This window comes from Burkholderia sp. Bp8998 (assembly GCF_003854235.1).
In the GTDB taxonomy this organism is placed as follows: domain Bacteria; phylum Pseudomonadota; class Gammaproteobacteria; order Burkholderiales; family Burkholderiaceae; genus Burkholderia.
The window spans coordinates 1-114656 of sequence record NZ_QTQF01000003.1; the positions used below are offsets into that span (position 1 = coordinate 1).

The 114656-nt window shown below is 67.4% G+C and carries 99 protein-coding genes and 3 pseudogenes (1 of these 102 running past the window's edge); 65 read left to right on the plus strand and 37 right to left on the minus strand.

What is annotated here, in order from left to right:
- On the minus strand, positions 1-1715 hold a 1715-nt coding region (locus DIE06_RS04995), incomplete at its 3' end, for a type VI secretion system Vgr family protein (protein ID WP_124660427.1).
- Positions 1716-1985: a PAAR domain-containing protein gene (locus DIE06_RS05000; protein WP_260433540.1), complete on the minus strand. Its 270-nt coding sequence runs from the start codon at positions 1983-1985 to the stop codon at positions 1716-1718.
- Between the two features lie 232 nt (positions 1986-2217).
- On the opposite strand from DIE06_RS05000, the gene DIE06_RS05005 reads away from it, so the two are divergent.
- The 8 genes from DIE06_RS05005 (at position 2218) to DIE06_RS05040 (ending at position 12398) form a co-directional block, all read left to right on the plus strand.
- Positions 2218-2721 carry a MarR family winged helix-turn-helix transcriptional regulator gene (locus DIE06_RS05005; protein ID WP_124660428.1) on the plus strand — a complete coding sequence of 168 codons (504 nt, stop codon included), beginning with the start codon at positions 2218-2220 and terminating at the stop codon, positions 2719-2721.
- A gap of 218 nt (positions 2722-2939) precedes the next feature.
- Complete coding sequence (locus DIE06_RS05010; protein ID WP_124660429.1) at positions 2940-3770, plus strand: p-hydroxycinnamoyl CoA hydratase/lyase; 831 nt, start codon at positions 2940-2942, stop codon at positions 3768-3770.
- A 59-nt stretch (positions 3771-3829) separates the two neighbouring features.
- Positions 3830-5278: an aldehyde dehydrogenase gene (locus DIE06_RS05015; protein ID WP_124660430.1), complete on the plus strand. Its 1449-nt coding sequence runs from the start codon at positions 3830-3832 to the stop codon at positions 5276-5278.
- The gene (locus DIE06_RS05020) at positions 5275-7182 is read left to right on the plus strand and encodes a feruloyl-CoA synthase (RefSeq protein ID WP_124660431.1); all 1908 of its coding nucleotides are present in this window, start codon (positions 5275-5277) and stop codon (positions 7180-7182) included. Before DIE06_RS05015 ends, DIE06_RS05020 begins: the two co-directional genes overlap by 4 nt.
- A 201-nt stretch (positions 7183-7383) precedes the next feature.
- Positions 7384-8589 (plus strand): 3-(3-hydroxy-phenyl)propionate transporter MhpT, encoded by a 1206-nt coding sequence (gene mhpT / locus DIE06_RS05025; RefSeq protein ID WP_124660432.1) that lies wholly within the window; start codon positions 7384-7386, stop codon positions 8587-8589.
- A gap of 67 nt (positions 8590-8656) precedes the next feature.
- Positions 8657-9796 (plus strand): porin, encoded by a 1140-nt coding sequence (locus DIE06_RS05030; protein WP_124660433.1) that lies wholly within the window; start codon positions 8657-8659, stop codon positions 9794-9796.
- Positions 9797-9824: 28 nt separating this feature from the next.
- Positions 9825-11549 (plus strand): tannase/feruloyl esterase family alpha/beta hydrolase, encoded by a 1725-nt coding sequence (locus DIE06_RS05035; RefSeq protein ID WP_124660434.1) that lies wholly within the window; start codon positions 9825-9827, stop codon positions 11547-11549.
- A gap of 231 nt (positions 11550-11780) precedes the next feature.
- Positions 11781-12398: a PolC-type DNA polymerase III gene (locus DIE06_RS05040; protein WP_124660435.1), complete on the plus strand. Its 618-nt coding sequence runs from the start codon at positions 11781-11783 to the stop codon at positions 12396-12398.
- Positions 12399-12417: 19 nt separating this feature from the next.
- On the opposite strand, the gene DIE06_RS05045 is transcribed toward DIE06_RS05040, so the two are convergent.
- Positions 12418-12894: an Lrp/AsnC family transcriptional regulator gene (locus DIE06_RS05045; RefSeq protein WP_124615318.1), complete on the minus strand. Its 477-nt coding sequence runs from the start codon at positions 12892-12894 to the stop codon at positions 12418-12420.
- A gap of 181 nt (positions 12895-13075) precedes the next feature.
- Here DIE06_RS05045 and DIE06_RS05050 point away from each other — a divergent pair, with 181 nt between their 5' ends.
- A complete protein-coding gene (locus tag DIE06_RS05050) occupies positions 13076-14344 on the plus strand; it encodes a diaminopropionate ammonia-lyase (protein WP_124660436.1) in 1269 nt (422 codons plus the stop codon).
- 38 nt (positions 14345-14382) lie between these two features.
- Positions 14383-15567 carry a M20 aminoacylase family protein gene (locus DIE06_RS05055; protein WP_124660437.1) on the plus strand — a complete coding sequence of 395 codons (1185 nt, stop codon included), beginning with the start codon at positions 14383-14385 and terminating at the stop codon, positions 15565-15567.
- A gap of 51 nt (positions 15568-15618) precedes the next feature.
- On the opposite strand, the gene DIE06_RS05060 is transcribed toward DIE06_RS05055, so the two are convergent.
- A complete protein-coding gene (locus DIE06_RS05060; protein WP_124660438.1) occupies positions 15619-16332 on the minus strand; it encodes a GntR family transcriptional regulator in 714 nt (237 codons plus the stop codon).
- A gap of 172 nt (positions 16333-16504) precedes the next feature.
- Here DIE06_RS05060 and DIE06_RS05065 point away from each other — a divergent pair, with 172 nt between their 5' ends.
- The 4 genes from DIE06_RS05065 (at position 16505) to DIE06_RS05080 (ending at position 21274) form a co-directional block, all read left to right on the plus strand.
- Entirely contained in the window at positions 16505-17803 is a 1299-nt protein-coding gene (locus tag DIE06_RS05065; protein ID WP_124660439.1) for an MFS transporter, read from the plus strand.
- Positions 17804-17854: 51 nt separating this feature from the next.
- Positions 17855-18583, plus strand: a complete 729-nt coding sequence (locus DIE06_RS05070) for an aspartate/glutamate racemase family protein (RefSeq protein WP_124660440.1) — start codon at positions 17855-17857, stop codon at positions 18581-18583.
- Between the two features lie 10 nt (positions 18584-18593).
- Complete coding sequence (gene hydA, locus DIE06_RS05075) at positions 18594-20009, plus strand: dihydropyrimidinase (protein WP_124660441.1); 1416 nt, start codon at positions 18594-18596, stop codon at positions 20007-20009.
- 68 nt (positions 20010-20077) lie between these two features.
- A complete protein-coding gene (locus tag DIE06_RS05080) occupies positions 20078-21274 on the plus strand; it encodes a serine hydrolase (RefSeq protein ID WP_124660442.1) in 1197 nt (398 codons plus the stop codon).
- Positions 21275-21332: 58 nt separating this feature from the next.
- Here DIE06_RS05080 and DIE06_RS05085 read toward each other — a convergent pair whose 3' ends face one another.
- Complete coding sequence (locus tag DIE06_RS05085) at positions 21333-22691, minus strand: aspartate aminotransferase family protein (RefSeq protein WP_124660443.1); 1359 nt, start codon at positions 22689-22691, stop codon at positions 21333-21335.
- A 300-nt stretch (positions 22692-22991) separates the two neighbouring features.
- On the opposite strand from DIE06_RS05085, the pseudogene DIE06_RS05090 reads away from it, so the two are divergent.
- Positions 22992-23225, plus strand: a pseudogene (locus tag DIE06_RS05090) (endopolygalacturonase); the annotation flags it as partial.
- 71 nt (positions 23226-23296) lie between these two features.
- On the opposite strand, the gene DIE06_RS05095 reads toward DIE06_RS05090, so the two are convergent.
- Both DIE06_RS05095 and DIE06_RS05100 read right to left on the minus strand, forming a co-directional pair.
- Positions 23297-23803, minus strand: a complete 507-nt coding sequence (locus DIE06_RS05095) for a GNAT family N-acetyltransferase (RefSeq protein ID WP_124660444.1) — start codon at positions 23801-23803, stop codon at positions 23297-23299.
- Between the two features lie 287 nt (positions 23804-24090).
- Positions 24091-24705, minus strand: a complete 615-nt coding sequence (locus DIE06_RS05100; protein ID WP_124660445.1) for a glycine zipper 2TM domain-containing protein — start codon at positions 24703-24705, stop codon at positions 24091-24093.
- A 469-nt stretch (positions 24706-25174) separates the two neighbouring features.
- On the opposite strand from DIE06_RS05100, the gene DIE06_RS05105 reads away from it, so the two are divergent.
- Together DIE06_RS05105 and DIE06_RS05110 are read left to right on the plus strand one after the other, a co-directional pair.
- Positions 25175-26374 (plus strand): amidohydrolase family protein, encoded by a 1200-nt coding sequence (locus tag DIE06_RS05105; RefSeq protein ID WP_124660446.1) that lies wholly within the window; start codon positions 25175-25177, stop codon positions 26372-26374.
- A gap of 70 nt (positions 26375-26444) precedes the next feature.
- Positions 26445-27629: an amidohydrolase family protein gene (locus DIE06_RS05110; protein WP_124660447.1), complete on the plus strand. Its 1185-nt coding sequence runs from the start codon at positions 26445-26447 to the stop codon at positions 27627-27629.
- 28 nt (positions 27630-27657) lie between these two features.
- Here the strand turns inward: DIE06_RS05110 and DIE06_RS05115 are convergent, their stop codons facing one another.
- Both DIE06_RS05115 and DIE06_RS05120 read right to left on the minus strand, forming a co-directional pair.
- Positions 27658-28524, minus strand: a complete 867-nt coding sequence (locus DIE06_RS05115) for a LysR family transcriptional regulator (protein WP_124660448.1) — start codon at positions 28522-28524, stop codon at positions 27658-27660.
- A gap of 230 nt (positions 28525-28754) precedes the next feature.
- On the minus strand, positions 28755-29234 hold the full coding sequence (locus DIE06_RS05120) for a helix-turn-helix domain-containing protein (RefSeq protein WP_124660449.1): 480 nt from the start codon (positions 29232-29234) through the stop codon (positions 28755-28757).
- A 460-nt stretch (positions 29235-29694) separates the two neighbouring features.
- Between DIE06_RS05120 and DIE06_RS05125 the strand changes: the two genes are divergently transcribed.
- Positions 29695-30498: an ABC transporter substrate-binding protein gene (locus DIE06_RS05125; protein WP_124660450.1), complete on the plus strand. Its 804-nt coding sequence runs from the start codon at positions 29695-29697 to the stop codon at positions 30496-30498.
- A 49-nt stretch (positions 30499-30547) separates the two neighbouring features.
- Positions 30548-31396, plus strand: coding sequence for a phytanoyl-CoA dioxygenase family protein (locus tag DIE06_RS05130; RefSeq protein WP_124660451.1), 849 nt, complete (start codon positions 30548-30550; stop codon positions 31394-31396).
- 100 nt (positions 31397-31496) lie between these two features.
- Here the strand turns inward: DIE06_RS05130 and hutC are convergent, their stop codons facing one another.
- Entirely contained in the window at positions 31497-32234 is a 738-nt protein-coding gene (hutC, locus tag DIE06_RS05135; RefSeq protein ID WP_124660452.1) for a histidine utilization repressor, read from the minus strand.
- 44 nt (positions 32235-32278) lie between these two features.
- Positions 32279-33043 (minus strand): SDR family oxidoreductase, encoded by a 765-nt coding sequence (locus DIE06_RS05140; protein WP_124660453.1) that lies wholly within the window; start codon positions 33041-33043, stop codon positions 32279-32281.
- A gap of 275 nt (positions 33044-33318) precedes the next feature.
- Between DIE06_RS05140 and DIE06_RS05145 the strand changes: the two genes are divergently transcribed.
- Complete coding sequence (locus DIE06_RS05145; protein ID WP_124660454.1) at positions 33319-34029, plus strand: YceH family protein; 711 nt, start codon at positions 33319-33321, stop codon at positions 34027-34029.
- Between the two features lie 85 nt (positions 34030-34114).
- Here the strand turns inward: DIE06_RS05145 and DIE06_RS05150 are convergent, their stop codons facing one another.
- Both DIE06_RS05150 and DIE06_RS05155 read right to left on the minus strand, forming a co-directional pair.
- Entirely contained in the window at positions 34115-34537 is a 423-nt protein-coding gene (locus DIE06_RS05150) for a hypothetical protein (protein ID WP_124660455.1), read from the minus strand.
- Positions 34538-34565: 28 nt separating this feature from the next.
- Positions 34566-35120: a hypothetical protein gene (locus DIE06_RS05155; RefSeq protein WP_124660456.1), complete on the minus strand. Its 555-nt coding sequence runs from the start codon at positions 35118-35120 to the stop codon at positions 34566-34568.
- A 238-nt stretch (positions 35121-35358) separates the two neighbouring features.
- Between DIE06_RS05155 and DIE06_RS05160 the strand changes: the two genes are divergently transcribed.
- Positions 35359-36489 carry a 3-deoxy-7-phosphoheptulonate synthase gene (locus DIE06_RS05160; RefSeq protein ID WP_124660457.1) on the plus strand — a complete coding sequence of 377 codons (1131 nt, stop codon included), beginning with the start codon at positions 35359-35361 and terminating at the stop codon, positions 36487-36489.
- A 390-nt stretch (positions 36490-36879) separates the two neighbouring features.
- Positions 36880-37308 carry a PRC-barrel domain-containing protein gene (locus DIE06_RS05165; RefSeq protein WP_124660458.1) on the plus strand — a complete coding sequence of 143 codons (429 nt, stop codon included), beginning with the start codon at positions 36880-36882 and terminating at the stop codon, positions 37306-37308.
- 145 nt (positions 37309-37453) lie between these two features.
- Here DIE06_RS05165 and DIE06_RS05175 read toward each other — a convergent pair.
- Together DIE06_RS05175 and DIE06_RS38895 are read right to left on the minus strand one after the other, a co-directional pair.
- A pseudogene (locus tag DIE06_RS05175) lies at positions 37454-37603 on the minus strand (sigma factor); the annotation flags it as partial.
- 170 nt (positions 37604-37773) lie between these two features.
- Positions 37774-38487, minus strand: a pseudogene (locus tag DIE06_RS38895) (GSU2403 family nucleotidyltransferase fold protein); the annotation flags it as partial.
- A 319-nt stretch (positions 38488-38806) separates the two neighbouring features.
- Here DIE06_RS38895 and DIE06_RS05185 point away from each other — a divergent pair.
- The 3 genes from DIE06_RS05185 (at position 38807) to trhA (ending at position 41937) form a co-directional block, all read left to right on the plus strand.
- Positions 38807-40885, plus strand: coding sequence for a carbon starvation CstA family protein (locus DIE06_RS05185; RefSeq protein WP_124660459.1), 2079 nt, complete (start codon positions 38807-38809; stop codon positions 40883-40885).
- Positions 40886-40897: 12 nt separating this feature from the next.
- Positions 40898-41104, plus strand: coding sequence for a YbdD/YjiX family protein (locus DIE06_RS05190; protein WP_027781714.1), 207 nt, complete (start codon positions 40898-40900; stop codon positions 41102-41104).
- A gap of 212 nt (positions 41105-41316) precedes the next feature.
- Entirely contained in the window at positions 41317-41937 is a 621-nt protein-coding gene (trhA, locus tag DIE06_RS05195) for a PAQR family membrane homeostasis protein TrhA (protein ID WP_124660460.1), read from the plus strand.
- A gap of 90 nt (positions 41938-42027) precedes the next feature.
- Here trhA and DIE06_RS05200 read toward each other — a convergent pair whose 3' ends face one another.
- The 4 genes from DIE06_RS05200 to ispH form a co-directional block, all read right to left on the minus strand.
- Positions 42028-42459: a nuclear transport factor 2 family protein gene (locus DIE06_RS05200; RefSeq protein ID WP_124660461.1), complete on the minus strand. Its 432-nt coding sequence runs from the start codon at positions 42457-42459 to the stop codon at positions 42028-42030.
- Between the two features lie 123 nt (positions 42460-42582).
- On the minus strand, positions 42583-42936 hold the full coding sequence (locus DIE06_RS05205) for a DOPA 4,5-dioxygenase family protein (protein WP_124660462.1): 354 nt from the start codon (positions 42934-42936) through the stop codon (positions 42583-42585).
- Between the two features lie 266 nt (positions 42937-43202).
- Complete coding sequence (gene hpnH, locus DIE06_RS05210; RefSeq protein ID WP_124615350.1) at positions 43203-44363, minus strand: adenosyl-hopene transferase HpnH; 1161 nt, start codon at positions 44361-44363, stop codon at positions 43203-43205.
- A 12-nt stretch (positions 44364-44375) separates the two neighbouring features.
- Positions 44376-45317, minus strand: a complete 942-nt coding sequence (ispH, locus tag DIE06_RS05215) for a 4-hydroxy-3-methylbut-2-enyl diphosphate reductase (RefSeq protein WP_124660463.1) — start codon at positions 45315-45317, stop codon at positions 44376-44378.
- Between the two features lie 432 nt (positions 45318-45749).
- Between ispH and DIE06_RS05225 the strand changes: the two genes are divergently transcribed.
- On the plus strand, positions 45750-46937 hold the full coding sequence (locus DIE06_RS05225) for a glycosyltransferase (RefSeq protein ID WP_124660464.1): 1188 nt from the start codon (positions 45750-45752) through the stop codon (positions 46935-46937).
- 111 nt (positions 46938-47048) lie between these two features.
- Here the strand turns inward: DIE06_RS05225 and DIE06_RS05230 are convergent, their stop codons facing one another.
- Together DIE06_RS05230 and hpnA are read right to left on the minus strand one after the other, a co-directional pair.
- Positions 47049-48458 (minus strand): phage tail protein, encoded by a 1410-nt coding sequence (locus DIE06_RS05230; RefSeq protein ID WP_124660465.1) that lies wholly within the window; start codon positions 48456-48458, stop codon positions 47049-47051.
- A 108-nt stretch (positions 48459-48566) separates the two neighbouring features.
- Positions 48567-49574 carry a hopanoid-associated sugar epimerase gene (gene hpnA / locus DIE06_RS05235; protein ID WP_124660466.1) on the minus strand — a complete coding sequence of 336 codons (1008 nt, stop codon included), beginning with the start codon at positions 49572-49574 and terminating at the stop codon, positions 48567-48569.
- Positions 49575-49778: 204 nt separating this feature from the next.
- Here hpnA and DIE06_RS05245 point away from each other — a divergent pair, with 204 nt between their 5' ends.
- The 3 genes from DIE06_RS05245 to DIE06_RS05255 all read left to right on the plus strand — a co-directional run bounded on the left by DIE06_RS05245 (position 49779) and on the right by DIE06_RS05255 (position 52499).
- The gene (locus tag DIE06_RS05245) at positions 49779-50075 is read left to right on the plus strand and encodes an acylphosphatase (RefSeq protein ID WP_098554284.1); all 297 of its coding nucleotides are present in this window, start codon (positions 49779-49781) and stop codon (positions 50073-50075) included.
- A gap of 12 nt (positions 50076-50087) precedes the next feature.
- Complete coding sequence (rarD, locus tag DIE06_RS05250; protein ID WP_124660467.1) at positions 50088-50987, plus strand: EamA family transporter RarD; 900 nt, start codon at positions 50088-50090, stop codon at positions 50985-50987.
- A 387-nt stretch (positions 50988-51374) separates the two neighbouring features.
- A complete protein-coding gene (locus DIE06_RS05255; protein ID WP_124660468.1) occupies positions 51375-52499 on the plus strand; it encodes an OpgC domain-containing protein in 1125 nt (374 codons plus the stop codon).
- Positions 52500-52554: 55 nt separating this feature from the next.
- On the opposite strand, the gene DIE06_RS05260 is transcribed toward DIE06_RS05255, so the two are convergent.
- Both DIE06_RS05260 and DIE06_RS05265 read right to left on the minus strand, forming a co-directional pair.
- Positions 52555-52761: a hypothetical protein gene (locus tag DIE06_RS05260; protein ID WP_124660469.1), complete on the minus strand. Its 207-nt coding sequence runs from the start codon at positions 52759-52761 to the stop codon at positions 52555-52557.
- A gap of 120 nt (positions 52762-52881) precedes the next feature.
- Positions 52882-54405, minus strand: a complete 1524-nt coding sequence (locus DIE06_RS05265) for a peptide MFS transporter (protein ID WP_124660470.1) — start codon at positions 54403-54405, stop codon at positions 52882-52884.
- Between the two features lie 499 nt (positions 54406-54904).
- On the opposite strand from DIE06_RS05265, the gene DIE06_RS05275 reads away from it, so the two are divergent.
- From DIE06_RS05275 to DIE06_RS05305, 7 genes are all read left to right on the plus strand, one after another.
- Positions 54905-55483 (plus strand): cupin domain-containing protein, encoded by a 579-nt coding sequence (locus tag DIE06_RS05275; RefSeq protein ID WP_124615358.1) that lies wholly within the window; start codon positions 54905-54907, stop codon positions 55481-55483.
- 177 nt (positions 55484-55660) lie between these two features.
- Complete coding sequence (locus DIE06_RS05280) at positions 55661-57274, plus strand: peptide ABC transporter substrate-binding protein (RefSeq protein ID WP_124660471.1); 1614 nt, start codon at positions 55661-55663, stop codon at positions 57272-57274.
- An 11-nt stretch (positions 57275-57285) separates the two neighbouring features.
- On the plus strand, positions 57286-58224 hold the full coding sequence (locus tag DIE06_RS05285) for an ABC transporter permease subunit (RefSeq protein ID WP_124660472.1): 939 nt from the start codon (positions 57286-57288) through the stop codon (positions 58222-58224).
- Positions 58225-58237: 13 nt separating this feature from the next.
- A complete protein-coding gene (locus DIE06_RS05290; protein ID WP_044844992.1) occupies positions 58238-59140 on the plus strand; it encodes an ABC transporter permease in 903 nt (300 codons plus the stop codon).
- Between the two features lie 107 nt (positions 59141-59247).
- Entirely contained in the window at positions 59248-60240 is a 993-nt protein-coding gene (locus tag DIE06_RS05295; RefSeq protein ID WP_124660473.1) for an ABC transporter ATP-binding protein, read from the plus strand.
- A complete protein-coding gene (locus tag DIE06_RS05300; RefSeq protein ID WP_185733346.1) occupies positions 60237-61271 on the plus strand; it encodes an ABC transporter ATP-binding protein in 1035 nt (344 codons plus the stop codon). Before DIE06_RS05295 ends, DIE06_RS05300 begins: the two co-directional genes overlap by 4 nt.
- A gap of 160 nt (positions 61272-61431) precedes the next feature.
- Entirely contained in the window at positions 61432-62904 is a 1473-nt protein-coding gene (locus DIE06_RS05305) for an OprD family porin (RefSeq protein ID WP_124660475.1), read from the plus strand.
- A gap of 67 nt (positions 62905-62971) precedes the next feature.
- Here the strand turns inward: DIE06_RS05305 and DIE06_RS05310 are convergent, their stop codons facing one another.
- Positions 62972-63964 (minus strand): DedA family protein/thiosulfate sulfurtransferase GlpE, encoded by a 993-nt coding sequence (locus DIE06_RS05310; RefSeq protein WP_124660476.1) that lies wholly within the window; start codon positions 63962-63964, stop codon positions 62972-62974.
- Positions 63965-64127: 163 nt separating this feature from the next.
- On the minus strand, positions 64128-64397 hold the full coding sequence (locus tag DIE06_RS05320; protein WP_124660478.1) for a hypothetical protein: 270 nt from the start codon (positions 64395-64397) through the stop codon (positions 64128-64130).
- Positions 64398-64638: 241 nt separating this feature from the next.
- On the opposite strand from DIE06_RS05320, the gene DIE06_RS05325 reads away from it, so the two are divergent.
- Positions 64639-65139: a GNAT family N-acetyltransferase gene (locus tag DIE06_RS05325; RefSeq protein ID WP_124660479.1), complete on the plus strand. Its 501-nt coding sequence runs from the start codon at positions 64639-64641 to the stop codon at positions 65137-65139.
- A gap of 530 nt (positions 65140-65669) precedes the next feature.
- On the plus strand, positions 65670-67265 hold the full coding sequence (locus DIE06_RS05335; protein WP_124660481.1) for a thioredoxin family protein: 1596 nt from the start codon (positions 65670-65672) through the stop codon (positions 67263-67265).
- Positions 67266-67313: 48 nt separating this feature from the next.
- On the opposite strand, the gene DIE06_RS05340 is transcribed toward DIE06_RS05335, so the two are convergent.
- Positions 67314-67562 carry a DUF4148 domain-containing protein gene (locus tag DIE06_RS05340; protein WP_124660482.1) on the minus strand — a complete coding sequence of 83 codons (249 nt, stop codon included), beginning with the start codon at positions 67560-67562 and terminating at the stop codon, positions 67314-67316.
- 179 nt (positions 67563-67741) lie between these two features.
- Positions 67742-69145: a GntP family permease gene (locus tag DIE06_RS05345; protein ID WP_124660483.1), complete on the minus strand. Its 1404-nt coding sequence runs from the start codon at positions 69143-69145 to the stop codon at positions 67742-67744.
- Between the two features lie 325 nt (positions 69146-69470).
- Here DIE06_RS05345 and DIE06_RS05350 point away from each other — a divergent pair, with 325 nt between their 5' ends.
- The 5 genes from DIE06_RS05350 (at position 69471) to DIE06_RS05370 (ending at position 75253) form a co-directional block, all read left to right on the plus strand.
- Entirely contained in the window at positions 69471-70976 is a 1506-nt protein-coding gene (locus DIE06_RS05350) for a sigma-54-dependent Fis family transcriptional regulator (RefSeq protein WP_124660484.1), read from the plus strand.
- Positions 70977-71042: 66 nt separating this feature from the next.
- A complete protein-coding gene (locus tag DIE06_RS05355; RefSeq protein ID WP_124660485.1) occupies positions 71043-71582 on the plus strand; it encodes a BON domain-containing protein in 540 nt (179 codons plus the stop codon).
- A gap of 61 nt (positions 71583-71643) precedes the next feature.
- A complete protein-coding gene (locus DIE06_RS05360; protein ID WP_185733347.1) occupies positions 71644-71928 on the plus strand; it encodes a hypothetical protein in 285 nt (94 codons plus the stop codon).
- 103 nt (positions 71929-72031) lie between these two features.
- Positions 72032-72328, plus strand: coding sequence for an H-NS family nucleoid-associated regulatory protein (locus DIE06_RS05365; protein WP_124660486.1), 297 nt, complete (start codon positions 72032-72034; stop codon positions 72326-72328).
- 570 nt (positions 72329-72898) lie between these two features.
- Positions 72899-75253, plus strand: a complete 2355-nt coding sequence (locus tag DIE06_RS05370) for a GNAT family N-acetyltransferase (RefSeq protein WP_124660487.1) — start codon at positions 72899-72901, stop codon at positions 75251-75253.
- Between the two features lie 673 nt (positions 75254-75926).
- On the opposite strand, the gene DIE06_RS05375 is transcribed toward DIE06_RS05370, so the two are convergent.
- Both DIE06_RS05375 and DIE06_RS05380 read right to left on the minus strand, forming a co-directional pair.
- The gene (locus tag DIE06_RS05375; protein ID WP_124660488.1) at positions 75927-76478 is read right to left on the minus strand and encodes a hypothetical protein; all 552 of its coding nucleotides are present in this window, start codon (positions 76476-76478) and stop codon (positions 75927-75929) included.
- A gap of 249 nt (positions 76479-76727) precedes the next feature.
- Positions 76728-77552, minus strand: coding sequence for an IclR family transcriptional regulator (locus DIE06_RS05380; RefSeq protein ID WP_185733348.1), 825 nt, complete (start codon positions 77550-77552; stop codon positions 76728-76730).
- A 655-nt stretch (positions 77553-78207) separates the two neighbouring features.
- On the opposite strand from DIE06_RS05380, the gene DIE06_RS05390 reads away from it, so the two are divergent.
- A complete protein-coding gene (locus tag DIE06_RS05390; protein ID WP_124660489.1) occupies positions 78208-79056 on the plus strand; it encodes an ureidoglycolate lyase in 849 nt (282 codons plus the stop codon).
- Between the two features lie 201 nt (positions 79057-79257).
- On the opposite strand, the gene DIE06_RS05395 is transcribed toward DIE06_RS05390, so the two are convergent.
- Entirely contained in the window at positions 79258-79641 is a 384-nt protein-coding gene (locus tag DIE06_RS05395; RefSeq protein ID WP_124660490.1) for a VOC family protein, read from the minus strand.
- A 255-nt stretch (positions 79642-79896) separates the two neighbouring features.
- Between DIE06_RS05395 and DIE06_RS05400 the strand changes: the two genes are divergently transcribed.
- On the plus strand, positions 79897-80544 hold the full coding sequence (locus DIE06_RS05400) for an ABATE domain-containing protein (RefSeq protein WP_124660491.1): 648 nt from the start codon (positions 79897-79899) through the stop codon (positions 80542-80544).
- Between the two features lie 51 nt (positions 80545-80595).
- On the opposite strand, the gene prpR is transcribed toward DIE06_RS05400, so the two are convergent.
- Complete coding sequence (gene prpR / locus DIE06_RS05405; RefSeq protein WP_124660492.1) at positions 80596-82578, minus strand: propionate catabolism operon regulatory protein PrpR; 1983 nt, start codon at positions 82576-82578, stop codon at positions 80596-80598.
- 170 nt (positions 82579-82748) lie between these two features.
- Between prpR and prpB the strand changes: the two genes are divergently transcribed.
- The 9 genes from prpB to DIE06_RS05450 all read left to right on the plus strand — a co-directional run bounded on the left by prpB (position 82749) and on the right by DIE06_RS05450 (position 92899).
- Positions 82749-83642: a methylisocitrate lyase gene (gene prpB / locus DIE06_RS05410; protein WP_044845010.1), complete on the plus strand. Its 894-nt coding sequence runs from the start codon at positions 82749-82751 to the stop codon at positions 83640-83642.
- Positions 83643-83756: 114 nt separating this feature from the next.
- Positions 83757-84929 carry a 2-methylcitrate synthase gene (prpC, locus tag DIE06_RS05415; RefSeq protein WP_124660493.1) on the plus strand — a complete coding sequence of 391 codons (1173 nt, stop codon included), beginning with the start codon at positions 83757-83759 and terminating at the stop codon, positions 84927-84929.
- Between the two features lie 83 nt (positions 84930-85012).
- Positions 85013-87607: a Fe/S-dependent 2-methylisocitrate dehydratase AcnD gene (gene acnD / locus DIE06_RS05420; protein ID WP_124660494.1), complete on the plus strand. Its 2595-nt coding sequence runs from the start codon at positions 85013-85015 to the stop codon at positions 87605-87607.
- 26 nt (positions 87608-87633) lie between these two features.
- A complete protein-coding gene (gene prpF / locus DIE06_RS05425; protein ID WP_124660495.1) occupies positions 87634-88824 on the plus strand; it encodes a 2-methylaconitate cis-trans isomerase PrpF in 1191 nt (396 codons plus the stop codon).
- 211 nt (positions 88825-89035) lie between these two features.
- Positions 89036-90085: a CaiB/BaiF CoA-transferase family protein gene (locus DIE06_RS05430; RefSeq protein ID WP_124660496.1), complete on the plus strand. Its 1050-nt coding sequence runs from the start codon at positions 89036-89038 to the stop codon at positions 90083-90085.
- A 267-nt stretch (positions 90086-90352) separates the two neighbouring features.
- Positions 90353-91030 carry a PAAR domain-containing protein gene (locus DIE06_RS05435; RefSeq protein WP_124660497.1) on the plus strand — a complete coding sequence of 226 codons (678 nt, stop codon included), beginning with the start codon at positions 90353-90355 and terminating at the stop codon, positions 91028-91030.
- A complete protein-coding gene (locus DIE06_RS05440) occupies positions 91027-91587 on the plus strand; it encodes a hypothetical protein (RefSeq protein ID WP_124660498.1) in 561 nt (186 codons plus the stop codon). The genes DIE06_RS05435 and DIE06_RS05440 overlap by 4 nt, the downstream gene beginning before the upstream one ends.
- Positions 91584-92198 (plus strand): hypothetical protein, encoded by a 615-nt coding sequence (locus DIE06_RS05445; protein WP_124660499.1) that lies wholly within the window; start codon positions 91584-91586, stop codon positions 92196-92198. The genes DIE06_RS05440 and DIE06_RS05445 overlap by 4 nt, the downstream gene beginning before the upstream one ends.
- Positions 92195-92899 (plus strand): hypothetical protein, encoded by a 705-nt coding sequence (locus tag DIE06_RS05450; protein WP_124660500.1) that lies wholly within the window; start codon positions 92195-92197, stop codon positions 92897-92899. The genes DIE06_RS05445 and DIE06_RS05450 overlap by 4 nt, the downstream gene beginning before the upstream one ends.
- A gap of 32 nt (positions 92900-92931) precedes the next feature.
- Here the strand turns inward: DIE06_RS05450 and DIE06_RS05455 are convergent, their stop codons facing one another.
- On the minus strand, positions 92932-93375 hold the full coding sequence (locus DIE06_RS05455; RefSeq protein ID WP_059467287.1) for a PaaI family thioesterase: 444 nt from the start codon (positions 93373-93375) through the stop codon (positions 92932-92934).
- Between the two features lie 259 nt (positions 93376-93634).
- On the opposite strand from DIE06_RS05455, the gene DIE06_RS05460 reads away from it, so the two are divergent.
- Positions 93635-95263, plus strand: coding sequence for a methyl-accepting chemotaxis protein (locus tag DIE06_RS05460; RefSeq protein WP_124660501.1), 1629 nt, complete (start codon positions 93635-93637; stop codon positions 95261-95263).
- Here DIE06_RS05460 and DIE06_RS05465 read toward each other — a convergent pair.
- Positions 95236-96345, minus strand: coding sequence for an AGE family epimerase/isomerase (locus DIE06_RS05465; RefSeq protein WP_124660502.1), 1110 nt, complete (start codon positions 96343-96345; stop codon positions 95236-95238). The two genes, DIE06_RS05460 and DIE06_RS05465, sit on opposite strands and share 28 nt — an antisense overlap.
- 253 nt (positions 96346-96598) lie before the next feature.
- Here DIE06_RS05465 and DIE06_RS05470 point away from each other — a divergent pair, with 253 nt between their 5' ends.
- The 3 genes from DIE06_RS05470 (at position 96599) to DIE06_RS05475 (ending at position 98978) form a co-directional block, all read left to right on the plus strand.
- Complete coding sequence (locus tag DIE06_RS05470; protein WP_124660503.1) at positions 96599-98017, plus strand: flagellar hook-length control protein FliK; 1419 nt, start codon at positions 96599-96601, stop codon at positions 98015-98017.
- 174 nt (positions 98018-98191) lie between these two features.
- Positions 98192-98347, plus strand: coding sequence for a hypothetical protein (locus tag DIE06_RS38160; RefSeq protein WP_185733349.1), 156 nt, complete (start codon positions 98192-98194; stop codon positions 98345-98347).
- Between the two features lie 151 nt (positions 98348-98498).
- On the plus strand, positions 98499-98978 hold the full coding sequence (locus tag DIE06_RS05475) for an N-acetyltransferase (RefSeq protein ID WP_124660504.1): 480 nt from the start codon (positions 98499-98501) through the stop codon (positions 98976-98978).
- Positions 98979-99433: 455 nt separating this feature from the next.
- Here the strand turns inward: DIE06_RS05475 and DIE06_RS38165 are convergent, their stop codons facing one another.
- The gene (locus DIE06_RS38165; protein WP_185733350.1) at positions 99434-99604 is read right to left on the minus strand and encodes a hypothetical protein; all 171 of its coding nucleotides are present in this window, start codon (positions 99602-99604) and stop codon (positions 99434-99436) included.
- A gap of 88 nt (positions 99605-99692) precedes the next feature.
- Here DIE06_RS38165 and DIE06_RS05485 point away from each other — a divergent pair, with 88 nt between their 5' ends.
- Entirely contained in the window at positions 99693-99929 is a 237-nt protein-coding gene (locus tag DIE06_RS05485) for a hypothetical protein (protein ID WP_124660505.1), read from the plus strand.
- Between the two features lie 128 nt (positions 99930-100057).
- Here DIE06_RS05485 and DIE06_RS05490 read toward each other — a convergent pair whose 3' ends face one another.
- Positions 100058-102886 (minus strand): heavy metal translocating P-type ATPase, encoded by a 2829-nt coding sequence (locus DIE06_RS05490; protein WP_124660506.1) that lies wholly within the window; start codon positions 102884-102886, stop codon positions 100058-100060.
- A gap of 381 nt (positions 102887-103267) precedes the next feature.
- Here DIE06_RS05490 and DIE06_RS05495 point away from each other — a divergent pair, with 381 nt between their 5' ends.
- Both DIE06_RS05495 and DIE06_RS05500 read left to right on the plus strand, forming a co-directional pair.
- Positions 103268-104707, plus strand: a complete 1440-nt coding sequence (locus DIE06_RS05495; RefSeq protein WP_124660507.1) for a DUF1254 domain-containing protein — start codon at positions 103268-103270, stop codon at positions 104705-104707.
- 152 nt (positions 104708-104859) lie between these two features.
- Positions 104860-108693 carry a DUF748 domain-containing protein gene (locus DIE06_RS05500; RefSeq protein ID WP_124660508.1) on the plus strand — a complete coding sequence of 1278 codons (3834 nt, stop codon included), beginning with the start codon at positions 104860-104862 and terminating at the stop codon, positions 108691-108693.
- A gap of 65 nt (positions 108694-108758) precedes the next feature.
- Here the strand turns inward: DIE06_RS05500 and DIE06_RS05505 are convergent, their stop codons facing one another.
- Entirely contained in the window at positions 108759-108980 is a 222-nt protein-coding gene (locus DIE06_RS05505; protein WP_124611411.1) for a hypothetical protein, read from the minus strand.
- A 250-nt stretch (positions 108981-109230) separates the two neighbouring features.
- Between DIE06_RS05505 and DIE06_RS05510 the strand changes: the two genes are divergently transcribed.
- Complete coding sequence (locus DIE06_RS05510) at positions 109231-110907, plus strand: alkaline phosphatase family protein (RefSeq protein WP_124660509.1); 1677 nt, start codon at positions 109231-109233, stop codon at positions 110905-110907.
- Between the two features lie 96 nt (positions 110908-111003).
- Here the strand turns inward: DIE06_RS05510 and DIE06_RS05515 are convergent, their stop codons facing one another.
- Positions 111004-111900 carry a LysR substrate-binding domain-containing protein gene (locus DIE06_RS05515; protein ID WP_124660510.1) on the minus strand — a complete coding sequence of 299 codons (897 nt, stop codon included), beginning with the start codon at positions 111898-111900 and terminating at the stop codon, positions 111004-111006.
- Between the two features lie 159 nt (positions 111901-112059).
- Here DIE06_RS05515 and DIE06_RS05520 point away from each other — a divergent pair, with 159 nt between their 5' ends.
- The 3 genes in view from DIE06_RS05520 to DIE06_RS05530 are tightly spaced (at most 26 nt apart) and all read left to right on the plus strand, a layout consistent with a single transcriptional unit that may run on beyond the window.
- Complete coding sequence (locus tag DIE06_RS05520) at positions 112060-112911, plus strand: ABC transporter permease (RefSeq protein ID WP_124660511.1); 852 nt, start codon at positions 112060-112062, stop codon at positions 112909-112911.
- 7 nt (positions 112912-112918) lie between these two features.
- A complete protein-coding gene (locus tag DIE06_RS05525; RefSeq protein ID WP_124660512.1) occupies positions 112919-113962 on the plus strand; it encodes an ABC transporter ATP-binding protein in 1044 nt (347 codons plus the stop codon).
- A gap of 26 nt (positions 113963-113988) precedes the next feature.
- Positions 113989-114656: the 5' portion of an extracellular solute-binding protein gene (locus DIE06_RS05530; RefSeq protein ID WP_124660513.1), read on the plus strand. 421 nt of this gene lie beyond the right edge of the window; 668 of the gene's 1089 nt are visible here — the first part of the coding sequence; it begins with the start codon at positions 113989-113991; the stop codon falls past the right edge of the window.

Here is a 114656-nt window from a genome sequence, read left to right on the forward strand (position 1 = left end):
CCTTTCTTCCGGGTGATGCGCCGAAGGTTGCCGAGACTCAGCATCGACGTGCCCGCGTCGCTGGCAATCTGCGTCTGGATTTGCTCCTGCGTATCGTCGATGGCCACATGGCCCGATGCGTTGCCGTGAAATTCCTTGCCGCGCAGCACCGACAGCGCCTGGTTGTGCGGCAGGTCCAGTGCGGGCTGGCGGAATGCGTTGACGGCACTGCCGATAATCACCGGCAAATCCGGGTCGCCGTAATAGTGCGACACGGCCACTTCATGACCGATGCGCGGGATGAACGTCGCGCCCATATCCACGCCTTGCCACGGCGACAGGACGCGCAGCCAGATACCCGAATGCTCATCGTGCCGGCCCTGCCGGTCCCACTGGAACTGCACCTTGACCCGACCATATTGGTCCGTCCAGACTTCCTGCTCGGCGGGACCGACGACGATAGCCTTCTCCGGTCCGCTCATGACGGGCTTGCGAACGCTGCGTTCCAGGCGGAACGGCTCGTTCGTCGGCAGCAGTTCGAACTGTGCGTCAATGCGATAGGTCTGCGCGCCGCCGGTCCGGCCCGCGACTTCCTCGATATCAAGCGCGCACGAAACAACGAGGTATTCACGGTTTGCCGCTTGCTGCGGATAGCCGGTCAACGTAAAGGTGTATCCGACCGTCAGACCGCGCAGATTCCCTTTCCCGTTCGCGCGCCGCCCCGCGCAACGCTGCGCCTCAAGTTGAACGTTTGCGAAGTGGTGCGATTCACGAGCAGGATCGTTCGGCTGGCCCGTCAGCCCTTGCGCGCCCGCGAGCGGCTGACTGTGATCGCCCCAACCGTAAATCTCGCCGTCGGCGCTCGCGGTCGGGCGAGGGTTTTCCGCCGTGGTCGCCAGATCGGCGCGCGGGCGTGTGTAGTCGTAGTCCGTGACGGTCACGCGTCCGGGCGTCAAGCGGCTGGTCACGGACAGCGCGTGAATGTGTTCCTCATCGATACGCTGACCATCGGGTGACAGATAGCGCAGCGTCTCGTAGGCCGCGCCGTGCGGCTGGTGGCCGCCTATCGTGTCGCACAAGACCAGACGGTGATGGCCGTCATCGTGCTCGAACCACCACCAGATTCCCCATTCTTCCCAGAGGCGTTGCAGGAACGCCCAGTCCGATTCAGACGCCTGCCGCTGCACGTCGCGTTTCGGATAGACGCCCCGGAATGCGCCCAGACGCTTATCGACGGGATAGGGATATTTCGAAAGCACCGCGTCGGTGATTTCAACGACGGTCATATCCTGAAACAGGCGGCAATCCTGCGTCAGTGTCGCGCGATAGAGCCACGGCCGCAGCTCCAGTTCGTACAGGATGGAGTCGCGATCCTGACCGGCAATCCGGGCCGCTTCGACCAGCCCGGTTATCTCGCGCGTACCCGCGCCGATGTTGCCAAGTCCGGCGGCGCCGGCCAGCCCCGGAATGAAACGCCCTTTGCCTTCGAGCTGGATCGACACCGTCACTTCGGTGCCGACCATCTTGTCCAGATCGAGATCGGCCGTGCGACTCGGCGAGAACGCATAGGCGTCGTCGGTTCGCAACGTGACGAGGTAGCGGCATGCATCGAGACGGCCAATGGTTTCGATGCCTTGCAATCGAACTGGAACAAAGACCGGCAGTGCATCCATGCCGTAGGTGGGTAACGCCGCGCCGGAGATGGACAGCGTGCGAGCCTGGGTAAAAATCTCCATTTACTCTGCCCCCGCCGTTCGCTGGCCGATGACGATTGCACCGCAACCGGTTTTGTCGCCGCGATATCCAACCAGCCGGCCACGGTGCGTGCGCGGGCCGCTTGCCGGCAGCGGAAAGATGCCGTCGCATTTCGGGCACGTCACGCCATGGCTGTCCAGTGCCACACCCACGCCGAGATGCTTGAGATCCCCGGCGGCTTCGGTGACGGTGCCGCCATGATCGGTGACGTCTCCCAGGCGAACCATTTCGCGATGTTGTGCGTTCTTCAACGGTGACTCGTGCGAGGAATGAAGACGCTCTTTTATCTCGCTCCGATGCGCGGTGCAATTTTCAAGATGGAAAACGATGGTTTTCGATAATTTGATTAGCATATCGATGGATGTCTTCGTACTTATACGAGTCAATCGTAAATAAGGCGCGCGTTGAGATCGATGTCACGGCGATGCAATTCACCCCCCGACCTGCTGGTAAGATGGCCCGCAATCCCATCCTGCCCGCGCCATGAGCTCCACCCCGACCAAGCCCGCGAATCCGAAGAACGCCGCGAAGCACGCCGCCCGTGCGACCGGCGACAAGCCGAAGCCGCGCGTGCAACAGCGCCTGACCTACGTGATCGGCGGCCTCGACCGCCTGCTGCGCCGGCATATGACCGACGCGCTCGCGCCGCTCGGCATCACGCTCGCGCAATACACGGCGCTGTCGGTGCTCGAGGCGCGCGGCGCGTCGTCGAACGCGCAACTGGCCGAGCGCTCGTGGATCACGCCGCAATCGGCAAACGAGGTGATGAGCGTGATGGCCGCCCGCGGCTTCGTTACGCGCGAAGCCGATCCCTCGCACGGCCGCATCATCCTGCTGAAGCTGACCGACGAAGGCGCGGCGATGCTGCGTGAATGCGAAGCCGTGCTGCGCCCGCTCGAGACGCGCATGCTCGGCGACATCTCCGCCGACGACGCCGCGCACGTGCAGCGCGCGCTCGAACTGTTCTCGCGCAACCTGCGCGGCTGACCCCTCCCGAACCTTCCCGGCGCGGGCCCGTGCGGCCCGCGTTCGCTGTGCCGGTCGCCTGACCGTTCCCCGATTCCGTCGTTTCCTCCGCCTTCCGCTCCGGGTTTACACCGGCGCGCGTGACGCTTGCAATATCAGGTAGCCTGATATTAAATGAAGCGGTCCGCAGCAGGAATGCTGCGCACCGAATCGCACAGGAACGAACGACAGGAACCGACATGAGCAAGTACGACAACCGCTGGCAGACCGTTGAAGTGAACGTGGAGGCCGGCATCGCGTGGGTGACGCTGAACCGGCCGGACAAGCGCAATGCAATGAGCCCGACGCTGAACCGGGAGATGCTGGAGGTCCTCGACGCGGTCGAATTCGACGACGAGGCGAAGGTGCTGGTGCTGACCGGCGCGGGCGCCGCGTGGACGGCCGGCATGGATCTGAAGGAATATTTCCGCGAGATCGATGGCGGCTCCGACGCGCTGCAGGAAAAGGTGCGCCGCGACGCATCGGAATGGCAGTGGCGCCGCCTGCGGATGTACAACAAGCCGACCATCGCGATGGTGAACGGCTGGTGTTTCGGCGGCGGGTTTTCGCCGCTCGTCGCATGCGACCTCGCGATCGCGGCGGACGAAGCGGTGTTCGGGCTGTCGGAGATCAACTGGGGCATCCCGCCGGGCAACCTCGTCAGCAAGGCGATGGCGGACACGGTCGGGCATCGCCGCGCGCTGCACTACATCATGACCGGCGACACGTTCACCGGCGTGGAAGCCGCGGACATGGGCCTCGTGAACAGCAGCGTGCCGCTCGCCGGGCTGCGCGACGCGACGATCGCGCTCGCCGCGCGGCTGATGGACAAGAACCCGGTCGTGCTGCGCGCGGCGAAACACGGCTTCAAGCGTTCGCGTGAACTCACGTGGGAGCAGTGCGAGGATTACCTGTATGCGAAGCTCGACCAGGCGCAGCTGCGCGATCCCGAGCGCGGCCGCGAGCAGGGGCTGAAGCAGTTCCTCGACGACAAGGCGATCAAGCCGGGCCTGCAGGCATACAAGCGCTGATACAAGCGCCGACGCAACCGCCAACGCAACCGCAAGAGACAGGCAAGGCAGGAGACGACATGACCGACAGACGGATGCTGATCGCCGGCGAGTGGTGCACCGCCCGCGACGGGCGAACCTTCGACCGATTCAACCCCGCGACGGGCGCGCTCGCGTCGCGCGCCCCGGCTGCCGGCGCGGCCGACGCCGATGCGGCGATCGACGCCGCGCATCGCGCGTTCCCCGCATGGGCGGCGCTCGCGCCGACCGAGCGGCGCCGCCGGCTGCTGAAGGCGGCCGACCTGATGGACGCGCGCATCGACGAGATCATCGCGACCGGCGTCGCCGAAACCGGCGCGACGCCCGGCTGGCTCGGCTTCAACGTGACGCTCGCGGCGAACATGCTGCGCGAGGCCGCGTCGATGACCACGCAGATCGACGGCGACGTGATTCCGTCCGACGTGCCCGGCAATCTCGCGCTCGCGATGCGCGTGCCGTGCGGCGTGGTGCTCGGCATCGCTCCGTGGAATGCGCCGGTGATCCTCGGCACGCGCGCGCTGGCGATGCCGCTCGCGTGCGGCAACACGGTCGTGCTGAAGGCGTCCGAAGCGTGCCCGGGCGTGCACGCGCTGATCGGCGCGGTGCTGGATGACGCCGGACTCGGCGCGGGCGTCGTCAACGTGATCACGCACGCGGCCGCCGACGCCCCCGAACTTGTCGAGCGGATGATCGCGCATCCGCACGTGAAGCGGATCAATTTCACCGGGTCGACGCATGTCGGGCGCATCATCGCGCGCCATGCGGCCGCGCACCTGAAACCCGTGCTGCTCGAACTCGGCGGCAAGGCGCCGGTGCTCGTGCTCGACGATGCCGATCTCGATGCGGCCGTCGATGCGATCGCATTCGGCGCGTTCTTCAACCAGGGGCAGATCTGCATGTCGACCGAGCGCGTGATCGCCGCGCGGCCGATCGCCGATGCGCTCGTCGAACGGCTGACCGAGAAGGCGCGCACGCTGGTCGCCGGCGATCCGCGCGCGGGTCATCCGCTCGGCACGATGGTCGATGCGGCGGCCGCCGCACGTGCCGCGTCGCTCGTCGAGGACGCACGTGCACACGGCGCGCGTTTGCCGCTCGGCTGCCGGATCGAGGGCGCGACGATGCAGCCGGCGATCGTCGACGGCGTGACGCGCGACATGCGGCTCTATCGCGAGGAATCGTTCGCGCCGGTGGTGGCGATCCTGCGCGCGGACAGCGACGACGAAGCGGTCGCGCTCGCGAACGACAGCGAGTTCGGGCTGTCGGCGAGCGTGTTCAGCCGCGATGTCGCACGGGCGATGACGATCGCGCGCCGGATCGAATCGGGGATCTGCCACATCAACGGGCCGACCGTGCACGACGAGGCGCAGATGCCGTTCGGCGGCACGAAGGCGAGCGGCTACGGCCGCTTCGGCAGCCGCGCGTCGATCGCCGAATTCACCGAGTTGCGCTGGATCACCGTGCAGACCACGCCGCGTCACTACCCGATATGAGCGAGGCAACGATGAATGCATCGAAGCCCGCGAGCGGGCCGGTAAACGACACGGACGGCGTGCGCTATCGTGCGGCGGCCGTCGCGGTCGGCGCGGCCGAGATTCGGCGCGCGGAGAACGGCACGTGGTACCTGCGATCGCGCGAATCGCTCGGCGACTACCCGACGCGCCTGACCGACTGCCTCGTGCGCGGCGCGCAAGCGCATCCCGACCGCGTGCTGGCCGCGCGGCGCGGCGCCGACGGCCGCTGGATCGAGATCACCTACGCGCAGATGCTCGACCGCGCCCGCGCGCTCGGCCAGGGCCTCATCGATCTCGGGCTGTCGGCCGAGCGTCCGCTCGCAGTGCTGTCCGGGAACGATCTCGAGCATCTGCAGCTGATGTTCGCGGCGATGCTGGCGGGCGTGCCGTATGCGCCGATCTCGCCCGCATACTCGCTGGTGTCGACCGACTACGGCAAGCTGCGTCACACGCTCGGCGTGCTCAAGCCGGGTGCGGTGTTCGTCGCCGAACGCGCGCCGTTCGCGCGTGCGCTCGACGCCACGTTGCCAGCCGATGCGGCGCTGATCGTCGCACGCGATGACGATGCCGATGCGGACGGCAAGGGCCGCGCGGTGCCGCTGTCGCGCTTGCTCGCCACCGTCCCGCGCACGATCGACGCGATCCACGCGGCGGTGGGCCCCGACCATCTCGCGAAGATCCTGTTCACGTCCGGTTCGACGAAGCAGCCGAAGGCCGTGCCGACCACGCACCGGATGCTGTGCAGCAACCAGCAGATGCTGCGCCAGACGATGCCCGAGCTGACGCGCGAACCGCCGGTGCTGGTCGACTGGCTGCCGTGGAATCACACGTTCGGCGGCAGTCACAACCTCGGCATCGCGCTGTACAACGGCGGCACGCTGTACATCGACGACGGCCGCCCGATGCCGGGCCGCTTCGACGAAACGGTGCGCAACCTGCGCGAGATCGCGCCGACGATCTATTTCAACGTGCCGAAGGGCTGGGAAGAACTGACGGCCGCGCTCGAACGCGATGCCGTGCTGCGCGACACGTTCTTCTCGCGCGTGAAGCTGTATTTCTTCGGCGGCGCGGGCCTGTCGCAGGCCGCTTGGGACCGGCTCGACCGCGTGACCCACGCGCATTGCGGCGAACGGATCCGGATCATGGCCGGCCTCGGGATGACGGAGGCGTCGCCGTCGTGCCTGTTCACGACGGGGCCTCTGATGCGTGCCGGCTATATCGGGCTGCCCGCGCCCGGCTGCGACGCGAAGCTGGTGCCGTGCGGCGGCAAGCTCGAACTGCGCTTCAAGGGGCCGAACGTGATGCGTGGCTACTGGCATGCGGACGTCGATCCGCGCGACGTGTTCGACGACGAAGGGTATTACCGCAGCGGCGACGCGGGCGTCTTTGCCGATCCGGAGCGCCCGGAACTCGGGCTGTTGTTCGACGGGCGGCTCACCGAGGACTTCAAGCTGAGCAGCGGCACGTTCGTGAGCGTCGGGCCGTTGCGCGCGAACGCGGTGTCGAGCGGCGCGCCGTACGTGCAGGACGTGGTCGTCACCGGGATCAATCGCGACGACATCGGGCTGCTGGTGTTTCCGCGCGTCGACGCGTGTCGTGCGCTGGCAGGGCTCGCCGCCGATGCATCCGTGGCCGACGTGCTGCGCGCGCCGGCCGTGCGTGCGGCGTTCGCGGCGTGGCTTGCCGCGCTGAACCGCAACGCGACCGGTGGGTCGACGTTCGTCGCGCGCATCCGGCTGATGGACACGCCGCCGTCGCTCGATCTCGGCGAAGCGACCGACAAGGGTTCGCTGAACCAGGCGGCCGTGCAGAAGCATCGCGCGGCGACGATCGACGCGCTGTACGACCCGGCGCGGCGCGATCCCGATGTGATTTACGCGTAAGTAGAAGCAAACCGAAGCAAGCAGGCATGACGACCGGCCGGCCACGATACCGGCAGGCATTCTTGCGGCCAGTGAATCAGGTTGCCTGATAAAGGCGACCGTTCGGACGACACCTCGCGCGCCGCTTCGCCACTGGCCGGCGACGGCGCGCGGCGGTCGTTGCAGGGCCGACCGACTACAAGACTTGGGACTGGAGACACGATGAACACTTACGTAGCCGAAAAACCCACGGTCGCGACCACGCTCGCGCTGTGTTTCGCGGTCGCACTTCTCGAGGGGCTCGACCTGCAGTCGGTCGGCGTCGCCGCGCCGCGCATGGCGCATGAATTCGGGCTCTCGGTTTCACAGATGGGGCTCGCGTTCAGCGCGGGCACCTTCGGCCTGCTGCCGGGCGCGATGCTCGGCGGTTGGCTGGCCGACCGGATCGGCCGCAAGCACGTGCTGATCGCGTCGGTCTGCCTGTTCGGGCTGCTGTCGATCGCGACCGCGCAGGTGTCGAGCTTCGCGATGCTGGTCGCCGTTCGCGCGCTGACCGGCCTCGGCCTCGGCGGTGCGATGCCGAACCTCATTGCGTTGTCGTCCGAAGCAGTCGACGCACGCTCGCGCAGCAGCGCGGTGGCCGTGATGTACTGCGGGATTCCGTTCGGCGGCGTGATCGCGTCGCTGATCGGCGTGCTGCTCGCCGGCGACGCCGAATGGCGGCACATCTTCTATGTCGGGGGCGTCGGGCCGCTGCTGCTCGCGCCGTTGCTGCTCGCACTGCTGCCCGAATCGCGTGTGTTCCTCGACGTCAGCGCGTCGGGCGCGGCGCGCCCGGGTGTCGCGCAGACGCTGTTCGGCGGCTCGCGCACCGGCACGACGCTGGCACTGTGGCTCAGCTACTTCTGCACGCTGATCGTGCTGTATTTCCTGCTGAACTGGCTGCCGTCGCTGATGGCCGCGAAGGGGCTCGCGCGCAGCCAGGCCGGGATCGTGCAGATCTTCTTCAACATCGGCAGCGGCCTCGGCGTGCTCGGCATCGGCATGTCGATGGACCGCTTGCGTCCGTCGCGCGTGGTCGGCGGCATGTATGCGGGGATCGTGCTGTCGCTTGCCGCGCTGGCGATCGCGCCCGGACTCCTGTGGCTGTCTGCCGCCGCGTTCGCGGCCGGGATGTTCGTCGTCGGCGGCCAGTCGGTGCTGTATGCGCTGGCCGCGATCTATTACCCGACCGCGATGCGCGGCACCGGCGTCGGCTCCGCCGTCGCCGTCGGCCGGCTCGGCTCGGTGGTCGGGCCGCTCGCCGCCGCCGAATTGCTCGCGATGGGCCGCAGCGCGCCGGTCGTGATCGGCGCGAGCATCCCCGTCACGCTCGTCGCGGCCGTCGCCGCGCTGGTGCTGATTCGCCGCCCGCAGGCGCACGACTGACCCATTTCTCTTTCAACCACGAGCGCCGGTAGAGCGCGATTACGACGCAGGTCTGGAGACGAACACCATGAAGCACACCAAAGCCTTGCTGGCGGCCGGCGCATGCGCGCTGGCCGCAACCGGCGCGCACGCACAGTCGAGCGTGACGCTGTACGGGATCATCGACACGGGCGTCGAGTTCGTGTCGCACGCGAACGCGGCCGGTGACCACGTCGTGCGCATGCCGGGCGTGACGGGCGAACTGCCGTCGCGCTGGGGGCTGCGCGGCGCCGAGGATCTCGGCGGCGGCTACCAGGCGGTGTTCACGCTCGAGAGCGGCTTCAACGTGCGCGGCGGCGATCTCGGCCAGGGCGGCCGGCTGTTCGGGCGGCAGGCGTTCGTCGGGCTGAAGGGCGGCTTCGGCACGCTCGCGTTCGGCCGCCAGTACACGATGACCTATCTCGCGCTGCAGGGGGCGGACATCATCGGCCCCGACATCTACGGCCTCGGCTCGTTCGACGCGTATGTGCCGAACGGCCGTACCGACAACGCGGTGACCTACGTCGGCACGTATCGCGGCGTGACGCTCGGCGCCGCGTATTCGTTCGGCCGTGACGGCGCGGGCACCGGCAACTCGCCGGGGCAGGGCACGTGCGCGGGGCAGGTGCCGGGCGACGCGACGCAATGCCGCGACTGGTCGGTGATGCTCAAGTACGACAGCGCGTACTTCGGTGCGGCGGCGTCGTACGAGGAGCAGCGTGGCGGCACGGGCGCTGCCGCGAACTTCTTCGACGGCATCGCGCCGGTCGCCTTCACGAGCAGCGGCGGCAAGGATACGCGCACGCACGTGAGCGCATATGCGCAGGCGGCCGGCGCGCGGATCGGCGCGGGCTGGATCGGGCGGCGCGTGTCGACCGGTTCGCCGGCCGCGCCGGGCGCGCATTCGGACCTGTTCTTCGTTGGTGCGTCGTATGCGGTGAAGCCCGATTTCGTCGTCGACGGCGAAGGCTACCGGATCGTCAACAGCGCGCACGACACGCGCGCGACGATGGCCACGCTGCGCGCGACCTATCTGCTGACGAAGCGCACGGCCGTCTACGCGCAGTCGTCGTATCTGTGGAACAGCGCGCATGCGCGCTACGCGGTCAGCGGCGGCGGGGCCGGCACGACACCCGGCGCAGGGATGGGGCAGCTCGGCGCGATGGTCGGCGTCCGGCACATGTTCTGATCGGGCAGCCTGACGAACGGGAGATATCTTGAACAGGAAATCTGCATTCCTCTGTATCGCGCCGCTGTCCGCCGCGGCCATGCTCGCCGGTTGTGGCGGCGACGATTCGGTCAACTCGGCGCCGACGCATATGAGCGCCGCGACGCCGGCCGCGATGGCGCAGACCTGCGACGCGCTCGCCGCGACGCTGTCGTATGCGAATACGTCGTTCACGTCAGTGACGACCGCGGCCGCGGGCGCACTGAAGGTGGCCGGCAAGCCGATCGCCGAGCACTGCGTGATCGAAGGGAAGATGAACGAGCGTGTGAGCGCGGTGGACGGCAAGACCTACGCGATCGGTTTCGAGATGCGCTTGCCGAAGGCGTGGAACGGCCGCTTCTTCTACCAGGCGAACGGCGGGCTCGACGGCAATATCGTGACCGCGACCGGCGAGATCGGCGGCGGCGGGCCGCTGACCGACGCGCTGAACATGGGCTTCGCGGTGATCAGCTCGGATGCCGGGCACGGCGCCGCACAGAACCCGCTGTTCGGCCTCGATCCGCAGGCGCGGCTCGACTACGGCTACGGCGCCGTCGACGCGCTCACGCCGATGGCGAAGCAGGTGATCCGGCTCGCATACGGGAAGACGCCCGACCGCAGCTATTTCGGCGGCTGCTCGAACGGCGGCCGTCACGCGATGGTCACGGCCGTGCGCAACGCGGGCGACTACGACGGGATCATCGCGGGCGACCCGGGCTTCCATCTGCCGAAGGCAGCGATCGGCGAGATGTACGGCGCGCAGCAGTTCGCGAAGATCGCGTCGGCGACCGGGACGAACGGGCTGCCGGACATCCGCAGCGGCTTCACCGACGCGGAACGCCGGTTCGTCGGTGCGAAGATTCTCGACAAGTGCGATGCGCTCGACGGCACGACGGACGGGATGGTGCAGGACGTCGCCGCGTGCCAGGCGCATTTCAGCGTGGAGACGGACATTCCGACCTGCGCGAACGGCACGCGCACCGGTTCCTGCCTGACGACCGCGCAGAAGGGGGCACTCGAGAACGTGTTCGCGGGCGCGCGCAACAGCGCGGGCACGGCGCTCTATGCGAGCTTTCCGTACGATCCGGGCGTTGCTGCCGGCGGCTGGGCCGCGTGGAAGCAGTCGAACTCGGTCACGCTCGACCCGGCCGCGATGGCGTTCACGTTCATGACGCCGCCGAAAACCGCCGCGACGCTCGCTAACCTCGCCGGCTTCGCGCTCGGCTTCGACATGGACAACGACGCGCCGGCGATCTTCGCGACGAACGGCGTGTACACGCAATCCGCGTGGTCGTTCATGACGCCGCCGGACGAGACCAACCTGTCCGCGCTGAAGTCGCGCGGTGCGAAGCTGCTCGTCTATCACGGCACCGGCGACCCGGTGTTCTCGTTCAACGACACGAGCGACTGGTACGGGCGGCTCGCGCAGGCGAACGGCGGCGACGCGTCGGGTTTCGCGCGCTTCTATCCGGTGCCGGGAATGAACCATTGCTCGGGCGGGCCGGCGGCCGACCAGTTCGACATGCTGACGCCGCTCGTCGCGTGGGTCGAGCAGGGGCAGGCGCCCACCGCGATCGTTGCCGCGGCGCGCGACACGACGAACGCGGTGCCGAACGCGGACGTGCCGACGTCGTGGGGGGCGGGACGCACGCGGCCGCTGTGCCCGTATCCGCAGGTCGCGCGCTACAACGGCTCGGGCGACGTGAATTCGGCGGCGAGCTTCAGTTGTCGGTGACGTAGAGAAAGGGAATGTACCGATGCGCGGAAGCATCGGTACATGCGTCGTCGTTCAGCGTCGGATGGGGCGAGCGTGCCTGTCCGTCCGGACGAAAACGGCGACGAGCCGCGCATGAGGCTCGAGTTTGCCGCCCGCCGCGGCATCCGGGGGATACACTGTGGCGCTTCTCGTCGGTGCGACGCGTCCCGACCGGCGTTCCGCGCCAGGTATCTTTCCTCTGATCCGACCATGCAAACCGTAGCGGTACTCGACTTCGAAACAACCGGGCTTTCTCCGAACATGGGGGACAGGGCGACCGAGATCGCCGTGATCCTTCTCCGCGACGGCGAGATCGTCGACCGCTATCAGAGCCTGATGAACGCGGGCCGCCGCATTCCGTCCGACGTCGTCGCCCTCACCGGGATCACGAACGAGATGATTGCATCGGCGCCGCCGGTGTCGACGGTCATGAAGGAAGCCGCCGCGTTCGTCGGCAGCCATCCCGTCGTCGCGCACAACGCCGGCTTCGACAAGCGGTTCTGGCAGGCCGAGCTCGGGATGCTCGGCATGGCGGCCGAGCATGCGTTCGCGTGCACGATGCTCGTCGCGCGGCGCATCTACCCGCACGCGCGGAGTCACCGGCTGTCGAGCCTGGCCGACATGCTGCGCTTGCCGCAGGCGGGCCGTGCTCACCGTGCGATGGTCGATGCGGAGATCGCGAGCCATCTGTGGTGCCGGTTGCAGCGCGACATCGGCGAGACTTACGGGGTGCGGCAGGTCGATCACGGGCTCATGTCGCGCTTGCAGACGACGAGCAAGGCCAAGGTCGCGACGTTTTTCGGGTCGCTGGCCGCCGACGGGCGCTGAGAGCGGCTGACGCCGGCCGTCATTCGCCGAGATCGACCGGCACCTCGAGCCCGACCTTCACGCGGCTCATGCTCACCAGCGTCTTGAACCGCTTCACGTTGTTGTTCGCGAAGAACAGCTCGCGCGTGAGCGCGTTGTACTGATCCATGTTGCGCACGGCCAGGATCAGCACGAAATCCCATTCCCCGGTCACGTAGTAGCACTGCTGGATCTGCGGGCAGCGCTCGAAGGTCCGCTTCATCGCGTCGAGCTGGTCGATCTGCTCGCTCTCGACCTCGACGTTCACGACGATCGTCAGCGGATGATCGACCTTCTCCGGCGCGACGACGGCGGTATAGCGCTCGATCACGCCGTCTTCCGCGAGCCGTCGCAGGCGGCGGTTCACGGCGGCGGTCGACAGGTTCACGCGGGCGCCGAGTTCGTTCTGCGGCGTGTTCGCGTCGCGCTGGACTTCCATCAGCAGCTTGCGATCGAACGCATCGAGTGGGGTGGGCATGATGGTGCGGCAGCCTCGAAAGAATGAGAAATTTTTGCGTCCGGACCGCCGATTTGGCGATTTTGTTGACCGGCCTGCGCAATATTATTTTTCGGACCGACGGCGAGCGCAACCCGTATGCGCCCGCACCGCATCCACCGACGGGCCGCCCGCGCGGCCCTTTTCCGGAGCCCTTCCCGCCATGCTGATCGCCAATCCCCGCGCGTCGCGCACCGACTATCCCGACACGCTGCACCGCGTGATGAACATCGCCGCGGCCGACGAGAGCGGCGCGTGGCTGTCGCACTGGCCGCTCGTCGGCGCCGCGCGCACGCCGTTGCGCGCGCTGCCGGACCTGGCCGCGCGGCTCGGCGTCGCGCGCGTCAGCGTGAAGGACGAGGCATGCCGCTCGCCGCTCGGCAGCTTCAAGGCGCTCGGCGCGCCGATCGCGCTGATGCGGCTCGTGAAGCGGCTATGCCGCAACGAGGAACTCGATCCGCAGGGGCTCGTCACGGGACGCTACGCGGCGTCGCTGGCCGACCTGACGGTGATCAGCGCAACCGACGGCAATCACGGCCGCGCGCTGGCCGCCGCCGCGCGCGCGATCGGCTGCCGCTGCGTGATCGTGCTGCATGCGCACGTCGACGCGGAACGCGAGCAGGCGATCGTCGCGCACGGCGCGCGGATCGTGCGGATCGCCGGCAACTACGACGAATCGGTCGTGCACGCCGCGCAGCTCGCGGACGCGAACGGCTGGCACGTGGTGTCGGATACGTCGTACGACGGCTACGAGGCGATTCCGCGCGACGTGATGCAGGGGTATGGCGTGATCGCGGCCGAAGCGCTCGCGCAGCAGGCAGCGGGCGATGATGCTGGCGGCAACGGCGGCAACGGCGGCAACGGCGGCCAGCCGTTCACGCACGTCTTCCTGCAGGGCGGTGTCGGCGGTCTTGCGGCCGGTGTCGCGAGTTATCTGTGGGAGCATGCTGGCGTGCGGCGGCCGCATTTCATCGTCGTCGAGCCGCGCCAGGCCGATTGCCTGTACCAGAGCGCGCTCGCCGGGCGCGCGACGAAGGCGACCGGCAGCGTCGATTCGGTGATGGCGGGGCTCGCGTGCGGCGAGGCGTCGCCGCTCGCATGGGATTTCCTCGAACCGTGCATCGACCACTTCATGCTGATCGACGACGATGACGCGGTGCAGGCGATGCGCGCGCTTGCCGCCGGCAGCGAACGCGACGTGCCGTTCGTGTCCGGCGAATCGGGCGCGGCGGGCATCGCCGGGCTGACCGTGCTGATGCGCGACCCGGCGCTGGCACGGCAGGCGGGGCTCGATGCGAACGCGCGCGTGCTGGCGATCAACACGGAAGGCGCGACCGCGCCGTCCGTCTACCAGCAGTGCGTCGGCGAGACCGCCGACGCGGTGCTGGCGCGCCAGCGCGACTGGCTGAACCGCGCGGCCGCGATGGCCTGAGCGGACCCAACGACATGACGATCGACGAGGCAAGCACCATGGACGCACTGGACGCAACGGCGGAAAGCACGCTGCAGGGACAACTGAAGACCTGGCGCCGGCATCTGCACCGGCACCCGGAGACGGGTTTCGAGGAAGTGAACACGTCGGACTACGTCGCGCGGATCCTGACGACGCTCGGGCTCGACGTGCATCGCGGGATCGGCGGCACGGGCCTCGTCGCGAACCTGACGGCCGGCACCGGCACGCGCGCGATCGGCATCCGCGCGGACATGGACGCACTGAACATCGCCGAGCACGCGCCGGGCCGCGAACATGCGTCGCGCACGCCGGGCAAGATGCACGCGTGCGGGCACGACGGCCACATGTCGATGGTGCTCGGCGCCGCGCAGCTGCTGGCCGAGCGCAAGGACTTCGACGGCACCGTGCGCTTCATCTTCCAGCCGGCCGAGGAGCATGGCCGCGGTGCGAAGGCGATGATGGCCGACGGCCTGTTCGAGCGCTTTCCGGTCGACGCGATCTTCGGCGCGCACAACATGCCGGGCATGCGCGCCGGCACGTTCTCGACGCGTGCGGGCGGCATCATGGCGAGCGAGGACAACTTCGTGATCCGGATCGACGGGCGCGGCACGCATGCGGCGCGCCCGCACATGGGCATCGATCCGATCGTGATCGGCTCGCAGATCGTGCTCGCGCTGCAGACGATCGTGTCGCGCAATCTCGATCCCGGCCTGCAGGCCGTGATTTCGTGTACGGAGTTCATCACCGACGGGCTGCGCAACGTGCTGCCGTCGACGGTGACGATCAAGGGCGACACGCGCAGCTATTCGCGCGACGTGCAGGCGCTGCTGGAAACGCGGATGCGCGAGATCAGCGAAGGGATCTGCCGCGCGCATGGCGCGACCTGCACGTTCGAGTACACGCACGAGTTCGCGCCGACGGTGAATTCCGCGGAATGGGTCGACACGGCCGTGCAGGCCGCCGCGCACGTCGCGGGCGCCGACGCGGTGAACGCCGACGTGCAGCCGATGATGATCTCGGAAGACTTCGGTGCGTTCCTGCAGGCGGTGCCGGGCAACTTCGTGTTCATCGGCAACGGCGAAGCGGCCGGACGCGGCGGCGTGCCGCTGCACAACGCGACGTACGATTTCAACGACGAGATCCTGCCGGTCGGCGCGCGTTATTTCGCGGAAGTGGCGCGGCGCGCGTTGAAGGCCGCGTAGCGCGCTGTCGGCAGGCCGCTACGCGGCCGGTTCGCTGATTCGGGCGAGCGGTTACCCTTCGGCCGCCCGCTTGCCCGGCGCGTCGGCCGTGCTGGTGCGATCGAGGATCGCCAGCACTTCGCGCGCGGTGTTCTCCGAATGGCTGCGCAGCACCTGCGGCAGCCGCGTATGGTCGGGATCGGCGAGCGCGGCCATGATCTCCTCGTGCTCATGCAGCGATTCGGCCCAGCGCAGCGTGTCCGTGTTCGCGGCGCCGCGCGCGCGGTGCACCTTCGACATCAGCGACGCATAGATGCCCGACAGCACGGGATTGCCGGCCGCGTCGACGATCATCTGGTGAATCTGCTGGTTCAGCCGGAAATACTCGACGCGCTTGCCGGCTTCGTGGCATTCGACCATCTTCCGGTGCTTCGCCTGCAGCGCGGCGAGCGTCGACGCGCCGATGCGCTGGCGCAGCAATTCGCCCGCCATCGCCTCGAGCCCGTGCAGCAGCTCGAACGTCGACACGAGATCGTCGATGTCGATCGACGCGACGCGATAGCCGATGTACTGGCGATGCGTGACCGCGCCTTCCGCAACGAGCACCTTCAGCGCTTCGCGCAGCGGCGTCTTCGACACGTCGAACGCGAGGCTCAGTTCCTTTTCGTCGATCCGCGCGCCGGGCGGCAGTTCGCCCTCGTCGATCATCACGCGCAGGCGCGCGGCGATCTCCGCGGCCATGCCGCGGGTGCGCAGAAGCAGGGGATTGCGGGGTGTCTGGCTCATGATGGTGCGAGCTTATCACGATATCGGGGCTTACCCTGCACCATCGTAGTTACAAAACAAATTCAATAAAACCAAGCGTTTACGCTAACGGTAATTATAAATTTCTAATCCTATACTCGGCTCAACGTTGCGCGACGTCCTGACCATCCTCGTTCACTCCTGGAGTCCGTCCATGTCTTCAACCTCCGGTGTCGCCGGCCTGACGGTCGGCAAATCCGCCGTCCGCTGGAAGATATTCGTCGTCATGCTGAGCCTCATCGCGATCAACTACGTCGATCGCGCGTCGCTGTCCGTCGCCATGCCTTACATCTCGCAGGAGTTCAAGATCGGGCCGGCGATGGAGGGTCTGATCCTTAGTTCGTTTTTCTGGACCTATGCGGTGATGCAGATCCCGGGCGGGATGCTGGCCGACCGGTTCAAGCCGCGGATCGTGATCGCGACGGCGACGGTGTTCTGGGGCTTTTTCCAGGCGATCGCCGCGCTGTGCACGAACGCGCCGTCGCTGCTGCTCACGCGCCTTGGCCTCGGCGCGTCCGAAGCGCCGATCTACCCGGCCGGTGGCAAGCTCAACGCGATCTGGATGACGCAGACCGAACGCGGCCGCGGCGCCACGCTGCTCGACGGCGGCGCGCCGCTCGGTGCGGCCCTGGGCGCGGTGCTGATCGCCGGCCTGATCGCGCTGCTCGGCTCGTGGCGGCTCGCGTTCGCGGTGGCCGGCGTCGGCACGGTGCTGGCCGGTTTCGTCGCGTGGTCCTACATCCGCAACACGCCGCGCGAGCATCCGGGCGTCAACGACCTCGAAGCCGACTACATCGAGGCATCGCACGCGAGCGACCTCGCGGCCGAGCCGGCCGGTGCGTCGGGCCGCTCGCGCGACTTCTTCAAGTACCGCTCGGTGTGGTGCATGTTCTTCGGCTGGATGTGCTTCAACAGCGTGTTCTACGGGCTGCTCACGTGGATGCCGAACTACCTGCACAAGGTGCACGGCTTCGACATCAAGCAGATGGGCGGCTCGACCTTCATCATCTTTTTCTGCGGCTTCATCGGCGAGCTGCTCGGCGGCTGGATCGCCGACAAGTGGAAGGCCGCGGGCGGCCGCCCGAACGTCGTGATGCGCACGCTGTTCGGCATCGCCGCGGTGATCGCGACCGTGTCGATCTTCTCCGTCGCGTATGTGAAGAGCCCGGTCGCGTGCGTCGCGCTGCTGTCGTCGACGCTGTTCTTCCTGCGCTGGTGCGGGCTGTACTGGTGCATCCCGTCGTCGCTCGGCACGCGCAACAAGATCGGCTTTCTCGGCGGCCTGATGAACCTCGGCGGCAACATCGGCGGCATTACCGTGCCGATCCTCGTCGGCGCGATCGTGCAGTTCACCGGCTCCTACTTCCTTGCGCTGATGGTGTTCGCGGCAGCCGGCGTCGGCCTGCTCGTGTGCTCCAGCGCGATCGACTACGAAAACAAGCTTCCGGTCTGACCGACCCTTTTCACTGCATCGACTGCATTCACTGGTAAAGAGAAATCCATCATGAAGAAACGTACCCTGCTCGGCATGCTCACCCCGTCGTCCAACACGTCGCTCGAACCGCTGACGAGCGCAATGGTCGCCGGCCTGCCGGGCGTGTCCGCGCACTTCGCGCGCTTCCCGGTCACCGAGATCTCGCTGACGGGCCAGGCGCTCGGCCAGTTCGACGACGACAAGATCATCCAGGCCGCGATGCTGCTCGCCGACGCGAAGGTCGACGTGATCGCGTGGAACGGCACGTCGTCCGGCTGGCTCGGCTTCGAGGCCGACGAGAGGCTGTGCCAGCGCATCACCGAAGCGACGGGGATTCCCGCCACGACCTCCGTGCTGGCGCTCAACGAGATCCTGAAGAAGACCCACGCGCACGAGTTCGGCCTCGTCACGCCGTACCTCGACGACGTGCAGACGCAGATCGTCGACAACTATCGCCGCTCGGGGCTGAACTGCATCGCCGAGCGTCACCTGAACCTGAAGGTCAATTTCTCGTTCTCCGAGGTGACGGGCGACCAGATCGGCGGGATGGTGCGCGAAGTCGCGAAGGCCGGCCCGCGTGCGATCTCGATCTTCTGCACGAACCTGAATGCCGCGCACCTGGTGCCCGCGCTCGAGGAAGAGACGGGGATTCCGATCTACGACACGATCTCGACCGTCGTATGGAAGTCGCTGCAGCTCGCCGACTACGACACGCGGCAGGTGAAGGGCTGGGGCCGTCTCTTCAGCGACGTGATCTGAGGCGCGCGCCATGTCGAACGATCTCGATTTCGTGATCCGTCACGCGGACGTCGTGACGGCGGCGGACCGGTTCTCGTGCGACATCGGCATCCGCGCGGGGCGCGTGGCCATGCTCGGCCACGGGCTGCCGCGCGCGCCGCGCGAGCTCGATGCGGCCGGGATGCTGGTGATGCCGGGCGGCGTCGATGCGCACTGCCATCTCGACCAGCCGATGCCCGACGGGCTGAAGATGGCGGACGACTTCCTGTCCGGCACGCGCTCCGCGCTGTGCGGCGGCACGACCACCGTGGTGCCGTTCGCCGCGCAGGCGAAGGGGCAGTCGCTGCAGGCGGCCGTCGACGACTATCACCGGCGCGCGGAAGGGCGCGCGCTGATCGACTACGGCTTTCACCTGATCGTCGCCGATCCGACGCCGCACGTGCTGGCCGAGGAACTGCCGCGGCTGATCGCGAACGGCTATACGTCGTTCAAGGTGTACATGACCTACGACGACCTGAAGCTGAACGACCGGCAGATGCTCGACGTGCTGTCGGTCGCGCGTGAGCATGGCGCGCTCGTGATGGTGCATGCGGAGAACTCGGACTGCATCGGCTGGCTGACCGAGCGGCTGCTCGGCGACGGCCACGTCGCGCCGCATTTCCACGCGCATGCGCGACCGGCCGTGGTCGAGCGCGAGGCGACGCATCGCGCGATCGCGTTCGCGGAGCTGGTCGACGTGCCGATCCTGATCGTGCACGTGTCGGGCGCCGAGGCGATCGAGCAGATCCGCTGGGGGCAGTCGCGCGGTTTGCCGATCCTGGCCGAAACCTGCCCGCAGTACCTGTACCTGACGGCGGCCGATCTCGGCCATGGCGGTCACGACGGCTACGAGGGCGCGAAGTGCGTATGCAGCCCGCCGCCGCGTGACCCGGCGAACCAGCAGGCCGTGTGGAAGGCATTGAAGCAGGGCGTGTTCTCGGTATTCTCGTCCGATCACGCGCCGTTCAACTACGACGATCCGTGCGGCAAGCATCCGGGCGGCCATGCCGTGTCGTTCGACCATATCCCGAACGGGATCCCTGGGCTCGAGACGCGCTTGCCGCTGCTGTTCGACGGCGTGCGCAAGGGGCACCTGTCGCTGCACCAGTTCGTCGAGCTGACGTCGCTGCGGCCCGCGAAGCTGTACGGGCTGTATCCGCGCAAGGGGACGATCGCGGTCGGTGCCGATGCGGATATCGTCGTGTGGGATCCGGACAAGCGCGTGCGGATCGCGAACGCGTCGCTGCATCATGCGGTCGACTACACGCCTTACGAAGGGATCGAGGTGACGGGCTGGCCGCGTCATTGCCTGTCACGCGGCGAGCTGCTCGTCGAGGATGGCCGGCTGCTCGCCGCCGAACCGGGGCGCGGGCAGTTCCTGCCGGCCGGCAAGCCGTGTCTCGACTGACTTCGCGTGATTCGAAGTGACGGCCCGCCGGAAACGGCGGGTGAGGGTTTCAACAGGAGCACATTCTGATGAGCGTTTCCCATGCAATGCGCGGCATCGCGGCCGCCGCGATCCTCGCCGGGTCGTGCGGTGGCCCGGCGCTGGCCGCGGGCGGCGCGCCGCAGGACCTGCCGAGCGTCGTGCCCGAATCGGTTGGCGTCGATTCGCGCAAGCTCGTCGACCTGTCGCGCTGGATCCGCGAGCAGAAGCTCGACGTGTACAGCCTGCTCGTCGTGAAGGACGGCAAGCTGATCTTCGAGCGCTACGGTGCGAACGCGTCGCGTGATTCGACTTTCGAGCTGTACTCGGTGACGAAGGCCGTGACGTCGCTCGTCGCCGGTATCCTGGTAGATCGCGGCGCCGTGCATCTCGACGAGCCGGTGGCAGCACGGCTCGCCGCGTGGCGACCCGACCTCGGCGGCGCGCTCGCGGACAAGCGCGGCATCGCGCTGAAGCACGTGCTGTCGATGTCGAGCGGCCTGCATTACGACTTCAGCCCGAAGGACGATCCGATCTACTACACCGCGCCGGATCGGCTGAAGCTCGCGGCGTCGGCTTCGCCGAAGGTCGCGCCCGGCACCGTGTTCGACTACACCGACGTGAACCCGATCCTCGCGTCGGCGATGTTGAGCGCGGCGGCCGGCGAACCCGTCGAGCGCTATGCGCAGACGCATCTGTTTGCCCCGCTGGACATGAAGCGCGCGGCGTGGGAGCGCGCGGACCGCACCGGGCTCGTGTCGGCCGGCTGGGGGCTGCGGCTGCGCGCGGTCGACATGGCGAAGATCGGCATGCTCGTGCTCGACGGCGGGCGCTGGCAGGGGCGGCAGGTCGTGCCGCAAGCGTGGATCGCGCAGATGACGGCGCCGCGCGTGTCGCCGCATTTCGGCTACTACTGGTGGATCAACAACATCGTCGACAGCGAGCCGGAATTCGACGCGATGGGCTTCAAGGGGCAATTCATCACGGTGCTGCCGAAGCGCAATACGGTGATCGTGATGACGGGCGTGCTGCCGGTGGACGGCGGGCTGCGCGATGCGGAGAACGTGAAGCTGTTCCGGCGGATGGTGAACGGCTACATCCTGCCGGCGCTCGATGGCGGCGCTGCGTCGGGGCAGGGTGCCGGCGGCGGCGATACGCGCGCGGCGCTGCGCGACGAGCTTGAAGTGAGTGCGCGCTCCGCAGGGGTGCCTGGCGCGCAGGTCGATCCGACCGATTTGCCGAAATAGCTTGGGTGCATGCTTCCGGCTCGCGCGTGCTGGCGAGCCGGACGTGCCGCTCGTCACATCACGCCAGTTCGCCCAGGCACGCGTCGAACTGCGCGACGAGCGTGTCGACGTCGTCGGCCGTCGTCTGCGGACACACGAGCATCATGTTGTGGAACGGCGTGATCAGCACGCCGCGGTTCAGCAGGTATAGATGCACGATGTGCTCGAGTTCGCTGTCGAGCTGTTCGCCCGCGATCGTGCCGTTGCGCGGCGGTGCGGGCGTGAACTGGAACTCGGTGCGCGCGCCGATGCGCGTCACGCACCACGGCAGCCCGTGTTTCGCGATCGCCCGCTCGAGCCCGGTGGCGAGCCGCGCGGCCAGCTCGAACATGTGCGTATACGCGGTGTCGGTCGCGACTTCGGCGAGCGTCGCGCGCATCGCATGCATCGCCAGCATGTTCGCGGTGAGCGTCGTGCCGATCCCGGAATGGCCGGGCGGCGCGTTCAGCTTCGCCTGCTTCGCGCGTTCGGCGAATTCGGCGCTGAAGCCGTACACCGCGCACGGCACGCCGCCCGCGATCGGCTTGCCGACCACCAGCGCGTCCGGTTCGAGACCGTGCGCGGCCGCATAGCCGCCCGGGCCACTGCTGATCGTGTGGGTTTCGTCGATCACGAGCAGCGTGCCGTAGCGGCGCGTCAGTTCGCGCGCGGCTTCCCAGAAGCCCGGCTCCGGCAGCACCATCCCGATGTTCGTCATTGCCGGCTCGGCGAGTACGCACGCGACGTCGCCGTCCTTCAGCGCCGCTTCGAGCGCGGCCAGATCGTTGAACTCGACGACGCGCGTGTTCGCGAGCAGGTCGTAGGACTGTCCGAGCAGGCTGTCGCGCTGCACCGGGCGGCCGTCGACGAGATCGACGAACACGTCGTCGACCGTGCCGTGATAGCAGCCGTTGAACACGACGATCGTGTTGCGGCCGGTGGCCGCGCGCGCCCAGCGCAGCACGAAGCGGTTCGCGTCGCTCGCGCTCAGCGCGAACTGCCAGACCGGCAGCCTGAAGCGGCGCGCGAGTTCGCGCGACACCCAGGCGGCGTCCTCGCTCGGCAGCATCGTCGTGTAGCCGCGCGTCGCCTGTTCGGCGAGCGCGCGCGCGACCGGCTCGGGCGCATGGCCGAACATCGCGCCCGTGTCGCCGAGGCAGAAGTCCGCGTAGCGGTGACCGTCGACGTCGGTGAAGGTCGCGCCGCGCGCTTCCTTCACGACCAGCGAGAACGGGGTCGACCAGTCCTGCATCCAGTGCAACGGCACACCGAACAGCAGGTGCTCGGCCGCTTCCGCGGACAACGCGCGGGAAATCGGCATGGCTTCGGTGAATGCACGGCGCTCGCGATCGAACAGCGCGCGGGCGCGGATGAGGTCGACTCCGTGGCGGGTCTGCAATTGAGGCTCCTGTGTCGATTTGAATGGACGGGTGAGGCCTCCGCGAGCTTGTCACATTCCATGCGCGCGGTCGATTCGGACCGGACCGTGTATCCGCCAGATATGAAATTTGTGCGCATAAAGATACGACAACGTACATCCGTGAGAGGTGATCAGAAAGTGAGTGTGCGCACACATACTGAGAAATTTGTCGGCAAAACAGGGTAAAAGACAGATACGTCCTCGGTTTCGATCGCATCTAGACTTCGCGATGTAGTACGACGGCGTATGAATGATGATCCGTCGCCCGGCGCACCTGGTATTGCGCAGGGGCCGGGCACGTTCGACTACAACGGCACGCCGCCGACGCCCGCCGAGCAGCCGATCTCCGGCGTGACGATCAGCAACTGCGACTTCGGTACGCCGGTCGCGTCGGGCACGCCGACGGTCACGTCGCCGGGGCCGATCTACGCGTTCAACGGGAACGCGATGACGCTGACGAACGTGACGATCGCCGGGCAGGCGGTCAATGCGACGATCACCGACAAGCGGTGAGGTGATGGAGGAGGAAAGCGTTCGCGTGCGGCCGATCGATGCACGCGAACGCGAGGCTGAATGCGAACGCGTTACGCCAGCGTCTTGACCATGTGGTGTTCGTCGTAGAAGCGGCCGTCGACGAACAGCGAGCGCGGTTCCGTGCCGAACCGGACGAACCCTTGCGACGCGTACAGCCGTTCCGCGGTGCCGTTGATCGCGTTCACGCACAGCATCAGTTGCCGGCATGCCCACGCCTGTGCCGCATGCGCGGTCGCGCTGTCGAGCAGCGATTGCGCGATGCCGCGCCCGCGATATGCGGGGTCGACGAACACGCCCCAGATCGTCGCCTTGTGCGCGACCTTGGCGCGCGCATCGCGCCGCACGCCCGTGATGCCGACGAGCGATGCGTCGTCGAATGCGCCGAACACGGCGCGCTCATGGGTCGCGGTGATGCGCGTCGCGAATTCGTCGACCGGGACACCGGCTTCTTCGTCGCGGGTCGGCAGGAACGAGGTCGGCGACGTGTCGACCGCGCGGAGGCGGACGGACTGGAATTGCGCCGCGTCGGCGGCATCGAGCAGGCGGATCGTGATCATCGGGGTGCGATTGTCGTTGGTTTGCCGAGCGGTCGGAATCTGCGGCGCGATGCGCGGCAGGGCATCGACAATGCTAAGCCGAAACGTGTTTGCTCGTGCGAGCGTCGACCGTGTGCGGAAGACGACGGTGAAGGACCGTACGCGACAAGCGTGCCGCGCTGCCTGAAGGAGACTGAAGGAAGGGGATGAAGCGATGCGCGCCCGCCGTCGCGCCGAAGCGGCGCACGGCGTGGAACGCGCGAAATCGTGGATACGCGCCCGATCAGCTCAGGCGCATGCGACCCGAATCAATACCGCGACAGCTGATTGCCGTTGATCTGCACACGATCGCCCGGGCGCAGGTCGCCCGGCGACTGCACGTCGAACGAGCGCGTCGAGCCGTCGCTGACCCGCACGTCGATCCGGTAGCTGCTCGGCGGTTGGGCCGCGCCCATCTGCTGGCCGATCTGGTTGCCGGCGACGGCACCGCCAAGCGCGCCGATCACGGTGGCGGCATCACGGCCGTGGCCGCGGCCGAACTGGTTGCCCACCAGGCCGCCGACCAGCGCACCGACGACGGTGCCGGCGACGCCCGACGTGCCGACCGAGCCGTTGACCGGCTGGATGTTCGCGACGGTGCCGTATTGCGTGCCGTAGCCGTTGCCGTACTGGCCGCCGTAAGGCTGCGGGTTGCCGTATTGGTCGTACTGCGGCGCCTGGCTCGGATACGCCGGCTGTTGCGGCTGCACGTAGCCGGGTTGCGAATACGCGGGCTGTGCATAGCCGGGCGTCGCGTATTGCTGCTGCGGATAGCCCGGTTGCGCGCCGTAGTAGCCCGGCGCGACACAGGCGGTCAGCGGAAGCGCCGCCACGGCGATGAGCGTGGCGAACAGGACGGTCTTCGTGGAAGGCATGCGCATCATGGTGTTTCCCTGCATCGGCAACGTGTTCGCCGACGAATTCCGGGACGGGTGGCGAACTCGGCGTGAGTATAAGGAAAGGGCGGATGCGCGTCCGGTGCGGCGGGGTAACAACGTGTAAAGTCTGTTGCCGCGCAAATCGCCGGCCCGGCGGGGCGCTGAAGCGGGCGCCGGCAACGGTGCGACGCGGCCTTCGGGCGCCCTCGTTCCGGTGACGCGGCGTGCGGTTCGACGTCGGCTTTTTCATCGTTTCCGCCGCGATCCCGCCCCGTCATCGCACCAGCTCCGGCCAGCATGCGCGCCGTACATCACGAAATCGAATGCGCGGCATCGCGACATTTAATTGGCCACTGGCCACCCCGTCCGATATCGTGACCGCATGCCCTGCAACGGTCGCACCGCGCCGGCCGCGGCTCCTTCCCCCTGTCCGCGTCGGCGTCGCGCAGCGACCGCCCGATACACACTCCGAGTCATGACCGATCGCTTCTTCACCCACGCCGTCGACGCCGGCGGCCAGCCCGTCAACCTCGTCGTCCATGATGGGCGCTTCGTCGCGATCGGCGCCGATTGCACCGCCGCGCCCGGCGCGGAAACGATCGACCTCGGCGGGCGCGTCGTGCTGCCCGGCTTCGTCGACGGCCACATTCATCTCGACAAGAGCTTCGTCGGCGACCGCTGGGTGCCGCATGAACCGGTCCGCTCGCTGCGCGAGCGGCTCGCGGTCGAGAAGCGCCAGCTCGCGGCTGCGCCGCCGATTGCCGCGCGCGCGAATGCGCTGATCGAGCAGGCCGCCGCGTTCGGTACGATCGCGATGCGCAGCCACGTCGACGTCGACGCGACGACGGGCCTGTCGCACCTGCAGGCCGTGATGGCCGTGCGGGAACAATGGCGCGGGATCGTCGACATCGAACTGGTCGCGTTTCCGCAGGCCGGCGTGGTGACGTGCCCGGGCACCGCCGCGATCCTCGATGCGGCCGTGCGCGAAGGCGCGGACGTGGTCGGCGGGATCGACCCGACGACGCTCGACGGCGACGCGGACGGCCAGCTCGATATCGTGTTCGGCATCGCCGAGAAGCGCGGTGCGAAGATCGACATCCACCTGCACGAACCGGGCGAGACCGGCATCGCGCAACTGCTGCGAATCGCGGCACGGACGCGCGCGGCGGGCCTCGGCGGCCGCGTGAACGTGAGCCATGCCTATGCGCTCGGCCAGGTCGATCATGGCGACGTCGAGCGTGCGGCCGCGGCACTCGCCAACGCCGGCGTGTCGATCCTGACCAACGCGCCGGGCGACTGCGCGTTTCCGCCGGTGCGGCAGCTGCGCGATGCCGGCGTGCACGTGTTCGCCGGCAACGACAACATTCGCGATGCGTGGTGGCCGTACGGCAACGGCGACATGCTGCAGCGCGCGATGATGGTCGGCTACCGCTCGGGCTTTCATACCGACGAAGCGCTCGGCATCGCGCTCGACATGGCGACGCACGCCGGCGCGCGCGCGATCGGCAAAGCCGACTACGGGATCGCGGTCGGCTGCGACGCAAGTTTCGTCGCGGTGCGTGCGCCCAATGCGGCGGCGGCCGTCGCCGGCGTGCCGGCCGAACGCTGGGTGTTCCGCCGCGGCGAAAGCGATACCGATGCGCCGTTTGCGCCGGCACCGCGCTTCGCGCGATAACGACCTGACCGCCGTGACGGTGCGTGCATCGTCACGGCCTTGCACTGACCGACCACACACCGGAACCGACATGACGAACCTGCTGATCCGCAACGTCCGCACGCACGCCGACGAGGCGCTCGACATCCTGATCGAAGGCGAGCGCATCGCGCGCGTCGGCCCGTCGCTCGACGCGCCCGCCGGCTGCGCGATCGAGGACGGCGCGGGCGCGCTCGCGCTGCCCGGCCTCGTCGAAGGCCATACGCACCTCGACAAGACCCACTGGGGGATGCCGTGGTATCGCAACGCGGTGGGGCCGCGCCTCGTCGACCGTATCGAGAACGAGCGCCACTACCGTGCGACGAGCGGCCATGACGCGGGCGCCGCGTCGCTCGCGCTGTCGCGCGCGTTCCTCGCGGCCGGCACGACGCGCATCCGCACGCACGTCGACGTCGACACCGAGGCCGGGCTGCGGCATCTGCACGGCGTGCTCGCGACGCGCGAGACGCTGCGCGGCCAGGTGGAAATCCAGATCGTCGCGTTTCCGCAGTCGGGCGTGCTCAAGCGGCCCGGCACCGCCGCGCTGCTGTCCGACGCGCTGCGCGCGGGCGCCGACCTGCTCGGCGGGCTCGACCCGTGCGCGATCGAAGGCGATCCGGTGGAAGCGGTGGACATGCTGTTCGGGATCGCCGAGCGCCACGGCCGCGGGCTCGATCTTCATCTGCACGAGCGCGGCTCGATGGGTGCGTATTCGCTCGACCTCATCTTGCAGCGCACGGCCGCGCTCGGCATGCAGGGCAAGGTCACGATCAGCCACGGCTTCTGCCTCGGCGATCTCGCGGAGCGCGAGCGCGACGCGCTGCTCGCGCGGATGGCCGAACTCGGCGTCGCGATCGTCACGACCGCGCCGGCGGCGGTGCCGGTGCCGTCGGTCGTCGCCTGCCGCGCGGCCGGCGTGACCGTGATCGGCGGCAACGACGGCGTGCGCGATACGTGGACGCCGTACGGTTCGCCCGACATGCTCGAACGCGCGATGCTGATCGGCATGCGCAACGATTTCCGCCGCGACGACGCGCTCGAAATCGCGCTCGACTGTGTGACGCACGGCGCGGCACGCGGTTGCGGCTTCGCCGACTACGGCCTGGAAGCGGGCAAGCGTGCGGACGTCGTGCTCGTCGATGCGCTGACGTTCGCCGAGGCCGTCGTCGCGCGGCCGACGCGGCGGCTCGTCGTGTCGTCGGGGAAGATCGTCGCGCGCGACGGCGCGCTGGTCTGAGACGAGCGCCGCAGCGCGCCGGCTGTGCTCATTCCCGCTCGTGTTCGAGCATCGCCGCGAGTGCTTTCGTCAATTCGCTGACCATCGGATCGGCCGTCGGCCGATGCAGGATCGCGATGTCCATGTTCTCGATCGGCGCGAAGCCGCCGTGCTCCTCGGTCAGCACCACGTGGTCGTCGGTCACCACGCGCGCGGGCAGCACACTGATGCCGAGGCCGTCCGCGACGGCCGCCTGGATGCCGCTCAGGCTCGACGTCGTGAAGCTGATCCGCCAGCGGCGGCCGCGTTCCTCGATCGCCTTGATCATGTCGTCGCGATAGAGCCCGCGCGGCGGAAACACGACGATCGGCACCGGGTCGAGCCCGATCGTCGGATGTTGCGCGCTGTCGATCCAGCGCAGCTTCTCCGGCCAGCGCGCCACCGCCTCGCGGCTGTCGCGCCGCTGCTTGATCAGCACGAGATCGAGTTCGCCGCGATCGTAGGCCGCGCAGATGTCGCGGCTCAGTCCGCACATCACCTCGAGCTTCACCTGCGGATGATCGCGCTTGAACGCGGCGAGCGCATGGGTCGTGCGGCCTGCCGCGAAATCGTCGGGCACGCCGAGCCGGATCGTCAGCGCGACGGTCGCGCCCGACAGCGCTTCCAGCATCTCGTCGTTCAGCGCGATCATGCGCCGCGCGTAGCTCAGCACCGTCACGCCCGCGTCGGTCGGCCGCACGTCGCGCGTGCCGCGATCGAGCAGGCGATGCCCGGCGATCTCCTCCAGCCGCCGCACCTTCTGGCTGACCGTCGACTGCGTCGAATGCAGACGCGCGGACGCGGTCGTGAAGCTGCCGCAGTCGGCGACCATCACGAGTGCGCGCAACAGGTCGAGGTCGAACAAAGGTCTATTCATTTCTGCACTTTTCCGGATTCGAGCATTTCATTTCCAAATGCGTGCGACGACTTTTAACATGGCCGGAACTTGCGGGCAATCGCGGTTTCGCCGGACCTGGCGCGGCTGTGCGGGCGCACATGCATGGAGGGCGCCGGATGTGGTTCAAACGGATGGCGATCGTCGGCTCGTTTGCGTTGACGACGCTTGTCACTGGCGGCGGGAAGGCGGTAGGTCAGCGCGGGCTGCGGTCAGATCCAAACTTTCCGATAGAGACGAAGCGCCTTCGACCAAGTCGCAAGGTGCGTCCAGATCGCGCGGAGCGGCGTGCCCGAGTGTGCTGCGGCTTCTTCGGCGGCCTTGACCACAACGGGCAGTGGCACTTCGTCGAGGATGACGGAAAACTGCGACTCGTATCCTGCCGGAATCCGGCCCGTGGTCAACGCGTCGGCCAGCAGTCGCTCAGTCAACTCGCCCTTGTAGTTGACGTTCGCGCTGACGACGGCCTTGTAGAGCCCGTTGTGATCCTTGCGCGGATGCGCCGTGATTTCGATGCCGAGTACGCCGAGCAGTCGGATCAGCTTGCTGATCCCGATGTCGTTGATCGTTCCGATTTCAAGCTGGTTCAAGGTCAGGGGCAACACGCCGGCGAGTTTTGCCAGTGGGTGCTGAGTCAGATCGAGTTCCGTCCTTCGATTGGCGACGGCCTGGCCGATTTCATAGAGCTGCATGTCGATTTCCTGACGCCGGGAGTGTCGAATGTAAGGCAGATCCTGCTCAGGCGATTCCCAATGCGGTATAGGCTGGAGCGACGATTTCGAAGATCCACTCGGTAGAGAGCCAGAGTATCTGTCGAATATCGACACACCCACTCTGTGGATATCTGGAAAAGCACACTCTCGACCGACTGTGCGCCTCATCGGGTAAACACCGGAAAATTCGGCAATTTAAGCTAAATCATCGTGTAACGATTGTTATCCCGTCCTTCCTGCGCGATTTCTCCCCTCAACTCCCCGCAATTCGCTCCACCGTCATTTCCCCCGCTTGCGCTCGAGAATTGAGCAGTCTAGACTGCATCGCAGTTTCATCGAAGTCCCCGTCTTTCGCGTACCGCGTCGGGCCTGCCCGCACGACGCTCCCCAACGGACGCCCGGCGCTTGCCCGCCACGTCGAGACCACAAGGACACAACCATGAACTGCACTGCAAAGCTCGTCGTTTCCGCGCTGGCGTTCGCGCCGCTCGTCTCGTTCGCGCAGGACACGGCAACGATCCGCTGGGGCATCGATCCCACCTATCCGCCGTTCGAGGCGAAGCAGCCCGACGGCTCGCTCGCCGGCTTCGACATCGACCTGCGCAATGCGATCTGCGAGCAGCTGCGCGCGAAATGCGTGTGGGTCGAGCAGGGCTTCGACGGGATGATTCCCGCGCTGCGCGCGCGCAAGTTCGACGTGATCATGTCCGCGATGACGGCCACCGACGAGCGGCTCAAGCAGATCGACTTCTCGAACAAGCTGTATGCGTCGCCGGGCGCGCTCGTCGCGCCGGCCGGCTCGACGCTGCTGCCGACGGCCGCATCACTCGCCGGCAAGCGCATCGGGATCGACCAGGGCACGACGCAGGAGGCGTACGCGAAGGCCGAATGGGCGACCAAGGGCGTGACGATCGTGTCGTACCAGAACCAGGACCAGGTGTATCAGGACCTGGTGAACGGCCGTCTCGACGCGACCTTCCAGGACAAGACGCAGGCCGGCTATTCGTTCCTGAAGACGCCGCGCGGCAAGGGCTACGCGTTTGCGGGCCCCGACGTGACCGACGTGCGCATCACCGGCTACGGCGTCGCGATGGGCGTGCGCAAGGGCGACGCCGACATGAAGAAGCGGCTGAACGACGCGATCGCCGCGATCCGCGCGAACGGTACGTACCAGAAGATCGCCGCGAAATACTTCGACTTCGACATCTACGGCGCGAAGCAGCAATTGACCGCCGCGCCGTGACCTCATGACCCCCCAACACCCCGTGATTCATCCCATCGACAGGCAAGCCATGACGAGTATCCAGGACCGCGTCGCGAAAGCCGTGACGCCCGAACTGATCGCCGCCTTCCGCGACGAGGGCGCGGTATGCATCAAGGGTATCTTCTCGCCCGACGAAGTGGCCGCGCTGCGTGCCGGCATCGACGCGAACCTCGCGCAGCCGAGCGAGCGAGCGAAGGTCGCGAGCCGGCCCGACGATCCGGGCTGGTTCTTCGAGGACTTCTGCAACTGGCGGCACAACGACGCATACCGCGACTTCATCGTGCGTTCGCCCGCACCATCGGTGGCCGCCGCGCTGATGGGCACGCAGACCGTGCGGCTGCATCACGACCACCTGCTCGTGAAGGAACCCGGCACGCGGCAGCGCACGCCGTGGCACCAGGACCAGCCGTACTACAACATCGAAGGCGACGACAACGTCAGCATGTGGATTCCGGTCGATCCGGTGCCGCTCGAATCGACGCTGGAATTCGTCGCGGGTTCGCACCAGGGGCCGTGGCTGATGCCGCGCACGTTCATGGACAAGGAGGCGAAGTGGTTCCCGGAAGGCAGCCTCGCCGACCTGCCCGACATCGAGGCCGACCGTTCCGCGTTCCCGATCCGCCATTGGGCGCTCGAGCCGGGCGACATGGTGTGCTTCCGGATGCTGACGCTGCATGCGTCGGGCGGGACGCAGAACCGACGGCGCGCGTTCTCGATCCGCTTCGTCGGCGACGATATCCGTCACGCGCCGCGCCGCTGGAAGACGTCGCCCGATTTCCCGGGGCTCGCGGACGAGCTGCCGGACGGCGCGCCGCTCGAGCATGCGCTGTTTCCGGTCGTGTGGTCGCGCGACGCGGGGCAGGTCGGGGCGATCTGAGCGGCTGACAGCGACGACGTCACGTGATGTCACGCGCGCGGCGGCCGTTTCGCGATGAAGCGGCCGCCGCGCGCGGTCGTTTTCGAACGTCGGGGACGGTTCAGGTCTGGTGACGGCCGGCGCCCGGCTTGAAGCGCGAGCCGAGCCGGTAGCGGTTGCCCGGATGCAGGAAGTGCACGAACGTGACGGGCAGCCCGTTCGTCCAGGTGCGGCGCGTGAGGGTGAGGCACGGCTCGTCGGCGCGCATGTCGAGCAGTCGCGCCTGTTCGCTGGTCGGCAGCGACGCGTCGACGACGTGCTCGATTTCCAGTTCGTAGTGCGACACGTTGTTGAACAGGTATTCGGACGGCGGCTCGACCTGGAAATCCTGATCGATGAAGTCGGGCGCGGCGGCCGGGTTCACGTAGCGATCCTCGAGCTGGATCGGGCGGCCGTTTTCCTCATGCACGCACACCACGTGAAAGACCGGCGTGTTGACCGCCAGCCCGAACGCGGCCGCGACGTCGAACGACGCGGGCTCGCGCGACTGGCTGAGCACGCGGCAGCGGTACTCGTGGCCGCGCGCGCGGATCTCGTCGCGGATGTGCGCGATCATCAGCAGGTTCGACTGCGGCTTCACCTCGGCGACGAAGGTGCCGACGCCCGCGATGCGCTTCAGCACGCCTTCCTCGGTCAGCTCGCGCAGCGCGCGGTTGACCGTCATGCGCGCGACGCCGAATTGCGCGGCGAGGTCGAGTTCGGACGGAATGCGGTCCCCCGGGCGCCAGTCGCCCGCATCGACGTTCTGGCGAACGAGCGCCTTGATTTGCTGGAACGGTGCGGTGGCCTTTGTGACCATCGGGGAATCCTTGGGGAAGAGCAACCGCGAAATTCTATCCCGGATCAGGTCGCGGGCAGTTCGCGAACGTCGGTCGTCGGCACCGAACCGAACGCGTCGCTCAGTGCATAGCCGATCAGCTGCCGCGCGGCGGCCTCGGGCGTCGACAGCGCGCCGCTCGCCTTCAGCTCGTCGAATTTCTCGCGCATCGGGAAGTTCGCTTCGCTGGTCGAGCGGATCGTCGCCTGCATGCCCGTATCGACGACGCCCGGCGCGACGCTGCAGATCCGCAGCGCGCGGTTCGCGTCGAGCGCGACGGCGCGTGCGTGATGATCGAGCGCGGCCTTGGTCGCGCAATAGACGCTCCAGCCCGCGTATGCGTTGCGCGCGGCGCCGCTCGACACGTGCAGGATCCGGCATTCGGTCGGGGCCGATACCGCCTGCACGAGCGCGGTCGACAACATCAGCGGTGCCGCGACGTTCAGGCCGACCGCGCGCGCGACGAGCGCCGGGTCCTGCGCGTCGAGCGGTCCGATCGGATCGACGATGCCCGCGTTGTTGAAGAGCAGCACGATCGACGCGCCGTCGACGAAGCGCCGCAGCGTGTCTCCGGCCAGCCAGGTCGCGATGGCCGATGTGTCCGACAGGTCGAGTTCGATTTCGGCGAAGCGGTCGCCGGCCTGTGCGGCGAGCGACGGATGACGGCTGCGCGACACGCCAAGCACGGCGATGCCTTCCTGCAGCAGTTGTTCGGCGAGCGATGCGCCGAGGCCGCGCGTGTGTCCGGTGACGATGGCGCGCACGTTCGGCGCTAAGGAGGATGCAGTCATGGCGGTGAATGAGTGAACGGATGAACCGTGTTGACGAGTGCGGCGTGCAGGCGCGGCGAGCGGGACGGGCGATGCGCGGCGTTGGCGTGGCGTGCGAAGGCGGCCCGCACGGCCCCGCGTGTCCGGTTGAACGCCTATCGTAGCGCCGGCCACCGCGACGCGCAAACGCGTGGCGCCGGGCCCCACGTCGCGAGCTATCATATGGCTCGCCCGTACGCGACGCCGGACGGGCCGCGACCGTTTCCCTTCACCTGCTGCACGCTGCGACGCTACCCATGAACACCACGCCGGATATGCCCACGCCACGCGCTCTGCGCGAACTCACGCCCCTCGAGGCCCGCATTCTCGGGGTGCTCGTCGAGAAGCAGCACACGGTGCCGGACACCTATCCGCTGTCGCTGAATGCGCTCACCGCCGGCTGCAACCAGAAAACCGCGCGCTCGCCGGTGATGAGCGTCAGCGACGACGAAGTCACGACCGCGCTCGACGGGCTCAAGCACCTGAGCCTCGTGATGGAAGGGAGCAGCAGCCGCGTGCCGCGTTTCGAGCACAACGTGAACCGCGTGCTCGGAATCCCGAGCCAGGCGATCGCGCTGCTGACCATCCTGCTGCTGCGCGGCCCGCAGACGGCCGCCGAACTGCGCCTGAACAGCGCCCGCCTGCACGGCTTCGCGGACATCTCGTCGGTCGAGGCGTTTCTCGACGAACTCGCGGCGCGTGCGCAACCGCTCGTCGTCCGGCTGCCGCGCGCGCCCGGTGCGCGCGAGAACCGCTGGATGCACCTGATGTGCGGCGAGGTGAACGTCGCCGACTACGCCGGTTCGGATACGGGGGGCGGTGCGGATTCCGTTCCGCCGTCCGAGTTCGAGGCGCTGAAGGCCGAGCAGAAGCGGCTTGCGGATGAAGTGACGCGGCTCAACGCACTCGTTCAGCGGATGGCGACCGAACTCGGGATCGACGTCGACGCGCCGGGCGACGCGGGCTGACGGGGCGCCTGAGCCAACTCGGTACCGGCGCGCCTGCGGGCGCGCCGGATGATGAACCCGCCTCGCGCCACGGCCCGAACCCGCGCTACCAGCGGCACCCCGTCTTCGCGGACGCGTCGACGTCCTGCGCCCACGCGAAATCGGTCGTCTTGCCGGTGCGCGTATTCGTGTACGTCATCGAATAGACGATCGCACCCTGGCTCATCATCTCGTACTCGCCGTTGATCCTGCCGCCGACCATTTCCCACCACGTCGTCGTGAACTGGTACGGGCGGCCTTCCGCGAGTTCTTCCTGATCCACGTGCTTGAGCAGCAGTGGAATCGCTGTCTTCGATTTCTCATAGCGGACGACACCGCCTTGCCACTTGGCGACATCGTCGTAATACGTGCGCAACTCGAAGCGCACGGGTTTGTCGCCGGTCGTCCTGAAGCACAGCACTTCCGTACTGACTTCCGCCGACGCGGGCAAGGCGATGCACAGCAGCAATGCGGCGAGCGCTTTTTTCATGATGGTGCGTGAGTGATGGAGGGGCGATTCAACCGATACTGATCCGCGTCGCCCCCGCATCGACGAGCCGGAACAGCAGATCTTCGACGGCCGCGCCCGGTGCCGAACCGAGATCCGCGTTGATGCGCCATCCCTGTTCCGTGCGCGCCGGTTCCGACAGATAGTGCACGATGCCGTGCAGGCCGTCTTCGGCCGGCACGCCTTCGTCGTCGGCGTCGAACCACGCGAAGAACCAGGTCTTGAACGCGTCGGTGGCGGCGGCCTCGTCGAGACCGTCGGCTTCGATCGTCGCCCAGTCCCACACGAACGGCCGGATCGACACGGCCGCTGTTTCAAGTTCGAACGCGAACGGCTCGAAATCCAGTTGCGCGGTCGAATCGACCATTGCCGGCTGGCCGGCCGCTTCACCTTCGGTGTGAACGATGTCGGCGCGGCACGGCAGCGCGAGCGGGCCTTCGGTGGCCAGCGTGCCGTCGGCTTTCCGGTAGGCCGGTTCGACGACCGCCGCCGGTTGCGCTGCCGCTTGCGCGAGCAGGTCGACGTAGGGCTGGCGGATGGCGCTGAGCAATTCGGATACGGTCATCTTGGCGGGTCGGGTCAAGTTGCGAACGATCAATCACGGACGGAGGGTGCGTCGTGCCGTCTGCGTCGAACGAGGGGCCGCATCGGCAGCGGACAGTCACGATCGTACGGCACCGCGGTGACACGCGACCACTCGGCCGAATGGCCGGCAGCTCGGATCGCGTCGCGCCTCGCTGCCGCCTTGCGCGAGTGCCATAATCGAGCCTGCACATCATTCGAGACGTCCCCGGAGAATCCCCATGCAGAACCTCGACAATCCTTCCCACGATCGCGAGGTAGGCAGCGCCGACGCGACGCAGGACACCACGCGCATCGACGACGTCCGCATCGGCGCCGTGCGTCCGCTGATCTCGCCCGCGTTGCTGCAGGACGAACTGCCGGTGCCGGCCGCCACCCAGACGCTCGTCGAGGACACGCGCCGCGCGATCGGCGACATCCTGCATGGCCGCGACGACCGGCTGCTGCTCGTCGTCGGCCCGTGCTCGATCCACGACCACGACCAGGCGCTCGAGTACGCCCGTCGCCTGAAGGCCGCCGCCGATGCGCTGAAGGACGACCTGCTGATCACGATGCGCGTGTACTTCGAGAAGCCGCGCACGACGGTCGGCTGGAAAGGCTACATCAACGATCCGCGCCTGGACGGCAGCTTCCGCATCAACGAAGGGCTGCGCGCCGCGCGGCAACTGCTGCTCGACATCAACGCGCTCGGCCTGCCGGCATCGACCGAATTTCTCGACCTGCTGAGCCCGCAGTACATCGCGGATCTGATCGCGTGGGGGGCGATCGGCGCGCGCACGACCGAGAGCCAGAGCCATCGTCAGCTCGCGTCGGGGCTGAGCTGCCCGATCGGCTTCAAGAACGGCACCGACGGCGGCGTGCAGGTCGCGTCGGACGCGATCGTCGCCGCACGCGCGAGCCATGCGTTCATGGGGATGACGAAGATGGGGATGGCCGCGATCTTCGAGACGCGCGGCAACGACGATGCGCACGTGATCCTGCGCGGCGGCAAGAACGGGCCGAACTACGACGCCGAGCACGTCGAGGCAAGCTGTGCGGTGCTGCGCAAGAGCGGATTGCGCGAGCAGGTGATGGTCGATTGCTCGCACGCGAACTCGAACAAGTCGCATGAGCGGCAGATCGAGGTTGCCCAGGATCTCGCGCGGCAGCTGGGGCAGGGCGAACACCGGATCGTCGGCGTGATGGTGGAGAGTCACCTCGAAGCCGGCAGGCAGGATCTGAAGCCGGGCGTGCCGCTGCAGTACGGCGTGTCGATCACCGATGCGTGCCTGAGCTGGTCGCAGACGGAGCCGGTGCTCGACGTGCTCGCGGAGGCGGTGCGGCATCGCAGGGTGTATTCGCGGAATGCGTGATGCGGTGTGATTGCATGGCGGAGTGGCGTCCGCCGCGTAGTTCGATGCGCCGATGAATACCGGCTGCCTGTCTGCCATGTTCTCCTGATCGACTGCCGTGGCGCCGTTGTTTCGCGCCGTGCACACCGTCCATCCACACGATCGCTGATCTTCATCAGGCCTGTCCCGCCTGCCACGTCGCACGCTGAACGCACGATCCGGCGAATGCCGCTACCATGAATGCCGTGTTGCACTGCGGCCCGGCCATGCCGGCCCGTCATGCACACCTGCAGGGGCGGCGCCGCCGGCCGTCATGCGACCGCCGAAGCGCGGGGCGCTCACCGATCAGCCGTTGCGCCCGCGCGGCTTCGTTCCCGGAATCAACAACAACCGAACCGGAGTGCAACGCACATGAAGTTCTACAAGACCCTCATCGCAGCAACCGTCCTCGCATCGAGCGTCAGCGCGCATGCGCAGATCGCCGGCGCGCAGCCGCTCAGCGTGACCATCGAGCAATCGCAGGCACTGCTCGAAGGCTGGAGCGTGAAGAAGAGCGTGCTCGGCAAGGCCGTGTACAACGACGCGAACCAGAAGATCGGCACGGTGCGCGACCTGATCGTCGCGCCGGACGGCTCGGTGTCGGCGGCGATCGTGTCGGCAGGCGGTTTCCTCGGCGTGGCCGCGCATGACGTCGCGGTGCCCATCGCGTCGCTCGACGTGCGCAACGGCAACATCTACCTGCCGGGCGCGACGAAGGAGGCGCTGAAGGCCACGCCGGCATTCCAGTATGCGAAGGTGCCGTCGCCGCCGAAGCCGAAGAAGCTCGACGACAAGCACTGATCTGCGTCACCCGTGCGGTGCTCGCCGCGCGACGCAGCGGGCGCCGTTTATCGTTCCGGCCCACCCTCCGGGGGCGCGAGCGCCACGACCTGGCTGATGCCTTCGTGTGCCATCTTCGTGTACGTACGGACTGAGGCGCTCTGTACTCGACGTTCTCGATGTCGTCGCGGGCCGCGCCGTGCCAACGCAGCCACGCGTCCTGCACGATGTCCTCGGCGTCCGCGACGAAGCCGAGCAACCGGTACGTGATCTTCTGCAATCGCGGGCGGAGGGCGTGGCTTGGACGGGTTCTAATTCTTGAGGCCGGTCTCGAGTTCGATCAGCGCTTCGCCGTGCGCCGGTCCCAGAAGCTGGTGCGCTTCCGGCAGTACGCGGCGAACAAGCGCGCGATGATCTTGGCAGAGCGGCGCATGCATCTTCGATGTCGCCAGTACGGTGTTCCCCGAGCATCGCGAGCAATACACACGCTTGCTGCACGTCCTTGCCGGATTTGACCAGCATGCTGGTTCGCAGCCTCGACACCAGCAGTTTGTGAATGGCGAATCTGGCCGGCGATGGCACTCGCACGGGCACGGCGCCGTGACGCGAAATCAAGGTGGCCATTTGCGACTCGCCAAGCAAGTAGGCCAGATAAGGCAAACCGGTCGCGTGCGCGTTCAATTCCGGGATGGGGACGATCGGAAAGTTGTCGTCTTTTGACGGAACGAGCAGGTCGACATGAAACCGTGTAGCGCCCGCCTGCTTGAAGGACGTCGACGGCGCACCTCGCGTCATTGGCGGAACCTCGACGAAATTGATGCCGGTTTCCTTCAGGATGGTGAGTAGTCCGCCGGTCGGAACATTATCCAGGGCAAGCAGATGCCCTCGTGCGAGGCCGATGTCTTCCGTTTCGTATGAGATGGTTTTAATGCCGACGCTATTGAGCAATATGGCATAGGCGTGAGAGCCGATCAGGACCGCGCCCGCCTGGAATAGCCCATGATTGAACAGGACGCCCATTGTGGCAAAGGTCTTATTGTCCGCGATCTGAAACCCGAGTTTGGCGAGTTCTCGAATGCGCGCAATCAGGCCTTTGCTGACTTCAATCCGTTCGCGAACGGCCTGCACGCGGGCTTCAACCGAAGGATCACCTAGCGGTCCGCCAAGACTCTCTTCCTGTTTCTTGCCTTCGGGCCCCATATATTGCCGCTTCCCGCTTTCAGTAGTATTCAAAAAAATACTGAAATGACTGTGCCCAACGAACCTTCCGCTGGAGAGGGGGGCGAGATTGTACCGACCGGCACAACGGCGGCCAAAGTTGGCTCCGGCACCGTTCCGCTCTACGTAATTCTACGTAGATCGTCATACGTAGTTGTCCGCTTGTAAGCCTCCCCCGTCGCGCGGAATACTACGGCCCATCGCCGCGGCTTCCACGAGACGCGGCACGACGCATCGACGTCACGCGGGTTCGGCGCCTCGCCGGATCCACTCAAAACCACATTGGAGACCAGGAGACGCCATGAATCGGGCTTCCAGCACCCTGCTCTGGATCGCGGTCGCGCTGCTCGGCGCGTTCGCATTCGGCACGATCGCACTCGCGCACGGCGAACGCGTCAGTGCGCTCTGGATCGTGATCGCCGCAGTCTGCGTGTATCTGATCGCGTATCGCTTCTACAGCCGTTTCATCGCCAGCAAGGTCATGCAGCTCGACGGGCTGCGGATGACGCCGGCGGTCAAGTACAACGACGGCCTCGACTACGTGCCGACCAACAAGTACGTGCTGTTCGGCCATCACTTCGCCGCGATCGCCGGCGCCGGGCCGCTCGTCGGCCCCGTGCTCGCCGCGCAGATGGGCTACACGCCCGGCATGCTGTGGATCCTGGCCGGCGTCGTGTTCGCCGGCGCGGTGCAGGACTTCATCGTGCTGTTCATCTCGACGCGCCGCGACGGCCGCTCGCTCGGCGATCTCGTCAAGATGGAGCTCGGCACGGTGCCCGGCGTGATCGCGCTGTTCGGCGCGTTCCTGATCATGGTGATCATCCTCGCGGTGCTCGCGCTGATCGTCGTGAAGGCGCTGACGAATTCGCCGTGGGGCACGTTCACCGTCGCCGCGACGATTCCGATCGCGTTGTTCATGGGCGTCTACACGCGCTACATCCGTCCGGGCCGCATCGGCGAAGTGTCGATCATCGGCTTCGTGCTGCTGATGGCGTCGATCGCGTTCGGCCAGACCGTGCACGATTCGCCGGCGCTCGCCGCGTGGTTCACCTTCAGCGGCACGCAGCTCACGTGGATCCTGATCGGCTACGGCTTCGTCGCTTCGGTGCTGCCGGTGTGGCTGCTGCTCGCGCCGCGCGACTACCTGTCGACGTTCCTGAAGATCGGCACGATCCTCGGCCTCGCGATCGGCATCCTGGTCGTCGCACCGGAACTGAAGATGCCCGCGCTGACGAAGTTCGTCGACGGCACCGGCCCGGTGTGGTCGGGCAACCTGTTCCCGTTCCTGTTCATCACGATCGCGTGCGGCGCCGTGTCGGGCTTCCACGCGCTGATCTCGTCGGGCACGACGCCGAAGCTGATCGACAACGAAACCAACGCGCGCTTCATCGGGTACGGCGCGATGCTGATGGAATCGTTCGTCGCGATCATGGCGCTGGTCGCCGCATGCGTGATCGAGCCGGGCATCTACTTCGCGATGAACGCGCCGGCCGCCGTGCTCGGCTCGACGCCGGAAGCCGTCGCGAACACCGTCACGCAATGGGGCTTCGTGCTGACGCCCGACATGCTGACGCAGACCGCGAAGGCCGTCGGCGAAACCACGATCATCGCGCGCGCGGGCGGCGCGCCGACGCTGGCCGTCGGCATGGCGCACATCCTGCACCAGGTGATCGGCGGCGAAGCGATGATGGCGTTCTGGTATCACTTCGCGATCCTGTTCGAGGCGCTGTTCATCCTGACCGCCGTCGACGCCGGCACGCGCGCGGGCCGCTTCATGCTGCAGGACCTCCTCGGCACGTTCCACCCGGCGCTCAAGCGCACCGAGTCGCTGCCCGCGAACCTGGTCGCCACCGCGCTGTGCGTGGCCGCGTGGGGCTACTTCCTGTACCAGGGCGTGGTCGATCCACTCGGCGGCATCAACACGCTGTGGCCGCTGTTCGGCATCTCGAACCAGATGCTGGCCGCGATCGCGCTGGTGCTCGGCACCGTCGTGCTGTTCAAGATGAAGCGCGAGCGCTACGCATGGGTGACGATCGTGCCGACCGCATGGCTGCTGATCTGCACGCTGACGGCCGGCTGGCAGAAGATCTTCGACGCGAACCCGAAGGTCAGCTTCCTCGCGCACGCCGCGAAGCTGCAGGCCGCGGTGGACGAAGGCAAGGTGCTCGCGCCGGCGAAGTCGATCGCGCAGATGCAGCGGATCATCTTCAACGACTACATCGATGCGGCGCTCGCCGGCCTGTTCATCTTCGTCGTCGTGGCGATCGCGGTGTACGGGCTGCTCGCCGTGCTGCGCGCGCGCCGCGAGTCGAGGCCCACCGTGCGCGAGACGCCGTACGAGCCAATGCCGGCCGCGCAGGCGTTGGGTAGCGGACGTTAAGGGGAGGCCGCGATGTTCACCGATCTTGGCAGCGACCTGCGCAGCGCGGGGCGTTACCTCGGGCAGGCGTTGCGGCTGATGGTCGGCCTGCCCGACTACGACACCTACGTCGCGCACATGCGCGAAACCCATCCGGACCGCGAGCCGATGACGTATGAGGAATTCTTCCGCGAACGTCAGAACGCACGGTACGGATCGGGGGCGGGGAAGTGTTGCTGAACCTGACCAGTTCAGCCTGACGACAAGGTTGTCCGGTGACGGACCAGGAGGCGCCGCGAAGCAATTCGCGGCGCTTTTTTCCTGGCGGGCCCGCGGCGTGCTTGCGGATCACCATCGCCGCGGCGTTTGACCTCGTTCAGCGCGGCTCGATCCGCCGGCCGGTATCATATGACCTGCTTTTTTTCCGAAGAATCCGCGCAGGAGAACCCGTCGTGCATGTCGGTGAGCGTTTCAACAGCATTTCCCATCTCGTCGGCGCGGTGTTGTCGGTGGCAGGGCTGGTCGCGCTGGTGACGATGGGCGCGCTCGACCGCGATCCTTACAAGATCGTGAGCTTCAGCGTGTACGGCGCGATGCTGATCCTGCTTTATGCGATCTCGACCGCCTATCACAGCGTGCGCAACCCGCGGCTGAAGGCGATCCTGCAGAAGTGCGACCATTCGGCGATCTATCTGCTGATCGCGGGCAGCTACACGCCGTTTACGCTCGTCACGCTGCGCGGCCCGTGGGGCTGGTCGCTGTTCGGTGTGAGCTGGGGGCTCGCGGCCTTCGGGATCGCGCAGGAACTCACGCTCGGACGGCGCACGCGCATCGTCTCGATGGTGCTGTACGTGCTGATGGGCTGGCTTGCGCTCGTCGCGATCCGCCCGCTGATCCATGCGCTGCCGCCGGTGGGCGCCGTGTGGCTCGTGGCCGGCGGCGTCATCTACAGCGCGGGGATCTACTTCTTCATCAACGACGAGCGCATCCGCCACGGGCACGGTATCTGGCACCTTTTCGTGCTGGCCGGCAGCCTGTGCCAGTTCGTCAGTGTCGCGATGTATGTGGCGTGAGCGGCGCGGGGTGGCGGCGAATGAGTGGCCGCATCGGGTGGCCGTGCAAGCCGGAACCGGCGTGCCGCGCGTTGTTCGCGGTCGTCGGCATCAGGGGCGACCAGCCGCTGGCGTGACGTCCCGCAGCGCCATGAACCCGACCCACCCCCAGTAGACGCGATGATGCGCGATCAACCCGTCGCGCAGATCCATCACCTCGACGAGATCGACCTGATCGCCTTCCGGCGTCTCGCGCGGATATTCCCACGTGAGTTGCTGACCGTTCGAAAAGAACAGCCCGGTTCGGTACCAGCGCCCGAGCTTGTTGCCCGGATTACCCAGCCCGGCCGCGAAGAATTCGCCGATCGCGGCCTTGCCGTGCAGCACGCCCGAGCCGTGGTCGGGCAGCGTGACGACGATCAGCGGCGTTTCGAGGATCGCGTCGTCCGCGTACAGCGACATCAGCGCGTCGAGGTCGCGTGCGACGACGGCGGCGTGCCAGTCGCGATGGATGCGTTGCGCATCGGTGTCGGCGTGGGGCATGGCGGGTTCCGGCAAGCGTGGGTGACGTCACCACTGTATCGACGCCACGCTGCCGGACGTTTCAGCCCAAACCGAAACGTGGATGTCGCGTATGCCGGACGCGACCGCGTACCGCCGTCTGCGTCAGCCCCCCAGCGCGCCGAGGTTCAGTTCATGCGACTGGCCGATCCACACCGCGCTGTCGCGATGGTCGCGCAGTTCGTCGTTCGTGTTCGGATGCAGGAAGATGTCGAGCGCGCCGTGATTCAGCACGAGCCACGGCACGAGAGTGTCGAAGTGCGCGGCGCCGAACGCGATCTGGTACGACCAGGCCGGATGCGGGCCGACGAGGCGTTCGTGAAAGCGGCCGAGTTCGATGATCGTGCCGAACCGCTCTTCGACGACGAGGCGAAACGCCCAGGCCGCGTCGCGGCTCGCGGCGTCGAAGTAGACGTGTGCGTGCCAACTGTCGATGGCGGTGGTGTCGATGGCAGCCATGGCGGAGCTTGAGAAATGAATGGGGAAGCGATGAGAGCCGAGACTGACGGCCGATGCCCGATTATCGCGCGTCCGTGTCGGACACGTCTTGTCGCGGAACAACCATCCGGAGGCGGCATTCGCATGCGCATGCCGCTGCATGCCCGGACGCGCACCGTGCCTGTTGACGACGTCCGACAAAACAAAAGCGCCACGGAGCGAACTCCGTGGCGCTTCTTCGAGGCCGGCCGATGCGGAGGCGCGAACCTCCGCACAGCGACACGCGCTTAAGCCGCCGTTGCCGGCTTCGCCGGCTTCTGCAGCTTGCCCTTGCCGGCGCGCTGGATTTCCTCGAGCTTGATCTCGACGTGGCGCGAGAACACGTACTCGGCCGGGCGCTGCTTCGCGATCGAGATGTCCGGTGCGAACGGGCCGTCGGTCTTGATGCCCTTCTTGCTCACGCGCAGCGCCTTCAGCGGATGCGCGATCGTGTCCATCACGGCGGTGGCTTCGAAGCCGCAGTGGACCATGCAGTCCGCGCACTTCTCGTAGTTGCCGACGCCGTAGTTGTCCCAGTTCGTGTCTTCCATCAGTTCCTTGAAGGTCTTCACGTAACCTTCGCCGACCAGGTAGCACGGCTTCTGCCAGCCGAACACGGTACGCGCCGGGTTGCCCCACGGCGTGCACTTGTACGTCTGGTTGCCGGCCAGGAAGTCGAGGAACAGCGACGACTGGCTGAACGACCAGCGCTTGCCGCCTTCACCGCGCTTCAGGATTTCGCGGAACAGGTTCTTCGTCTTGTCGCGGTTCAGGAAGTGCTGCTGATCCGGTGCGCGCTCGTACGCATAGCCCGGCGACACGGTGATGCCGTCGACGCCGATCGGCCCCAGCGTGTCGAAGAACTTCGCGACGCGCTCGGGGATCGCATCGTTGAACAGCGTGCAGTTGATGTTCACGCGGAAGCCGCGGCGCTTCGCTTCCTTGATGGCCGCGACCGCCTTGTCGTACACGCCTTCCTGCGACACGGAATGGTCGTGCATGTCCTTGTCGCCGTCGAGGTGGACCGACCAGACGAAGTACGGATTCGGCTGGTAGTCGTCCATCTTCTTTTCCATCAGGAGCGCGTTCGTGCACAGGTACACGAATTTCTTGCGCTTCATGATGCCCTTGACGATCTCCGGCATCTCCTTGTGGAGCAGCGGCTCGCCGCCGGCGATCGACACGATGGGTGCGCCGCACTCGTCGACGGCTTCCAGGCATTCCTCGACGGACAGGCGCTGGTTCAGGATCGGGTCCGGATAGTCGATCTTGCCGCAGCCGTTACACGCGAGGTTGCAGCGGAACAGCGGCTCGAGCATCAGCGCGAGCGGATAGCGTTTGTTGCCGGACAGGTGTTGGCGCATGATGTATGCGCCGACGCGGACTTGCTGGAGCAGCGGAATAGACAAGAGTTGTCCTCCTTAAACTTCGCGGGCGACAGCTTGCGTAAGCTTCGCCGGCAACTTGAATTCGACTTTTTCCTCACGGCCCGTCATCGTCGTGACATCGACGGGCCCCAGCGCGCGCAGCGCGCCGATTACATCCTCAACCATTTCCTCGGGTGCCGACGCGCCGGCGGTCAGGCCGACCGTCTGCACGCCCGCGAACCATTCGGCCTTCACTTCCGAGCCGTCGGCGACGAGATAGCTCGGTACACCGCTTTCGGTGCCGATCTCGCGCAGGCGGTTCGAGTTCGAGCTGTTCGTCGCACCGACGACCAGCAGCACGTCGACCTGGCCGCTCAGCTCGCGCACGGCGGCCTGGCGGTTTTGCGTCGCGTAGCAGATGTCGCGCGTGTCCGGGCCGACGATGTCGGTGAACCGGCGCTGCAGCGCTTCGATGATGCCGCGCGTGTCGTCGACCGACAGCGTCGTCTGCGTGACGTACGCGACCGGCGTGTCGACCGGCAGCGTCAGCGTATCGACTTCGGCCTCGCTCTGCACGAGGATCACCTCGGCCGGAATCTGGCCGATCGTGCCCTCGACTTCCGGATGGCCCGCATGGCCGATCAGGATCAGCCGGCGGCCCGCCGCGACGTACTGGCGGCCCTGCACGTGCACTTTCGTGACGAGCGGGCAGGTGGCGTCCAGCACGTCGAGCCCGCGCGTTTCAGCGTCGCGTTCGACCGTTTGGGCGACCCCGTGCGCGCTGAAGATCGCCACGGCGCCGTGCGGCACCTCGTCGAGCTCCTCAACGAATCGCGCCCCTTTATCACGCAGGTTTTCGACGACATGCCGGTTATGCACGATCTCATGACGCACATAGACCGGCGCGCCGTGCTGTTGCAGCGCGCGATCGACGATCTCGATCGCACGGACAACCCCCGCACAAAAGCCGCGGGGCTGGGCAAGGATGACTCGCATAAGTGAGCGAACTCCGACGACAGACGCCGGGGTTCGAGGAGCTGGCACTGCTCGCTCGCCCCGGCTTGATGTTATGAAGGCAGGAACGAACCGGCCAGGCCAGGCCCCGGAACCCCGAATTAGTCGCGCATTTTAACCCTATCGGGCCGTCCTTGCTCTGGTGCTGTATCGACCGTGGTGCATCCGCCGCAGAGCCGCGTCGGCGCTCGCGTGCGCGGAACCCGGTAAACTGCGCGGTTTCGCGGGCAGCCTGTCCGGCCGCCCGGCGTCGCGCTCATTTCAAGGCCATTCGATGACCGTCGATTCTTACGCGTATTGCCCTGCCGCTCGTGCGGTCATGGGTGTTTTTACTCCGACCCTTATTGTGATCGAACGATCCGGCGCCGCGGGCGGCCGGGCCGCTCGCGCCGGCATCCGCGAGGAGGCGTGCCGATGATGCTGGCGATTACGTTCCTGGTGTCCGGCCTGTCGCTGCTGATCTGGATCGTGCTGCTCGTCGCGCGCGGCGGCTTCTGGCGCGCGCGGCCCGCGCGGGCCCTGCCGCCGGAGGCGCGCGGCGCGGCGGCCGAGGCCGGCTGGCCGGCCGTCGTCGCGGTCGTGCCGGCGCGCAACGAGGTCGACGTGATCGCCCGCGCGGCGACGTCGCTGCTCGAGCAGGACTATCCGGGCGACTTTCATCTGATCATTGTCGACGACCACAGCGACGACGGCACGGCCGACGCGGCCCGCGCGGCCGCGCTCGCGATCAATCGCGCCGACCGGCTCACGGTGCTGGCCGCGAAGCCGCTGCCGGCCGGCTGGTCGGGCAAGGTGTGGGCGCAGTCGCAAGGCATCGCCGCGGTGCGCACGCTCGGCCTGCCGGCCGACTACCTGCTGCTGACGGATGCCGACATCGGCCATCCGCCCGACGCCGTCGCCCAGCTCGTCACGCGCGCGCAGGCCGAACAGCGCGATCTCGTGTCGCTGATGGTGCGGCTGCGTTGCGATTCGTTCTGGGAAAAGGCGCTGATCCCGGCGTTCGTGTTCTTCTTCGCGAAGCTCTATCCGTTCTCGTGGATCAACAATCCGCGCAACCGGACGGCCGGCGCCGCGGGCGGCTGCATGCTGGTCAAGCGCAGCGCGCTCGAGGAAGCCGGCGGCATCGAATCGATCCGCGGCGCGCTGATCGACGACTGCAGCCTCGCCGCGCAGATCAAGCATCGCGGCAGCGGCCGGCATCCGATCCGGCTCGATCTGGCCGACCGCAGCGTGTCGCTGCGTCCGTACGACGGCTGGCGCGACATCTGGAACATGATCGCGCGCACCGCGTTCACGCAGCTCCATTATTCGCCGCTGTTGCTCGCCGGCACCCTGCTCGGGATGACGATCATCTATCTCGTGCCGCCCGTGGCCGCGCTGGTCTACGGCGCGCGCGCGTGGCCGGCGTGGCTCGCCTGGGCGTCGATGTGCACCGCGTATGCGCCGATGCTGCGCTACTACCGGCGCTCGCCGCTGTGGGCACCCGTGCTGCCGCTCGTCGCGCTGTTCTACGTCGGCGCGACCTTCGTGTCCGCGTGGCGCTACTGGCGCGGCAAGGGCGGCCAGTGGAAGGCGCGCGTGCAGGCGCCGGTGGAGCGCTGAACCGAACGACGCCGGCGCATGCCGGCCGTCACGCCGGACCCCGGAAATGCAAACAGCCCGATCGGTGCGAAACCGGTCGGGCTGTTTCGTTTGCGGTGCGGCCGCGCGTGCTTATCGCTGGGTCAGCATCATGTACATCTGGATCACGACGTCCGGCGAGAACGTGAACGGCACCCAGCCGTAGCCGGTGTGGCGCGCGACCAGCAGGCGGTCGCCGTTCGACTGCTTCTGCACGGCCATCATCGGGTTCTTCGTCGTCACGAAACGCCAGCCGGCCGGGATACCCGGCGGCGGTTCCGGCTGCATCGACGCGCGCGCGTGCGCGAGTTCCTCGATCAGCTGGCCCAGTTGTTCCGGGTGCAGCGTGATCGACTGGCCGTTGACGGTCAGCGTCAGTTCATTCTGCGACGGGCGCGCGACGTGCAGCGTCGCCTTGTCCGCGGGGACGTCCGCTGCGTCGACGGGGGCGACTTCGATCGCGGCGTCGGCGGCGTTCGTCGCGACGACGGCGGTGGTCGCGTCGGCCGGCGCTGCAACGACTTCATCCGCGACAACCGGCGCGGCTGCGTCCGCTACCGGCTCGACGGTGGGCTCAACAGCCGGTTCGATGACTTCAGCCGCGGCGGCCGGCTCGGTTGCCATCGCGGCCGCATGCGTCGCGGCGTCCTTCACGACCGCTTCGACCAGCGCTTCCGCGTCGGCGATCGCCTTTGCGTGACGCTCGGCGGCCGCTTCGGCCTGTGCGATCGCTTCGGCATGGCGTTGCGCGATGGCCTCGGCCTCGGCAGTCGCCTCCGCGTGACGTCGCGCGGCCGCGTCGGCTTGCGCGATCGCCTCGGTGTGACGCTGCGTGACGGCTTGGGCTTCGGCGGTCGCATCGGCGTGGCGCTGCGCGGCGGCTTCCGCTTCCGCGATCGCCTGCGCGTGACGCTGCGCGAGTGCCTCGGCCTCGGCGATCGCGGCCGCGTGGCGCTGCGTCGCGGCCTCGGCTTCGGCGGCCGCTTCCGCATGGCGCTTCGCGGCGGCTTCGGCCTCCATGGTGGCAGCTGCATGACGCTGCGCGGCCGCATCCGCTTCGGTCGCGGCGGCGTGATGACGCTGCGCGGCGGCCTCGGCTTCGGCGATCGCCGCCGCATGGCGCTGCGACGCGGCTTCGGCATCCGCGTGACGCTGCGCGAGCGCTTCGGTCAGCGCGGTGGCTTCGGTGTGCCGCTGGACGGCGGCTTCTGCCTGCGCGGCGGCTTCGGTGTGGCGTTGGGCGGCGGCTTCGGCCGCGGCTATGGCGTCGGCGTGGCGCTGCTGCGCGGCATCGGCGTCGGCGGCTGCGGCCGTATGGCGCTGCGCGGCGGCCCGTGCTTCTGTTTCCGCGACGGCGTGACGTTCGGCGGCGGCCTGGGCTTCCGCCGCGGCGGCGCGCGCGAACGCTTCCGCGCTGCGGGCCGCCTGCTGCGCGGCGTGGTGATCGTGGAGGAGCTGATCGACGCCCGCGTTGAGCGAATCGATCTGTTCGTTCAGGTTCATGCGTGTCTTCTCTGCGTAAGACCCGCGATTTTAACCGCTGCGCCGGCGCCGGTCCGTCGGCGACGTGTAACAAAGTGCGCAATGCGGCGTGAAACACGCCGCTTTGTGTTACTTCAGGTAGCCCGCCGAGCCGAACCAGTCGAGCGCGTCGCGCAGTCCTTCGCGGTACGGACGCGCGCGGTAGCCGAGTTCGCGCTCGGCCTTCGCCGACGTGAAATACATCTTGTTCTTCGACATCCGCAGCCCGTCGACGGTCACGAACGGCTCCTTCTTCGTGAACTTCGCGACGGCCTCCGCACCGACCGCGAGCGGGTAGAGCGGCCAGCGCGGCAGCGCGATCGTCGGCGCCTTGCGGCCCGTCATCTGCGCGATGTCGGCCAGCATCTGCTGCAGCGGCAGGTTCTCGCCGCCGAGGATGTAGCGCTCGCCGATCCGGCCGCGCTCGAGCGCGAGGAAGTGGCCGTGCGCCACGTCGTCGACGTGCACCAGGTTCAGGCCGGTATCGACGAACGCGGGAATCTTGCCGAGCGCGGCCTCGACGATGATGCGGCCGGTCGGCGTCGGCTTCACGTCGCGCGGGCCGATCGGCGTCGACGGGTTGACGATCACCGCCGGCAGCCCTTCGTCGGCGATCATCCGCTCGACCGCGCGCTCGGCCAGCACCTTGCTGCGCTTGTACACGCCGATCGCCTGCTCGGCGGTCAGCGGCCGGTTCTCGTCGGACGGGTCGCCGGCGCTCGTCACCTTCAGCGTCGCGACGCTGCTCGTGTAGACGATCCGCTCGACGCCCTCGGCGCGCGCGGCGCGCATCGTCGCGACCGCGCCTTCGAGGTTCGCGCGCTCGATCTCGTCCGGATCCGGCGCCCACAGCCGGTAGTCGGCCGCCACGTGCAGCAGGTAGCGCACGCCGCGCAGCGCGGCGCGCATCGACGTCTCGTCGCGCATGTCGCCGGTGACGATCTCGGCGTCGAGATCCGCGAGGTTCGTGCGCGGGCTGGTCGGGCGCACCAGCACGCGTACCGCATAGCCTTTCTGCTGCGCGATGCGTGCGACGGCCGAGCCGACGAAACCGGACGCGCCGGTGACGAGAACGAGATCGCGGGAGGTATCAGTCATGCGTTTCCTTCGGGGCCGCGCGCGGGCGGCGCGGCGGTTGTGCGTCGGCGAGATTGTACGTGGTCGGCGCGCACCGCGACGCGAGCGCCGCGCGGCGGCCGAGCCGGGCTGCTGCGGCGGCGGATGGCGAGGCCGCCGGGCCCGTGTGCGATGCGGCCGACGCGACTACAATGCCGGGCTTGAATGCAACGGGAGGGCGACGCAATGAGCCGCAATGAACTGGACGAACGGATCGAGACCTACTATGTGCGGGTGCGCGGCGTCGTGCAGGGTGTCGGTTTCCGTCACGCGACGGTGCGCGAGGCGCACGCGCTGAAGCTGCGCGGCTGGGTCGCGAATCTCGAGGACGGCAGTGTCGAGGCGATGATCCAGGGCCCCGGCGCGCAGATCGACCGGATGCTCGCGTGGCTGCGCCACGGGCCGCCGTCGGCGCGCGTGACCGAAGTCACGTTCGAGGAGCGTCAGGTCGAAAGGCGTTTCGAGCGCTTCCAGCAGCAGTAAGGCGAAAACAACATGACGGGGTATCCGGAGGCCGGGCGCGGCATCGCGCTGTCGGTGATGGCGTCGACGCTGTTCGCGCTGATGTCCGCTTACGCGAAACTGCTTGCGCCGCTCACCGGGCTCGACATCTTCGCGTGGCGCATCCTGTGGACCGCACCGGGCGCGCTCGCGCTGATCGCGCTGCGCGGCCGCTGGCCGGCGCTCGTCGAGCTCGTGCGGCGCAGCGTGCGCGACTGGCGCCTGCTGATCGCGCTGCCGGCGAGCGCGGCGCTGCTCGGCCTGCAGCTGTGGCTGTTCCTGTGGGCACCGCTGCACGGGCGCATGCTCGAGGTGTCGCTCGGCTATTTCCTGCTGCCGCTGACGATGGTGCTCGTCGGCCGCTTCTACTATCACGAACGGCTCGACCCGCTGCAATGGGCGGCAGTCGCGTGCGCGGCGCTCGGCGTCGCGCACGAGGTGTGGGCGACGCGCGCGTTCGCGTGGCCGACGCTCGTCGTCGCGCTCGGCTATCCGCCGTATTTCGTGCTGCGCCGCCGGATCAACGCCGATTCGCTGGCCGCGTTCGCGTGCGAGATCGTGCTGCTGTGCCCGGTCGCGCTCGCGATGGTGTCGGCGAGCCCGACGCCGGTCGCCAGCCATCCGCTGCTGTGGGCCGCGCTGCTGCCGGGGCTCGGCGTGCTCAGCACGCTCGCGCTCGCGAGCTACCTGAAGGCGAGCCGGATGCTGCCGATGGCGCTGTTCGGGATCCTCGGCTACGTCGAGCCAGTGCTGCTCGTCGCGGTGTCGCTGCTGCTGCTCGGCGAGACGCTGAGCGTCGCGCAGCTCGCGACCTATGGGCCGATCTGGGTCGCCGTCGCGCTGACCGCGTGGCACAGCGCGATGCTGATGCGGCGCTTGCCCGTGCGCGGCTGAGCGTCGTTGGTCGGCGGCGCGACGGCGGCAACGAAACTGCCGCGCATCGCGCATTCGTTGCGTCGAATCCCGCGATGCTGGCATCGAACTGGCATCGCGCTGACATCCGGCTGGCCGCGTCGCCAGCTTCGTATCGCCGATGTCACGCCTGTAATCGAACAGAAGATTCCGTTGCACTTTGTTACTTAGGGTATCCCCCGACCGGCCGCTAGACTGACCTGACCGTCTTCTCTTCGTATGCGGCTTTTCCATGAACGGTCATCTCGGTGCCGGGCCGGCCGGGCCGGCGCGATACGAGCATACGCGTATCGCCGCTGACCAGGCTCACCTTCTCCCTGCCGCATCCTCCACCGGTGCGCACCGCGCCGTCGTCGCGCAGGTGCGGCCATGTCGTTGAGCATGCCGGCCGCCGCCACGGCGCCGCCGGCGCGCGGCGGCCGCTTGATCGAAGTCGACTTCTTCCGCGGAATCGTGCTGTTGATGATCGTCGTCGATCACATCGGCGCGAGCGTGCTGTCGCGCGTGACGCTCCACGCCTTCGCGCTGTGCGACGCGGCCGAGGTGTTCGTGTTCCTCGGCGGCTTCGCGACCGCGAGCGCGTACGGCGCGATCGCCGACCGGCACGGCGCGCGCGCCGCGCAGCGGCGGTTCGTGCGTCGCGCGATGCAGATCTATCGCGCGTTTCTCGCGACGTCGACGCTGATGCTCGTCGTGTCCGCCGTGCTCGACCATTACGGGATCGACGCGCCGAACCTCGCGCTCGACGACGTCAGCGTGATGCTTGCGTCGCCGCTCACGGGTCTCGCCGAGCTGCTCACGTTCCAGCGCCAGCCGTATCTCGCGTCGGTGCTGCCGATGTACGTGCTGTTCGCGCTCGCGTCGCCGGTGATCGTGCCGTTCGCGCGCCGCCATCCGTGGCTGCTCGTCGCGTCCAGCGCGGCGTCGTGGCTCGCGGCCGGCTGGCTCGGCCCCGAGCTGCTGGACACCGATTCGTTCCGCTGGAGCTTCAACCCGTTTGCGTGGCAGCTGATGTTCGTCGCCGGCGTGCTCGCGCGCTGCCAGCCCGTGTACCGGCACATCGCGCTCGGGCACTGGAGCACCGCGGCGACCGGCGTCGCATGCGCGATCGTGCTCGGTTGCGCGAGCTACAAGCTGTTCTCGGGGCTGCCGGTGCCGGAAGGCGTGCTCAAGCGCGATCTCGCGCTGCCGCGCGTCGTGAGCTTCGCGGCGATCGCGTGGCTGATGGCCGACTGCGTGCGCTACGGCTGGATCGCGCGCATCGCGCAGGCCGTGCAGCCCGTCGTCGCGGTCGGCAGGCGTGGCCTGATCTGCTTCGTCGCGGGCGCGGCGATCTCGCTCGTGATCGATTCGCTGCTGCATCCGGTCGCGAACGGCGCCGAGCTGCGGCATCTCGGCGTGGGCCTCGCGGCCGACGCATGCGCGGTCGGGCTGATGATGGCCGTGGCGGGTTCGGGAACGTGGTTCGCGCGCTGGCGTGGCGCGGCCGCGTGAGCGGTGCGGGAAAACGCGCAGGCGGCACGCAACGTGCCGCGCGGCGTCGATGACGTCAGTGAGATGAGCCGATGCGGGAGCGGGGGGCGGCGGTCGCGTCGTCGGATTCGGCGTCGTCGCGTTCGTCGGACTCCGGATCGTCCTGCTGCGCGAGCACCGCGTCGGCTTCGGCCGCGGCCCGGGCGGCGCGCAATGCGGTGCAGCGCTGCGCGTGCCGGATGTCCGACAGCATCCTCAAGAGCCGAGTCGTTTTGCTTTTCATGATCTTCTCCCGCCGGTGCGCATCGCGATGGAGCGGATGCGCCGTTGCAACCAGTGTAGGACGTGCTGGCCGCGCCGGCGGGAGAATGTGGCGTACATGCCGCACGCCGAGGGATAGTACTTACTGGGCCGAGGCCATCGCCTGCGCCTGCACCGCTTCTTCCTCGCGGCGCTCTTCCGCGCAGCGCTGATGCTGGCGCGACAGGCGGTTCATCATCGGCAGCAGCAGGAGGGCGAGCAGCATGCCGATCGCGGCGAGCCAGCCGAGCTTCTCGAACAGCGACAGGTAGAGCGGCAGCGATTCGGTGGCCGGCAGGTCGTGCGACGGCATCTGCGCGAAGTTCGCGACGACGCTGCCGAGATACTGCGACACACCCGTCGCGACGAAATACGCGCCCATCATGAAGCCGCTCATGCGCGCCGGCACGTAGCGGGCGATCATCGCGAGGCCGAGGCCGCTCACCAGCAGTTCGCCGAGCGAGTAGAGGCCGTAGCCCCACACCATGAACCACGACGACACGCGACCGTCCACCGCGTAGCGGCCGCTGATCGTGAACACCAGGTAGCCGGCGGCCACCGCGCCGAAGCCGAACGCATACTTCGCGGCGACCGGCAGGTCGCGGCCGCTCTTCGAGAACGCGTTGTAGATCCACACGAGCACCGGGCTCAGCATCATGATCCAGATCGGGTTCAGCGCCTGGAACTGCGCGGCGCTCCACGTGAACAGCGTCGTGCCGAACAGGATGAAGCGCGGATCGACGTTGCGCAGCGCGAACAGCGTCAGCGACGTCGACATCTGCACGTAGAAGATGAAGAACAGGATCACCTGGCCGATCAGCACGAGCGCCGCGATCAGGCCCGCGCGCTCCGAACGCTCCGACTTCGCGATCATGTACGCGAAGATCGCGAGGATCGCGAAGGCGGCCGTCCACACGCTCGCGACCGCGAGCTGCTTGTGCTGCAGCACGTACAGCGTGATCAGCGCGAGCGCCACGCCGCCTGCCGCCACGCCGCCGAGGCGCTTCCAGCGGATCGGTTCGTCGTCGGGCTGCGAGCCGATGTGCGCGAGCGTGCGGTGCATCAGCATGAAGTTCAGGATCGCGAGCAGCATGCCGGCGCAGCAGACCGCGAACGCGGTGTGCCAGCCCCAGTGATCCTTGATCCACGGCGTCGCGAGCATCGACACGGTCGAGCCGATGTTGACCGCCATGTAGTAGATCGTGAACGCGCTGTCGATGCGCGCGTCGTCGCCTTCGTAGATGCGGCGCACGAGGTTCGCCGCGTTGGCCTTGAACAGGCCGTTGCCGACGACGATCACGCCGAGCGATGCGTACATGTACGCCAGCGCGTCGTTCGGGACCGCCAGCATCAGGTAGCCGGCGCACAGCACGGCCGCGCCGATGATCATCGTGCGACGGGCGCCGAGCACCTTGTCGCCGATCCAGCCGCCGATCGACGGGGACGCGTAGACGAGCGCGGTGAACGCACCCCAGGTCAGGTTCGCATGGCTGTCGGTGAAACCGAGCCGGTCGACCATGAAGAGGACCAGGAGCGCGGCCATGCCGTAGTAGCCGAAGCGCTCCCACATTTCGATGAGGAAGACCGTCGTAAACGATCGGGTCTGTGAAACAGGTGCGTGCATCATCAATCTCGTTTGAAACGGACGGCGCGGATCGCGCGTCGCCTTGGGAGTCGAACTGGCGCCGGAGCACGGTGGCCGGGTAGGCTTTGCGTCGGCGATGGAGCAGTCGGGCGGTTAGCCCGGGCCGGGGGCGGACTCCGCCACATAAGGCGGAGCGCGGCCCCGACCGGCGCGCGAGTGGTAACGTTTGCCGGTCCGGTGCGTCAGGTCCGCGCCACTCAGGGAAACTCCCGATATGGCAGCAGCTTTCAGGAACATTCGTCTCATCATCTATTTGTAAACTTTGCCGCCCGGCCTCCGAAGATTCCCGGAGAGCCGCTTGCAGCTTGCCTGTGAAGCCGGCGAGTCTGGCAAGATAGCGCGTCGTTTCGCTCGCTTCGGGCCCTGTTTAGTGCACCGGGCTCAACGCCGAAGACGTATGCGAACCCGAAGATTAAGCTATCTCGAATTAACTTAGTTACTTTCCATCAAACATTTTTTGACGACCACTTTTCGGCCTGCTATGGTTCCCCCCACTGAAAACTCGCGATCGGCAGACGCTGTCGCACTCGGCAGCAAGATTCGCGCGTTGCGCCAACGACTCAAGCGCACGCTCGACGACACCGCTACCGCCGCGGGGATTTCGAAGCCGTTTCTGTCTCAAGTCGAACGCGGGCTCGCGTCGCCGTCGCTGACGTCGCTGGCCGGTATCGCACAGGCGCTCGGCGTGACGGTGCAGTACTTCGTGGATACGCCGAGCGAGGAACGCTCGGTCTGCAGAGGCGAGCAGTTGCGCTTCTTCGGATTCGCCGATTCGGCGAACCTGTTCGCGAGGCTGACCAACGTGACCGAAGGGCGTCAGCTCGAGGCGATCCTCGTGCGGATGCCGCCGGGGCAGAAACGGTCGGAGGTGACGACACATGCAGGAGAGGAGTTCCTGTATGTGATTGAAGGGGAAGTGTCGCTGACGCTGGAAGGCAAGACGTTCGTCCTGCAGGCCGGCGACAGTTCGCACTATCAGTCGACGGTCCCGCACAGCTGGGTCAACACCGCGAAGGTCGAGTCGGTGGTGGTCTGGGTCGGTACGCCGCGGCTGTTCTAACGCACGGGTATTCCTTCGTTTCCACGACGGAATGCCTGTCGAAAGAAACGTAAGGAATACTAAGATGCAATACGAGAATCACGGGCCTCCTCAATCGCTGCACCCGTCAGCGTCTCACGCGTAACCGCGGCATCCGCCGCGCATCGCTCACCGAACAACCTTCTCAAGACTGCCACGATGAAATCCTTGCATGCCATGTCGGCCGTGCTGGCCGCGCTCGCCCTGACGACACCCGCCGCCCACGCCGTGACCGTTCCGTCGAACGTCGCGCTCGCTCCTCAACAGGACCTGACGCGTCAGGTGCCTGCCGAAGTCGAATCGCTCGACCCGGCGCACATCGAATCGTGGACCGGCAACACGATCGGCCTCGACCTGTTCGAGGGGCTTGCCCGCATCGATGCGGCCGGTCAGGTCGTGCCGGGCGTCGCGCAATCGTGGGAGCGCAAGACGCCGCAGACGTGGATCTTCAAGCTGCGCCACGATGCGAAGTGGAGCAACGGCCAGCCGGTGACCGCCGCCGATTTCGTCTATGCATGGCAGCGCCTCGTCGATCCGAAGACGGGCTCGAAGTACACGATCCTCGTCGAGTTCGTGAAGAACTCGAAGGACATCATCGCCGGCAAGGCCGCACCGACGACGCTCGGCGTGCGCGCCGTCGACCCGTACACGCTTGAAGTGACGACCGACGTGCCCGTCGCGTTCTTCCCCGAACTGACCGCGATGGTGCCGCTCGCGCCGGTGAACAAGGACACCGTCGCGAAGTTCGGCGATGCATGGACGCGTCCGGGCAACATCGTCAGCAACGGCGCGTACCAGCTGGTCGACTGGCAGCCGAACAACCGCATCGTGATCTCGAAGGACGCGAAGTACTGGAACGCGCCGAAGGTCGTGATCAACAAGGTCACGTACCTGCCGATCGAAAGCGACGAAACGGCGATGCGCATGTACCAGGCCGGCCAGATCGACTACAGCTACTCGATCCCGTCGGGCATCTTCCAGCAGGTCAGCAAGCAGTTCGGCGGCGAACTGCGCCCGGGCCTGCAGCTCGCGACGTACTACTACTACCTGAACAACAGCGATGCGGCGCTCAAGGACAAGCGCGTGCGCCAGGCGCTGTCGATGGTGATCGATCGCGACGTGCTGACGTCGAAACTGACGCAGGCCGGCGAGAAGCCGATGTACGGCCTGATGCCGAACGGCACGAAGGGCGTGCAGCCGTTCACGCCGGAATGGGCGTCGTGGCCGATGGCCAAGCGCGTCGCGACCGCGAAGGACCTGCTGAAGCAGGCCGGCTTCTCGGACGCGAAGCCGCTGTCGTTCACGCTCACGTACAACACCAACGACCTGCACAAGAAGGTCGCGCTGTTCACCGCATCGGAATGGCGCACCAAGCTCGGCATCAACACGAAGCTCGAGAACGTCGAGTTCAAGGTGCTGATGAAGGAACGGCATGACGGCAAGGTGCAGATCGCGCGCGACGGCTGGTTCGCCGACTACAACGACGCGATGACCTTCTTCGACCTGATCCGCTGCGGCAGCTCGCAGAACACCGTCGGCTACTGCAACAAGCAGGTCGACACGTTCGTCGACGACGGCAACCAGAAGCTCGACGACAAGGCGCGCGCCACGCTGCTCACGCAGGCGCACGACACGGCGATGAACGACACGCCGATGGTGCCGCTGTTCCAGTACTCGGCCGACCGTCTCGTGAAGCCCTACGTGGGCGGCTACTCGCTGAAGAACGTGATCGACATGCGTGCTTCGCAGGACATGTACCTGATCAAGCACTGAGCGGAGCGATCATGCTGGCCTACGCATTGAGACGCACGTTGTGGGCGGTGCCGACGATTCTCGCCGTCATCACCGTCTGCTACCTGCTGCTGCACTTCACGCCCGGCGGTCCGTTCGATACGGAGAAGCAGCTGTCCGCGGCGACGCTCGCGAACCTGAACGCGAAGTACCACCTCGACGAGCCGCTGTGGAAGCAGTACCTGCTGTATCTCGGTTCGCTGCTGCAAGGTGATCTCGGCCCGTCGTTCCGCTACGTCGACTGGTCGGTGAACGATCTCGTGAAGAAGGCGCTGCCCGTGAGTCTCGGCGTGGGCGGCGTGTCGATCCCGATCTCGATCGTGTTCGGCGTGCTGCTCGGCACTGTCGCGGCCGTGCGCCGCGACAGCCTGATCGACCGCTTCGTGATGCTGATCGGCAACTTCGGCAACGTCGTGCCGCCGTTCGTGCTCGGCCCGGTGCTGGTGTGGATCTTCGCGATCCTGCTGAAGACGTCGGCCGGCAACGGCTGGCTGCCGGCCGGCGGCTGGGGCGACGGCGGCTGGCAGTACCGGCTGCTGCCGATCGTGCTGCTGACCTTCATCAACGTATCGCTGCTCGCGCGCGTGATGCGCGGCTCGATGATCGAGACGCTGTCGAGCAACTTCATCCGCACCGCGCGCGCGAAGGGCCTGCCGGGCTCGACGATCGTGCTGCGCCACGCGCTCAAGCCCGCGCTGATGCCGGTCGTGTCGCTGTTCGGCACGGTCTGCATCACGTCGATCACGGCGGCCGTCGTCACCGAATCGGTGTTCGCGCTGCCGGGGCTCGGGCAGCTCGTCGTGAACGGCGCGATCAACCGCGACTACACGCTGGTGCTCGGCCTCGTCGTGCTGACGACCGTCTGTGCCGTGCTGTTCAACCTGCTGGTCGACCTCGCGTACGCATGGCTCGACCCGCGCATCCGTTATTGAGCGAGGCACTGCGATGACTCCGACTACTCCCGTCGTCAGTCTGCCCGTGCAGACCGACTCGCCGCCGCGTTCGCGCTCGCCGCTTGCGCTCGCGTTCGCGCGCTTCCTTCACAACCGCGCGGCCGTGTTCAGCCTCGTGCTGCTTGCGCTGATCACGCTCGCGTGTTTCGTCGGCCCGTGGCTGCTGGCGGCCGATCCCGCCGCGAGCGACTGGGGTTCGATCAGCCTGGCGCCGACGCTCGCGAACCAGCACTGGTTCGGCACCGACGAGCTCGGCCGCGACCTGCTCGTGCGCACGCTGATCGGCGGCCGCGTGTCGATCGAGGTCGGCCTGCTCGGCACGCTGGTGTCCGGCCTGTTCGGCGTCGCGTGGGGCGCGACCGCCGGTTTCGCGGGCGGCCGGGTCGACTCCGCGATGATGCGCGTCGTCGACATGATGTACGCGATCCCGTACCTGCTGATCGCGATCCTGATGATGACCCTGTTCGGCCGCTCGTTCATGCTGGTCGTGCTGACCATCAGCGCGTTCTCGTGGATCGACATGGCGCGCGTCGTGCGCGGCCAGACGCTGTCGCTGCGCAATCGCGAGTTCGTCGATGCGGCGCGCGCGATCGGCGTGTCGCCGGCGTCGATCGTGCTGCGCCACGTCGTGCCGAACCTGCTCGGCGTGGTCGTCGTGTACGCGACCGTGTCGGTGCCGAACATCGTGCTGACCGAATCGGTGTTGTCGTTCCTCGGCCTCGGCGTGCAGGAACCGATGACGAGCTGGGGCGTGCTGATCCAGGACGGCGCGCAGAAACTGGAATCGATGCCGTGGCTGCTGCTGGCACCGGCCGTCATGCTGTGCGTGACACTTTACTGCGTGAACTTCGTTGGCGACGGCCTGCGTGACGCGCTCGACCCGAAGGATCGCTGAAAATGAAACAGTCCCCACGCTCACTATGTTCGCTCGGGGGGGGCGCAGCCCCCCCGTCTCCCCCAGGCGCATCCATCGAAGTGCCGAGCGGCCCGGCGGAGGCTGACATGACTGCTTTGCTGGAAGTAGAAAACCTCGGCGTGCGCTTCTCGCGCAAGGACGCGCCGCCGATCGACGCCGTGAGCGGCGTGTCGTTCTCGCTCGAAGCCGGCAAGACGCTCGGCATCGTCGGCGAATCGGGCTCGGGCAAGAGCCAGACCGTGATGGCGCTGCTCGGCCTGCTGGCCGGCAACGGCGCGACGACGGGCGCCGCGCGCTATCGCGGCGACAACCTGCTCGAGATGGATACGCGTGCGCTGAACGCCGTGCGCGGCGACCGGATCGCGATGATTTTCCAGGATCCGATGACGTCGCTCAATCCGTTCCTGACGATCGAGCGGCAGATGACCGAGACGCTACAGCTGCATCGCAAGCTGTCGCGCAAGGAAGCGACCAGGCGCGCGATCGAGGCGCTCGAGTCGGTGCGGATTCCCGATGCGGCGCGCCGCATCCGCATGTATCCGCACGAGTTCTCCGGCGGCATGCGCCAGCGCGTGATGATCGCGATGGCGCTGCTGTCCGAGCCGGAAATCCTGATCGCCGACGAGCCGACCACCGCGCTCGACGTGACCGTGCAGGCACAGATCATCGACCTGCTGCGCGAGCTGAACCGCGAGCGCGGCACCGCGATCGTGCTGATCACGCACGACATGGGCGTGGTCGCGGGCCTCGCGGACGACGTGATGGTCATGTATGCGGGCCGCACCGTCGAATACGCGCCGGCCGAATCGATCTTCGCGGCGCCGTCGCATCCCTACACGATCGGCCTGCTCAACGCGCTGCCGCGCCTGACCGACGCCGACGATGCGCCGCTCGTCGCGATTCCCGGCAATCCGCCGATGCCCGGCACCGCGCCGGCCGGCTGTGCGTTCGCGAAACGCTGCACATATGCGCAGGAGCGCTGCGGTACCGCGCGCCCCGCGCTCGAAACCTATGGCGCGGTGGGCGCGGTGCGCGCGTGCCACCGGCCGCTGGCCGATCTGACGGGAGGTCTGCGATGAGCGTCGATGAACGCCGCCATGCCGGCACGACGGGCACGACGAGCGATACGCTGCTGTCCGTCGACGATCTGAAGGTGCATTTTCGCGTGCCGCTCGGCGGCTATCCGTGGTCGCCGAAGGGCACGCTGCGCGCGGTCGACGGCGTGTCGTTCGACGTGAAGCGCGGCGAGACGGTCGGGCTCGTCGGCGAGTCGGGCTGCGGGAAGTCGACGCTCGCGCGCGCGCTGATCGGCCTCGTGCCGATGACGGCCGGCACGGTGCGCTGGCGCGGCGAAGCCGTCGCGCCCGATCACCTGCGCGGCACCGCGATGCGCCGCGAAGTGCAGATGATCTTCCAGGATCCGCTCGCGTCGCTCGATCCGCGCATGACGATCGAACAGATCGTCGCGGAGCCGCTGGTCACGCACCACGCGGGCCTCGGCCGCACCGAAGTGCGGCGTCGCGTGGTCACGATGCTCGAGCGTGTCGGCCTGAACGCGCATCACCTGCTGCGCTATCCCCACGAATTTTCCGGCGGACAGTGCCAGCGCGTCGGTATCGCGCGTGCGCTGATCGGCGAGCCGAAGCTCGTGATCTGCGACGAACCGGTGTCGGCACTCGACGTGTCGATCCAGGCGCAGATCGTGAACCTGCTGCGCGATCTGCAACGTGAACTGTCGTTGTCCTATCTGTTCGTCGCGCACGATCTGGCGGTGGTGAAGGCCATCAGCCAGCGCGTGCTCGTGATGTATCTCGGCCGCGTGATGGAGTTCGGCACGCGGCATGACGTGTACGGCGTGCCGCAGCACCCGTACACGAAGGCGCTGCTCGATGCGGCGCCGACGCCGGAGCCGGCGCGCGAGCGTGCTCGCCGTCCGATGCTGCTGGCGGGCGAGATGCCGTCGCCGCTCAACCCGCCGTCCGGCTGCGCGTTCCGCACGCGTTGTCCGGTCGCGATCGACGCGTGCGCGCAGGACGTGCCGCTGCCGGAAGTGCGGCACGGCTCGGCGGCGCGTGTCGCGTGCATCCGGGCGGGCGCGGTGGCGGCGTGAAGTGACGCAGCAAACATAACCAGGCAGGTCAACAGGGGTAGGGTGCGGCGCGAACGATCTTCGCGTCGCGGGTCAAGGCGCGTCCTTAACCGGGCTCGCCGGGGGACCGGGAGCGGATCGCAACCGGCGTGGACGACATCAACACAAGACGAGAATGACGATGAAAAAGCAAAAGACGATCGGGACGGCATCGAAGATGCTGCTCGCATGGGGCCTGCCGGCGCTTGCCGGCGTATCGATGACCGGCGTCGCGCACGCCGACGACGCGGCCCCCGCACCGCTGACGGTCGCGCAGGCCGCGCCGTCCGCGGGCGCGAGCACGTCGGTTGCGCAGGCAACGACCCCGAACGCCATTATCAACGCCGAGGCGAACCAGGCCGTCACGCCGCCCGATGAGCCGTCGGCGCAGTCGAAGTCGAACGGCTTCATTGCCGACAGCCACCTGAACTTCCTGTTCCGCAACTATGCGGACACGCTCGACAACAAGGGCGGGCCGCATCGTCACGCGTGGGTCCAGGGCGCGATGGCGAACTTCGAGTCGGGCTACACGACCGGCCTGATCGGCATCGGCTTCGACGCGTCGCTGTATGCGGCGCTGAAGCTCGACGGCGGCAAGGGCGCCGGCAGCATGGTGCACATCGCGAAGGGCGGCGGCGGTTCGAACCAGCTCGCGTGGGCCTATCCGGGCATCTACGACGTGAAGGCGCGCATCTCGAACACGGTGGTCAAGTACGGTCTGCAGGCCGTCGACAACCCGTTCATGGAGCAGCACGACAACCGCGCGCTGCCGCCGACGTTCCTCGGCGCGACGATCGTCAGCAACGAATTCAAGAACGTGATGCTCGAGGCCGGCAGCTTCACGAAGACCGACGCGCGCGGCCACACGACGCTCACCAACCTCACGACGCAGTATGGCGGCACGCGCATCAATCGCCTGACCTATGTCGGCGGCACGTGGGACTACTCGCCGGACGGCGAAGTCGCGCTGTACGCGAACCAGGCCGACGACGTGTGGCACCAGTACTACGCGTCGGTGAAGCACAGCATCGGCGATACGAAGTCGATCAAGTGGACCGGTTTTGGTAACGTTTACTCGACGCACGACACGGGCGACGCGCTGCAGGGCAAGATCAACAACAACGCGTACAGCCTGTCGCTGGCCGCGCAGCACGGTCCGCACGAACTGCTGCTCGGTTATCAGCAGGTGCTCGGCGACCAGTTCTTCGACTACCTGAACGAAACGAACGGCATCTTCCTGACCAACTCGATGGACGTCGACTACAACGCGCCGCACGAAAAGTCGCTGCAGCTGCGTTACACGTTCTACGGCAAGGAAGCGGGCCTGCCGGGCTTCAAGGCGATGGTCTGGGGCGTGACGGGCTGGGGTGCGGACGGCAGCGCAGGCGCCGCGAACGATCCGAGCAAGTCGAGCATCTACTGGAGCAACGGCGCGCCGGTGCAGGGCCGTCACCACGAGTTCGGCTTCATCCCGTCGTACACGTTCCAGAGCGGCAAGCTGAAGGACACGAAGGTCACGTTCATCGCGATGTGGCACACCGGTTCCTCGCACACCGCGGACGCGACCAACAAGGAGTACCGCCTGGTCGTGAACGTGCCGGTGCACGCGTTCTGATCGAAGGGGGGCGCGACGTCCCCTTCAGGTTTTTTCGTCTCGCGCGGCCGGCCTGCAGTCAGTTCGATCAGGCCGGCTTGTGCAACCCCGCCACCGGATCGTTCGCGGCGGGCATGTCCTCCAGCAGCGACGTGAGCTGGCGGCCCGTGTCGCGCCAGGCGTCGAGGCCGCCGCGCAGCGGCAGTGCATCGGTGAAGCCTGCGTCGAGCAGGCGCTTGGCCATCAGCGCCGCCGTCACTTCGTTCGGGCACGAGCAATACACGACGAACTTCTGCGAGAACGGATAGCGCGCGACGATGTCCTCGATGTGCCGTTCGTCCGCGAACTGCGCGCCGGGAATCGTGAACGGGTCGAGCTTGCGGTGTTCGGGTGAACGCACGTCGAGCACCACCGGCGCGGACGAATCGCGCAGCAGCAGGTCGAGCTCGTCGACGCCGATCCGCGCGCTCGCGAGCTGGCGGATCAGCGCGCGGCGGCGCATCCAGCGCACGGCGGCATAGATCGCCAGCAGCGCGACGATCACAAGCAGCACCGCGCGGCCGAGCCGGCTCGCGCCGGCGAACAGCCAGTCGATCTGGCGGTAGAACACGAGCCCCGCGACGAGGCCGACCATCGTCCACAGCGCGGCGCCGAGCGCATCGTAGCCGGCGAACGTGCGATAGCGCGTGCCGAGCGCGCCGGCCATCGGCACCGACACGAGCGACAGCCCCGGAATGAAGCGGGCGACCGCGAGCACGCGCACGCCGTAGCGGCCGAAGAATCGTTCGGTCTTTTTCACGCAGGTATCGCGCGACAACGACAGCCGGCAGATCGTCTTCAGCGTCGAGCCGCCGTAGCGCCGCCCGGCGACGTACCACACGGTGTCGCCGATCAGCGCGCCGAGCACCGACAGCGCCAGCACCGTCACCAGCTGCGAGCCGATCATCGCCGGATGCATCGCGGCCATCGCGCCGAACAGCACGAGCGTCGGCATCGCCGGTACGGGCAGGCCGATGGCCGCCGCGAGCACATTGGCGAAGACGAGAAGCGGCCCGTATTGGGCGACGAGGTCACGGAGCATGACGGCTGGCCGAAAAGGAAGCGCGTGAGGAGGATACGCGGATGGGCCGATTATCGGCCATTTTCAACCGGACGGCGGGGAATGACGGAAAGCGCCTGACGGCGGCAGGGCGATGCGGGCGGAACGGTGAGCCGGTGCGTTGCGCGCGGCTCACCGATCGACATCAGGAAGAGGTGCGGGCGAGCGAGGCGGCGCCGTGGTTTTCGCCGGGCAGCTCGGCACCATGCGAGCGGATTGCCGCGATCAGTTCGGCCGGCGTGATCTCGTAGCGGACCTCGCGGTGAATGCCGGGCTTGCGTTCGTCGATCTCGATCAGCAGCACGCTTTTGCCATCGCCGGTCGATTCGAGCCGGAGCGAGCGCAGTTCGCGGCCGTCGGCCGGGTCGTGTTCGGTGAGCAGGGTCATTGCCCCGGATGAGCCGGTAGTGCGCATCGAACCTATCCTCGTGTCGTGTGTGCCAGGTTGGCGAAGATGTCGTTGTTGAATGCAGCTTGACGCAGTTTAACGCGAACGGGCCACAATACGGAGCATTTTCGTGGGCACGAAAAGAGGGCTGCACCATCATCCTTCTGATGTTTGAGCCGTGCCGGGCGGGCGTTTCAGCCGGATCGGCCGACGCCGCGCCACACGCCTGGCCGGCGCTCCGGCCCGATACTTTCGACGCTACCCAGTCATGACCGATATCACGATCCGGCACAGCGAGACGCACGACGTCGACGCGATCCGGCGAATCATCGCGCACCCGGCGGTGTACATGAACACGCTCCAGCATCCGTTTCCGTCGCACGAGAAATGGCAGCAGCGGCTCGAACGCCTGCGCGAGCAGGGCGTGAGCCTCGTCGCCGAACTCGACGGCACGGTGGTCGGCCATCTCGCGCTGCACCCGGAGCAGAACCCGCGCCGGCGTCATGCCGCGTCGCTCGGGATGATGGTCGATGCGTCGCATCACGGGCGCGGCATCGGCAGCCGGCTCCTGGCCGCCGCCATCGAACTTGCCGAGAACTGGCTGAACCTCACGCGTCTCGAATTGATCGTATTCGTCGACAACCCGGCGGCGATCGCGCTGTATGAAAAGCACGGCTTCCGGATCGAAGGCGAGGCGCCGGACTATGCGCTGCGCGATGGCGCGTATGCGTCGGTATTCCAGATGGCGCGGATCAAGGGGCGGCTGTAACGGCGCGTGCGGGCCGGTGTGCGTCGTTGCATCGGCCGCGGCATGTGCGTGCATTGGCAATGCCGGGCGTCATGTCGTGCATGCCTTCGCGCACCGGATCGCGAGCGGCAACGGACGGCAGTCAATGAAGCATGCATGCGGCGCAGTGCATGGTTGCGCCGACCGCGCGCGAGCGCACGTCGGCGACGCCGCACGTCATATCCATTCGAGAATTCGTTCGTTTTCAACCGGCCGCCTGAATCGTATCGTCGAGCGATTTGCCGGTCGTCGTGTTTGTCGCGGTCGGCACGGCTGCGCGGCGTGCGCATGCAGCGGCCGATCGTGGCTTTCTGCGTCGAAGCTTGCGTGACCCGCACGGCCGATTCCGGCATGCGGGGCGCCATCCGTCGATGGCCTTCATCGTGTCGTCGCTTCGTCGTGTTTTCGCTTCACCGCTTCGCGTGCATGGGTCGGCCGTCGCTGACGTGCAGGCTCCGGCCGTCGCGCGACGCCGCTTCCCGCAACCGTCTCTTTCAACGGAACCCGCCTCCATGAAAATCGTTCTCCGCAACGTGACTGCCGCCTGCCTGTTCGCCGCCGCGGGTGCGGCGTTCGCCACCACCGCGCCACAAGGCGCCGCCGTATCGAGCCCGTCGGGCGGCGGCGCGCATCTGCCGCCCGGCATCGCGTGGCAGGAGGGCGACGTCGATGCCGCGTTCGCGCTCGCGAAGCGCACCGGCAAGCCGCTGCTGCTGTATTGGGGCGCCGTGTGGTGCCCGTCGTGCAACCAGGTGAAGTCGACGATTTTCAGCCAGCAGGCATTCAAGACCCGCTCGTCGTTCTTCGTGCCCGTGTATCTCGACGGCGATACCGACAGCGCGCAGAAGGTCGGCGAGCGCTTCAAGGTGCACGGCTATCCGACGATGATCCTGTTCCGTCCGGACGGCACCGAAGTGACGCGGCTGCCGGGCGAGGCCGATCTCGACCGCTACATGCAGGCGCTGTCGCTCGGGATGACGGCTGCGCATCCGGTTCGGCAGACGCTTGCGACCGCGCTGAACCACGGCGCGGCGCTGACGCCGGCCGAATGGCATCTGCTCGCCGACTATTCCTGGGACACCGACGGCGCGCTGCCGGTGCCGGCCGATCGTGTCGCGGTGACGCTGCAGACGCTGTCGCAACGGGCGCGTGCAGCCGGCGCCAAGGCGGACGCCACACGGTTCGCGCTGAAATCGACGGTTGTGGCGGCATCGGACGATCCGGCACAGGCCGGCGCGCTCGACAAGGCCGCGCTCGCCGACGCGCTGCGCGCGGTGCTGCGCGAGCCGGCGCTGGCGCGGGCCGATTCGGACGTGCTCGTCGCGGCGCCCGCGCGCGTGGTCGCGTACCTCGGCGGCGATGCCGCGCAGCGTGCGAAGCTGAGCGGCGCGTACGACACGGCGCTCGCGCGCTTGTCGACCGATACGACGTTGTCGTCGATCGACCGCCTGATGGCGCTGCACGGCCGCGTGCTGCTCGCGCGCGGCGACGCGCACGCCGGCGCGCCGCTCGCCGCGCCGGCGCTGGTCGATACCGCACGCAAGCAGATCGCGACATCGGTGCAGGGCGCTGCGAATGCATATGAACGGCAGGCGCTCGTCAGCGAAGCGGCGGACACGCTGACCGACGCCGGTCTGTACGACGAATCCGATGTCTTGCTGAAGGCCGAGCTGCCGCGTTCGGCGACGCCTTACTACTTCATGTCGGGTCTGGCCGCGAATGCGAAGGCGCGCGGCGACAAGGCCGTGGCGCTCGACTGGTACCGGAAGGCGTACGACTCAGCGAGCGGACCGGCGACGAAGTTGCGCTGGGGCGCGACCTATTTCGCGAATGCGGTCGCGCTTGCGCCGGACGATTCGGCGCGGATCGAAGCGATCGCAGCGAGCGTGCTCGCGCAGGCCGGCAAGACCAAGGATGCGTTTTATGGGGCGAACCTGCGCGCGCTGACCAAGGTCGTCACGCAATTGAATCGCTGGCGCGGCGGCGGCGCGCACGATGCGTCGGTCAGGTCGGTCGTGAAGCAGTTCGACGGGGTGTGCGCGAAGCTGCCTGCGGGCGATCCGCAGGCAGCGGCATGCGCGAAACTGATCGAGCCGGTGAAGGCGTGACGGCCGGCGAAGGTGCGGTCAGGCGTGACGGCCGCATCGTGACTGCGATTACTGGCCCGATTCCGGCGCCGCGCCGCGCGTACTGCCAGCCCCGGCGCTCTGCTGGCGGATCTTCGCTTCGGCGGACACGATGCTGGCCGGGTAGAACCAGTCGCTCGACTGGAAGCCGGCCTGCTTGAGCGCCTTCACTTCGGCGTGGACCTGCGCGCGCGTGAGCGGCGGGTTCGACTGCGCTAGCGCGGCGAGCGGGGCGGATACGGCCAGGGTAATGGCAACTGCGTGAATCAGGCGCTTCATGATCGTGACCTCCATGTTTCCGACTGGGTGACCGGCCTTCGTTCGACGAAGCGGCGGCGGTTGAAAACAGTGTAGGTCCGGCCACGCGCGGGAAAAACGCGCTTGCTCCCAACGCAGTGTTCTGCTGCCGGAAACAATGGATCGGGGCGGCGTGCGGAACGCCGCCCCGATCCGGAGGCTTACACGAGGCCGGTCGTGTAGTACACGGCGATCACGAAGAACACCGCCAGCGTCTTGATCACGGTGACGGCGAAGATGTCGCGATACGACTCGCGGTGCGTGAGGCCGGTGACCGCGAGCAGCGTGATGACTGCGCCGTTGTGCGGCAGCGTGTCCATGCCGCCGCTGGCCATAGCGACGACCCGGTGCAGCACGTCCATCGGGATGCTGGCTGCCTGCGCGCCCTTGATGAACAGGTCCGACATCGCGGCGAGCGCGATGCTCATGCCGCCCGACGCCGAACCGGTGATGCCGGCGAGCGAGCTGACCGACACGGCCGCGTTCACCAGCGGGTTCGGAATGCTCTTCAGCGCGTCGCTGACGACGAGGAAGCCCGGCAGCGCGGCGATCACGCCGCCGAAACCATACTCCGACGCGGTATTCATCGCGGCGAGCAGCGCACCGCCGACGGCTGCCTTCGAACCGGCCGCGAAGCGGTCGCTGACGCGCTTGAACGCGGTCAGGACGACCAGCACGATGCCGAGCAGCAGCGCGGCCTCGACCGACCAGATCGCGACGACGGTCTTGATCGACGTCGTGACCGGCGTGTGCACGCCGGGCAGCACGTCCGGCGCGACCGTGTACGACGCGGCGCCGTACCACTGCGGGATCAGCTTCGTGAACGTGAAGTTCGATGCGCCGACGAGGATCAGCGGCAGGATCGCCAGCGCCGGATGCGGCAGTGCCGTCGCTTCGACGCGTTCCGGTTCGTTGACGAGCGACGTGCCGTAGCCTTCGCCCTTCGCCATCGCCGAACGGCGGCGCCATTCCAGGTACGCGAGGCCGACGACGATGATGAACAGCGAGCCGATCGTGCCGAGCGCGGGGGCGGCCCAGGCGGTCGTCTTGAAGAACGTGGTCGGGATGATGTTCTGGATCTGCGGCGTGCCGGGCAGCGAATCCATCGTGAACGAGAACGCGCCGAGCGCGATCGCGCCGGGCATCAGCCGCTTCGGAATGTTGCTCTGGCGATAGAGCTCGGCCGCGAACGGATACACCGCGAACACCACGACGAACAGCGACACCCCGCCATAGGTGAGCAGCGCGCACACCGCGACGATCACCGCATTCGCACGCGAGCGGCCGATGTAGCGGATCGCGGCATGGACGATCGACTCGGAGAACCCGGACAGTTCGATCACTTTGCCGAACACGGCGCCGAGCATGAATACCGGGAAGTACAGTTTGACGAAGCCGACCATCTTCTCCATGAAGATGCCGGAGAAGACCGGGGCGACGGCGGCGGGTTCGATCAGCAGGACCGCGCCCAGCGCGGCGATCGGCGCGAACAGGATCACGCTGTAGCCGCGATACGCGGCGAACATCAGGAACGCCAGCGCGGCGAGGACGATCACGAAAGACAAGGGAGTCTCCTAATGGCTTGGAATGGCTTTGGTTGTTGTTCGATCGCGGAACGCGCCGCGGACCGGCTCAGGTTCGTGCAGGTTTCGTGCCATCGGCCGGATTGCGCCGCCGGACATGGGTCCGGCGCAGGCCGGCGGGCCCGCGCCGGCCAATGTCTGAAGATTCTACAGAAATCGTCTCCATTCGGAGACGATTCGACGCCAGGACAGCCCATTGAATCGGGCAGGGCTTTCCCGGACAAGGCATTCCGGGATGTCTCCAAAGTGAGATACTGCGTCCCGTTCCGGAGACATCCGGCCGAGCATACGCGGAGACGACGACACGATGATGAACGACTGGGTCCGCCTGCCCGTCAATTACGGCGACGTGCTGCGGCGCGCCGCCGAGTCGCTGTTTCGAACCTTCGAGGATTCGAGTGCGGGGACGGTGGTCGTCGATCGAGACGCGCGCGTCGTGTGGATGAACGAGCGTTATGCGGCGCGCTTCGGGTTCGCTGATCCGCAGCAGGCGGTCGGCCTCGACTGCGAGGCGGTGATTCCGAACAGCCTGATGCGCGAGGTCGTGTCGACCGGGCAGCCGATCCTGCTCGACATCATGGAGACCGGCCGCGAGCCGCTCGTGGTCACGCGCCTGCCGTTGAAGAACGAGGCGGGCGAGACGGTCGGCGCGATCGGCTTCGCGCTGTTCGACCAGTTGAAGACCCTCACGCCGATCTTTTCCCGTTACGCGCAGCTTCAGCAGCAGCTGATCGCGACGCAGCGTTCGCTCGCGCAGGCGCGCCGTGCGAAATACACGTTCGCGAGTTTCGTCGGCACGAGTGCCGCAAGCCTCGAAACCAAGCGGCAGGCGCGCCGCGCCGCACAGGTCGATTCGCCGGTGCTGCTGCTCGGCGAGACGGGCACCGGCAAGGAACTGCTCGCGCATGCGATCCACGCGGCGTCGGCGCGCGCGCTCCAGCCGCTCGTGACCGTCAACGTCGCCGCGATTCCGGACACGCTGCTCGAGACCGAATTCTTCGGCGCGGCGCCGGGTGCGTATACCGGTGCCGATCGCAAGGGACGCGTCGGCAAGTTCGAGCTGGCCGATCGCGGCACGTTGTTTCTCGACGAGATCGGCGACATGCCGCTGCCGCTGCAGGGCAAGCTTCTGCGTGTGCTGCAGGACAAGGAGTTCGAACCGGTCGGCTCGAACCGGATCGTGCGTGCCGACGTGCGGATCATTGCCGCGACGTCGGCCGACCTGCCCGCGCTGGTCGAGGCCGGCCGCTTTCGCGCGGATCTCTATTACCGGCTCAATGTGCTGACGATTCACGCGCCGCCCTTGCGCGAGCGCGCGTCCGACATCGCGGCGCTCGTCTACGCGACGCTCGAGGAACTGGCCGCGCAGCACGGCCGGGCCGCGCACTGCGAACTGACCGACGACGCGCTGCGGATGCTGTGCGCGTACCCGTGGCCAGGCAATGTGCGCGAACTGCGCAATACGCTCGAGCGTGCGCTGATGCTGTCGGATCGCTCGGTGATCGATGCGGGTGCGCTCGCGCCGTTCCTCGGGCCGGTGCGCATGGCGCCGGACAGCGTGCCGGCAGGCACGCGGCCTGCTCCGCCGCCGGTCGGCCGGGACGCGGGCGACGCAGCGGATACGGCGGGTGCACCTTGCGCATCGGGTGCGGCGGTCGTTTCGTATGCCGATGCATTGGCCGCGTGGGAGCGCCAGTTCCTGATCGATGCGCTTGCGGCTTGCGACGGGAAGGTGGTGGAAGCGGCCGCGCGCATCGGCATCGGTCGGGCGACGCTCTACAAGAAAATGACGGCGCTCGGGATCGACCGGTAGCAAGCGGCGGCGGATGCGCCCGGACATGAGGAGCGGCACCGGTGAAGTACCCGACAGGAGGCAACGATGAAGCGAATCGGCATTGCCGGATGGCTGGCCGTATTGGTGGCGACGTCCTCGTTCGCGCAGACGGGTGACGCGGACGCGCCTGCGGTGCGGCGCAACTGGTACAACGATCCGTTCGTCGCGCTGTCGCAGGGCTTCGCCGGATGCCCGCTGCCGCTCGGCCCGTGGATGACGCGCGCCGAGATGGAGGACGACGCGCATTACCGCGTCGAGCGCGGGACCACCTGCTGGCTCGCCCACCGCTGCACGAAACCGAATTCCTATATGTATGACGCGCCGATCGCAGACGCGGCGAAAGCGCATTTCGCGGGCACCGATCGGCTGCAGGGCACGAGCCTGTGGATTACCGTGCAGCGGCGCTTCATCTATGTCGAAGGGTGTGCCGATCCGGCATTGGACCGGCAGGCGCTGGCGCGCGAACTCGGCGCGCTTCCCGACGTCGAGCAGGTGTTCGTTCGCATCACCGACGATCCGCACCGGGCCGTGCCGTACAAGACGCGCGGACGGCCCGACCGGACGCCGGACCGAGCGCGGGACTGAACGTGTGACAACGGTGCGTGGCATACTCGCGAAATTCAAAAATCGGTTGACGGAAATAACAATGAATCACATGCTTGCGTCGGTCTGTCGGTGGGCTCGAATGCATTGGCGTCGGGCCGGATTGTTGGCCCTGGTTGCTGGGCTCGGCGGGTGCGGCGGCGGGGCGCCTCTGTTCACTTCGGACGGGCGCCCGACGACGCAGGTGCAGTGCAACGGCAGCGACTGGAGCAATTGCACGGACAATGCCCGAGCCATCTGCAATGGGGAATTCGACGTCCTCCAGCAATCGACCGATGACGGCGTGCGAAATCTTCTCTTCGCATGCAAGAAGAAGAGCGGCTATTGAACCCGATATGACTGGATAAGGAGACCATAATCGGGTGAAGCGCTTTTCTATTCGCTGGGAGTCGGCTATTTTTCATGAATAACACTCACGGAGTCCCATCCATATGGCGACCTACAGGCAACTGACAGCGCAGCTCGAAAGACTTCAGCAAAAGATCGACAAGGAACGCGAAAAGGCGATTACCGATGCGATTGCCGCCATTCGGGCGAAAATCGAGGAATTCGACATTACGGCGGAAGAACTCGGTTTTCGGCCGATCGGCACCACTGCCGCGGCGAAACCGAAGCGTCCGTTGCCGCCGAAGTACCTGAACCCGAAGACGGGCGAAACGTGGAGTGGCCGCGGGCGTGCGCCGGCGTGGCTCGGCAAGAACCGCGCGCGTTTCCTGATCAAGGACTGACTCCCGAAAATTCTCACCTTTCGTGCGCTGCTGACGGTGCGAACGGCCATGCGGCCGTCGCACCGTTTTGTTTTTGGGCGGCGGCAGCGCGACTCGAAACCGCGAATTGAACGCCAATGCCGCGCGATTAACGGATCCCGTTTTGCGAATTCGCCGCGATTCGGCCGGATATCGCCGCGAATTCCGGTAAACGACCCCGCAATTACGCGGCATGCGTGCATTGGCATTTTCGATCGCCGCGGTGCTGAGGTCCCGCCGATTGCCTTCACCTCTCGTGCATGGACGCACTGCGCCGTGCAATTCCCGAACTTGCTCACCATGGCTCCTGTAAACCCTCACCTTTGAAGCGGCGACCCGATGGCCGCATCGTGTTGCCTTCGCCCGTTGCGTCGTGCAAAGGCGTCGGTTACCGGCCCATGTTGCGGCGATTGATGCGCGTCGCACAGTCGGCCGTTCGGCATATAGGCAGCCGCAGCGGGTTCGCCTATGCTTGGAGTTCGCGTCGACCGGTACATGGCCATCTGGCCCGTGTACCGGTCGGATCGTCTTTCGTTACCGTATGGAGCCGCTGTGACCGTCCGCCATCTCGATGCGTTGTTTCAGCCCAGGTCCGTTGCCGTCGTCGGCGCATCGTCGCGCGCGGGGAGTATCGGTGCGATGGTGTGGGCGCGTGTGCTCGACGGCGCGTTCGAGGGGCCCGTGTGGCCCGTCAATCCGAAGTATCGCGAGCTGAACGGGCACGCGGTCGTGGCGGATGTCGACCGGCTGCCCGCGCCGCCATCGGTCGCCGTGATCTGCACGCCGCCTGCCACGTGGGCCGGCATCGTGCGCAAACTCGGCGAGATCGGCACGCGCGTCGCGGTGATCGTCGGCGAGGCGCGCACCGACGCCGATCGCGCCGCGCTTGATCGCGCGCTCAAGGCCGCGAAGCCGTTCGTGCTCCGTATCGTCGGGCCCGGCAGTCTCGGCGTGCTGTCGCCTGCGCGGCATGCGCATTTCGGCGCGCCGGCCTATACGGCGCGATCGGGCGGCGTCGCGTGGGTGTCGCAATCGAACGCGCTGACGAACGCGGTACTCGGCTGGGCCGATGCACGAGGCCTCGGCTTTTCGCACGTCGTCGCGCTGGGTAGCGAGGCCGACGTCGATGCGGGCGACGTGCTCGACTACCTCGCCAGCGATCCCGGCACGCGTGCGATCCTGCTCGAGCTCGACACCGTGTGTGCCGCGCGCAAATTCATGTCGGCCGCGCGTGCGGCGGCGCGCAACAAGCCGGTGCTCGCGCTGCGCACCGGGCGCGCCGATCCCGGCGATGCGCTTTACACGGCAGCGTTCCAGCGCGCGGGGATGGTGCGTGTCGATGCACTCGACGATCTGCTCGACGAGATCGAGACGCTCGGCGTCGGGCGCGTCACCGCGCGTGGCGCGGCGACGCTCGTGACGAGCGACGCGGGTGTTGCCAAACTCGCGGTCGATGCGGTCGCGGAGGTGCGCGACGTGCTGGCCGACTGGCCGGCTGCGGCAACGTCGGCGGTCGCGGCCGCGCTGCCGCATCTCGCCGCGCCCGGCAATCCGCTGACGCTCGGCGACGATGCGCGTCCGGAGCATTTCGGCACCGCCATCAAGGCGCTCGCACCGTTTCCGCAAACGGGCACGCTGTTCGTCGTGCATTCGACGTCCCACAGTGCGCCGGCCGATGCGGTCGCGCGCACGCTGATCGAATCGCGGCAGCATGCATACCGTGGCATCCTCGCGTGTTTCTTCGGCGCGGTCGACGCGGCGACGCGCGACGCACTGCACGCGAACGGCATCCCGGTGCACACCACGCCGCAGCGGCTTGCGCGCGCATACGCACGGCTCGTCGACTACAACCTCGGGCGGCAGTTGCTGATGCAGACGCCCGAGGGCACGCCGCAGCAACCGGCCGACTGCGTTGCGTCCGCGCAGGCCGAGGCCCGACGGATGGTCGACGCCGGCGAGCATGAGCTGGCCGGCGACGCGGCGTTGCACTGGCTGTCGCACTTCGGCCTGCACGGCGAGCCGGCCGCGTCGACCGGCGCCAAAGTCGTCGACGTCACGGTCGACATGTACGACGATGCGAACTTCGGCCCGGTGTTCCGTTATGCCGTGCCGCCGGCGGATGGCGTATCGGCGCCGTTCGTCGTGTACGGGCTGCCGCCGCTGAATTCGGTGCTCGCCCGCGCGGTGATGGAGCGTTCGCCGTATGCGCGCCGCACGTCAGTCGAACCCACGCTCGATGCGTTGACGGCACTGTCGCAAGTCGTGTGCGACGTGCGCGAAGTCGTCGCGATGTCGGCCACGCTGCGCGTGGTGTCCGACCGGGCATACGTGGTCGCGCCGCGCATCACGCTGGCGGCGGGGCGCAGCCGGCTCGCGATCATGCCGTATCCGCGCCATCTCGAGCAGACGCTCGAATGGCGCGGCGAGACCGTGACGATCCGTCCGATCCGTCCGGAAGACGAGGAGGCGCATAACGAGTTGCTTGGTGCGATGACGCCGGACGATCTGCGGATGCGTTTTTTCGGCGCGGTGCGCAGCTTCGATCATTCGCAAGTCGCGCGCATGACGCAGATCGACTACGACCGCGAGATGGCCTTCATCGTGTCGTTCACCGACGTGTCGGGCCGGTCGCACACACTCGCGGTGGCGCGCGCGGTCGAGGATCCCGACAACGAGACGGCGGAGTTCGCGATCGCCGTGCGGCCCGATCAGAAGGGCAAGGGGCTCGGGCGGCTGATGATGACCCGGCTCATCGACTATGCGCGATCGCGCGGCACCGCATGGATGATCGGCGAGGCGCTGCGCGAGAACACCGCGATGATCGAGCTGGCGAAGTCGTGCGGTTTCGCGGTGTCGACGACGGAGGAACCCGGCGTGGTGGGGTTCAGGATGAAGCTGCAGCCGTAATCGCGCGAGCCAGCGTGCGCAGGTATCGTGCGCGGTCATGCGGAACGCACGATGTCGGTGATGCACGGTCACTGCCGAGTGAAATCATCGTAGTTCGGAATGCAGACCGTTCGACTGGTTCGCTCGAATGCGCGGATCGGTACGACGCTCGCTCCGTGGCCGATGGGGAAAGGCGAACGGGTCGAGTCACGGCATCCGCGGCGGGCGCATGGCATGTACCGATGACCGCCGCGTATCGCCGATTCCGGTGCCATGGTCGAGCGCACAGCCCCACACATTTCGCATCCGCGGCACCTGAAGTGGAACAAAGGTGAGATTTTTCGGGAGCCACGGGTGAGGTTTTCCGGGAGCGGCGGGGTGAGCCGATACGGGAGCGCTCGGTGAGCCTTCGCGGGAGCTGCCGGTGAGCCCTTGCGGGAAGCCCCGGTGAGCCTTTTCGGGAAAGGGCGGTGAGCGCCTGCGGGAGGCATCGGTGAGGATGTTCGGGAGGGGCCGGTGAATGTCTCCGGACGCTTCAGGTGAGCTTTTACGGGGCGCTCGGGTGAGCGCTTACGGGACGCTTCGGTGAGACTTTTCGGGAGCGTGCGAACGCAGTGCTCCGGCTGGCGCGGCGCCGGTCTTTGCCGGCGTCCGCGCCGATGCGGACACGCATGAACCGTGCCCGCGACAGCGTTTACACAGCGAGTTTCGACGCTGCGTCGTTCACCTGGTCGCGCGAAATCGCGAGTTCTTCAAGGTGCGCGTCGGCATAGACGCCGCCGGTTTCGCGCTCGAGGCGGGCGATCGTCAGCGCGCAACGCGCGGTGTCCTTCGGCATCGCGATGAAGCGCTTGACCGATTCACCGGACGTGAATGCATCGAACAACGCGCCGCGCACGTCGTCCGGAAGCGTCTTGGTCCATTGGTACGGCTTGCCGTTGAACGTGATCGACGGCGGCAGCGTGCGTTCCTTCTTGGTGGCCGTGATGAGACCGTAGGTGCGCGCGGCGTCGCCGATCTGCTCGGGCGAGAAGAGTTCGTCTGGCGTGATGTCGAACTGCTCGATGTAGTTCTCGATCGCCTGCATCGCCGCGGCACGGTCGTCGCGCTTCTGCTGCGCGCGCGCGACGATGTCGCGCAGCTCGTCCGCTTCCTCGGGCGTGATCGTGAAGCTCGCCTGCTTCTGCTGAAGTTCGGAGAAACGCTGGAATTCTTGATCGTTCAGAAGTTTGGCCATGACATCCATCGGATACGACGGCCGCAACAGCCGGCCGCCGTAGTTTTTGAGAGGGCCGCTATTCTAGCGTAGCGCGGCGTCCGCGCATCCGGAAACGGTCTGTCGAATGCCGGCACGCGTGCCCGCGCGACCGGGCGCGCATCGCGCGCCGCGTGGGCATCGTCACGCCCGCCTGCCCGGCCCGCCGGCCGAGTGATCGAACGACGGTCGCGCCCGAACGATCGGCCGCCTTCAGCGCGGTCGTCCGTTCGGCAACGTTCAGCAAGTGTCCGCGCGGCACATCGACAACTGGCCTGCCGTATCGCGCAGCCCCGTGACGGCCACCTCGACGGACGGCGCCATGTGCGCGTCGATCCGGCGCATGTACGGGCAGGTCAGCACCGCGATCGCGTGGCCGGCCGGGCCGAGGATCGGCGCGCTCAGGTCGGTGACGCCGTATGCCTGGCGGCTGTCCTGGCGCACGTAGCCGGACTGGCGGATGGACTGGCACGCGTGCACGAGTTCCTGCTCGTTGATCGGCGTTTCGCCCTTGACCTTGCGATGCTCGGCCAGCATGTGCGCACGCTGCTCGGAACCCTGGAACGACAGCATCACGCGCCCCGACGCCGTATCGGCGAGCCCGACGCGCGAGCCGAGCCGCACCGACACGCCCCACGGGCCGGGGCCGTCCACCTGCGCGATCACGAGCAGGTTGCCGCGATCGTAGACGGTCAGATGGCACGACTGTTCGGACGCATCGGCGAAGCGCTGCATCAGCGGCAAGGCCTCGGCGATCAGCCGGTTCATCGGCGGATGCCGATGCGCGAGCGCGAACAGTTTCAGGCTGAGCGTGTAACGGTCGCCGCCGCTCGAGCGCATCACGTAGCGGCGTGCGACGAGACGTTCGAGCATCCGGTAGATTTCGCTCGCGTTGCGGCCGAGCTCCTTCGTGATTTCGGTGCGGGTGAGTCCTTCCTTCTGTTCCGACAGGAGTTCGAGAATGTCGAGGCCCTTGTCGAGCGCGGGTGCGCGATAGCGGTCGGCTGCGCCCATCGACTCCCGTGCGTCGCTGCCGGTGTGCGGGTTGTTGTTCGTTTGCATCATGGGTAGGAAGTCCGGGAATTGCCAATCGGTGGCGACGCACGCTGGCCGGTTTTGCACGCGGATTCGTGAAGCCGCGTGCGGATGTGACTGCCATCCCGGCGAGCTTGACAACAACGCTCGGTGTGTAATGCGGCGTCTTTTTACCGATCGTTATCCAGCAAGAACGGATCACGTGCCGTTCCCGATGACAGGGTCGTAAGAAATATTCGGAATTCATCTTTCGGTATCGAAGGACGGCGGCATTGGGCGTAAGGCCGACTGCGGCCGCGGGCCCGATGCTGCGGTGCAACCTCCGCAGGCGCACCAATAGTCGGTATCCGTCGCGCGCCATTTCACGGCGGGCCGCCGATGGTACAAAGAGCGGCGGGCCAGCGACGGCGCGGCCGCGCGTGAAGCCGGTCGGCACAGGCCGGCACATGTCGCGGATGCCGGGCCGTCGTCGCCGATGCGCAGACCGGCGGCCGCCCGTTCGAGGCGCGTCGCACGTCGGTGCGGCGCCGCGATCGCTGCGCCTGCGCGAGCCTCGCGTGTCGATTGGCCTGCCGGATACGGCGCCGACGCGCGTCATCGACGATCGACATTCAGTCCGGCGCGTGGCCGTCAGCGGCCGCGTCGGCCGGTATCCTGTCACATTCGACAACAGAGGTTTAGCACGATGAAACTGCTTCGCTATGGCCCGCCCGGCCAGGAAAAGCCCGGTATTCTCGACGCGGACGGCCGGATTCGCGACCTGGCCGCGCACGTGCCGGATCTAGCCGGCGACGCGCTGTCCGACGCCGGTCTCGCGCGCCTGCGCGCGATCGATCCGGCCACGCTGCCGCTCGTCCCCGGCGAGCCGCGCATCGGCGCGTGCGTCGGGCGTGTCGGCAAGTTCATCGGCATCGGTCTGAACTATGCCGATCACGCAGCCGAAGCCGGCATGCCGGTGCCGAAGGAACCCGTGGTGTTCGGCAAGTGGACGAGTTCGATCTGCGGCCCGAACGACGGCATCGACATCCCGAAGGGTTCCGTGAAGACGGACTGGGAGGTCGAGCTGGGCGTCGTGATCGGCGCGACATGCAAGGACGTCGACGAAGCGCGTGCGCTGGATTACGTCGCCGGCTACTGCGTCGTCAACGACGTGTCCGAGCGCGAGTGGCAGATCGAGCGCGGTGGCCAGTGGGACAAGGGCAAGGGCTTCGACACGTTCGGCCCGATCGGCCCGTGGCTCGTCACGCGCGACGAGGTGCCCGATCCGCAACGCCTCGACCTGTGGCTCGAGATCGACGGCCATCGCTACCAGAACGGCAACACGCGCACGATGGTGTTCACCGTCGCGCAACTGATCGCCTATCTGTCGACCTGCATGACGCTGCAACCGGGCGACGTGATCACGACCGGTACGCCGCCGGGCGTCGGGATGGGCATCAAGCCGTCGCCGGTGTTCCTGAAGGCCGGCCAGCGGGTGCGCCTCGGGATCGACGGGCTCGGCGAGCAGCTGCAGAGCACGCGCGACGCACAGTAAGAGCGTTTGCGCGACGAGGGCGGGATCGCGGGCGCCATCAACCGCAACCCGGCTGCGCTGCCCGATCTGTCGTCCGATCGCCTCGCATGACCGGAGGCGGCGACCATCGCGAACCGAACACCGATGCAGCAAGGACAAGGGCCCGATTCCGCGTGATGCGGAATCGGGCCCTTGTCGTTCACCGTGTCGGTCCGAACCGGATCAGACGACGTTGTCCAGCTCGCAATGGGCTTCGAGCCGATACCCGTCGGGATCGACGACGAACGCCGCGTAATAGCCGGGGCCGTAGTGCTGGCGCTTGCCCGGCCCGCCGTTGTCCTGCCCGCCGTGCTGCAGCGCGGCGCGATAGAACGCATCGACTTCCACCGGCGACGCTGCGCGGAACGACACGTGCAACCCTGAATCGGGATCGGCGACGACCGGACGGGCCGCGTGCTGCAACCACAGCACCGGTTCGCTGGTGCCGTAGCCGAGGGATCCGTCGTCGCTGTACAGCCGCTGGTAGCCGAGCGCGCCGAGTGTGCTGTCGTAGAACGCGCGGCTGCGGTCGATGTGGGCAACGCCGAACGAAAGGTGGTCGATCATCTGTGGCTCCTTGAACTGAAGGGGGGCGTCAGTGCAGCAAACCTGTTTACAGCCACCAGGCCAGCCGCTTGTAGCGAAGCGCGCCGAGCGTGCTGTCGTGGAACGCGCGACTGCGGCCGGTGTGGACAACGTCGTACGAAAAACGATCGATCATCTGTGGCTCCTTGAACTGAAGAGGGGACATCAGAACGGCCAACCCGTTTTTAACCACCATGCTGGTTATGTTAGAAAGCGTCCGGATGCTTGTCAACCGGCATGGTGGTTAGATACGATCGCGTCATGAGCAAAACGCAACCTTCCGTCACGACGGACTGCCTGATCCCTGCGCCGTCCGAAACGCTGAGCATCGATTTCGCGAACACGCTGTACTGGCGTGGCGCGGACACGCCGACCGAAACCTTCGGCACACTGGACGACCTGTTGGCGTGGTGCCGCGAGCAGGCACGCGTGCCGGCAGGCCTGGCCGACGCGTGTCGTGTACAAGTGACTGAGAAGGGGGGCGAGCCGGCGATGCTGGCGCATGCGCTCGCGTTGCGCGAGGCGTTGTATCGGCTCTTTCATGCGCAGGCCGAGCGGCGCGAGCCGCAAGCCGACGATCTCGCGCGGCTGGGCGGTTTTCTGGCGGAAGCGGCGCCGCGCGTCGTGCTCGCGCGGATCGACGGCGGCTATGCGTGGCGGATCGGGGACGCGGGCGCGACGCTCGCGGGGCTGCTGAGCCCGGTGCTGTGGTCGGCGACCGACCTGCTGGGCGGCGCGCGGCTCGCGAAGGTCAAGCGCTGCGCGAACGACGCATGCCAGTGGCTGTTCATCGACGACAGCAAGAACGGCAGCCGCCGCTGGTGCTCGATGTCGTCGTGCGGGAATCGCGCGAAGGCGTACCGCCACTATCACAAGGCCGATTGACGGCGGCACGCATCCGGCGCGTCATCCCTGCCGCGCCCGTCCCGCGCGAACCTATTTCGCCGACAGCTTCCGCCACAGCGTCGTCTTGCTGATGCCGAGCATCGCGCACGCGCGATCGCGGTCGCCGCCGCACGCGTCGAGCACCGCGCGGATCTCGTCGGCTTCCGCGCGGCGGCGGCGCGCGTGGAGCGTCTGCGCGTCGTCGGCGTCGGCCGGACCGGGCGGCGCCGCGAACAGCTCGGGTGCGATCGCCTGCAGCGCATCGGGCGCGAGCGCCGTGCACGCGGCGCCCGGATCGTGCTCGTCGACGTCTTCGGCCAGCTCCACCGCGATCCGCTCGACCACGTTCTGCAGTTCCCGCACGTTGCCGGGCCAGCGATAGCGCGCGAGCGTCGCCTGCGTCGCGTCGAGCACGCGCATCGCATCGCCGGCCTCGCGCACGCGTTCGGCCAGCCGCGGCTCGCGCCGCGCGGCCTGCACGAGCAGCGTGGCCGCGAGCGCCGGAATGTCGGCGGCGCGCTCGCGCAGCGGCGGCAGGCCGACGTTCAGGATGTTGAGACGGTAATACAGGTCCGCGCGGAACGTGCCGGCCTCGACGGCCGCGAGCAGCGGCCGGTGCGTCGCGGCGATCACGCGCACGTCGATGCGGATCGGCTCGGTCGAGCCGAGGCGGATCACCTCGCGCTCCTGCAGCACGCGCAGCAGCCGGCTTTGCAGCGACGGCGGCATCTCGCCGATCTCGTCGAGAAACAGCGTGCCGCGGTGCGCGGCCTCGAACAGCCCGGTCTTGCCACCGCGCCGCGCGCCGGTGAACGCGCCTTCCTCGTAACCGAACAGCTCGCTCTCGAGCAGCGCTTCCGGAAACGCGCCGCAGTTGATCGCGACGAACGGATAGCTGCGCCGCACGGACAGCGCGTGCAGGCTCTGCGCGATCATTTCCTTGCCGGTGCCGCTTTCGCCGAGCACGAGCACGGTCGCGTCGGATTTCGCGTAGCGGCGCACGAGGTCGCGCACGCGGGTCATCGGCGCGGAGCTGCCGACCACGTCGTCGAGTGCATAGCGCGCCGCGAACTGCTGCGTGTTCGGCTGCGAGCGCAGCGCGCGGTCGAGCCGTTCGACCGCACGCGATTCCTGGAATGTCAGCACGCTGCCCGACGTGACGCCGCGATCGACGAGCGGCCCGCGATGCACGACGTAGCGCACGCCGCGCACGGTCGCGAGCGCGTCGCCGTCCTCGCCGCGCAGTGTGCGCAACTCGGGGCGCAGGTCGACGAGCGCGCGGCCGACGGCCGCCGCGGGTTCGACCCCGAGCGCCGACGCGAGCCGCTCGTTGATGGCTTCGACGCGGCCGCGCGCATCGAGCGCGACCACGCCGTCGCGCAGGTGCTGCAACAGGTTGTCGAGTCGCTGGCGGCGAAACGCCTCGGCGTGCGTCGCGTAGGCGACTTCGAGCGCCGTCTCGACCGCCTTGCGCACCGACGCGTGTGAATACAGGAACACCGCGCCCATGCCGGCGCTCGCCGCGAGATCGGTGACGAGGCCGGGGCCGACGATCGTCTCGATGCCGCGGTCGTGCAGGTCGTGCACGCAGGCTTCCGCTTCCTGCGCGGACTGATATGACGCAAACTGCACGTCGAGGCCGTAGGCGGCGACGAAGCGGCGCACTTCGGGCGGCGTCTCGCCGGCGCTGACGAGCGCGATCCGCGATGCGTCGCGCCGTGCGCGCGCGAGCGCCTGCATCACGTCGAAGCCGGTCGGCGACACGACTACCACCGGCACCTGCGCACGCGTCTTGAGGAAGCCGCCGTTCGAGCCGGCCGCGACGATCACGTCGGGCCGCGCGGTGCCGGCCTCCGCGATCGCGCTCAGCGCGTCTTCGTAGGCCCGCGTGACGATGCGCACGTCGGCGCGTTCGTCGAATTCGCCGGCGATCTCGCGAAACAGGTCGCGCAGGCGGCTGATGCCCATCGCCCAGATGCGCGGGCGCACCGTGCGGTCGGCCGGGCCGACGGGCTTGGTCGAGGAGAGGTCCATGGCAACCGATTATGCGCGTCGGATTTCATTTTTGAAACATGAAATTGCCAAATTGAAATCGCCGGACGATTCACAGCGCGTGCCGGTTGCTTAGGAATCAGTGGGTTAGCGGCATTTCGCGAGCTGGCCCGGTCCTTGCTGTTGATGGGCATTCCTTCAGGAGGCCGTTCATGAGCAACACGCATCTTCAGAGCGCCGGCGCGAAATTCCGCGCGGCAGTCGCGGCCGAGCAGCCGCTGCAGGTGGTCGGCGCGATCACCGCCTACGCGGCCAAGATGGCGCAGGCCGTCGGCTTCAAGGCCGTCTACCTGTCGGGCGGCGGCGTCGCCGCGAACTCGCTCGGGATCCCCGACCTCGGCATCAGCACGATGGAAGACGTGCTGATCGACGCGAACCGGATCACCAACGCGACCGACCTGCCGCTGCTCGTCGACATCGATACGGGCTGGGGCGGCGCGTTCAACATCGCGCGCACGGTCCGCTCGTTCATCAAGGCCGGTGTCGCGGCCGTTCACCTCGAGGACCAGGTCGGCCAGAAGCGCTGCGGCCACCGTCCGGGCAAGGAAGTCGTGCCGACCGACGAAATGGTCGATCGCGTGAAGGCCGCGGTCGACGCGCGCACCGACGACCAGTTCGTGATCATGGCCCGCACCGACGCGGCCGCCGCCGAAGGGATCGATGCGGCGATCGAGCGCGCGATCGCGTACGTGGAAGCCGGCGCGGACATGATCTTCCCGGAAGCGATGAAGACGCTCGACGACTATCGCCGCTTCAAGGCCGCCGTGAAGGTGCCGATCCTCGCGAACCTGACCGAGTTCGGTTCGACGCCGCTGTTCACGCTCGACGAACTGCGCGAGGCGAACGTCGACATCGCGTTGTACTGCTGCGGCGCGTATCGCGCGATGAACAAGGCCGCGCTGAATTTCTACGAGACGCTGCGCCGCGACGGCACGCAGAAGGCCGCGGTGCCGACGATGCAGACCCGCGCCGAGCTGTACGACTTCCTCGGCTATCACGCGTACGAGCAGAAGCTCGACGAGCTGTTCGCGCAGGGCAAGAAGTAACGTGCCCGCCCGCCGGGATACGGTTCCCGGAACGCTTTGCATGAAGCCGGGCCGCGCGCACAGGCGCCGGGCCGGGCTGACGTGACACCCAGATCCCCATTGGAGAGTAGAAACATGAGCGAGACGAAAGACGCAGCAGCACCGGCCGCCGCAGGCGCATTCAAGCCGAAGAAGTCGGTGGCGCTGTCGGGCGTGACGGCCGGCAACACGGCGCTGTGCACGGTCGGCAAGACCGGCAACGACCTGCACTATCGTGGCTACGACATTCTCGACGTCGCCGAATCGTGCGAGTTCGAGGAAATCGCGCATCTGCTCGTGCACGGCACGCTGCCGAACCTGACCGAACTGGCCGCGTACAAGACCAAGCTGCGCGCGCTGCGCGGCCTGCCGAGCGCGCTGAAGGTCGCGCTCGAGCAGATTCCTGCGTCGGCCCACCCGATGGACGTGATGCGCACCGGCGTGTCGGTGCTCGGCACCGTGCTGCCGGAGAAGGACGATCACAACCTGCCGGGCGCGCGCGACATCGCCGACCGCCTGATGGCATCGCTCGGCTCGATGCTGCTGTACTGGTATCACTTCTCGCACAACGGCAAGCGCATCGAGACGGAAACCGACGACGACTCGATCGGCGGCCACTTCCTGCACCTGCTGCACGGCAAGACGCCGTCGAAGTCGTGGGTCGACGCGATGCACACGTCGCTGATCCTGTACGCGGAGCACGAGTTCAACGCATCGACGTTCACCGGCCGCGTGATCGCGGGCACGGGCTCGGACATCTACTCGGCGATCACCGGCGCGATCGGCGCGCTGCGCGGGCCGAAGCACGGCGGCGCGAACGAAGTCGCGTATGAAATCCAGAGCCGCTACAGCTCGCCGGACGACGCCGAAGCCGACATCCGCCGCCGCGTCGAGAACAAGGAAGTCGTGATCGGCTTCGGTCACCCGGTCTACACGATCTCCGATCCGCGCAACAAGGTGATCAAGGGCATCGCGCACAAGCTGTCGAAGGAAGCGGGCGACCTGAAGCTGTACAGCATCGCCGAGCGCCTCGAATCGGTGATGTGGGACGCGAAGAAGATGTTCCCGAACCTCGACTGGTTCAGCGCCGTGTCGTATCACATGATGGGCGTGCCGACCGCGATGTTCACGCCGCTGTTCGTGATCTCGCGCACGTCCGGCTGGAGCGCGCACATCATCGAACAGCGCGTCGACAACAAGATCATCCGCCCGAGCGCGAACTACACCGGTCCGGAAGATCTGCAGTTCGTGCCGATCGAGAAGCGCTGAAACGCCCCGCCGCGTGCGCCGGCACCCGTGATGCGGGCAGCCGGCGCACGCGGAACGCCTTACCCCGAATTCCGCCCCACATCATGAATACCGCCAACCGCAAACCCCTGCCCGGCACGTCGCTGGACTACTTCGACGCGCGTGCCGCGGTCGAAGCGATCGCCCCCGGCGCGTACGACACGCTGCCGTACACGTCGCGCGTGCTCGCCGAAAACCTCGTGCGCCGCTGCGATCCGGCGATCCTCGCCGATTCGCTGAAGCAGATCGTCGAGCGCAAGCGCGAACGCGACTTCCCGTGGTTCCCGGCGCGCGTGGTGTGCCACGACATCCTCGGCCAGACGGCGCTCGTCGACCTCGCGGGTTTGCGTGACGCGATCGCCGAGCGCGGCGGCGACCCGGCCAAGGTGAACCCGGTCGTGCCCGTGCAGCTGATCGTCGACCACTCGCTCGCCGTCGAGTGCGGCGGCTTCGATCCGGACGCGTTCGCGAAGAACCGCGCGATCGAGGATCGTCGCAACGAGGATCGCTTCCACTTCATCGAATGGACCAAGCAGTCGTTCGAGAACGTCGACGTGATCCCGCCGGGCAACGGCATCATGCACCAGATCAACCTGGAGAAGATGTCGCCGGTGATCCAGGTGCAGGACGGTGTCGCGTATCCGGACACCTGCGTCGGCACCGACAGCCACACGCCGCACGTCGACGCGCTCGGCGTGATCGCGATCGGCGTCGGCGGGCTGGAGGCGGAGAACGTGATGCTCGGCCGGGCATCGTGGATGCGCCTGCCCGACATCGTCGGCGTCGAGCTGACCGGCAAGCGCCAGCCCGGCATCACCGCGACCGACGTCGTGCTCGCGCTGACCGAGTTCCTGCGCAAGGAAAAGGTGGTCGGCGCATACCTGGAATTCCGCGGTGCGGGCGCCGCGAGCCTGACGCTCGGCGACCGCGCGACGATCTCGAACATGGCGCCCGAATACGGCGCGACGGCCGCGATGTTCTTCATCGACGGCCAGACGACCGACTACCTGCGCCTCACCGGCCGCAGCGACGAGCAGGTGAAGCTGGTCGAGACCTACGCGAAGGCGGCGGGCCTGTGGGCCGACACGCTGAACAATGCGCAGTACGAGCGCACGCTGACGTTCGACCTGTCGAGCGTGGTGCGCAACATGGCCGGCCCGTCGAACCCGCACAAGCGGCTGCCGACGTCCGATCTCGCCGCACGCGGGATCGCCGGCCAGTGGGAAGAGAAGGCGGGCGAGATGCCCGACGGCGCGGTGATCATCGCCGCGATCACCAGCTGCACGAACACCAGCAACCCGCGCAACGTGATCGCGGCCGCCTTGCTCGCGCGCAACGCGAACGCGAAGGGCCTCACGCGCAAGCCGTGGGTGAAGAGCTCGCTCGCGCCGGGCTCGAAGGCGGTCGAGCTGTATCTGGAAGAAGCGAACCTGCTGCCGGAACTCGAGAAGCTCGGCTTCGGCATCGTCGCGTTCGCGTGCACGACCTGCAACGGGATGTCGGGCGCGCTCGATCCGAAGATCCAGCAGGAGATCGTCGATCGCGACCTGTACGCGACGGCCGTGCTGTCCGGCAACCGCAACTTCGACGGCCGCATCCATCCGTATGCGAAGCAGGCATTCCTCGCATCGCCGCCGCTCGTCGTCGCGTATGCGATCGCCGGCACGATCCGCTTCGACATCGAGAAGGACGTGCTCGGCCACGACCAGGATGGCCAGCCCGTCACGCTGAAGGACATCTGGCCGACCGACGAGGAGATCGACGCGATCGTCGCGTCGAGCGTGAAGCCCGAGCAGTTCCGCAAGGTCTACGAACCGATGTTCGCGCGCACGGCCGATGCGGGCGAGCGTGCGGCGCCGCTGTACGACTGGCGCGCGCAGAGCACGTACATCCGCCGCCCGCCATACTGGGAAGGCGCGCTGGCCGGTGAACGCACGCTGAAGGGCATGCGTCCGCTCGCAGTGCTCGGCGACAACATCACGACCGACCACCTGTCGCCGTCGAACGCGATCCTCGCGAACAGCGCGGCCGGTGAATACCTGGCAAAGATGGGCCTGCCGGAAGAAGACTTCAACTCGTACGCGACGCACCGGGGCGACCACCTCACCGCGCAGCGCGCGACCTTCGCGAACCCGACGCTGATCAACGAGATGGCGGTCGTCGACGGCGCGGTGAAGAAGGGCTCGCTCGCGCGCGTCGAGCCGGACGGCCAGGTCATGCGGATGTGGGAAGCGATCGAGACGTACATGAATCGCAAGCAGCCGCTGATCGTGATCGCCGGCGCCGACTACGGCCAGGGTTCGTCGCGCGACTGGGCCGCGAAGGGCGTGCGGCTCGCGGGCGTCGAGGTGATCGCCGCCGAAGGGTTCGAGCGGATCCACCGCACGAACCTGATCGGGATGGGCGTGCTGCCGCTCGAGTTCAAGCCGGGCACGAACCGCACCACGCTCGGCATCGACGGCACCGAGACCTTCGACGTGACCGGCGAGCGCACGCCGCGCGCCGATCTCACGCTCGTGATTCACCGCAAGAACGGCGAGCGTGTCGAGGTGCCGGTGACGTGCCGGCTCGATACGGCCGAGGAAGTGTCGATCTACGACGCGGGCGGCGTGCTGCAGCGTTTCGCGCAGGACTTCCTCGAATCGTCGCAGGCGGCTTGATCGAGTCACACAGGGACAACGCAAACATGGCTCACATTCCTCAAATCAGGATTCCGGCGACCTATATCCGCGGCGGCACCAGCAAGGGCGTGTTCTTCCGGCTGCAGGACCTGCCGGATGCCGCGCAGCCGCCGGGCGCCGCGCGCGACGCGTTGCTGCTGCGCGTGATCGGCAGCCCCGATCCGTACGGCAAGCAGATCGACGGGATGGGCGGCGCGACATCGTCCACCAGCAAGACGGTGATCGTGTCGAAGAGCACGCGGCCCGGCCACGACGTCGACTATCTGTTCGGGCAGGTCGCGATCGACAAGGCGTTCGTCGACTGGACCGGCAACTGCGGCAACCTGTCGGCGGCGGTCGGCCCGTTCGCGATCAGCGGCGGCCTCGTCGATGCGTCGCGCGTGCCGCGCGACGGCATCGCGACCGTGCGGATCTGGCAGGCGAACATCGGCAAGACGATCGTTGCGCACGTGCCGATCACGAACGGCGCGGTGCAGGAGACGGGCGACTTCGAGCTGGACGGCGTCACGTTCCCGGCCGCCGAGGTGCAGCTCGAGTTCATGGACCCGGCCGCCGACGAGGAAGGCGCGGGCGGGTCGATGTTCCCGACCGGCAACCTCGTCGACGATCTGGCCGTGCCGGGCATCGGCACGCTGAAGGCGACGATGATCAACGCGGGGATCCCGACGATCTTCGTCGAGGCCGAGGCGATCGGCTATACGGGCACGGAGCTGCAGGACGCGATCAACGGCGACCCGAAGGCGCTCGAGAAGTTCGAGACGATCCGCGCGCACGGCGCGCTGCGCATGGGGTTGATCGACACGCTCGACGAAATCGCGACGCGGCAGCACACGCCGAAGGTCGCGTTCGTCGCGAAGCCGGCCGACTATGTCGCGTCGAGCGGCAAGCGCGTGAATGCGGGCGACGTCGACCTGCTGGTGCGCGCGATGTCGATGGGCAAGCTGCACCACGCGATGATGGGCACGGCGGCGGTCGCGATCGGCACGGCCGCGGCGATCCCCGGCACGCTCGTCAACCTGGCGGCGGGCGGCGGTGAGCGCAACGCGGTGCGCTTCGGGCATCCGTCCGGCACGCTGCGCGTCGGCGCGGAAGCGCAGCTCGAGAACGGCGAGTGGACCGTCACGAAGGCGATCATGAGCCGCAGCGCGCGCGTGCTGATGGAAGGCTGGGTGCGCGTGCCGGGGGATGCGTTCTGACGCACGACGGTTTTCGCGTGCAAGCCTGCACGAGCGAACCTCGTCCCGATCCCTGCGAAGCGGAACCGCTGCGCAGGGATTTTTTGTTTGACGCACGCAATCCGGCGGGCAAGGCATCGCGCTGGCGTGCGGGCCGCTTGCGTTGACTGACCGCAAAGCATGGGATCCGCGTAAGCGCTAAAGCGCTAACGCGGGTCGACAGGAGAATCGTATGTCGCTTGGTGCCCCGCTTTCCGGCGTTCACATCGTCGAATTCGAAGGTCTCGGCCCCGGCCCGCTCGCGGGCTGGATGCTTGCCGGAATGGGTGCGCGCATCACGCTGATCGCGCGTCCGGCCGGCCGCACGAGTGCGCCGGACGCGTTGCAGGGCCGCGATGGCGACTTGCTGCGCGAAGGCAAGACGATCGTCGAACTCGATCTGAAGACGCCGGCCGGCCGCGACGCGGCGCTCGCGCTGATCGCGCAGGCCGATGCGCTGATCGAGGGGCTGCGACCAGGCGTGATGGAGCGCCTCGGCCTCGGCCCCGACGATTGCGCACGCCGCAATCTGAAGCTCGTGTACGGACGGATGACGGGCTGGGGTCAGGACGGCCCGCTCGCGACGGCCGCCGGGCACGACCTGAACTACGTCGCGCTGACGGGGCTGCTGTCGTTGTCCGCGCCGCGTGAAGGCCGGCCCGGCGTGCCGCCGACCGTTGTCGGCGACGCGGGCGGCGCGCTCGGGCTCGCGTTCGGGATCGTCTGCGCACTGTTCGACGTGCGCGGTGGTGGCCCGGGGCGCGTGGTCGACGGTGCGATCGTGGACATCGTATCGATGCTCGGCTCGCTCGCGCTGTGGGCGCGCGCGAACGGGCAGCTCGACGGCGCGCAGCCGAGCCTCTTCCACGACGCGCCGTTCTACGACGTGTATCGCTGCGCGGACGGCGAATGCGTGACGATCGGCGCGCTCGAGCCGCCGTTCTATGCACTGCTGGTCGAGCGGCTCGGGCTGACCGACGTCGATCCGGCGTCGCAGTACGATCGCGCGCGCTGGCCGGCGCTGAAGGCGCGTTTCGCCGAGGTGTTCGCGCGGCAGCCGTCCGCACACTGGCGCGCGCTGCTCGAAGGCAGCGACGCGTGCTTTGCGCCGGTGCTGAGCGTGGCTGAAGCGGTGGAGCATCCGCACAATGCGGCGCGCGGAATCTACCGTATTGACGCGAACGGTAATGTTCGTGCGCGCGTGGCGCCGAGATTCTTGCCGCTGGCGTGGGACGAAGCCTAAGCGCATTCCGCAATCGGATGTGTCTCCGGTGAATGAACGCCGGGGTTGTCTCGATTCGACGACGCGCGGAACCCAACGCGAGCCCAAGCCCGAGCATGCCGTCTATGGACAAGAGGACGGCTGTCGACCGAATCGAGATATTGAGACAGAGCGAATCAGCCTCGCTATCGATAGCGATTTCGAATTCGTCGGATTGTTTTTTCCTTCTCGTCTACGCACATTATGTGCTGAGCAATCCTTATTCAATTGTCGAGGGAGGAAATCCGGATGAAGAGCGAGCAGAGCGAGCGGACTCATCTTTTCGCCACTATTGGCGCGCGCACTGAGCGCGGCGGCCGCGTGACCCAAGCGACCAGCGGCCTGACCGTCGCCGGCCTTGCTATTGCCCGAGTTGGCGATGTCGCGACATACGATGATGGCAGTGAGGTCGTCATTATCGACGGTGCGGGCAATTATGCGGTCTGCCGTGACAAGCCATTTGCACTTGTAGGTAGCCGGTTGAGTAACGGCGATCGCATCGTCGAAACACTTCAGCGGCTGTGGGACATTCATGTCCTGGCGGGGGAGACAGTCGATGGACTGTTCGATCCGGATTATGTGCCTCCGCCTGCGCCATCACGCTATCGGCTCGCAGTGCGAGGAGCAACGACTGCGCGAGGTGGCGTACTGCGCAACGTTACCGGAGCGTGGGACGCCGGTATCCGGCTTGGCAAGGCTGGTGTCGTTGGCAATCAGGTCCACTATGCAGACGGTTCGACCGCGCGAATCGTCAGCGGCCTCACGCTGGTGGATAGCCGTGACTTCGAGCCGCTGGCCTTCGTTGGTAGCGAACTGGATAACGGCGACACCATTACCGATAGCCCGGAACGCGAGGGTCTCGCATCCGCCTGTACCTTCACGCTGGTGAAACGTTCAAGCGTGGCGCGCCAAGGCGATGTCGCATGATCCGCTTTTTCCTTGCGAAGGGCGATCGGGGTGGCAGCGCGACGATCACGGAAGGATTGGAACACGTCACGTGTTCCAATCCTCCACCGCGGGTGCACATCGCAACGCTCTACATGAAAACCTACTGCGTGGCCTGCAAGCAGGAAGGATATATCGCGCCGGAGGGGCCACGGTGGCTCGGCACCGGACCAAACGGCAAGCCGTGGGCGTTGAGCGGCGATGTCAACGTCTGTGGTTGCAATCCGGCGCCTGTCTTTTACGCGGAGCGCAGTATGAGCATGTCTTTTACGGCGCGGGAGGCCGCGACGTTCGTTGCGTCGTACGCTGACACGCATAGTCCCTCACAGGGAGATGTCGACGAGAATCTCGAACGCTACTTCGAAATCTGTGATGCGATGACCGGTGCCCTTGTCGAAGGCATGACCTATACGCTGTCAAGCGATGAGCAATCTCTCGTCTACGAAGCGGTACTAACGGGAGGGAAGACACACGCGTTTTCGTTGAAAGAGCATCCGAATCTCGTCTTCGTGGCATGGCGCGAGGGCGATGTTCGATGAATAGCGCGATCGATCGAGACATGCGATTGCTTGCCGCAATTGCCTATGGGGAGGCGTCCACGGCGAACGACTCGGAGGAAATCGGCGGGATTGCGTTTGCCGTTGCAAATCGATGCCGCGCGTGGGGAGAAAAGACGGTCTCCGAACTCCGTGCAGCAGACCCGAATTACTCGTATGCGTGGGACGGCTCCAACGCGAGGTTCAACAAATTGATGCGCACACCTGACAGCGAAATCGCATTGAATCCGACGATGGCGCTTGCCGTTGACTGGGCCCGGAAGGCATTGCTGAATGAGCGCCCCGATCCTTCGAACGGGGCATTCTGGTGGGATGGCCTGGACTTCAAAACCAATTACGGAAACCATCCCAAGGTGCGTGACGGCTTCAAATGGGGCTCGCCATCAGACAACATTTTCGGCGTACCGGAGAAGCGGCGTGAGATCATCGTTCGATGGAAAATCCGTCATAGGAGAACTGGGAAAATCGTCGACGGTGGTGAACGCGGGCGCTACAACTCGGTATGGGTGTCGACGGCCGCGCACGGTAGCACGGTATTCTGGACGCACAATCCTGACTACCTGAAAGCGAGCGGGGGAAAGGCATACCGATGAAATCTGCAGTGATGTTGGCGGCCATCCTGACAGCCTTCGCAAGCAGCGCTTATGGCTCGACGATCTACGGCAGCTATGACGAGTTCTATGCAGCCCAATCGCGTGCAGCGTTTGGCGGCCCGATCGAGCACGACGCAAGCGTTCTATATTCCGATCGCCGCGGGGATGTCTACGGAGATTTTGGCGTCGAGTTGGACGGGAAGACAGTACACGTCGAAATAGCGGAGAACCGCATGACGATTGGCGGAAAAATCTATCGCTTTTCGAACGCGGCGACTTTCCCGGGTGAGCATCCGGTTGAAATTTACCCTGGCAGCGCAAGCATATTTTTTGCCAAGCAAATGCGGCATCACCCGTCCGCTCTCTGCGTGGAAGGAAGCAGCAACGGGTCGGGTGAAGCTAATCGCCACCGGCAGATTTACCTGCTGATCAATCCGTTTGCGGCGAAAAAGGACGTGACGTTTCTTCATTTGCCCAGCCTGCTTTCGTCCTGTCGGGCTGTATTGGCAACAAAGGACGGGAAGCTTGCATTTCCGAAGAACAGCTATCTAGTGGACGATGCCCAAGAGTCTCGTATTGGTCTCTCAATGTCGTACTACGTGTTTGAAAAGCGACGATTCGTCCCCGTCCTGAACGACATTCGGCTTCGATTTGTGCGTCCGGACGTTCCATTTCAATTTTCGGTTCAGGACACGGAATAGGACTCGTCGAAGCACTTCATCGGCAAATCCGCTTACGCCGTTTCCTCCGGCGCATCCGGCATCTTGCCGTCGCCGACGCGGTTGATCGTGCCTTGCGCGATCGCGACGAGCCGCTCGTGATCGCCGTCGATGACGAACACATGACACTGGCAGGTCGCCTGGTGCCGGCCCGCGTAGACGACCTTCGCGCGCGCGACGAGCGTGCCGTTCACGGCCGGCCGCAGGTAGTTGATCTTGTATTCGGCGGTGATGACGCGCGGGCCGAGCACGAGCGCGCCGGCGAACGTCAGCGCGTTGTCGGCGAGATAGCCGATCACGCCGCCATGCACGAAGCCGTGCTGCTGCCGCAGCTCTTCGCGCACGGGCAGGCACAGCGACACCTCGTTGTCGCCGATATGCATCAGCTCCGTGCCCAGCAGCATGCTGAACGGTTGCGCGCGCAATGCGCCGCGCGCATGGTCCGTGATGTCCGTCATCGACTTCCTCGCAATGCGTGTCCGCTTGCGCTGAACTCTAGGAAGGGGGCTGCGGATAAGCAAGGAAATTCGTCCGCGTTTCTTGCGATTGCCGGCGCGATGCGACGCGATTATTGCGTCGAACGCGCGAGTTGTGCGCGTTTGCGGGCGATTCGTCGGGAATGACGGAGATGCTCGGGCCGGGAGCCTAAAGTCCGACGAAGAAATGCCGCTAATGCCGGGGCATTGTTCCATCGTCGGCTCTCCAGGAATCTCTCCCATGTTCGGAAAAATCAAGCTCGCGTCGGGTCTGCTCGGCGTGTTGACCGTGTTTTGCCTCTTTCTGTTCGCGATCGAGGCGCTCGGCTTCTGGGCGCTCGCGTCGACGCGCGGCGGCGTCGACGACCTGTCGAACGTCGCGATCGCGCAGGTCGACGCGGCCAGCCAGGCGACCGAGCGTCTGCTCGACGCACGCGTGAACCTGTCGCGCGCCGGCACGCGGATGGTGCGCGGCGGCCCGAAGCCCGACGAGATCATCCGCCATGCCAGCGCTTCGCTCGCCGAAGCGGACAAGGCGTTCGCCGCGCTGACGGCCGCGCAGGCCGTCGACGCAACGAACCGCGCGCGCGTCGCGGCGCTCGCCGAGCGCTATCGCGCGCTGCGCGGCGCGCTGGGCGAACTCGTGCAGTTCCTCGATGCCGACAACATCCAGGCGTTCCTCGACCAGCCGACCCAAGGCTTTCAGGACGCGTATCTCGCCGAACTGCATCGCTTCGCGGAGTACCGCGGCGCGTCGAGCCGCGATGCGCTCGCCACGATCGACAGCGGGATACAGTGGTTCAAGTGGGTCGGCATCGTGCTGCTGGTGGCGATGCTCGCGGCGAGCGCGGCCATCTACGCGGCCGCGCGGCGTGCGGTCGTCGCGCCGCTGGACGAAGCCGGCCGCCATTTCGAGCGGATCGCGCAGGGCCGTCTCGACGAAGCCGTGCGGGCCGGCGGCGTGTTCGAGATCGACCGGATGCTGCGCGGCCTCGCCGCGATGCAGGCGAGCATCGCGGACACCGTGCGCACCGTGCGTCACGCGTCCGACGCGATTCACCTCGGCGCGGGCGAGATCGCCGGCGGCAACGCGGACCTGTCCGCGCGAACGGGCACGCAGGCCGCGTCGCTGGAGGAAACCGCCGCGAGCATGGAGGAACTGACCGCGACCGTCCGCCAGAACACCGACAGCGCGCGTGCGGCCAGCGCGCTGGCCGACGCGGCGCTCGACGCGACGCGCCACGGCGGCGGCGTGGTCGACAGCGTGATCGACCGGATGCGCGGCATCGCGCAGAGCTCCGGGCGGATCGCGGAGATCATTTCGGTGATCGACGGCATCGCCTTCCAGACCAACATCCTCGCGCTGAACGCGGCGGTCGAGGCCGCGCGGGCCGGCGAGCAGGGCCGCGGCTTCGCGGTGGTCGCGGGCGAAGTGCGCTCGCTCGCGCAGCGCAGCGCGCAATCGGCGAAGGAGATCAAGGCATTGATCGAGGAGTCGGTCGCGCAGATCGACGGCGGCTCGGAACTCGTCGAGCGGGCCGGCGACGCGATGCGCACGGTATCGGCGTCGATCACGCGGGTCGTGCAGACGATGTCGGAGATCACGGCCGCGTCGGTCGAGCAGAGCGTCGGCATCGAGCAGGTGAACCAGGCCGTCACGCAGATGGACCAGCTGACCCAGCAGAACGCGGCACTGGTGGAGGAAGTCGCGGCGGCGGCCGCGTCGCTGAACGACCAGACCGCGCACCTGATGCAGGCGGTGTCGGTGTTCGAGCTGGGCGACGCGCGCGCGGCTCGCGGTGCTCGCGATGAGCGCGGGTCGCCGTCGTTTGCCGACGCCGGTTACGAAACGGCGGGCAGCGCCGCGTAAGCGGTCGCGAGGTGGTAGGGCGTGGTCGACGGCATGTCGGCGCGCGACACCTGCCCGTCGGCCGTCTTGCACTCGAACCAGCCGCGCGGATGCAGGAAGCGCGCGGCGAAGCGCTCGATCTGCTGCGCGAGCGGCGCGGACGCCGGCGTGCCGCCGTGCGTGGCGAGCGCGCGCAGGTATTCGGTCTGCGCCCAGATCCGCTGCGTGCCGTCGATGCATGCGCCTCGTGCGTCGACCGCCGCGCACACGGCGCCCGTCCGCGGATCGACCCCGTGCTGCTCGGCGAACGCGAACGCGCGCGCGAGCGCGTCGGGGAGCCCGGTTTGCGCGAGGCGCGCGCCGGCCGCGTCGACCAGATAGAACCATTCGAACTGGTGGCCGGGCTCGAAGCGGTTATCGGCCGCCCCGAGCGGCAGCTCGGCGACGCAGCCGGTCGCCGCATCGACGAACGTGCGCTCGACGGCCTGCGCGGTGCGCGCGAGCGCATCGTCGAACGCCGTGTCGCCGAACGCATCGGCGGCCGCGAGCCATGCTTCGGTCAGGTGCATCAGCGGGTTCTGCAGCGCGCCGCTGCCCGATGACGAGAAATCGGCGTGACGCGCGGCATCGAGCAGCGCGTCGCCCCGCTGCGGCGCGAAGCGGTCCTGGATCAGCGCGGCGGTGTCCTCGGCGACCGTGCGCGCCGCGGCGTCGCCCGACGCCGCATGCCACGCGGCGCACGCGAACACGATGAACGCATGCGTATAAAGATCCTTGGTCGTGTCGAGCGGCGCGCCTTGCGCGTCGACGCTGTAGAACCAGCCGCCGTGGCGCGGGTCGCGGAAGCGGCTGCACAGCGAGTCGAACAGCGTGGCCGCATGCGCGGTGTGGCCGGCCTGCGCGAACACGAACAGTTGCCGCGCACAAGCCATTGCGCGATAGCGGGTGACGGGCAGCGGTGCCTGGGTGGCCGGATCGACGGCCTCGAACGGCAGCCGCAGCGTGTGATCGAACCCTGAACCCTGCCAGATCGGCAAGACGACGTGCGCGAAATGATGGCGCAACAGGGCGGCCTGGGCGGAAGCGGAGTCGGAAACGGACATGACGGGGTTATGCGCTTGGATCGAAACGTGTCGGCGCGGCCCGGAGGATCGGCGCGGCCGGGGCCAAGGATAAAACATTCCGCGCGGCCGACGCCAAAAAAGGAGATAAATCATTCGAGGAAGGCAGCGGGCTGTCGGGCGACGAATAGACGGCATCCGATCGGCCGGATCGGCGATTGGTCATGCGACAATGACCGGTCACTGATTCCGTTCGACTTCCGGTTCCGCGTTCGCGGGCCTGTAATCCGACTCCATGACCGAATCCGTATCCCTGCCTCGCTCCCGTTCCCGCTCCGGCCGTTCGTCGGCCCGTTCGCGTCCGCGCTCCGTCGCGGCCGCGGCAGACACCGCCGCCAGGGCAACCGCGCGGTCCGGCAACGCGGCGGGCGGCGATGCGCCGCGGGACGAACGCACGCTCGACCTGTTCGGCGATCCGGTGCTCGAGCCGGCTGCGCGTGCGCCGGCCGTCTCGCGTGATGACGCGGTGGCGGACGCCGAGACGGTGGCCGCCGTCTCGGACGGCGAGGACGCCGGTCGGCAGGCGACGCTGGACGGATTCAGCACGCCGGGTGCCGCCGCCGGTGCGGTCGAGCCGGCTCCCGACGTTGCAACGACGACGGAGTCTGCCTCGACGCGTCGAAACGGCGATGGGGTCGATGCCGATGTCGTGCACGCGTCCGCTGCCAACGCAACGAAGCCCGGCGACGCGCGGCAGTCCGCTGGTGTCGCCGCGACGGCAGCCGGTGAGCCGGCCACCGACGGTGGCCAGGTGAAGGCCGGCAGCGTGGCGGAAGCGGGCGACGCGGCCGGGACGAACGCCGATCGTTCGACGGCGAAGGACGGGGCGGTGGGTGGTGCGGTCGAAGCGGTTGTCGGCGAGCGTCCCGTGAAAGCGGGCAGCGAGGCCGAAGGTGCCGCCGCGCCGGTCACACACGATGAGGCAGTGCGGACGCCCGGCGAGACCTCGAAGGGGCGTCGCGCATCCTCCGGCGGTAAGCGACGCGCGACTGCCGGTGCGCGAGAAGCGGCAACGTCAGCCGTGCGTGGTGCACCGGACGCAGCGGCTGTCGGCACCGAAGCGGAATCGACTCCGCAGCACACTGCGCCGTCTGCTGAATCGCAGGCGACCGCCGAACCGGCCGAGCCCGCCGTTGTCGCAATTGCCGCGAGTCCCCTTGATGCTGCGCGAGCAGCGGCAGCGCCGGCCTCGCCGGTCGTGCAGCCGGTGGCGTCCGCGGCGTCGTTCGTGACGAAGCCGTCGGCGGATCGTGCGCAAGCGGCTGCGCCGAGCGCGCCGGCCTTCGATCCCGACACGCATCTGCGCCCGCTGTCGGATCGGCTCGCCACGCTGCAGGCCGAGGCGGCCGGCATGAAGCTGGCGGCCGATCGCGAGATGCGTCGCGTCAACCGGCTGCTGCTGGCGCTCGCGATCGTCATGGTCGCGGGGCTCGTCACACTGGTGCTGCAAACGCGGCAGATCACGCAACTGAAGCAGGAACTGGACGCCCGGCAACAGCGGATCGATCGACTGGCTGCCGATCTGTCGACGCAGCAGGCAACGCTGATGACGCTCGCGGAACACCACGAAGCGATGCTGTCGCAGGTCGACCGGCTGCAGCGCAATGCGAACCGTGAGGCGGCGGCCGCGAAGCGTGCACGTAGAACGCACTAGATCTTCCGACCCTACCTGCAAACCCCGGCCTGACAAGGCGGGTCGGGGCAAGCCGTCCGTCGACGGTCGTGCGGGTGCGGCAAACGGATGCGGTCGCTGGCAGAGTTCAGGGAAAACCCTTAGAATGGAGTCCGTCTAAGGGAAAACCCTAGAGCCATCTGTCAGGAGTCTCACATGAGCTTCATTCTTGCCCTGCTGCAAAAGATCGACGACCTGTTCGTCTCCCCGCACCTGCCGCTCGACGCGGAATATTCGTATGCTGCGCGTCACGCCGAAGCCGAGCGCGTGCGTCGTGCGAACCTCGTGCCGATCGTCCTGTACCGTCGTTGATTCGTTGATTCGTTGATTCGTTGATTCGTTGATTCGTTGATTCGGCGCGGCGCTTGCCGCAACTGCCTGCCCGTTTTCCACCGCCGCATCGCGCGCCGGTGCGACCGTCCCGCTACACTGGAAGTTCGACCTGCCTCGCGACACCCGGGCCATGCTGCAGATGCGGCCGATGACGGCCGGCGAATTCCACGCATACCGCACGCGCGCCATCGACGGCTACGCGCGCGATCTCGTGTCATCCGGGCAGAACGCGACCGACGACGCGGCGAGCCGCGCCCGCGCGTGCTTCGATACGCTGCTGCCCGACGGCCTGCTCACCTCCGGGCAGACGCTCGTCCAGCTGATCGACACCGCCAGCGGCGACACGGTCGGCGACCTCTGGTATGCGATCGTGCCCGAAGGGCCGAACCGTACGCTGTTCATCTACGACCTCGACATCGTCCCGGCCCGGCGCCGCCAGGGCTGGGCCACGCGCGCGCTCGATGCACTCGAGGCCGAGGCGCGCAGCCATGGCGTCACCGAGATCGGGCTGTCGGTGTTCAATCACAACACGGCTGCCCGTGCGCTGTATCGGGCGTGCGGCTTCGTGCCGATCACGACGACGCTGATCAAGCCGGTCGTCCAGGGCTAGCGGCGAAGATCCGCACTCCACGGGCTCAGCGTTTGCGGTTCGACACGTTTTCGCGTGAGAGCACGCATGAGTCGCCGCGCGCTCTGGAGCGGGCTCGTGAACCCGGTTTAACGTCTTGAACCCGGTGCGCTCCAATTTGCATGGCGACTGAAATCCAGCGTAGCCCCTCTATGATGGGACGCCAAAAGCTTGGTGTACTCAATCATCAACAAACGAGGATAACGATCGATGGAGGACAGATACGCTGCCGAACGCGGTATTCCGACCGTCCCCGCTTGCGCGCGCGCGTCCATTTCGCTCCGATTCGATGGGCGTTTTTTGATCATGACGGGGAATGCAACCGGGGTATATTCTGCAGTTTCCGGCCGTCCGGACAATCGCGGCAATTTCGATTATTCAGGCGCTCGCCAACAGATGGAAAATGTTGGCCCTATACCACCTGGTCAATACTGGATTCAGCCTTCCCAAATGTGGACGAATCGCTGGTACAACCTTGCTTCGCGTGCAGCATGGGGGATCACCGACTGACCATTCACGTAATGCCCGGCACCCGGACGTTCGGTCGTGGTGGATTTTTTATCCACGGCGGCAATCACGCCGGATCCGCCGGGTGCATCAATCTTCATTCAGGAATGGGAAATTTCGTTTGCGATATCGAGGCGGCAACGAAGAATGCACCCGAGTGCTACGTTCCACTGACGGTGCAATACTGACATGCGAAAACGCTCATTGCGCATAGGCATCGGTGCCGCGCTGCTGATTTTGCTCGCGCCTGTTTTCGCGTTCAACGCGATCAATCTCAGCGAGGCGTATGGTGACGGTCCGCCCTACTATGCCCGCACGACCAATATGGATAAATGGACGGACCCGCTTCCCTTGCTCGGAGTCATCGACGGAGCGATGTTGGTCGCGATTGGCGCATATTGCTTGTGGATTCGTAGACGTCGGTGACTTCGTAAAAGCAGGAGTAAGCCGGCCGGCTACCATCGCAGAGTGGGCAACTGCGCAGTTTCCACCGCGGACGCCGCACGCGGCAGCCCGCCGGCTGTTGCGCTACTGGTTCTCACGACCTCGCCCCATCACCGTGCCTGCCCCTTCCATCTCCTCAGCAGCAACGCGTTCGTCACGACGCTGACGCTCGAGAACGCCATCGCTGCTCCCGCGATCACCGGATTCAGCCAGCCGAGCGCCGCGAGCGGCACGCCGATCAGGTTGTAGACGAACGCCCAGAACAGGTTCTGCTGGATTTTCCTGTACGTCCGCTTCGAGATGTCGATCGCATCGGCGACGAGCGCCGGGTCGCCGCGCATCAGCGTGATGCCGGCCGTATGCATCGCGACGTCGGTGCCGGTTGCCATCGCGATGCCGACGTCGGCCGCGGCGAGCGCGGGCGCGTCGTTGATCCCGTCGCCGACCATCGCGACGATCCCGCCGTGCGTGCGCTTCAGTTCGGCCACCACGCGCGCCTTGTCGTCGGGCAGCACCTGCGCGTGCACTTCGCCGATCCCGAGCGCCGCCGCGACGGCCGCCGCGCTGCCGCGGTTGTCGCCCGTCACGAGCACGCTCGCGACGCCGCGCGCCGACAGTGCCGCGACCGCGTCGCGCGCGCCGGGTTTCACGGTGTCGCCGAACGCGATCAGCGCGAGCAGCGCACGCGGCGCATCGGCGCGCATCAGCCACGAAATCGTGTTGCCCGCGCGCTCGAGTTCCGCGGCACGCGCGTCGAGTTCGGGCGGCACGACGAGGCCGAGTTCATCGCGCCAGCGGGTGCTGCCGAGCGCGAGAAGCTGCCCGTCGACGCGCGCTTCGACGCCGCGTCCGGCCACCGCGCGCGCGTCGGCCGCGACAACTTCGGCCGAACCCGCGGCGGCGGCGCGGGCCGCGACATCCGCATCGTGCGCGGCGACCACGGCGCGCGCGAGCGGGTGATCGCTTTGCCGCTGGACCGCGGCCGCGAGCGCGAGCGCTTGCTCACGCGGGATGCCGACGGCGTCGAACGCCGTCACGGACGGCTTGCCTTCGGTCAGCGTGCCGGTCTTGTCGAACGCGATCACGGTGGTGCGCTGCGCGAGCTCGAGCGCCTGCGCGTCCTTGATCAGTACGCCGTGGCGGGCCGCGACGCCGGTGCCGGCCATGATCGCGGCGGGCGTCGCGAGGCCGAGCGCGCACGGGCACGCGATGACGAGCACCGCGACCGCGTTGAGGATCGCCGTCTCGGTGCCGGCGCCGGCGATCAGCCAGCCGATCAGCGTCAGCACGGCAATGCCGAGGATCGCCGGCACGAACACTTCGCTCACACGATCGACGAGCCGCTGGATCGGCGCCTTTTCCGCCTGCGCGGATTCGACGAGGCGGATGATGCGGGCGAGCGTGGTTTCCGCGCCGATCGCGGTGGTTTCGACGACGAGCGCACCTTCGCCGTTGATCGACCCAGCCGTGACCGGATCGCCGTCGTCCTTCGGCACCGGCAGGCTTTCGCCGGTGATCAGCGATTCGTCGACGTGCGAGCGGCCCGACACGATCCGGCCGTCGACGGGCACGCGCTCGCCCGGACGAATGCTGACGGTCGTGCCGACGCGCACCTGCGCCAGCGGCACGTCGCGTTCGACGCCGTGCTCGACGACGCGCGCACGGTCGGGGCGCAGCGCGTTCAGCGCGCGGATCGCCTCGGTCGTCTGGCGTTTCGCGCGTGCTTCGAGCCATTTGCCGAAGCGCACCAGCGTAATGATGACGGCCGATGCCTCGAAATAGAGGTGGCCGGGGTGCGCGGGGTCGCGCAGCAGCATCCACAGGCTCAGGCCGAACGCGGCCGAGGTGCCGAGCGCGACGAGCAGGTCCATGTTGCCGGTGCGTGCCTTCACCGCATGCCAGGCGGCGCGATAGAAGCGCGCGCCGAAGCCGAACTGGACGATCGACGCGAGCACGAGCTGCAGCCAGCCGGGCAGCATCGCGTCGATGCCGAACGGCGCGACGAGCATCGGCACGACGAGCGGTGCGCTCAGCACGGCCGAGCCGATCACCAGATTGCGCTCGCGGATGGCTTCGCGGTGCTTGCGGGCATCGTGGGCTTGCGCGGGGGCGCCGTCGTGGGTTTCGGCTGCGGCTGCGGCACCGGCGTCCGATGCGGCGGCGAGCGATGCACGGTAGCCGGCCGTCGTGACCGCCGCGATCAGCGCGGCGGCGTCGAGCGCGCCGGCGCCGTGCACCGACGCGCGCTCGGTCGCGAGATTGACCGATGCGCGCGCGACGCCCGGCACCGCGGCCAGCGCCTTTTCGACGCGGCCGGCGCAGGAGGCGCAGGTCATGCCGCCGATGTCGAATTCGAGATCGCGCGAAACGGCCGGCGGCGTCGCGGCGACCGGTGTCGCGCCGTAGCCGGCTTGTTGCACGACCTCGGCCAGTTGCGACGCGGAAACGTCCGGCGCTGCATTGATGGTCGCGCGTTCGGTGGCGAGGTTGACCGACGCATGCGTGACGCCGGGCACCTTCGCCAGCGCTTTTTCGACACGCGCCACGCACGACGCGCAAGTCATGCCGTCGATATCGAGTTCGATCGTGGCGGCGGTCGCGGGCAATGCCGTCGCCGCGGCCGCCGTTTCGAGCCGGGCTTCCGCGCGCGTCGCGTGCCCGGCGTGCGGCGCATGCGCGGCCGCAACGGTTTCGACCACCGCGTCGCGCACGGCTGCGCGATAGCCGGCTGCGCCGACCGCGTCGACGAGCTGCGCGGTTTCGAGCGTGTCCTGCACGGTCACCGTCGCCGCATGCGCGCCGAGATCGACCGCGGCCTCGACGACGCCCGGCACGGCGGCCAGCGCACGCTGCACGCGGCCCGTGCAGCCGCCGCAATGCATGCCATCGACGGTCAGTTCGATCGTGCGCACGTCGGCGGAGGCGAGTGGTTCAGTCATGTCGGATTCCCCAAAAGCGCGGTTCGTGCCGCGAATGACTCCCAGTATCAACATTCCCATGATGGGAAGGTCAAGGGGTGGCGATGCAATACAGGATCGTGCCGGCGGCCGATGTATTCTCGCCTGTCGTGCTGGCCCGCGCAGGCGGCGGGCTGCTCTCGATAGGGGCTGGATCAATGAAGATCCTGGCCGACCGCAGTCCGGCTAGCGCTCCGCCCGTTATTCGGCATATTGGGGGATGCCCTTAGGCGCTATGATACCGGCCTGACATCAGCGCCCGCCGTGCGAAGCGGCGACCGGGCAGGCTGGGGTGCCTTGCTTTCGCCGATCGTGAGTCGAACAAGGCGTTGACTGACAAGAACGATATTCGGCCAGTACTCAATGATTGAAAACCTACGAGAATCAATTTCTCCGCGGCGCGCGGCCTGCGCGTCGCTGGCCCTGGCGGCGCTGCTGGCGGGATGCGCGTCGCAGCCGGACGCGATCCAGCGGAAAACCGGCTGGATGCGTGCCGAAGTGGCCGACTCCTATGTATACGCGTATCCGCTCGTGCTGATGGACGTCGCGAAGGAAGCCGCGACGGGCGGCGACGGCGCGCAGCCGGGCCAGGCGCCGCTCAACACGCTGCGTCACGCGCAGGCGCTGCCGCCCGTCGGCGCGCTCAACCCGCCGCTGCCGGGCGTCGACACGCTCGACTCGACCGGTTGGCTTGACGTCGGCGCCGAGCCGGTGATCGTCACGCTGCCGGACACCCGCGGCCGCTACTGGGATGCTCGCGCGCTCGACATGTGGACGAACGTGCTGTGGTCGTCGTCGAGCGTGGCGGCGCGTGGCGCTCGCGGCGCCGTGCGATCGCAAACGATTGCCTTCACTGCGAAGGACTGGCAGGGCACGCTGCCGAATGGCGCGGTGCGTATCGACGTGCCGTCGGCCAACGCGTGGCTCGAAGTGCGGCTGCAGACGAGCGGCGGGCGCGATCTCACGAACGTGAAGAAGCTGCAGCGGGCGATCCGCGTGGTGCCGCTGTCCGTTTATACGGGCAGCGCGCGCGGCGCGTCGGTCGCGGTCCATGCGGGCAGCGCGCCGTCGGAAGCGGTGGGCGGCGGCACGCCGGCCGAGCAGGTGGCCGCGCTCGACCCGAAGGCGTTCTTCACGCGCTTCGCGCAGGCGCTGCAGGACAACCCGGCGCCGGCCGACGATGCGCATGCGCTGGAACAGCTGAACGACATCGGCGTGACGGCCGGCTACCCGGTGCTGTGGACGGGCGATCGCCTGAGCGCCGCGACGGCCGGCGTCGCCGAGGCGCGCGCGCGGCTCGCGACGGCGCCGTCGAACCTGTTGAACGCGAACGGCTGGACCTGGATCGGCGACACGGCCGGCAAATACGGCCAGGACTATGCGCTGCGTGCGTACGCGGCCTACACGCAGTTCGGCACCGCGACACGCGACGACGAGACGCTCGCGCTCGTGCGCGTCGACAGCGACGGCCATTCGCTGAACGGCGCGAACCGCTACGTGCTGCACTTCGCGCCGGGCGCGCTGCCGCCGGTGCGCGGATTCTGGACGCTGACGCCGTACGCGACGAACGGAGCACTGCCCGACGCCGGCTCGGTGCGCCGCTCGCTCGGCGATCGCGACCGGCTGCGCCGCAACCGCGACGGCTCGATCGACGTGGTCGTGTCGGCGTCGCCGGGCGGCACGCATGCGGCCAACTGGCTGCCGGCGCCGCGCACCGATTTCGCGCTCGCGCTGCGCCTGTACGCACCGAAGCCGCAAGCGAGCGACGGCTCGTGGATGCCGCCCGTCGTCGTCCGGAAATGAACGGATAGGCGCCGCCGCTGTCCGATCCGCGGGCGCGGCGCTCGCGCCCGAGCGACGTTCCGTCCCCCCCTGAGCCTATACTTTCGGGATAGCGTGCGCGGCCGTGCCGGTTGTCCGGTGCGGCCCGGCATCCATTCCCGAGGCATTCAAGCATGGCAAGCGCAGACAAAGAAACCGTATCCTCGACCCTCCATGCCCTCGGCGGCGTTGCACGCTCGCGCCGGACCCGGCGTATCGGCCTCGGCGTGCTGATCTTCCTCGTCTTGTTCGGGCTGCTCGGGTTCTTCGCGGCGCCGCCGCTGATCCGCCACATCGCCGAACAGCAACTGAGCCAGCAGCTCGGCCGGCCGTCCACGGTCCAGCGCATCGCGCTGAATCCGTACACGCTCAATCTCGAAGCCGACGGCGTGCACGTCGGCGAGCGCGGCGGCCAGGGCGACTTCATCGACATCGGCAAGCTCGTCGTGCGGCCGTCGTGGTCGTCGCTGTTCCGCGGCGCGCCGATCGTCAACGAAGTGCGTGTCGACTCGCCGCGCTTTCATATCGTCCGCTACGACGCGCAGCGCTTCAACTTCACCGACCTGATCGAGAAGTTCTCGACGCCGTCCAAACCTGAAAGCAAGCCGACGCATTTCTCGGTGTCGAACATCCAGGTCAACGACGGCCGGATCGACTTCGACGACCGCCTGCTGAACGAAAAGCACGTGGTCGACAACTGGACGCTCGGCATCCCGTTCATCGCGACGCTGCCGTCGAAGACCGACATCTTCGTGCAGCCGAAACTGCGCGCGCGGTTCGACGGCAGCCCGATCGCGATCGACGGCAGGACGAAGCCGTTCGCGCAGTCGCGCGAGTCGGAAGTCGCGCTGACGTTCGACCGGCTCGACGTGCCGAAGCTGATTTCGTACGCGCCGGCGAAGCTGCCGGTGATCGTCACGGGCGGCCTGTTGAGCAGCGACCTCAAGCTGAACTTCGTGATGAGCGGCGACACGCCCACGCTGCGCGTGTCGGGCACCGTCGACCTGAACGACGCGAAGGTGACCGGCCTGGCATCCGAGCCGCTGTTCGCCGCGCGCGGCGTGCACGTCGCGGCCGCCGGCCTCGAGCCGCTGCGCAACGTGCTGCATTTCGACGAGATCCGGCTCGACCAGCCGGTCATCGACCTCGCGCGCGACAAGCAGGGCGTGCTGAACGTCGAGAAGCTCGCCGGCCATCCGGCCGCCGCGCCGAAGGCTGACGCGGGCAAGCCGGCCGCGTCGGGCGTCGCCGCCTCGAGTGCCGCCACCTCGAGCGCCGCCGCCTCGAGCGCCGCCACCGTCGCCGCCGCGAGCGGCGCGAAGGCCGAAGCCGCCGCGAAGGAAGCGCCGCCGCTCGACCTGACGATCCGTCATGTCGCGATCGACGGCGGCACGATCAACGTCGACGACCGCGTGCCGGCGACACCGACCGCGATGTCGCTGACGAAGCTCGCCGCGACGCTCGACGGCTTCACGCTGCAGGGCAAGACGGCGGCGAAGTACACGCTGTCGACGTCGCTGTCGCGCGGCGGCGACGTGAAGGCCGAAGGCGCGTTCAGCCTGGCCGCGAAGCAGGCCGACACGAAGCTGACGGTCGACGCGCTCGCGCTGCCGGCGCTGCAGCCGTATCTTGGCGAGGCGACCCGCGCGCGCGTGCTCGACGGCACGTTCGGCGCGACCGTCAACGCGAAGGCCGACTGGGGCAAGACGCCGCTCGACGCACAGATCGCCGACAGCACGGTGAGCCTGAAGTCGCTGAAGCTCGCGACGCCGGACGCGAAGGCGCCCGCGATCGTGCTGCCCGACGCGAGCGCGAAGATTTCGAAGGTCGACGTCGCCACGCGCACCGCGGAAATCGCGAGCGTCGACGCGACCGGGCTCGCGCTCGACGTGAAGCGCCTGAAGGACGGCAAGATCGACCTGGCGGCGCTGGCCGAACCCGCGCAGGCGGCGGTGCCCAAGCGCACGGTCGCGCGCAAGGCCGAGGCGGCCGCGCCGTCGTGGCATTACCGGATCGACGCGCTGAACGTGAAGGAATCGTCCGCGAACTTCACGGACCTGTCGACGCCGCGCCCGGTGAAGCTCGCGATCAAGCCGCTCGACCTGTCGGTGCAGAAGATCAGCGACGACATGACGAAGCCGCTGCCGGTGCAGCTGAAGGCGACGCTGAACCGCAAGGGCTCGGTGAACGTGTCGGGCGACGTGACCGCGCAGCCGCTGAAGCTCGGCCTGAAGATCGACGGCAACCGCCTCGACGCGGCCGCGTTCGAGCCGTACTTCGGCAGCGCGCTGAACGCGACCATCGCGAGCGCGCTGCTCAACGCGCAGGGCAACCTGACGTTCGCGCAGGTGAAGGACACGCCGCGCGCGACCTATCGCGGCGATGCCGCGCTGGTCGACGTGCGGATGCTCGACAAGGCGACGTCCGACCCGTTCGCCGGCTGGCGCTCGCTCGCGCTGTCGAACCTGAAGGTGAACTACGACGAGAAGGGCACCGACGTCGACGCCGCGCGCGTGACGTTCTCGAACTTCTACGGTCGTGTGCTGCTCGATGCGCAGGGGCGGCTGAACCTGAAGGACGTCGTCGCGAAGGAGACCGGCCCCGCGCAGTCGCTGACGCGCGATGCGAGCAAGGGCGAGCCCGTGCCGCTGTCGCCGGGCGCGACGCCGCCGGCGGCCGCACAGGCCGCGTCGGCCGCGGCGGCACAGCAGGCGTCCGCGCCGGCCGCCGCATCGACGACGGACGTCGTGAAGGCCGCGCCGCCGCCGCAGAATCCGGTGCGCATGCATTTCGGCCAGCTCGTGCTGCAGAACGGCCGCGTGACCTACACCGACAACTTCATCAAGCCGAACTACACGGCGAACCTGGTCGCGATCAACGGGACGGTCGGTGCGTTCGGCACGGATTCGACGACGTCCGCGCCGGTCGACGTCGCCGCGAACCTCGCGGGCAACGGACCGATTTCGATCAAGGGCTCGGTGAACCCGCTGATCGACAAGCCGGCGCTGGACCTCACGGCGACCGCGCACGACATCGAGCTGACCAACCTGACGCCGTATTCGGCGAAGTACGCCGGCTACCCGATCACGAAGGGCAAGCTCAACGTCGACCTGCACTACCAGCTCGCGAACGACCAGCTGCAGGCGAACAACCACATCTTCATCGACCAGCTCACCTTCGGCGATCACGTCGAAAACGATACGGCGACGAAGCTGCCGGTGAAGCTCGCGATCTCGCTCTTGAAGAACACGCGCGGCCAGATCGACGTGAACCTGCCTGTGTCGGGCTCGCTGTCGAATCCGGAGTTCAGCATCGGCGGGCTGATCTGGCGCGCGGTGCTGAATCTGATCGCGAAGGCGGTCACGTCGCCGTTCACGCTGCTCGCGAACGCGTTCGGCGGCAGCGGCGGCGAGGAACTCGGCTACGTCGAGTTCGCGCCGGGCTCGTACGAGCTGACCGACGCGCAGCAGAAGAAGCTCGACACCGTCGTGAAGATGCTGACCGAGAAGCCGTCGATCCGGCTGGACCTGATCGGCCGCGTCGATCCGCCGAAGGACACGCCGGGGCTGCGCGACGCGTACGTCGAACGGTTGGTCCGCCAGCAGAAGCTGAAGGACGTGATCGGCCAGGGCGAGAGCATCGATCCGATGTCGGTGAAGGTCGAGCCGGCCGAGTACACCAAGTACCTGACGCGTGCGTACAAGGACGCCGACTTCAAGAAGCCGCGCAACCTGATCGGCCTGCAGAAGACGCTGCCCGACGCCGACATGAAGCAGGCGCTCGCCGATCACGCGCCGGCCGACGACAACGCGCTGCGCGCGCTCGCGCAGCAGCGCGCGCAGGCCGTGCGCCAGTACCTCGACGGCAAGATCGATTCGAGCCGCATGTTCGTCGTGGCGCCGAAGCTCGATGCGAAGGGCATCGAGGACAAGGGCGCGACGACGCGCGTCGACTTCGGCCTGCAGTAAGCCTTACTTCATCATCCGCCGCCGCCGCGTCCGATCGCCAATCGGGCGCGGCGGCGCGCGTCCCGTCAGCGCACCTCGATCGCCGGTTCGCGCTTGTCCAGTTCCTTCCTCGCGGCCAGCGGCAGGCGGGCATCGTCCCACTGCGTGAGCCATTCGACTTCCTTCGCGGTGAATACCTGGCCGTAGTTGCGCAACGCGTACTGCAGCGCGTCGACGACGTGGTGGCGAATGATTTCGGGGGTGCGTGCATCGTCCAGCACGAACCGGAGAGCTTCCAGGGTCGACATACTCGTGCTCCGGGTCAGGGAAAACCCTTTATCACACGCCAATAGTCGCGCGCCAACCCCGAAAAAAAACCGGCCGCATGCGGGCGCGGCCGGAATGCAGCTTATTGCGACCGCGTGATGTCGTTTGCGATTCGTTACGTTTGATAGAAAACAGAAAGCCCCGCTTCATCGGACCGCCGCACGATCCGGCCATATTTTGCGCGCCTGTTGGCAAGTCACGCGGTTCAACGTCAATCGATGAGGTGGGGTGATGATTTCCAGGTTCGTTAAGCAACGGAAAATGGCGGCGATGGTGGCGGGCGCGCTGGCGCTCGCAAGCGCGGGCGCCTGCGCGGCGCAGCAGGACGGCAACGGCCAGGGCAACGACGCCGGCCACGGCCGGCGCGTCGCGAAGCACGTGCTGCTGATCAGCGTCGACGGCCTGCACGAGCAGGATCTCGCGCGCTGCATCGGCGCGAACACGTGTCCGAACATCGCGGTGCTCGCGCAAAGCGGCGTCACGTACACGAACGCGTATACGCCGGGCCTGTCGGACTCGTTCCCGGGCCTCGCGGCGCTCGTGACGGGCGGCTCGCCGAAGACCGCCGGCCTGTTCTACGACGTGTCGTACGACCGCAACCTGTACGCGCCGACCGACACGACCTGTTCGGGCAAGCAGGGCTGGAACGTCGTGTTCGACGAGACGACCGGCATCGACGCCCAGAACGGCGGCGCGCTTGTCCACCTGAACGGCGGCGGCGCGTTCAACCCGCAGGCGATCCCGAACGCGAAGGTCAACGGCAAGTGCGTGCCGGTCTATCCGCACAACTACGTGAAGACCAATACGGTGTTCGAGGCCGTGAAGGCCGGCATCCCGAACGCGACCACCGCGTGGGCCGACAAGCACGCATGGGGCTACGACTGGCTGAACGGCCCGTCGGGCACCGGCGTCGACGATCTCGCGCGTACCGAGATCAACTCGATCGACCCGGCGACGAACACCGCCTACACGGACGTCTATTCGCATACCGCGCAATTCGACAACCTGCACGTGCAGGCGCTGATCAACCAGATCAACGGCCTCGATTCGACGGGCACGAAGCGCGCACCGGTGCCGACGCTGTTCGGCGGCAACTTCCAGACGCTCAGCGTCGCGCAGAAGGCGCCGGTCGCGAAGGGCGGCGGCTATCTCGATGCGAACTTCACGCCGAACGGCCAGGTCGCGAATGCGATCACGTACGTCGACAACTCGATCGGCCATATCGTCGCGGCGCTGAAGCAGGCCAACCTGTATTCGTCGACGGCCGTGATCGTCACGGCGAAGCACGGCCAGTCGCCGACCGATCACTCGAAGCTCGTGAAGAACGGCGACACGCTGACGAAGCTGCTTGAAACGAACAACTATCTCGACCCGAACGGCAACTTCGGCCAGAACAACACGTCGACGGGCAACCTGAACGACGGTTCGGGCCTGGTCGGCACGGGCTTCGTGCAGACCGACGACGTCGGCCTGATCTGGCTGCGCGACCGCAGCCAGCGCACGGCCGTGGTGCAGACGCTGAAGGCGAACCTGGGCTGCAATGCACCGGGGATCTGCGCGGACGGCCCGCAGGCCTACGTCCTGTACGGCGCGGCGCTGGCCGAGCGCTTCGGCGATCCGGCCAACGGCCGCACGCCGGACATCGTCGTCCAGCCGAATCCGGGCGTGATCTACACGTCGAGCACGAAGAAGGACGAGGAGCACGGCGGCAACGCGCCGGACGACAGCCACCTCGGCCTGCTCGTGTCGTACCCGGGCCTCCATCGCGCGCGTTCCGTGAGCGATACCGTCGGCACGAAGCAGGTCGCGCCGACGATCCTCGGGCTGCTCGGCGCCGATCCGAAGCTGCTGCACGCGGTCGTGGCCGAGAACACGCACGTGCTGCCGGGGCTGGGTCTCGGCAACTGACGCAGCGCGCCGGCCGCCGCCGTTGTCGGGTGGCGGCCGGCGCATGACGCGCGCCGCCGCGCGTCGTTTTGCATCGCCGCGCGTGCCCGGCCGGGCTCACGCACGCGCGGATTCGTCCAGCATCCATTCCCTGAAGCGCCTCAGCGCATCGCTCGTCGCCAGGCGCTCCGGCGCGTAGCACAGGTAGTGCCCCTGCTCGTCCACGTCGACCGGCGCGTCGAACGGTTCGATCAGCGAGCCGGACGCGAGATTGTCGAGAATCAGGAAGCGCGGCACCAGGGCGAGACCGAGCCCGGCCTGCGCCGCCTGGATCAGCACCGAATACTGTTCGAAGCGCGGTCCGGCCAGCGCATTCATCTGCGTCGCGCGATGCCGCTCCGCCCACGCGGACCATGCGATCCCGGCCTGCTCGTGCACGAGGCGCGGCGCCGCCACGGTGTCGGCAGGTTCGCGCAGCGCATGCCGCTCGGCGAATTCGCGCGTGCAGACCGGCACGAAAGTCCGGCCGTCCAGGTAATCGCTTCGCACGCCTTCCCAGGTACCGTCGCCGTAGCGGATCGCCGCATCGAGCCCGAACGGGAACGCGTCGCCGGGGGCGAGATGACGGCGAAAGCTCAGCGTGACGCTCGGCGCGGCAGCGAGAAAGCGCGCGAGCCGCGGCACGAGCCACTTGGTCGTAAATGTCGGCACGCTCGCGATCGTCAGCAGGTCGCTGTTCTCGCGTGCGCTCAGCAGCTCGATCGACGCGTTGCCGATTTCGCGCAGCGGCCCGACGATGCGGGCGTGGTACACCTGGCCCGCACGGGTGAGCGCGAGCCCGCGCCCCTCGCGCACGAACAGCTTCACGCCGAACAGCGTTTCGAGATTCGCGATCTGCCGGCTGACCGCGCTGGGCGTCAGGCCCAGTTCGCGGGCCGCATAGGAAAAATTCAGGTACTTCGCGGAACTGGCGAACGCGTGCAGCTCCGCCACGTTCGGATACAGGTGCTTCATTCCGCTATTCCGTCCCGGCACAGATCGATGCCGGCTTTGTACGTTTTTTTCATGACGATGCCATGTCGAAACCGCACACTGCGCCGGTCTCGAAACACGTGCGTGCCCCGTCCGGCGGGCGTCGCGCGCTGTCTTTCCTCATTGCCAGCGAGAGCGTTCATGCATCCGTCCATCACCCCGGCCCTGGCCGACGGTGTTCCGATTCGTCGTAACAAACCGGCGGGCCCGCGCATCGGCCGGTTGTTGCTGCAGGCGCTCGTCGCGGTGTTCGGGCTTTACCTGCTGCTGCCGATCGCGCTGCTGCTGATCGGCTCCGTCGGCGAGTCGTGGACCAACACGCTGCTGCCCTCGGGCTTCACGTGGCACTGGTTTGCCGATCTGGCCGCGAACCGGAGCTTCACCCGCGCGTTCGGCGTGAGTTTCATGGTCGCGCTGGCGTGCTGTGCGCTCAATGCGGCGATCGGCCTGCCGCTCGCTTACGCGCTGCATCACCGCGCGCAGGCCGGCGGCGGGCTCGCGACGCGCGTCGTGATGCTGATGCCGGTCGCCGTGCCCGCGCTGACGCTCGGCTTCGGCTACATCGCGATCTTCAGCGGCGACACGCTGCCGTGGCTCGGCACGTTGCCGCTGATGATCGCCGCGCATGCGGTGCTGACGCTGCCGTATCTGCTGCAGACCCTGCTCGGCGACCTGCGCCATCTCGGCCTGGCGCGTCTCGAGGCCTGTGCGGCGACGCTCGGCGCGACACCGCTGCGCCAGTTCCTCACCATCGTGCTGCCGAACCTGCGGCACAGCCTGTTTTCCGGCCTCGTCATGGTGGCCGCGCTGTCGATCGGCGAATTCCAGATCTCGAACCTGATCGCCGGCTTTCGCTACCGAAATTATCCGATCGTGCTGCTGCAGGCGTTCTACGGTGCGTCGGGGATGGCGTGCGCGGCCACCGTCGTGCTGCTCGTGCTCGCCGTGCTCGCGACGCTCGTGTCGGTCGGCACCGTGCAACGCCTGAAGTGAGTCCGTCATGAGTCTCGAATTCGAACACGTCAGTTTCCAGTATCCCGGCGCGCGTCATGGTGTCGACGACGTCACGCTGTCTGCCGCGCAGGGCGAACTGCTCGCGGTGATGGGGCGCAGCGGTTCCGGCAAATCCACGCTGCTGCGGCTCGCGGCCGGGCTGCTCGACGGCTGGCGCGGCCGCATCGCGATCGGCGGCGACGACGTCGCCGGCGTGCCCGTGTGGCGGCGCGAAGTGGGGATGGTGTTCCAGCACTATGCGCTGTTCCCGAACCTGTCGGTCGTCGACAACGTCGCGTACGGGCTGCGCATGCGCGGCGTCGCGGCCGACGTGCGGCGCCGGCGCGCGCTGGACATGCTCGAGCGCGTCGGCCTGGCGACGCATGCGGCGCGCGGCGTCGCGATGCTGTCGGGCGGACAGCAACAGCGCGTCGCGCTGGCGCGCGCGCTCGTGATCGAGCCGAAGCTGCTGTTGCTCGACGAGCCGCTGGCGGCGCTCGATGCCGGCATCCGTCATCAACTGCGGGACGAGATTCGCGCGCTGCAGCGTGCGTGCGGCGCGACGACGCTGTTCGTCACGCACGACCAGGACGAGGCGCTGAGCATGGCCGACCGCGTCGCGATCGTCGACGGCGGCCGCGTGCTCCAGGCCGGCACGCCGCGCGACCTGTACGAGCGTCCGGCGAGCGCGCAGGTCGCACGCTTCGTCGGGCACTCGACACTGCTGCGCGGGCGCGTGCTCGCGCACGGCACGGTCGACGTGCGCTTCGCGACGCTGCATGCGCAGACGGGCGAGCACCGGCCGGGTACGCCGGTCGAGGTGCTGGTGCGGCCCGAACACGTGCAGGCCGATCCGCCGGATCACTGCCCGAACCGGCTCGACGGCCGTCTCGGTGACGTGCGTTATTTCGGCGCGACGCAGCGCTACGACTTCATTCCGGCCGGCTCGACCGACGCGCTGTTGTGCGAAGGGCGCGAACCCGCCGCGCGCAGCATCGCGATCGAGCCGCGACATCTGCTCGTGCTGCCGGCGTCGCCGGACGCGCAATGACTTTTTTCGTACAACGGAGATTTCCGATGATTGCAGGCTCCTCTCTAGTGAAGGCCGTGCGGGCACGCGTGCTGGCGCTGTGCGCGCTCGCGGCGCTTTCCTGCGCGGCCGCGCATGCCGCGCCGCTGTATCCGGGTGAAGACGCGCTGTATGCGAAGGCCGCCGACGAAGGGCTCGTCGTGTCGTTCGATACCGGCCCCGAATGGGCGAACTGGAAGGCGCTGTTCGCCGAATTCCGCAAGCGCTACCCGAAGGTCGAGATCACGTACAACGACATCGGCTCCGCGGCGACCGTCGTCGCGCTCGACAAGTCGCGCCGTCGTCCGCAGGCCGATACCGCGTACTACTTCGCCGCGTCGGCGCTCGATGCCGAGAGCAAGGAAGTCGTCGCGCCGTTCAAGCCGGTGAACTTCGACAAGCTGCCGAACGTGTTCCGCTCGGCGGACGGCCGCTGGTTCGCGGTGCACTCGCTGAACATCGCGTTCCTCGTCAACAAGAAGCTCGTCAAGAACGTGCCGCAGCGCTGGTCCGACCTGCTGAAGCCCGAATATCGCAACGCGGTGGTCTATCTCGATCCGCGCTCGACCGGGCAGGGCCAGGTCGCGGTGTTCGCGGCGGCGTACGCGAACGGCGGCAGCGTCGAGAATCCGAAACCGGGCGCGGAATTCTTCGGCAGGCTGAAGCGCGCGGGCAA

Coding starts and splice junctions, on each gene's coding strand:
- DIE06_RS05015 (WP_124660430.1), top strand. CDS start 3,830: ATGACCGACAGACGGATGCTGATCGCCGGCGAGTGGTGCACCGCCCGC.
- DIE06_RS05255 (WP_124660468.1), top strand. CDS start 51,375: ATGTCGTTGAGCATGCCGGCCGCCGCCACGGCGCCGCCGGCGCGCGGC.
- DIE06_RS05260 (WP_124660469.1), bottom strand. CDS start 52,761: ATGAAAAGCAAAACGACTCGGCTCTTGAGGATGCTGTCGGACATCCGG.
- DIE06_RS05115 (WP_124660448.1), bottom strand. CDS start 28,524: ATGAATAGACCTTTGTTCGACCTCGACCTGTTGCGCGCACTCGTGATG.
- DIE06_RS05340 (WP_124660482.1), bottom strand. CDS start 67,562: ATGAAGCGCCTGATTCACGCAGTTGCCATTACCCTGGCCGTATCCGCC.
- DIE06_RS05040 (WP_124660435.1), top strand. CDS start 11,781: ATGCAAACCGTAGCGGTACTCGACTTCGAAACAACCGGGCTTTCTCCG.
- DIE06_RS05525 (WP_124660512.1), top strand. CDS start 112,919: ATGAGTCTCGAATTCGAACACGTCAGTTTCCAGTATCCCGGCGCGCGT.
- DIE06_RS05030 (WP_124660433.1), top strand. CDS start 8,657: ATGAAGCACACCAAAGCCTTGCTGGCGGCCGGCGCATGCGCGCTGGCC.
- DIE06_RS05055 (WP_124660437.1), top strand. CDS start 14,383: ATGGACGCACTGGACGCAACGGCGGAAAGCACGCTGCAGGGACAACTG.
- mhpT (WP_124660432.1), top strand. CDS start 7,384: ATGAACACTTACGTAGCCGAAAAACCCACGGTCGCGACCACGCTCGCG.
- DIE06_RS05155 (WP_124660456.1), bottom strand. CDS start 35,120: ATGACCGTATCCGAATTGCTCAGCGCCATCCGCCAGCCCTACGTCGAC.
- DIE06_RS05485 (WP_124660505.1), top strand. CDS start 99,693: ATGCGAAAACGCTCATTGCGCATAGGCATCGGTGCCGCGCTGCTGATT.
- DIE06_RS05495 (WP_124660507.1), top strand. CDS start 103,268: ATGATTGAAAACCTACGAGAATCAATTTCTCCGCGGCGCGCGGCCTGC.
- DIE06_RS05450 (WP_124660500.1), top strand. CDS start 92,195: ATGAAATCTGCAGTGATGTTGGCGGCCATCCTGACAGCCTTCGCAAGC.
- rarD (WP_124660467.1), top strand. CDS start 50,088: ATGACGGGGTATCCGGAGGCCGGGCGCGGCATCGCGCTGTCGGTGATG.
- DIE06_RS05395 (WP_124660490.1), bottom strand. CDS start 79,641: ATGATCGACCACCTTTCGTTCGGCGTTGCCCACATCGACCGCAGCCGC.
- DIE06_RS05275 (WP_124615358.1), top strand. CDS start 54,905: ATGGTTCCCCCCACTGAAAACTCGCGATCGGCAGACGCTGTCGCACTC.
- DIE06_RS05300 (WP_185733346.1), top strand. CDS start 60,237: ATGAGCGTCGATGAACGCCGCCATGCCGGCACGACGGGCACGACGAGC.
- DIE06_RS05140 (WP_124660453.1), bottom strand. CDS start 33,043: ATGACTGCATCCTCCTTAGCGCCGAACGTGCGCGCCATCGTCACCGGA.
- DIE06_RS05350 (WP_124660484.1), top strand. CDS start 69,471: ATGATGAACGACTGGGTCCGCCTGCCCGTCAATTACGGCGACGTGCTG.
- DIE06_RS05105 (WP_124660446.1), top strand. CDS start 25,175: ATGACCGATCGCTTCTTCACCCACGCCGTCGACGCCGGCGGCCAGCCC.
- DIE06_RS05505 (WP_124611411.1), bottom strand. CDS start 108,980: ATGTCGACCCTGGAAGCTCTCCGGTTCGTGCTGGACGATGCACGCACC.
- DIE06_RS05475 (WP_124660504.1), top strand. CDS start 98,499: ATGCTGCAGATGCGGCCGATGACGGCCGGCGAATTCCACGCATACCGC.
- DIE06_RS05400 (WP_124660491.1), top strand. CDS start 79,897: ATGGTGGTTAGATACGATCGCGTCATGAGCAAAACGCAACCTTCCGTC.
- DIE06_RS05470 (WP_124660503.1), top strand. CDS start 96,599: ATGACCGAATCCGTATCCCTGCCTCGCTCCCGTTCCCGCTCCGGCCGT.
- DIE06_RS05110 (WP_124660447.1), top strand. CDS start 26,445: ATGACGAACCTGCTGATCCGCAACGTCCGCACGCACGCCGACGAGGCG.
- DIE06_RS05200 (WP_124660461.1), bottom strand. CDS start 42,459: ATGCCCCACGCCGACACCGATGCGCAACGCATCCATCGCGACTGGCAC.
- DIE06_RS38165 (WP_185733350.1), bottom strand. CDS start 99,604: ATGAAGATTGATGCACCCGGCGGATCCGGCGTGATTGCCGCCGTGGAT.
- DIE06_RS05225 (WP_124660464.1), top strand. CDS start 45,750: ATGATGCTGGCGATTACGTTCCTGGTGTCCGGCCTGTCGCTGCTGATC.
- DIE06_RS05355 (WP_124660485.1), top strand. CDS start 71,043: ATGAAGCGAATCGGCATTGCCGGATGGCTGGCCGTATTGGTGGCGACG.
- DIE06_RS05455 (WP_059467287.1), bottom strand. CDS start 93,375: ATGACGGACATCACGGACCATGCGCGCGGCGCATTGCGCGCGCAACCG.
- DIE06_RS05150 (WP_124660455.1), bottom strand. CDS start 34,537: ATGAAAAAAGCGCTCGCCGCATTGCTGCTGTGCATCGCCTTGCCCGCG.
- DIE06_RS05020 (WP_124660431.1), top strand. CDS start 5,275: ATGAGCGAGGCAACGATGAATGCATCGAAGCCCGCGAGCGGGCCGGTA.
- ispH (WP_124660463.1), bottom strand. CDS start 45,317: ATGCGAGTCATCCTTGCCCAGCCCCGCGGCTTTTGTGCGGGGGTTGTC.
- DIE06_RS05430 (WP_124660496.1), top strand. CDS start 89,036: ATGTCGCTTGGTGCCCCGCTTTCCGGCGTTCACATCGTCGAATTCGAA.
- DIE06_RS05360 (WP_185733347.1), top strand. CDS start 71,644: ATGAATCACATGCTTGCGTCGGTCTGTCGGTGGGCTCGAATGCATTGG.
- DIE06_RS05390 (WP_124660489.1), top strand. CDS start 78,208: ATGAAACTGCTTCGCTATGGCCCGCCCGGCCAGGAAAAGCCCGGTATT.
- DIE06_RS38160 (WP_185733349.1), top strand. CDS start 98,192: ATGAGCTTCATTCTTGCCCTGCTGCAAAAGATCGACGACCTGTTCGTC.
- DIE06_RS05265 (WP_124660470.1), bottom strand. CDS start 54,405: ATGATGCACGCACCTGTTTCACAGACCCGATCGTTTACGACGGTCTTC.
- DIE06_RS05365 (WP_124660486.1), top strand. CDS start 72,032: ATGGCGACCTACAGGCAACTGACAGCGCAGCTCGAAAGACTTCAGCAA.
- hpnA (WP_124660466.1), bottom strand. CDS start 49,574: ATGACTGATACCTCCCGCGATCTCGTTCTCGTCACCGGCGCGTCCGGT.
- DIE06_RS05160 (WP_124660457.1), top strand. CDS start 35,359: ATGCAGAACCTCGACAATCCTTCCCACGATCGCGAGGTAGGCAGCGCC.
- hydA (WP_124660441.1), top strand. CDS start 18,594: ATGTCGAACGATCTCGATTTCGTGATCCGTCACGCGGACGTCGTGACG.
- DIE06_RS05230 (WP_124660465.1), bottom strand. CDS start 48,458: ATGAACCTGAACGAACAGATCGATTCGCTCAACGCGGGCGTCGATCAG.
- DIE06_RS05460 (WP_124660501.1), top strand. CDS start 93,635: ATGTTCGGAAAAATCAAGCTCGCGTCGGGTCTGCTCGGCGTGTTGACC.
- acnD (WP_124660494.1), top strand. CDS start 85,013: ATGAATACCGCCAACCGCAAACCCCTGCCCGGCACGTCGCTGGACTAC.
- prpR (WP_124660492.1), bottom strand. CDS start 82,578: ATGGACCTCTCCTCGACCAAGCCCGTCGGCCCGGCCGACCGCACGGTG.
- DIE06_RS05445 (WP_124660499.1), top strand. CDS start 91,584: ATGAATAGCGCGATCGATCGAGACATGCGATTGCTTGCCGCAATTGCC.
- prpC (WP_124660493.1), top strand. CDS start 83,757: ATGAGCGAGACGAAAGACGCAGCAGCACCGGCCGCCGCAGGCGCATTC.
- DIE06_RS05515 (WP_124660510.1), bottom strand. CDS start 111,900: ATGAAGCACCTGTATCCGAACGTGGCGGAGCTGCACGCGTTCGCCAGT.
- DIE06_RS05290 (WP_044844992.1), top strand. CDS start 58,238: ATGACTCCGACTACTCCCGTCGTCAGTCTGCCCGTGCAGACCGACTCG.
- DIE06_RS05375 (WP_124660488.1), bottom strand. CDS start 76,478: ATGGATGTCATGGCCAAACTTCTGAACGATCAAGAATTCCAGCGTTTC.
- DIE06_RS05120 (WP_124660449.1), bottom strand. CDS start 29,234: ATGCAGCTCTATGAAATCGGCCAGGCCGTCGCCAATCGAAGGACGGAA.
- DIE06_RS05310 (WP_124660476.1), bottom strand. CDS start 63,964: ATGCTCCGTGACCTCGTCGCCCAATACGGGCCGCTTCTCGTCTTCGCC.
- DIE06_RS05285 (WP_124660472.1), top strand. CDS start 57,286: ATGCTGGCCTACGCATTGAGACGCACGTTGTGGGCGGTGCCGACGATT.
- DIE06_RS05095 (WP_124660444.1), bottom strand. CDS start 23,803: ATGATCACGATCCGCCTGCTCGATGCCGCCGACGCGGCGCAATTCCAG.
- DIE06_RS05045 (WP_124615318.1), bottom strand. CDS start 12,894: ATGCCCACCCCACTCGATGCGTTCGATCGCAAGCTGCTGATGGAAGTC.
- DIE06_RS05100 (WP_124660445.1), bottom strand. CDS start 24,705: ATGATGCGCATGCCTTCCACGAAGACCGTCCTGTTCGCCACGCTCATC.
- DIE06_RS05500 (WP_124660508.1), top strand. CDS start 104,860: ATGGCAAGCGCAGACAAAGAAACCGTATCCTCGACCCTCCATGCCCTC.
- DIE06_RS05245 (WP_098554284.1), top strand. CDS start 49,779: ATGAGCCGCAATGAACTGGACGAACGGATCGAGACCTACTATGTGCGG.
- DIE06_RS05435 (WP_124660497.1), top strand. CDS start 90,353: ATGAAGAGCGAGCAGAGCGAGCGGACTCATCTTTTCGCCACTATTGGC.
- DIE06_RS05070 (WP_124660440.1), top strand. CDS start 17,855: ATGAAGAAACGTACCCTGCTCGGCATGCTCACCCCGTCGTCCAACACG.
- prpB (WP_044845010.1), top strand. CDS start 82,749: ATGAGCAACACGCATCTTCAGAGCGCCGGCGCGAAATTCCGCGCGGCA.
- DIE06_RS05050 (WP_124660436.1), top strand. CDS start 13,076: ATGCTGATCGCCAATCCCCGCGCGTCGCGCACCGACTATCCCGACACG.
- DIE06_RS05010 (WP_124660429.1), top strand. CDS start 2,940: ATGAGCAAGTACGACAACCGCTGGCAGACCGTTGAAGTGAACGTGGAG.
- DIE06_RS05190 (WP_027781714.1), top strand. CDS start 40,898: ATGTTCACCGATCTTGGCAGCGACCTGCGCAGCGCGGGGCGTTACCTC.
- DIE06_RS05125 (WP_124660450.1), top strand. CDS start 29,695: ATGAACTGCACTGCAAAGCTCGTCGTTTCCGCGCTGGCGTTCGCGCCG.
- DIE06_RS05440 (WP_124660498.1), top strand. CDS start 91,027: ATGATCCGCTTTTTCCTTGCGAAGGGCGATCGGGGTGGCAGCGCGACG.
- DIE06_RS05145 (WP_124660454.1), top strand. CDS start 33,319: ATGAACACCACGCCGGATATGCCCACGCCACGCGCTCTGCGCGAACTC.
- DIE06_RS05005 (WP_124660428.1), top strand. CDS start 2,218: ATGAGCTCCACCCCGACCAAGCCCGCGAATCCGAAGAACGCCGCGAAG.
- DIE06_RS05185 (WP_124660459.1), top strand. CDS start 38,807: ATGAATCGGGCTTCCAGCACCCTGCTCTGGATCGCGGTCGCGCTGCTC.
- DIE06_RS05490 (WP_124660506.1), bottom strand. CDS start 102,886: ATGACTGAACCACTCGCCTCCGCCGACGTGCGCACGATCGAACTGACC.
- DIE06_RS05280 (WP_124660471.1), top strand. CDS start 55,661: ATGAAATCCTTGCATGCCATGTCGGCCGTGCTGGCCGCGCTCGCCCTG.
- DIE06_RS05295 (WP_124660473.1), top strand. CDS start 59,248: ATGACTGCTTTGCTGGAAGTAGAAAACCTCGGCGTGCGCTTCTCGCGC.
- DIE06_RS05165 (WP_124660458.1), top strand. CDS start 36,880: ATGAAGTTCTACAAGACCCTCATCGCAGCAACCGTCCTCGCATCGAGC.
- DIE06_RS05130 (WP_124660451.1), top strand. CDS start 30,548: ATGACGAGTATCCAGGACCGCGTCGCGAAAGCCGTGACGCCCGAACTG.
- prpF (WP_124660495.1), top strand. CDS start 87,634: ATGGCTCACATTCCTCAAATCAGGATTCCGGCGACCTATATCCGCGGC.
- DIE06_RS05465 (WP_124660502.1), bottom strand. CDS start 96,345: ATGTCCGTTTCCGACTCCGCTTCCGCCCAGGCCGCCCTGTTGCGCCAT.
- DIE06_RS05380 (WP_185733348.1), bottom strand. CDS start 77,552: ATGATGCAAACGAACAACAACCCGCACACCGGCAGCGACGCACGGGAG.
- DIE06_RS05060 (WP_124660438.1), bottom strand. CDS start 16,332: ATGAGCCAGACACCCCGCAATCCCCTGCTTCTGCGCACCCGCGGCATG.
- DIE06_RS05520 (WP_124660511.1), top strand. CDS start 112,060: ATGCATCCGTCCATCACCCCGGCCCTGGCCGACGGTGTTCCGATTCGT.
- DIE06_RS05510 (WP_124660509.1), top strand. CDS start 109,231: ATGATTTCCAGGTTCGTTAAGCAACGGAAAATGGCGGCGATGGTGGCG.
- DIE06_RS05205 (WP_124660462.1), bottom strand. CDS start 42,936: ATGGCTGCCATCGACACCACCGCCATCGACAGTTGGCACGCACACGTC.
- DIE06_RS05325 (WP_124660479.1), top strand. CDS start 64,639: ATGACCGATATCACGATCCGGCACAGCGAGACGCACGACGTCGACGCG.
- DIE06_RS05080 (WP_124660442.1), top strand. CDS start 20,078: ATGAGCGTTTCCCATGCAATGCGCGGCATCGCGGCCGCCGCGATCCTC.
- hutC (WP_124660452.1), bottom strand. CDS start 32,234: ATGGTCACAAAGGCCACCGCACCGTTCCAGCAAATCAAGGCGCTCGTT.
- DIE06_RS05065 (WP_124660439.1), top strand. CDS start 16,505: ATGTCTTCAACCTCCGGTGTCGCCGGCCTGACGGTCGGCAAATCCGCC.
- DIE06_RS05305 (WP_124660475.1), top strand. CDS start 61,432: ATGAAAAAGCAAAAGACGATCGGGACGGCATCGAAGATGCTGCTCGCA.
- DIE06_RS05320 (WP_124660478.1), bottom strand. CDS start 64,397: ATGCGCACTACCGGCTCATCCGGGGCAATGACCCTGCTCACCGAACAC.
- DIE06_RS05335 (WP_124660481.1), top strand. CDS start 65,670: ATGAAAATCGTTCTCCGCAACGTGACTGCCGCCTGCCTGTTCGCCGCC.